This window comes from Algoriphagus sp. AK58, assembly GCF_014324365.1.
In the GTDB taxonomy this organism is placed as follows: Bacteria; Bacteroidota; Bacteroidia; order Cytophagales; family Cyclobacteriaceae; genus Algoriphagus.
In genome coordinates, this window is record NZ_QEIG01000014.1 from 1 (window position 1) to 115343 (window position 115343).

Genomic DNA, 115343 nt, shown 5'->3' on the forward strand with positions numbered 1-115343 from the left:
AGCTTTTTACTTTAATGCGGAATGGACGGGACTCGAACCCGCGACCTCCTGCGTGACAGGCAGGCATTCTAACCAGCTGAACTACCACTCCGTTTGTTTTCGGACGATGAACCCTGACTAGCGACCTTCCCGATGTATCGGGACAAGCATCTAACCAGCTGAACTACCACTCCGTTTACCTTCGCTTTTGAAGTGGTGCAAAGGTAGGTAATTGATAGTTTGATGCAAGATTCTAAGCCAATATTTTTTACATTTTTGGCTATCTGATTCTTTTTCAGTTCAATAATTTTAAGGATTTATGTTGCCCCATGTTCCTTATTTTGGGTTTGTCAAACAGGGATTATCCTTATCTTTGCTTCTTCCAAAAATCACCAAAATGGTATTAGAATTCGAAAAACCCATTGCTGATTTAGAGCAAAAACTTCAGGAGATGAAAGACTTGGCCAAAGGCCGAAATATTGATCTAAGCAGTGATATTGAGTCTTTAGAAGAAAAAATCCTGGCTTTGAAAAAAGAGACTTTTGACAACCTCACTCGCTGGCAGCGGGTGCAGCTTTCCAGACATGCGGACCGTCCTTATTCCCTTGACTATATTTATGAAATCACCAATGACTTCATAGAGCTTCATGGTGATCGTACCGTGAAAGACGACAAAGCGATGGTCGGTGGGCTTGGAGATATCGATGGTCGTACGGTCATGTTTATCGGACAGCAAAAAGGCCGAAACACCAAACAAAGACAGGAACGCAACTTCGGTATGGCCAATCCTGAAGGTTACCGTAAAGCACTTCGATTGATGAAGATGGCAGAGAAATTCGGTAAACCTATTGTTACCTTGATCGATACTCCAGGAGCATTTCCGGGATTGGAAGCAGAGGAAAGAGGCCAAGGTGAAGCAATCGCAAGAAACCTGAAGGAGATGTTTATGCTCAAAGTGCCCGTCATCTGTATTATTATCGGTGAAGGCGCTTCCGGAGGTGCTTTGGGTATTGCTATTGGGGATAAAGTATATATGTTGGAAAATACTTGGTACTCTGTAATTTCTCCAGAATCCTGTTCCTCCATTCTATGGAGATCATGGGACTACAAAGAGCAAGCTGCTGAAGCCCTGAAGTTGACCGCCAAAGACATGAAAGCCAATGGATTGGTTGACGACATAATTCCCGAGCCACTGGGTGGAGCGCACAAAGATCTGAAACTGATGGCCCGAACTATCAAAGAAGTGATTGTAAATGCCCTGAAAGAACTCGATAAAATGAAGCCGGAAAAGCGAATTGAGCAGCGAATTGAAAAATTCTGCTCCATGGGCGTGGTAGTAGAGTAAGATTTGTAGTTAGAAATTTGAAAAAGCGGAAACGCAAGCCTTTTAAAAAAACCAAAAAGCAATCTGTCCACCCTGGGAAAGGTTGCTTTTGGTTTTTAAACCCTTCGGATAACCAAACATGGAATTATACACGATAGATACCGGGTTTTTCAAATTGGACGGTGGGGCGATGTTTGGTGTCGTGCCAAAAACACTTTGGTCCCGCACCAACCCAGCCGATGAAAACAACCTCTGCACCTGGGCCATGCGTTGCATGCTGGCAGTAGATGGAGATCGGGTGGTTCTGATCGACAATGGAATAGGAGATAAGCAGGACGCCAAATTTTTTTCTCACTATTACCTGCATGGAGAGGCTTCTTTGGATCAAAGTCTCCGAAACCTAGGCGTGCATCCCACAGACATTACGGATATGTTTTTGACCCATCTGCATTTTGATCATTGCGGAGGAGGGATTCGTTATGGTTCACACGGTCAGTATGAACTTACCTTTCCGCGGGCTACTTATTGGTCCAATGCGGATCATTGGCAGTGGGCTACTGTGCCTAACCCGAGAGAAAAGGCTTCTTTTTTAGAAGAAAATATTCAACCCATGCAGGACCATGGGGTGTTGAAATTTGTGGAGTTAGATAAAAAATCACTTTTTCCGGGTTTTGATTTTATCACCGTAGACGGGCATACCGACAAGCAAATGCTTCCAAAAATTTCCTATAAAGGATATACGGTAGTATTTATGGCGGATTTGCTTCCTTCCGTAGGACATATCCCTTTGCCCTACGTGATGGGCTACGACACCCGACCTTTGATCACCATGAGTGAAAAGCAAAAATTTCTTGAAGAGGCTGCCCGTGAAAACTATGTTCTTTTTCTGGAGCATGACCCGGTCAATGAATGTTGCACGGTAAAGATGACTGAAAAAGGTGTGCGTCTTGATCAAACTTTCCGTCTAGATGAGCTCTAAACCTAAAATCGGCTTGGCACTTTCTGGTGGTGGGGTACGTGGAATCTCTCATTTGGGAGTGCTGAAAGCGCTCAACGAACTTGGAATCACTCCTTCCAAAGTTTCAGGAAGTTCTGCCGGTGCCATCGCCGGTGCCATGTACTGCCAAGGCTATCATCCAGAGGAGGTGATGAAGATCATTGTCGAGACTAACTATTTCCGGTTTATGCGGCCAGCTATCTCCTGGAAGGGTATTTTGAAAATGGAGAGTCTGGCGGACTTGTATAAAATCTATTTTCCACACGATGATTTTTCAAAGCTGAAGACTCCTCTGGCGGTAGCAGCAACAGATATTCGAAAGGGAAAAGTAGTGTATTTCGATGAGGGTGAACTGATCAAGCCCATCATGGCCTCGTCCTGCATACCCGGCATGTTTGCACCCATCCACTTGGAAAATAAATATTTGGTAGATGGAGGAGTCTTGAATAATCTTCCTGTTGAGCCTTTGGAAGGTATCTGCGATGTGGTAATTGGAGTCAATTGCAACCATCTTCCTGAAGAAAGCAACATCCGAAATATGAAAAATCTGATCGAGCGATCGGTGATCATGACGATGAATTTCAATGTTTACAGTCGCAAATCGAAGTGCGATTATTTTATCGAAGCACCTGGATTGGGGAAATATGGTGTATTTGATATCAAAAAAGCGCCTGAGCTATTTCAGGCAGGATACGATCAGACGATGAAGGTATTTGAAGAAAACCCCTCCATGCAAGACCTGATCAGCAAACCCAAAAAAGAAAAAACCGAAACTCTATGATGAAAGTACTTTCCCGATTTATCTTCTGGATAACGGGCTGGAAATTGAATGCCAATTGGCCGAAAGGATTGAAAAAGGCTGTCTTGATCGCCATTCCCCACACTTCTAATTGGGATATTTTGTATGCACGGGCGGCTTTCTACCTGATGGATATTCCCGTAAGGTTCACCATCAAGAAGGAAGTAATGATCGGGCCTCTGGGTTGGCTGCTTTCAGGTTTGGGAGCAATTCCGATCGACCGAAAAAGAATCCCAGGCGGAAGAAAACAAACCTATACCGAAGCGATGATTCAGATGCTGAATGAGAGGGATGAACTTGTCGTGATGGTAACGCCGGAAGGAACAAGGAGTGCGGTAAAAAAATGGAAGACAGGGTTTTATCACATTGCACTTGGAGCAAATGTTCCAGTAGTGGTGGGATATCTTGACTACAAAAAGAAGGAGGCTGGAATCGGTCCCTGCATTTATCCAAATGGAGATATGGACGGGCAAATAGAGGAGATGAAAGCCTTTGGAAGAACCGTCACCGGAAAGCATCCGGAGAAGGGTATAATTTAAGCAGGATTTCCAAAACTTTTCCAAGGGTATAAACTTTGGGAAAGTTATAACTCGCAGAAGACCAAATCACTCCAAATCAAACTGCTCCTTTAGCAAAAAGTAGTAAGGTCTCAATCCGTGGTGAAGAAAGACCTTTTCTTTATCATCTGGGAAAATTTTTCGATAAGAGTCAGTTGGCTGAAGTACGATAAAATTACCCGTTCGGGTAAAATGATTACTCTGGAAATAACTGGGAGACTGATATTCAGGCAAGGTTTTTAGAACTTGCTTTCCTGCGTATTTTCCCAGGAATTTTTCAAAGTTCTTCTGAGCCTTTTGGGTTGGTTTATTGAGTTTGTTGTAGACCTTTTTAAAAACCAGTTTTTGTGGAAACTTCTGTTCTTTGATAAACTCGGAAGCATCTGAAAAAGGATTTACCATATTGAAATCATTGACTGTTTGGATGGAAAAAGGTACTTCGGGTACCCAATCTGAAGCATTGACCACGTTGAAAGCCCAACCTCCTTGGGTGATAAATTCATAATGGTAGGCAAAAAACAGATTGCCTGGTTTTGGGGCGGCACTTGCATAGGTTTTGATCCTAATGTGATCATCCCAGCGTCCCTCTTTCTTAAGCTGATGAAGATGTGCGGTCATCAGGTAAGCAATTGCCCCACCTTGACTATGCCCCGAAATCATAAAATCCCGAAACCCTGCCTGATATAAAGAGTCTATTTTGGGGACCAAAGTTTCAGCCAATGCACCGGTGGATAAGGTCCACCCAACATGCACGGCAGCCTTGGGATACTCAGCAAATTGATAATTGAATTGATAATCATCTCTGATTTTAAGGCTTCCTTTGGCGGGAATCATCGCCGCATAGAAGTTGGCAAGCCAGGAAGTTGGATTATTGGCAGTCCCCCTTATAGTAAACCAGGCAGTTTTTTTTCCTTCTTCGATCCACAGATACCATTTATTTTCCAAGCCCACCAATGGGGATTCATAGATCAGGCTGAATTTCGGATTTTGAGGTATCCCTCTGGTAAAAGCGGTGTCCTTCACACTTCCGGCAGTCATTCCCAAGAAATCCCGGTATTCTTCTGGGGAAAACCCGGGTTGAAGTTGGGCTAAAGCCTGTATCACAGATCCGAAAAGAATACAAAAAGAGACTAGTGATCGTTTGATCATAGAATTAAAATTTTCTAAAAAACTTCTTTTTCCCCTATTGGTTCAAACCCAATTTATTGTCCACAGGGTCCTTGACCAAGCGAAATCCCACGTTGGAAGTACCGGAGTCGAAGGCATGACCTTGCCTGGCAGAAGGTCGGTAGTTGACGCAGTAGTTGGGTGCACAGAGAAAAGACCCCCCTTTGATTACCCGCTCCATGGCGTAGGGATTATTCGGATTGTAACATGGATTCATTCCTGCATCCAACTTGGGCGCATGTCCTGCGATTCGCGCAAATTTGAGCGCATCGTACCAGTCGGAAGTAAGTTCCCAAACATTTCCGATCATATCGTATAGCCCAAAAGAATTGGCAGGAAAGGAGCTTACCGGGGAAGTGCCAAGGTATCCGTCGGCTCCTTCATTTCGATTGGGAAAATTTCCCTGAAAAGTATTGGCCAGGAATTTTCCTTCGGGAGTGAGTTCGTCCCCCCATGCAAAGCGCTTTCCATTGACTCCGCCTCTTGCTGCAAATTCCCACTCAAATTCGGTAGGAAGTCTTTTCCCCACCCATTTGGCATAGGCCTCTGCATCCTCAAAAGCGATATGTACCACGGGATGATTTTCCTTCCCTTGTAGGTTGCTTTCGGGTCCTTCGGGATGTCTCCAGTTAGCGCCTGGGGTCCAGGTCCACCATTGGGATATGTCCGTGAGAGGAACAGGTTGGGATGGTGGGGTAAAAACCAAAGAACCTGGCTGAAGTGCGGATTCATCGAGTTTTGGTGTACCGGGAGGGAGTTGTTTTTTGAGCTCTTCCCAGTCTATGGTCCTCTCAGCTACGGTAACGTACCCGGTGGCTTTGACAAACTCTTCAAATTGGGCATTGGTTACCTCGGTAGCATCCATCCAAAATCCCGATACCTTTACGTTTACGGCAGGTTTCTCGGCTTCGTATGCGTCTGCTTCATTGGTTCCCATGATGAACTCACCTCCAGGAATCCAAACCATTCCCTGTTCTTTGACAGGAGGTTCTGGGTCAGCAAATTTGATGATCTGATCAACCGTTGTGGAGTTGGAAGCAGGATGAGTAGATGAGGAATTACAGGAGAATAATCCCAGAGTGAATCCGAAAAGGATGAAGGCAACACTTGATTTCATTGTCGAAATATAAGAGTTGCTATCCATTATTACATTTTCATTAGAAAGGGATTACTTTTCAATTTCTACCAATGCGATTTTGGCCTGAACTTTTTTCCGAAGCTTATTGAAAAATTGCTTTCGCTCTTTTTCCCCCGTTCCTGAGATCAAAGTGGATTTTTTCATCAGGTTATCTAGGTTACGGAACATGCCTTCATTGAATTTTTGATCTGTTGAACCCACGAAGTAGATGACACTGTGATTGAGGTAAGTGATCTTAGTGTCTCCGATTTCAGCCATGAACGTGTTATCCCCCAAAACAATCTCATTGAGATAAAGCCTATATTCCGCACTGTCTTCTGATGGAGGATGTCCTAGTATGGATTTTTTACCGTTTTCGGCCATTTTTTCCAGGTGATCAATGACTTCCAGGACGCATTGGTAAAGTTGAAGGGTGATTCCTGAATTGTCGATCAAACCCATTTCGTGATATACTTCGATTTGCCGCAGGGTAGTATTCAGTCCTTCTTCATTCCATATTTCGGAGGTAGGAACTTTGTTGTACACACGGAGGATTTTTTGAGTCAGGTCTTGATAGGGGGCAAAATAATTTTTTTCCAAAGTGAATTTTTCGTTTTTCAAACTCTCATAGTAAAGAATGGATTTCATCCAAAAAAAGAATTTGAATCCGGCTAATGTAGGATGGTAGTAATGGTGAAATGGGGGCATGTCTTTTACCAAAAAATAAACATGTCGATGACTGAAGCTATTGACCAGGTTAAGCTGCGCTAAGACGTCTTCCATCCAAATTTTGAACGCATCCTCATGATAATTATTAAGTCTGCCCTGGAAGACTATGGAATTTGAATCCAGACTGAAAAATTTATCCAGTGAAACATTAAACCTTTGACACAGCAGTCTTAACTCATCAAAATCCAGGAGTTTTTCTCCTCTGATCCGTCTGTAGGCACTGTCCACACTTACATTTAGAATCTCTGCTACCTCATCTACCAAAGATGAATAAGCAGGTATCGAGTTTTTCAAGGTTTGAAAAAACTGCGCTTGGGTGTTATGTGCAGGATTGGTCATGATTTCGGTCCTTATACAAAATCTTGTATTCGAAAATAGTCATACATAATATAAAAAATATTTAAACATCCACTTCTAATCCTTAATGTCTAAAGATTGCCTGCCAGGTTTGGTATTGCCTTAGATGTTAGTTTGGGTAATATTCAATTTGATTTTATTCAGAAAATATAGGTAAAAACAAAGATGATATTTAACCAATGAGATTTAACTTAGGCATACTAACATAGTTGGAAAATCCTTGAATTTAATTTCTTTTTTAACCAAATAGATTTTAGTTTAAATAATTGGATTTAGTTTTCCATTTTTCTCCATGTCCTTATTTATGAGGAGGTTATCGGAAATCTGCATCATTTAAATTATGTTTTGAGGATCAATGGGTGGATTTTTCGGACATAAAGCTCGTTTAGAGAGCAAGTGATGCGTGGTAATGTGAAAAATTGTGATCAGATCCCGGGTGTAATTGAAGAGGCTCAGTTAATAGGGATTGGATTTTCGCCTTTTCATGATTTATGTTCCAATGTTTAAAAGCATCACAGATTTAATTTTTTGGAATTGAATCCTATTTTCTTGTCGAATTTTCGAAATCAAAAAACCAAAGAATCTTTGGTTTAGAAAATTGTAAGAGGGAAATCCGTGGATTTTTTTCACTATTCATCGGTCATTCGCTTTTTCCAGACCTTGAAGATTTGAAGTAGTTTTCTCTCATTTTATCTGTGATTTCAAAGTTCTTAGGTGCCAATGTACCAAATAACCAATCCCATAAAATGGTACTAAAACTATACCCTTGATTTGGAAATCGGGAATGATGTAAAATGTGGGCTCTTTGGATTTTGGGAAAAATATATCTGCAGATGGGTTGATGGAGTAAATAATGCAAATAGTTGTATAGTAAGAAACCTGTAAAAAAGCCCGCAAAAATGCTGAAGCTATCATTACGAAGAATTGCCGTCCAAAGTATTACAACACCCAAAAACAAAGTGATAAGTCTGTGCAGAAAATTAACCCTTAGATTTTGGGGATGGCTATGGTGTTCATGATGATGAAAAAGGTTGTCTTTTTGCCCGGGAATGAGAAGTTCATGCATTAAAAAACGATGAACGCCATATTCTACAAAGGTCCAAGTCAGCCAGCCTCCGAAAAATAAAATAATAAAATATCCGGGAGTTCCTTTTAAATAAAAACCGATTGAGAAAACCACGGAAAGGATCATTCCTGCTTTGAAGAAACAAATCCGGATGGTTTTACTAAGATTTTTTGATTGGGTTTTCATGCTGATTTTTTTTGATGAAGATATTTCATCCGAATCACCATGAATTGCCGGTTTTGCGTGTTACAAAGTTGAGTTCTTGTGTTTTTCCAATATTCTGAATGAAAAATAGTTGAGTTGGTAATTTTTGCAATTAAACTATCCCTTGGGCTTGAGTCTTAGTAAACTTTCCAAAAAAATCTAAACTGAGGTTCAATTTTAAAAGCACAAAAAAAGCGGCCGAAGCCGCTTTAAATTTATCCCAAGTCTGATTTTCATTCTCCGGTTCCAGCAGCCGCATGAAGCTTGCCCAACTCCTGATCGATAGTCCAAAGTCCTATTCCTTCCTCTCCGATAATGTCAAAGAGTTCGAGAGCTCTTCTGGACATAGTTTCTTCCTCCCGCTGCTCGGTCACATACCATTGCATAAAGCTGAAGGTAGCAAAGTCCTTTACACCGAAGGCGTGATCTACAATGTTATTGATAGACTTAGTTACCTTGATTTCGTGCTCCAAAATTAGTTCAAATACTTCTCTAAGAGAGTTGAAATTGTGCCGAATCCCGGTGATTTCAGGCTGGATGGCATGGCCGCCCGCCTCATTTACATATTGGAAAATCTTCATCATGTGCATTCTCTCCTCATCTGCATGAGTATAGAGGTACTTAGCCGCATTCGCATAGCCCATCATATGGCACCAAGAAGCCATAGACAAATAATATGCGGAAGATTTCCCCTCCATTTCAATTTGTTTGTTGAGGAGGGCTTCTGTATCGGGAAGTAGGGAACGCTGCAGCGTTACGATTTCTTTCTGTTTCATAGTAGTCAATAAAATTTATTACCTAAACTTAACTAAATCAGCCCGCTAAAAGATTCCCCAACCCGTATTTTATTTCAAAATTTAGAATTGGTTTAATTTGAATTTCCGGTATTATCGGGTCAAAGGAGAAGGAAACACAGCCAAACTCTCCTCTCCGGTTTCACTTACCGACTGCACAGCAAAGAAGTAATTATCTTTGCTATACGGAAGCGAAATGGATGTCTCAGTAGTGAAAAATTTCTTTTCCCACATAGGAGAGGAGGTTTCTCTTATCAAGACGTAGTATCCCTTCGCCTTACCTTGAACCGGTGCTTTCCAAAGTAAATCAGACTTGTTGGTCAGTCCTCTGACATCGATTCTCACTTCCTGAGGCATTCCCGCAGAATTGGCCAAAGAAGCCGCTGATGATAAATTCACCGCAGAAACCTTTCTTAAGTATTCAAAATCCATGAATTCGGGAAGGTCTCCATACTGAATCCCATTCTCTACTCTTACATTTTCATGTTGATGCAGAAAGTTTTCATTCATCTCTGACATTCTTACTGCAGTAAATCCATTTCGCATAAAAGGAGTCTGGTCTCCGCCTCTTAGGAATCGGTCACTGCGGTAAATCAGTTTCACTTCCATGTGATCCACATAACGCTCACCAATCTCTTTGATGTACCTTGCCAACTGTCGTGAAGGACTGTCATTGTCGGAGTTGGTAGATCTGCGGATGGCTGCGCCTCTTTCATCTTCGGCCAAAGGCACCGTTTCTGAAAATACCCGCATCACGGTATTGTTGCTGATCAGGGTTTCAGAGGAGTTGCTGTTGCCCACAATATCGTTGTTAAGGACCGCCTCGATCTGCCAACCTTCGGATTTAGCCTTATCTGCCAGATAGGTAGCGCCTTTCAATCCCTGCTCTTCTCCTGTGAAGGCGACAAATAAGATGGTGGCAGAGAACTCTTTTTCCGCCAATACTCTCGCTAATTCCATTACTACCGCCACACCGCTTCCGTCGTCATTGGCACCGGGTGCGGCACCTGTGGCATCCATCACATCTCTGTTTCTGGAATCCAAATGACCAGATACGATGAAAACTCTCTTGTCATTGGGGTTGGTGCCCTTTAGCGTGGCCACCACATTGGCTACTTTTGAATCCGCAACAATCCTTCTACCATCTCCAGGAGTGACAAACTCCTCGATTTGTGCTGTCATCCGGCCATTGGAAGTTTTGGCAAACTGATTGAATTTACTCAGCACGTAGCGCTGTGCAGCGATCATCCCGTTTTTCTCGTCCGTATTGAGTGTGTGACGAGAATGGAAAGAGGAGAGGTCATAAATGTATTTTTTCAGACTGTCCGAAGAAACCTGTTGCACCAACAATTCTATCTCAGGATTTCGGATGACTGCCTGCTGGGCAAAACTTCCCAAGGAGCAAATTCCAAGGGCAAGGGTGAATAAAATTTTACGCATGGTAGGTTTGGTTTTTTTCTTAATCCTAAATTTATCCCAGAAGTCTTGTCCAACATCGATATTTTACATGAACACATTTTCATTACCCAGCAAAGGTGAATATCCGAGCTACTACGAAACCTACTTGGAAAAAATCCCAGAGGTCCCTTTTTCAGAGTTGATTTCCAGTCAAATTGCAGAAATCAGGAATCTATTTTCTTCCAAACCTCTCGGATGGGAGTCCATAGCCTATGCAGAAGGAAAATGGACTCCAAAGGAAGTCCTTGGGCACCTTATAGACACCGAGAGGATCATGACCTTCAGAGCACTTTGTTTTTCCAGAGGAGAAAAGCAATCCTTACCGGGTTTTGATGAGAATCAATATGTCCTTAACGCCAATTTTCAGAAAGTTTCTTTAGATGATCTCTTGGAGGATTTTGAAGCTCAGAGAAAGGCTTTGTTGACTTTGGTTAAAACCATTTCGGAAAGTACCTTGGATCTGGTAGGAAATGCCAATCAAAAGCCGATCTCTCCAAGGGCATTATTTTGGATTATCCCCGGGCATTTTATCCACCATTTACAAGTTCTAAACAGCCGATATTGATGAGCTCCATACCAATAGCAGTAGTTGATGCATTTACAGATAAACCGTTTTCGGGGAATCCCGCAGGCGTATGCCTACTAGAGCATCCCTTGACCAAGGAGCAGATGCAGGCAATCGCCATGGAAATGAATTTAAGTGAGACCGCTTTCGTGGAAAAGACCAATGAACATGGAAACTTTTTACTCCGGTGGTTTACTCCGACTTTGGAAATTGATCTGTGTGGGCATGCTACTCTTGCTTCATCCTTTTGGATGCTACAGTCAGGCTGGGCTCACGAGGGACAGACAGTCAGATTTCAAACCCGCAGCGGAGAACTTCGAGTGAAATGCGAATCGGCTAGTCTCACCATGGATTTTCCATTGATTCCCACTTATCTTGACATTCACCCGGTGTTCTCCCAGGAATTATTTGGCAAAAGGATCGTCCAAGCCGCTCAACTCCGGCGAAACTGGATTTTCGAATTGGAGGATGAGCAATCTGTTCGGGACTTGGTTCCTGATTTTGCTAAAATCTCCGAAAACAGTGAAGAGGGGTTCATTGTCACCGCGCAAGGCAAGGATTATGATATTGTCAGCCGGTTTTTTGGACCCAATGTGGGAGTTCCTGAAGATCCAGTGACCGGTTTTGCACATTGTGCTTTGATGGATTACTGGAATCAAAAAACTTCCAAAACCCAATTGAAAGCTTTTCAGGCCAGCAAAAGAGGCGGTATCCTGTTACTGGAAAAGCATGATGATCGCGTATTGCTCAAAGGACAGGCTGTGGCAGTACTCAGAGGAAATATCTACCTTGGCCAATAATGGAAAATAATGGGGTAGTCAAATCTAGCTTACGAAGTGTAGCCAAACACATCAATGAGTATTGGCTAAATGACGTCAGTTTTGTTCTCCTTCTGATTGTTTTGATTTTTACTGTATTTGTTCTACCCGTTTTGATAGAGTATGGACATGTGAACATGTTTTTCGTAAACATGGTGTTCATTTTCCTTTTTTTCGCGGGTATTTGGTCCTCAGACAACAAGTTTTTAATCCTCCTCACTACCTTCTTGTTTTTATGTCAGTTGGCCCTAAGAATTTTGAGATTTAGTAGTCTTCCCGTCGAATTTTACCTCTTGGAACGCATTTTTGGTCTGTTCAATATGGGGGCCTTTATTTTTGTCAATTTCAGATTGCTTTTCCGAAACCATGAAGTCAATTTCTACAGAGTGATCGGTGCGGTCAATGTTTACCTGTTGGTTTCTATTCTTGGTGCTTTTGGTTTTGAAGTGATTCATTTATTGCTCGGGAGTTCGATTTCCGGAATCAATGAATTGGTTCAAAACAAGCAGCTTTCCGGTTTAGATGAGGACTTTTCAACGTATATCTATTTTAGTTTGGTAAGCTTGACTACAGTCGGTTTTGGAGATTACACTCCTGTCAACGTGATGTCAAAAATGCTTGCAGTCTTCTTGTCCACTATCGGGATACTTTATCCTGCGGTGGTTATTGCCAAATTAGTGGGCTATAGCACGACCAAGTAAAATCCATAAGTATTCCATTCCTGTAATTTTAGCCAGAGACAAAATGGAAAAAATGTTATTTCAGTAGAAAATACAATCCATAACCCTATGAAAAAAATATACCTCAGTCTTTTGATGCTGCTCATGATCCATGAAGGATTTGCTCAGGCTTCAAGAAAGATAGAAGTAGAGTCTAAAGTAGAGACTACTTCAGAAGTTACCATTAAGGGCAAGCGAGTACCTTACAAAGCTACTGCCGGAACCCAGCCCGTTTGGGATGAAAAAGGAGAGCCTATTGCCTCCTTGTTTTACACCTACTACGAGCGCACAGATGTAGCCGACAAAGCAAAAAGACCTTTGGTGATTTCGTTCAACGGAGGGCCGGGTTCAGCTTCCATTTGGATGCATTTGGCCTACACTGGTCCAGTAATTCTCAATATTGACGATGAGGGCTATCCGGTTCAACCTTACGGAACCAAGTCCAATCCGCATTCTATTTTGGATGTAGCGGATATCGTGTATGTCGATCCTGTGAATACGGGCTATTCCCGAATCGTGAAGGAAGACACTCCCAGAGGTACCTTCTTTGGAATCAATGCAGATATCAAGTATCTGGCAGATTGGGTGAATACATTTGTCACAAGACAAAACCGATGGGCCTCGCCCAAGTATCTGATCGGTGAAAGTTATGGTACCACGCGTGTGGCAGGCCTAGTTTCTCAGCTTCAGAACTCTCACTGGATGTACTTCAACGGGGTGATTTTGGTGTCCCCGACAGACATGGGGATTGACCGTGGAGGACCCGTGAAAATGGCTAACTACTGGCCTTATTATGCTGCTACGGCTTGGTATCACAAAGCCCTGCCTGCCGAACTTCAGGCAAAAGACCTGGATGAAATCCTGGCAATTGTGGAGCCTATGGCAGTCAATGAGATTTTGCCTGCAATGGCTAAGGGTGGTTTGCTTTCTGAATCTGAGCGAGATGCGATTGCTACGAAAATGGCCTACTACTCTGGATTGAAAAAAGAAGTCATCCTTCAGTACAATCTGATGGTTCCTACCAGCTTTTTTTGGAAAGAATTACTGAGAGAAAGAGATGGGATGACCGTCGGTCGATTGGACAGTCGATACAAGGGATTTGACCGAATGGAAGCCGGATCGGCCTACGATTTTGACCCTGCTCTGACTAGCTGGAATCATGCTTTTGCTCCGGCCTTCAACCACTATGCTAAAAATGTCCTGAAGTATAATACGGATTTGACCTATAATTTATTTGGTCCAGTGAATCCTTGGGATAGAAGCAACGAAACCACCGGGAATGATTTGGGTACGGCCATGCGTCAGAATCCATACCTTCACCTGATGGTTCAGTCAGGCTATTATGATGGTGGAACTGACTACTTCAATGCTAAATACAGCACCTGGCATATCGATCCAAACGGAAAAATGAAAGACCGAATTGATTTCAAAGGCTACCGTTCCGGTCATATGATGTACCTGAGAGCAGAAGATTTGGCTACTTCTAATGAAGACATCAGACAGTTTATCCAAAAATCTTCCGTCGCACCAGGACAGCCTGCGAAGTATTGATTTGATATTCCTGAAAAGCAAAAAAGTCCGGATTTAGGTTCGGACTTTTTTGCTTCTTCCTAAAGGAGAAAAACTTTGGAGATTGAGGTCAATCAGAAATGAAATCAAGCTCTTTGCTTTTCGAGACAATCATTGACTAAGTCAAAATCCTCCTCTTTATCCGCCAGAACCATCAATAAGTCATCGGATAGAATAGTCGTAGAACCGCCTGGTCGAATGTATTCTTCATTTCTTTTGATCATGACGATAAAGGCCGATTTTGGAAAGTTCAGATCGAGAATTCTTTTATTCACGGCATAGAAGTGCGGCAAAATTTTCAATTCTCTCAGATCGGATTTAGGAATTTCGGAGATGAGTCTTTCGATGTCAGATACTGGCTTGAGCTTTTCGGGAAGTGAAACGTGCAGCCATTTAGCGGCAATGGAGAGAGTTGTTCCTTGTAAAATAACCGACGTTACCGAGATAAAGAATACGACATTGAAGATCATGTGGGCCTTTTCTACTCCCGCCAATAGGGGATAAGTGGCAAATACAATCGGTACTGCACCCCGTAATCCCACCCAAGAAATGTAGAGCTTGTTTCGAATCTTCATTTTGAAAAACACCAAACTCAAAAACACACTGAGAGGCCTTGCTACCAAAATCAGGAATACAGAAATGGCCACCCCCAAACCTAAGTAAGGAATGATATCCGATGGGAATACCAAGAGTCCTAGGGTAAGGAAGAGCACGATTTGCATCAGCCAAGCCAAACCATCGAACATCTGAAGAATGGACTTTTTGTGGATCAGTTCTTGATTTCCCAGATAAACCGCACATATATAAATCGCCAAGAACCCGTTTCCACCTACAAAATCCGTCGCCGAAAAAGTGATAAACATCAAAGCGATAACCAATACCGAGTAAAGTCCTTCAAAGTCGAGTTTGATGCTGTTGATGATGATCTTGCTTAATCGTCCGAAACCAAACCCAGCAAGCGTACCAATCACCATTTGCTGTAAAAAGAGAGGAATGATGGAGACTAAGTCTTTTTCGGGATTGGTGACCAAAGTCAAAAATGAAATGGTCAACACATAGGCCATGGGGTCGTTGGATCCACTTTCAAGTTCCAGAGTAGGTCTCAGATTGTTTTTTAGTCCTAAACTCTTGGATCTTAAAATTGAAAAAACTGCAGCAGCATCTGTTGAGGAGACGATCGAACCAAGCAGCAAACTCTCGTAAAGAGTAAAATCGGTGATGAAATACACAAAAAGACCCAAACTTATTGCTGTGAGAAAGACTCCTAAAGTAGAAAGTACAAGCCCCTGACGCAGGATTGGTTTGACGGCTTTCCATGAGGTATCCAAACCACCGGAGAACAAAATGAAATTAAGAGACACAATGCCTATAAATTGGGCAACCTTAGGGTTATCAAAATTTATCTTCCCGATTCCATCAGATCCGGCAAGCATCCCAATCGTTAAAAAGAGCAATAATGTAGGAACCCCAAACTTGTAGGAAGTCTTTCCGATAATCACACTGATTAATAAAAGCAGTGACCCTACAAGTAGAATATTTTCTGTGGTCAAGACCATAACTGAACTCTTAATAGATTTTTGAAAAAGCTAAAGAAAGTAAAATTTTAGGGCAGTTTAAAAAATTAAATTCTCATACGGTTTGAAAATTTCACTCGTTGAAAGACTCCGAATTAGATTTTTTATATCCTCAAGATTTTTCCCCTCCTTTCTCAGAGATTGAACAGATAAAGAACCTGCAGATTTTGAAAGTTTGGCCTGATTAGGTCCTTTTATTACTTCATGATGTAGAAAAGTAGTGGCACCGAACATGGGTTGGTTCAGAAGCCTAGCGAGATCCAATTGAGCCAAAGTAGATGGATACAGGTCTTTACCTCTGATGATCAAATCCACTCCAAAATGAAGATCATCTACCACAGAGGTCAAATGATAGGCGGGCAGCTTATCTTTCTTTCTGACAATATAAAATGCCGTTTCCTCAGGGATTAGGTAGGTTTTTTTCATCTCTGGGTACTCAGTGAATGTCAAAAAATCCGAATCAAGCGTATTCACCCTCCAAGCTGTCTCTGGTCGGTCAAGTGGAATTTTTCGATCCAGGCATAGGCCTAAGTAATATCCCCTTGAATCCATCTGCTGGATTTTATTTCGGGAGCAGTCACAGGAAAAAACCTTTCCGGAATGTTTTAATGCTTCCAAAGCTTCTTCATACAGCTTCATCCGGTGCACTTGTGACCATTCAGATTCCAATTCGGAAAGAGATTTTGGACCGAGATCAATTTGAATTTCCAAAAAGTCCAAAGTGTCAAAAATATCCTGAACATACTCGGGCCGATACCTTTCCCGATCCAAGTCATCTATTCTCAAGAGAATCTTGGCACCATGCCTTTGAGCCAAAGTCTTGGTCAGCAAAAAAGAAAAGGCATTTCCTAGATGCAGGAATCCACTGGGAGTGGGAGCGATACGGGTGAGTGAATACTTCATGACTCAAAGGTAAAGGATTCCATTTTTTTGGTTCGGAGAAATATTCCTGTTCTTAATGTTCTTTAACAGCATTCGATTTTTAGCATTAGGTTCTGTTTTTACCTTTGAAAGTACATGAAGCCGGTTTCCCTCCTGATTATATTTTTACTATTTGCCTGTCAAAGCGTGGCTCAAAGCAGCTATTCAGGCAATGTAATCGATGCTTGGGACAAGAAATACTTGGAAGGAGTGGAAGTTTCACTTTCCGGAAAGGGAAAAACAGTGACAAATTCCCGCGGGTATTTTTCCATCCAAGCCATGATTGGGGATACACTTACCTTGACTTTTCCGGGATTTATCGAAAGAAAACAGATCTTGGGAAAGGAGCGGTATTTTCTACTGGAACTTCAGGACAGGGCAAGATTACTTCCTACGTTTCAGGTGAAGTCGGAGCCCTATCGATTCCGTTTTAGGGATGGTAAATTGACGTTGATCGAAAATGAAACCGAAGAGGAAAAGCCTTTTGCACAACAGGTCTCAAGCGGCACGGATCAGTTTTCTCCCAATCCTAATTTTTCAATTTATGGACCGATCAGCTACTTCACCAAACGAAATAGACAATTAAGACAGTATGACGAAAAGCTGAATAGGATAAAGCGAAGATCAGGATATCTGGAAGCCATTGATTCGGATTCGGTAAGGACCGAATGGATGAATAGGTATCAATTGGACCGATCCCAATGGGACCGGTTGATTATTCGGTTCAATGAGTTTCATCAAAGCCATGAATTTTTGGATTGGCCAAAAGAAAAAGTGTTAAATGCTATGAATGATTTTTTTCGGATAGAAAGCTATCTAAATGACTGAAAATAGCAGTGTTATCAGATTATAGGAACTTCCGACTTTTCAAAGAGGCACAGAATCTCCAACTTTTGCCTAACTAATTCGATAAATTGTTGTTATTTAGCTGAAGTAATTGATAGTTATTCTGTTTAAATGATGCGCTACAGCCAAGCCTTACTTTTTTTGGCACTCGTTTTTTGGAGTTGTCAAAGAGAAGCTGATCAAAGTGAATTTGATCGCATTAGTCAAAATCTTCCTGAAATAGGAAAATTCATGTTTGAAAAAGCAAATCCCGATTCGGTAGCCAACTGGCTGGGGAGACCTGCGATGGACGGCAGGGAGCTTTTGGAACCTATCAACCTGATCATTGTGGATGAGGCCTCTTCTTCCGAAGCGCAATCGCGCCAAAGGTTAATCCAGGCTTTCACTGAGGCGGGTTTTGGTCCTAGACTAGGTCATTCTTCCGGTTATTTCGGAAGAATGAACGGTGATTTTTATCCCCAGACCCCCACGCAGAATGAAACTGCATTTGCCGATTTTATGTGGGTTTTCACAAACAATCACGCCAGAATGTTTGGTCCATTCAACAACAATGGGAATTGGGTTTGGATAGGATCTTCAAGCAGAGAAAAAGGCACTATCCATGATTATGTGTCTTTTAAGGAATCGAGAGACCGAATGAGTGGTTTTTTAGTTGAAAGGGCTGGCTTAGAGTATTTGGGAGATTTTCCATTGGAGAATGTGGTAAATTCTTCTTCTCAGCAAACAGGGGATCATGATGGTTTTGCCAAACTTTTAAAAATCAAGTAAGATGTTTAGTAGATCAATTTTGTCTTTTTTAGTTCTGTTTATTGCATCAGTTGGAATTTGCAATGGACAATCTTCCAATTCCAGTCTTACTATCAACATTTCTGGAGCCATCTCTCAGACTGCATCCTTTTCGAATGTAGACTATGGGCGGATAGTTAATCCAAATTATAACGCTTTTCTCCCCACTGAATCCACCTTAAGCTTGTTTTCGGTTCCTCCTTCTCCCAATTCCGGAGAATTGGAAGTTGCCATTATTCTAGCCAATGCAGTTCCTGTTCCACCTGGAATTCAGCCTGGCACCTATCAAATGGTTCCAGTTCAAAATGAATACCCGGTACTGATGCAATTTCCAAAACTTGGGTTTATCACGGTGGTCAAAACCAAAAATGGAATACCTGAGGAAGAGTATTTTACTGAATCTGGGAGCGTTAACCTTATCACAGCGAACAGTGGTGTAGTCGAAGGCACCTTTCAGGCAGTACTCCGGACCTCAAATGGTCAAAAGGAAATCTCTGTAAATGGAAGTTTCAGAAAGTCTCTTTGATCAATTCTTTCTTTTAAATGACCAAGTGACATAAAACTTTGCTACAGTTTCACCTGAGGTGTTTTTGCCAGTGGAAATCAAAGTGAGCTGGGAGGAATCGCCCGGATTCAATTGTTCAATCAAGGAAAAAAGCTCTTCTCCCTGATCACAGGAAAAGGTGATCTTGGTATTGGCCTTTTTGAAATATTCTGCCCGAAAATCTACCACCAGCATGCTGAACGGACCCCGACCTGCCAGTGCCAGTTGGCAAAGTGCTCCTGTACTGAGTTCGGCTGCACCTGCCAAAGCGGCAAAATAGATCGATTTGAAGGGGTTCTGGGACCTCCAAAAGTAGGGGATCGTCACCTCACAGGTACTTTGATTGAGCGTTTTGATCCTAAGTCTCCAAAAAATGGCCGAAGGCAGCTTTACCAACATGGCCAACCAAAAAATCAAAGGATGGGTCATTTTTTTTTGATAGTCCTGAGCAGCAGGTGTAAGCGAATTCATGGAAATTAGGGTTAGGTACCTTTAATAGGAATCAAATTAATAAAAATTGTGGCTGTGCCGAACCTTGGTATTCTTTTTGAATTTTACTAAAAGAAAAACGAATCTAATTATGAAAAAGATTGCTTTGATTTTTGCGCTAGGACTGTTTGTATACTCCTGTGCCAAAGTGCCTTTGACTGGCAGAAGCCAATTGGCGCTTGTTCCAAGTTCCGAACTTCAGCCCCTTGTCAATGAGGAATACCAAAAAGCATTGAAATCCAATAAGGTTCTTACCGGCACCAAAGACGGTCAGATGGTCGCAAGAGTGGGAAATAAAATGGCCGCTTCTGTAGAAAAATATCTTCAGGACAATGGATATGGAGAATTGGTAAAAGAAATGTCTTGGGAATTCAATCTTTTGGAGAGTGACCAAGTCAATGCTTGGTGTATGCCCGGTGGCAAAGTTGCTTTTTACACAGGGATTCTTCCCATTACCAAAGACGAGACCGGAATAGCCGTGGTCATGGGACACGAAATTGCTCACGCGATTGCCTCACATGCAAGAGAAAGAATGTCCAATGGGCTTCTGTTAAACTTCGGAGTATCGGCTCTTTCCTCCGCCATGGGAAAAAACCCAACGCTTACCCAGCAGATTTTCCTTCAATCCGTGGGTGGAGTGTCTCAGTTGGGTATGCTGAAGTTTTCAAGAAAGCATGAATTGGAAGCCGATGAGATGGGATTGATTTTTATGGCGATGGCTGGATATGACCCAAGACAGGCTCCGGTTTTTTGGGAAAGAATGGCTGCGGCAGGAGGAGAGGCTCCTCCGGAATTTATCTCTACTCACCCGGGTCCAGATCGCCGAATCGAGCGACTCAACGCCAACATGCCTAAAGCCATGGAGTATTACAATGCAGTAAAATAAAACTTTGGGTTAAAATAGTTCAGGGTTCGGAGTTCAAGGTTGGTGAAACCCAGAACATCGAACCCTGAACCTATTTATTACCCATCGCTTTTCTCACCGGTTGGTGAGAGCTCGCAATTTCACCTGAGTCAGTTTTCTCTTGGTGTCCAGAGGGAAATCGCCTTTCATCATCCATTCGTAGTATCCAGGTTCTTCTTTCAAAGCCTGTTCGATGGTTTTTCCTTTGTGCTTGCCAAAATTGAAGATTTCCTGACCTTGGGAATTGAAAACAAATCGCCCTGCGAGATCTACCATTTTTTCATTGACCAGCTCATGGATTTTTTTCATGTCATTCTCGAAAACACCCAGTTTATTTCCCTGTAGGTCTTCGACTTCTTCACCCAGGTAACGCTCGATCTGTGCCCGAAATACATCCACCGTAGCTAGTGTATCGGCTTCGGCACTGTGGGCATTTTCCAGTTTTTTACCGCAATAGAACTTGTAGGCCGCAGTTAGATTTCTTTTTTCCATGAGATGGAAAATCTTCTGTGCATCCAAAAGATTTCTTCTGTCCAGGTCAAAGTCAATTCCTGACCTCAAAAATTCCTCAACCAAAAGTGGAATATCATACTTCAGCACGTTGAATCCAGCCAAATCAGACTGCCCAATGAAGTTGAACACCTCTCTGGCGATGTCTTTGAAGGCAGGCTCGTTTTTGATGTCTTTGTCATAGATCCCATGAATGAGCGAGGCTTCTAGAGGAATAGGAATACCTGGATTGACTCTCCGGGTGTAAATCTGCTGTCCTCCATCCGGAGTCAACTTCACGATGGAAATTTCCACAATTCGGTCAGTAGAGACATTGGTACCTGTCGCCTCCAGATCAAAAAATGCAATGGGGTTTTTAAGATTAAGCTTCATGAGATTGAAATTTAGCTTTTAAGGGTTCGAGGTCGAGGTTATCATAATTTCCCGAACTCATCAAAAGCAGGTTGGAATTGGAATAGTCCTGAGACAAGAGAAATTCTTTTAAAGCTGCACTTTCTGTAAACAGGATCAAATCTTTTCTCTTAAAACCTTCCCGTAAGGTAGCCTCGTCCATCAGCTCGAGTTTTTTCAAAGCTACTGCGTGGGGATTAAGGTAAATCACCGCCACATCCGCTTGATCCATGCTATGGGCATAGTTGGGAAGGAAGGACTTATTGAGAGAAGAGTAGGTGTGAAGTTCCTGTACAGCAATCAACCTTCGCTCTGGAAACTGGTTTTTTACCGCATGGACAGTGGCTTTGAGTTTGGAAGGTGCATGGGCAAAGTCCCGAAATAAAATTCCTGTTTTACCCTTAGCCAAAATTTCCTGGCGTTTTGCGGCTCCTTTGAAAGTTTGGATGGATTGGTAAAACTGTTCTTTGTGAATTCCTAAGGCTTCACAGGTGTAAAGAGCTCCCTGAAGATTTTGAAGGTTGTGATCCCCGAAAATCCCGATTTCAACCTTTCCTTGAGAAGTGATGAGATAGGTTTTGCCATCTTGGATTTTTGCAGGATGGGCCTGATAAGGGATTTTTTGACCTAAAGTAGTGGATTTTTCTGCGGCTGATTTCACCAGGGAATCGACCTCGCAGTAGATGAGTTTTCCGTTTTCCGGAGTCATGTCCATTAACTTAGAAAACTGTACTTTGTAGTCCTCAAAATCAGGAAACACATTGAAATGATCCCATGCAATCCCACTTACCAAGGCTATATCGTGATGGTAATGGAAGAATTTGGGAGTTCGGTCTATCGGGGAGGTAAGGTATTCATCGCCTTCGATCACAATCACCGGAGCATCCGAAAGCCTGACCATCAATTCAAAACCATCTATTTGAGCGCCTACGAGGTAATCAAAATCTACTCCCTGATCCTTCAGTACATGGAGAATCATGGAGGTGATGGAAGTTTTTCCATGGGAACCCGCGATGACTACCCGTTTTTTATCTTGGCTCTGGTTGTAGATGAATTCCGGAAAAGAGAAAACCGGAATTCCCAATTCCTGTGCTCGAATCAGTTCAGGATTGTCAATTCGGGCATGCATTCCCAAAATAATCCCATCCAGGTTGGAATGGATTTTTTCCGGATACCAACCCAATTTTTCAGGTAAAATGCCTGCTTTTTCCAGTCGGGTTCTAGAGGGTTCATAGATTTCATCATCGCTTCCTGTGACATGATAGCCTTTTTGGACTAAAGCCAGGGCAAGATTGTGCATGACTGCTCCTCCGATGGCGATGAAATGATAATTGTTCATAAATCGAAAAATCAGGTGATGGCTTCGAGTCTCAAACTTAAAAATAAAATGAGAGAGCACCTGAAAAGCTTAAATTTCATTTTCCCAATTTTTTTAAGGCTATGGTTTTTGGCTATTTTCGGCCTGTGAATTTTTGAACCTATGTTATCGGATAAGTTTGCCTATTTGACCATGGCATTGCTTTACCTTCTCGCTTGGGGGGTAGTTTACCTAAGAAGTCCTTGGAAGAGCGGAATGGTGAAGGTTGGGATTGTTGGTGGGGTGATGGGAATCATTGCAGAGGTATGGTATTTTCATGATTATTGGAGACCGCCAATGATTTTGGCTGAAGGGTGGCCGGGGATCGAGGATTTTATTATCGGCTTTGCCATGTTTGGAGTGGGAGGGTATATCCATTCGGCATTTACAAAGAAAGAGATCGATTACGACAGACAGACTCCTGCGAAAAACAAGGATTTGTTTATTCTTTGGGTGCTTGGATGTACAAGCCTTACTGTCTTCAGCCTGATTCTGAAAATCCACTCCGGCTATGTCACTTTTTTAACCTTTATGGGATTGGCGGTGTATATCTGGATCCAACGCCCCGATTTGATCCGAATATCTCTGGTTTCGGGATTTGCTACACTTGCCATAGTTATTTTGATTTATTACATCACTTTTGGCATTCTATATCCCCATTTTTGGGATACGTATGGCATGCTTAATGATGAACCCATTTTGGGATACAAGATCCTGAGTATTCCCGTTTCAGAGATGCTTTGGCACTTTAGCTGGGCGATTTTGTGCTCCATGTTCAGAGGATATCGAAACGGTGTTTATTACAAGGAGCCTGATCTTGCGAAGGCCTGATTTTTGCTGAGTTGAACATGTTGATAAGTTTTGGAAAACTTGTTCAAAACTCTTGCCTTCCAGCCAATACATTTGCTTTATGAGTGAAAACACCAACCCACCCCGAATCACCCGGAAAAAGCCTACTTACGATAATCCCACCAACTTCCTAGGAAAAGTGCCTCCCCAGGCCGTAGACCTTGAAGAGGCAGTTCTTGGTGCCTTGATGCTGGAAAAGGATGCGTTGACCAATGTCATTGATATTCTTAAAGTAGAGAGTTTTTACAAGGAATCTCATAAAGTCATCTTTCAGGCTATTCTCGATCTCTTTACTGAAAGTCAACCCATCGACCTCTTGACGGTCACTACTCAGCTGCGTAAAAATGGTACCCTTGAAATTGCCGGTGGGGCATTTTATGTCACTGAACTCACTTCCAAGGTAGCGTCAGCCGCCAATATTGAATATCACGCCCGAATTATCACCGAGCAGTCCATCAAAAGGGAATTGATCAGGATTTCTTCAGAAATCCAAAAAGATGCTTTTGAGGACACCACGGATGTGTTTGAACTTTTGGATAAGATGGAGCAATCCATGTTTGAAATTTCCGAGAAAAACATTCGGAAAAACTATTCGGATATGCGCTCCATAATGCGGGATGCCATCGCAGAACTTGAGGAGCGAAAAAACCAAAAAGACGGACTGACCGGTGTTCCATCTGGCTTTACAGCATTGGACAGGGTGACTTCGGGTTGGCAAAAATCCGACTTGGTGATCATTGCTGCCCGACCTGCAATGGGTAAAACAGCCTTTGTGCTTTCAGTTCTTCGAAATGCGGCTGTGGACCACAGTCGTCCTGTAGCGATATTCTCATTAGAAATGTCAGCTGTACAGTTGGTCAACCGTCTCATTTCTTCCGAAGCTGAATTGGACTCAGAGAAAATCAAAAAAGGAACACTAGCAGACCATGAATGGGCACAATTGGTGCACAAAACCGCTAAACTTTCCAAAGCCCCTCTTTTTGTAGACGATACTCCGGCGCTTTCTATTTTGGAATTGAGGGCAAAATGCCGAAAACTCAAAGCCCAGCACGACATTCAAATGGTTGTGATTGACTATCTCCAGCTCATGTCGGGGGATTCGAAAAGTGGAGGACAAGGTGGAAACCGTGAACAGGAAATTGCAAGTATTTCACGTGCTCTTAAGAAAATTGCAAAGGAATTAAGTATTCCAGTGATTGCCCTTTCTCAACTTTCCCGTGCGGTGGAGACTCGTGGAGGAGATAAGCGTCCACAGCTTTCTGACCTTCGTGAATCTGGAGCCATCGAGCAAGATGCAGATATGGTCATGTTCCTTTACCGTCCGGAATACTACGGAATCACCGAAGACGAAGCCGGTGCTTCTACAGCTGGAGTTGGAGAGGTGATCATTGCAAAGCACCGAAACGGTTCTCTTGAAAATGTGAAACTGAGATTCATAGGCCGATACACCAAGTTCACTGACTTAGATTCAGGTATCAATTATCCGCCAAATCAGGCAGGTGAGATAGGGTATTCCCATAAATTTACCTCCAGTGCTTCAGGGATAGCCTCTTTTGATACCGGTCAAACGATAAAATTATCAAGTAAGGCCAACGAAGATGATATTGACCGGGCATTTCGTGGTGGAAATGAACCAGCACCGTTTTAAAATAGAATGAAAGGGATTGTTTTAAACAGACAACTGGAAGAAAAAATCCAGTGGATTGACCTGCCTGTTCCAGGGGTAAATGCGAATGAAGTATTGGTGAGAGTCAAGGCTGCCGCACTCAATCATCGTGATGAATGGAGCCGAAAAGGGTTGTACCCCAACTTAAAGGATGGCGTGGTTTTGGGCTCGGATGGAGCGGGGATTGTGGATTCTGTGGGGGCTGAGTTACACTCTCAATGGATTGGAAAAGAAGTCATCATTAATCCTTCTATCCATTGGGGTCCGAGTCAATTGGCCCAAGGAAAAAACTTTGAAATACTGGGAATGCCTAGAAATGGTACTCTGGCGGAATATGTGACAGTTCCTGCTGATCGGTTACACCTAAAACCGGGGCATCTTTCCTGGGAAGAAGCAGCGGCATTACCTTTGGCAGGCTTGACAGCATTCAGAGCTTTGGTGTATCAGGGCCAAGTAAAGTCTGGAGAAAAAGTACTCATAACAGGTATCGGCGGTGGGGTAGCCCAATTTGCCGCCCAGTTTGCATTGGCTTTGGGTGCTGAAGTTTATGTGAGTAGTAGCAGTGAAGAAAAATTCAAAAAGGCTATCTCACTGGGGGTTTTAGGGACTTTTAACTATATATTGGAAACTTGGACTGAAGAAGCCTTGAGACAAACAGGAGGGTTTGATTTGATTATAGACGGTGCTGCCGGAGATACCTTGAATCAGCTGATTGCTGTTGCAAAGCCAGGTGGAAGAATTGTTTTTTACGGGGCCACCATGGGTAATCCGGGTAAACTGGAAGCCAGGAAGATTTTTTGGAATCAACTGAAAATCATGGGGTCCACCATGGGTTCAGACCAAGATTTTGAAGGTATGCTAAATTTGGTGGAAAGGCATCGGATCAAACCGGTCGTAGATAGCGTTTTCCCTTTAAAAAATGCTACAGATGCCTTTGATCGGATGAAGGCTGGGGCTCAATTTGGGAAAATAGTCCTTATTCCCTAACAGCTTCGTAGGTTTGTTCAAACTCTTTTTGGGTGATTCGATAGATCTCCGTTTTGTCAGTAGGAATCACCAAAAAGTCCCCTGGTTTGACTACCACGGTGTGGTGCCTTGGGGCTTCAAATTCGATAACTCCATTGGATTGGAATGGGGCCAAATCCTGTAAAGTCATCTTTTTGGCCAAAATTTCACCTTTTGGGCGAAAGCAACCCCATCCTCCACCCAAAGCATGTCTGAGCTCATATTTCTTGTCAAAAATTTGAGATTTGACCAGATATCTTTCTTCAGATGAAGTTTGATTTTCAACCAACCAGTCCCCTTCCTCAGCTGTGCTCTTGGCCTCAGTTCCGTCACTTGTTTTTGTGATGACAGATTCTCCTATTTCTGCCTTTTTGGCTTTTACCAGGCTTCTCTTTCTGAATTTTTGGCCTTCCCGGACCAACAATTCATAAAAAAGAGAAAGCATTTTTTGCTGGGTTATCATGTCTGGATTGGGATAAGCTTAAATCAAACTTAAAATAAAACATAAAAGGAAAAGAAACCAGCGATAGGGGAACTTTGAATCTTTCTTGGGTAATCAGAAAATCAGTCCATATCCGTTTCAAACAAGAAATTCTGATAGGCGTTTTTCAACTCTTTTTTGGCTTTTTCTTCATTTTGAACGGATGCAATTTCAATTCCCTTTTCAAAAATCTGCCTTGCTTTTTCCCACTGATTGTGTTCAAAGAAAAAATGGGCAGATGGGAAGTATACCGGCAAATAATTCGGGAAATTTTCCAGTACGTAATCAAACATTCTGGAAGCTTCTTCCGGATCCTTCTCTTTGATTTCTAATCCTAAAGCGTAGTAGTTGAAAGGATTGTCAGGTTCCTCCAAAATGTAGTTTTTCAACAATTGAATCCTGTCCAAATAGCTCATGAATTGTTTTTTTAATTAGGCTTTGCCTGTTATTTTCACGCGAAATAAATCTAAAATAATCTAACTCTAAACCAATGAAGATTCTTGTTTGTATCACACACGTGCCCGATACGACTTCCAAGATTCAATTTACTGCCAACAATACCAAGTTTGATACCTCTGGGGTTCAGTTTATTATTGGACCTTACGATGATTATGCTTTGGCCAGAGCAGTAGAACTTCGAGATCAGACGGGAGGAACTTTGACGGCACTGAATGTTGGTGAGGCTGAGACTGAGCCGACTTTGAGAAAGGCCTTGGCAATCGGTGCAGATGATGCTATCCGGATAAATGCTTTTCCAAAGGATTCCTATTTCGTAGCAAAACAAATTGCCCATTATGCTAAGGCAGGAGCTTATGATCTGATTTTGATGGGAAGAGAATCCATCGATTTTAATGGAGGGATGGTCCATGGAATGGTAGGAGAATTATTGGGAATGCCTTCTTTCTCTCCGGTGATGAAACTGGATTTAGAAGGTAGCACAGTAAAGATGGCTAGAGAAATCGAAGGCGGTAAAGAGTACTTAGAAGCTCAGCTTCCTCTTATTGCCGGTTGCCAGGAACCCATTGCCGAGTGGAAGATTCCAAATATGAGAGGGATTATGTCAGCGCGTACCAAGCCACTCCAAGTAGTAGAGGCAGTTTCTCAAGACACCCAAGCTGAGGCCACCTCTTTCCAACTTCCTCCAGCTAAAGGTTCTGTGAAACTAGTGGATAAAGATAATGTCTCAGAATTGGTGAAATTACTCAAAAACGAGGCAAAAGTACTTTAATTTATTTTCGTTAAATCCAAATAAATCAAGAGATTATGTCAATTCTTGTCTATATAGAACACGCTGAAGGAAAAGTGAAGAAAACCAGCTTGGAGGCGGTATCTTTCGCCCATGCCTTATCAGCAAAAACAGGTGAAGGTGAAGTAGTGGCTGTAGCGCTAGGCACGGTAAATTCTGCTGAATTGGCAGCAGTAGGTAAGGCCGGAGCGGCAAAAGTACTTCACTCAGGAGACGAAAGATTAAATGCCGGTGTGATTCAAGCCCATGCCACTGCAGTGGCTCAGGCATTCACTAAGGTAGGAGCAAAGACCTTGGTATTGGCTAAGTCATCTCTCGGTGACGCTGTGGCTGCTCGATTGGCCATCAAGTTAAACGCAGGCTTGGTTTCTAATGTGGTAGAACTTCCCAATACCTCAGGTGCCTACACTGTTAAAAGAAGTATTTATACAGGAAAGGCATTTGCAGAAACGACCGTTACTACTGATAATAAAATCTTAGCCATCAAGAAAAATGCGGTCGATCTTAAAACAGATGGATCCGACGCGGTTGTGGAATCGTTCTCAGTGACTATTCCGGATGCAGATTTTGCTTCCAAGATTACTTCAACCGAGAGAGCTACCGGGGAGATTTTATTACCCGAAGCAGATATCGTAGTGTCAGGTGGAAGAGGTATGAAAGGCCCTGAAAACTGGGGTATGCTGGAAGATTTGGCAAAAACGCTGGGTGCTGCCACGGGTTGTTCCAAGCCTGTATCGGATATTGGATGGAGACCTCATCACGAGCACGTAGGTCAAACAGGGGTAAAAGTTGCACCTAGTTTATATGTCGCAGTAGGAATTTCAGGAGCTATTCAACATCTTGCAGGTGTTAATTCCTCAAAGTGCATTGTGGTGATCAATAAAGATCCTGAAGCGCCATTTTTCAAAGCAGCGGATTACGGGATAGTAGGAGATGCTTTTGAGGTAATTCCCAAACTAACTGAAGCACTAAAAGCCGAACTTTAATTTTTGTGGAAAAACTGGTAGAACTTGAAATCTTGGGACTTTCGTCCAATCATTCCCAATCAGGGTCCTTTACTCTGGTCATGGGAGAAGTGGATGGTATCCGAAGGTTACCCATTGTCATTGGGATGTTTGAAGCTCAGGCAATCGCCATTGAGATCGAAAAAATCATTCCCAATAGACCTATGACCCATGATTTGTTCAAGTCTTTTGCTGATAACTTTGAGTTTGACATCGATAAGATTGTTATTTCAGACATGAAAGAAGGCGTTTTTTACGCTAAAATTCACTGTAAGAGTAGTCTTGTCGAAGTGGAGATTGATTCACGTCCCTCTGATGCAATTGCCATTGCCGTCCGTTTCGGAGCCTCTATTTTCTGCTCTGAAAAAGTGATGGCAGAAGCAGGAATTGAATTTACCGAAGAGGAGAAGCGTGAGGAAACCAAAACCCCCAAGGCCCCTTCTCCAAAGCCAGCCGCCACAAAAGAAGGTTCACTAAAGGACTACAGTTTGGATAAATTAAATCAGTTGCTTGAAAAGGCAATCAATAACGAAGATTACGAAAGAGCTGCCCGAATCAGGGATGAAATCAATAAACGTAACTAAACAGAGCCCCGATTTTTATCGGGGCTTTTTTCTTGCCCGAGATTGGGCTATTTTTAGCCCTTCGTATTAATCACACTGCATGGATTACTTAAGAGGCGCTCTAGGCTTGGCCGTTATTGTACTGGTGGCATTCATTTTTTCTAATAATCGCAAAAGAATTGACTGGAGGTTGGTCCTGATTGGCATATCTCTCCAACTGGTTTTTGGCTTTTTGATCACTAAGGTAGAATTCGTAAAAGATGGCTTTCAATTGCTCTCTGAAGGGTTCGTGAAATTCCTGAGCTTTAGTGAAGCTGGAGCCAGGTTTATTTTTGGTGACCTCGCAGGCGACAGTTTTGGGTTCATATTCGCTTTTAAAGTTCTTCCTACCATTATTTTCTTTTCGACCGTTTCAGCAGGACTTTATTACTTGGGTATTTTGCAAAAAGTGGTGTATGGGATTGCCTGGGTGATGGCCAGGACCATGAGGCTTTCAGGTCCTGAGTCATTGTCTGCTGCTGGAAATATTTTTCTCGGACAGACAGAAGCACCCCTGTTGGTACGACCATTTATTCCTCAGATGAGTAAGTCCGAGCTGATGTGTCTGATGACGGGGGGAATGGCAACCATTGCAGGTGGAGTGTTGGCTGGATATGTGGCTTTTCTTGGTGGAGACAGTTTGGAGGAGCAAAGCAAATTTGCCGCCTACTTATTGGGTGCTTCCATCATGAATGCACCGGCGGCGATTGTTCTTTCCAAGATTTTTATTCCTGAAACTGACAAAGAAATTGTTCAGGATAAACTGGAAGTGAATAAAGAGGCCATGGGAGTAAATCTCATTGATGCGATGTCTATCGGTGCTGCAGAAGGACTCAAACTAGCTTTGAATGTAGGCGGGATGCTTTTAGCCTTTATTGCAGTGATCGCTGCTGTGAATTATGGGTTGAGTGGAATGATCGGAGAGTATACAGGATTGAATGCTTGGGTTGAAAGTTCAACAGGAGGTCAATTCAAAGGATTCTCACTGGAATACATTTTTGGACAAATCTTCAGGGCATTTGCCTGGGTCATAGGAGTGGAGTGGGCGGATTCGCTTCAGGTCGGAAGTCTTTTAGGTCAAAAAACAGTGATCAATGAATTTGTAGCTTATTTGAGCCTCGCAGACATGAAAGCGGCCGAATCCATCAGTCCAAAATCAATCGTCATCGCTACTTATGCACTTTGTGGATTTTCCAATTTCAGTTCAATTGCTATTCAGCTGGGCGGTATTTCCATTATCGCTCCCAATCAACAGGGCAATTTGAGCAGGTTGGGACTTAAATCCCTAATGGCAGCTTCCTTGGCCTGTTTGATGACTGCCACGATTGCCGGGATGCTATTTTAAAAGACGCTAGATTTTAGACATAAGACACTAGACTAATATTAAATCCAATTGCAGAATAATTTCAAAATTGGACTTTGGATTAATGTATTATCCTTAAACTAAAAAGAGAAAAACCGGAAATGATGATTCCCGGCTTTTTGTCTTTTCAAGCTTTAAAATCTTGAGCCTAAAGTCTTATTTTCCGTAAAGCTGCTTGCTCATTTCTTCGTATTTGTCTCCAGCTTGCCACATAGGGCGTTGGTCCCAATTGGCAATTTTTTGGGCAGAGAGGATATACGATTTCCAATACACCTGTGCATAGTTTAGATCAAAATCTTCTACATGGTCACCCGCTTTGTGGTAGTACTTATTGATCTCGTCATCAAAAGCAGTAAAGCCCAAAGTAAAGCTGGGTGCAGGAATTCCTTTTCTAGCAAAATTCACATTGTCTGACCGATCGTAAAGCCCTTGTTCAGGTGATGGATCAGCTTTTGCAGTCAGTCCAAATTCAGCAACCGCTTCCTCAATCATAAAATCAGCACTGGTCCTTCCCAACCCGATCACTGTGATGATGGAAGTGTCATTATAGCCTGCATTGTCGATGTTGAGATTGTAGATGATTTGATTGAGTGGAATCAGAGGATTAGATGCAAAGTATCCACTACCTAACAGACCTTTTTCTTCCGCAGTCCACAGTGCCAAAAGAACAGAACGCTTTGGAGGGTTTTGAGCAAAATACTTCGCGGCATTCAAAACTGCCACAGTCCCTACTGCATTGTCACGGGCACCATTGTATATGGAATCACCCTTTGCATCCGGAGTGCCCACACCCACATGATCATAATGGGCGGAGAGAAGAATAAATTCGTTCTTCAGCTTTGGATCCGACCCTTCTATCCAAGCCAATACATTTTTGCCTTCGATGTCTGTTGTCACTTTTCCGGTTATAGAAACCTCAGCCGATGAGAGATTTTGTCCTGTTAATTGGTTTTTGAGATCCTCTACCCAGATGTAAGGCATGTCGCTCACTTCGCCCATATCGATGCTCATCTGCGGTCTATTGAGAAAACCGGAAATTAACTGCCAAGGAATGGAAGGCACGTTGAACCGTTCGATGATGGCCACTGCTCCGGATTCTTTTGCACGTACAGCCTTCGCTCTTCCCTCTGAAAAAAGCTGATTAGGACTGAGTTTATTCGGTGCTCCGACATTGGTGACAGCTATTTTGCCCTTTAGGTCCTTGCCCGCAAAATCTTCAGCAGAACCAAAGCCTACATCTACCAATTCGAACTTCCCGGAAAATGACGTTCCTTCAAGGACCAATAGGTTTTGGCCTTGATTAAAGCTGAAATCACCGATTTTGATGTTGCCTGTTTTGGGAGGAGATGAAAGCTTAAAAGGAATATCCTGGTAATATCCATTTGCTCCGGGAACAGGTTTGGCACCTGCTTTTTCAAGTTCTTTTGCGATAAAGGTATAAGCCAATTTCATTTCCGGTCGTGATGGTTCACGCCCCATGAGTTCGTCAGAAGCAAGGTAGGTAAACTGGGAGATGGCTTCTTTGCCGTCAAATTTTTTCTCGATATCCTGCTTTTGAGCGAAAACCAGCGTGCTGGAAGCCATCAAAAGTCCGAGAGTTAACAAGGATTTTTGCATAGGGTAATTAATTGAATTGGCCTAAAGTAAAGGAAAAATCAGAATCGGGGGATTCACTCATAAAATTTCCTTCGGATTCCATCCTAATTCCTGAATGATTGTTCGGAAATGTACAGGAGGAGGACAGATGATACTTATTTTTTCTTGTGAAAGGGGATGGGTAAAGCTGAGTTTCCAAGCGTGAAGAAGGAGATTATTCAGGCCAAATTGACGCTCGAAAAAAATATTCTGCTTGTTGTCCCCATGCTTTTTGTCTCCGATGATATAGTGTCGGATATGTGCAAGGTGCCTCCGGATTTGATGAGTTCGGCCTGTGAGCAAATCCACCTCCAATAAGCTATATCGGCTCGTTGGGTATCGCCCGGTGGAATTGAAGGGTATTTCGGTCTCCTCCAATACTTTGTAGCGGGTTTGTGCTTCTTGGAGTTTTTTGGACCGTTCGCTCTGCAGAGGGTGATCGATCAAGCCTTCTTTTTCTTTAGGGATTCCTCTGGCGATGGTTAAATAGGTCTTTTGGACCTCCCGATCCATAAATTTAGCCTTGATTGCTGGCAGTATTTCTTCATTTTTGGCAAAAAGCAGAAGACCGCTAGTGGCCCTGTCCAAGCGATGAACAGGCGAAACCCAGGATCCAATTTGATCCCTAAGCTGGATCAATGCGTTTTCATCCTCTCCAAATGCCTGTCGGGTACGGTGAACCAGCAACCCGGCGGGCTTGTCGATGATCACTAAATATTCGTCTTCGAAGAGGATGTTAAGCATGTTCTTTTACCGCTAAGGACACTAAGGTTTAAGGGAAGTTCACAAAGATTGATTTTTGCTTCTTTTACCCGAAAATGAAACTTCAATAAGCCACAGATTAACAGATTATAAAATCTATCTGTGCATCTGTAGCAACTAATTGGAGAGCAAATCAGAAAATCGTTCCGCTTCCGATGCATTCCTCGCCTTGGTACCAGGCCACGAACTGTCCGGAGGCGATGCCTTTTTGGGCATTTTCGAAAATGACATACAAGCCGTTTTCCCTCATGATCAAGGTGGCTTTAGAGAGTGGCTGCCGATATCGAATTCTAGCTATGTATTCAGCAGATGCTCCGTGCTCTAGAGCCAAATCCTCCCGAATCCAGTGTACTTGATCTTTTTTGACAAATAGTCCAAAACGGTTGAGGCCTGGATGCTCTTCGCCCAAGCCGGTGTAGATCACATTTTCTCGAGTATCCGTGGAGATTACGAAAAGCGGTTTTCCTGTACCTCCGACCTGCAATCCTTTTCGCTGACCTACGGTGAAATAATGCGCACCATTATGTTCTCCCAGTACTTTTCCCTGATCAGCCGTGTAATGAATCGGCAGACAAACTGCATCCAAAGTATCTTGATCCCAATCTTGAGGCTCGATACCTGCAGGTATTTTCAATCGGTCAAAAACCGGTAAATTTTCCGGGATTTGGATGATTTTGCCTTTTTTGGGCTTAAGCTGCTGCTGAAGAAAATCAGGAAGACGTACTTTTCCTATAAAGCAAAGTCCCTGGGAATCTTTCTTTTCGGCTGTAATCAGGTCTGCTTCTTTGGCAATTTCCCGTACTTGGGGTTTTTGCAGATGGCCTATCGGAAAGAGCGCTTTGGCCAGTTGATCCTGCGATAGCTGGCAAAGGAAATAGCTTTGATCTTTGTTGGGATCGGCACCTGCAATGAGTTGGTACACTGTTTTTCCATCCACCTCGATTTCACGCTTTTGGCAATAATGTCCCGTTGCGACAAAGTCCGCTTTGAGTTTCTGTGCGGCTTTGAGGAAAATGTCAAATTTGATTTCTCGATTGCAAAGAATATCCGGATTGGGTGTGCGTCCGGCCTCGTATTCCGCAAACATGTAATCCACGATACGTTCTCGGTATTCTTCGCTGAGATCGATGGCTTGGAAGGGGATTCCGAGTTTTTCGGCGACGAGCATGGCATCGGTGGAGTCCTCCATCCAGGGGCATTCGTTGGAGATGGTGACAGATTCATCGTGCCAGTTTTTCATAAACATGCCGATGACTTCGTAGCCCTGATCGATTAAAAGTTTGGCAGCCACGCTGCTGTCCACACCGCCGGAGAGGCCGACGACTACTCTAGGTTTTGTTTTCATAAGTAATGGTTAATGGATTCAAGGTCCATTAGGTTACGGGATGGAAACGTTTTTGAACTTTGGATAAGTTCACGAAGGTATATAATTGAAAGAATGAAAAATTGTAACATTGGAAAATTGATTGAGGATGCTTCCTCGTGAAAATTTTTCAATTTTAAAATCTTCAAATCTTCCAATCCAATGTCCACCCTCGAAACCCGTATTAAAAACGGCTCTTTTTTACCTGAATTGCAGTTTCAGACCGCTCGAAGCAGTGGTCCGGGAGGGCAGAATGTGAATAAAGTGGAGACCAAGGTTCAGTTGAAGTTTGATGTCAACAACTCCCTGATTTTAAACGAAGAGGAAAAATTGACTTTGCTTCAAAAAGCTTCGAATAAGATCGATCAGGAGGGTTTTTTGCAACTTTCATCCCAAGAAAAACGGTCACAGATTCAAAACAAGGAGTTGGTCTTGAGGAAGTTTTACGATCTACTACGAACTGCCTTTCATAAAAAGAAAATAAGAAAAGCTACCAAGCCCAGTAAGGGAGCCATAGAGGAGCGGCTTAAATCCAAAAAAGTTCAGTCCGAGAAAAAGGCGAATCGGAATTGGAAATTGTGAGAAGGCTATTATCCAACAAGAACTGAAAGTTGATTTGATTCCAAAGTTGGGTTCGTTGTGTAGGCTTCCCCAAAAATTACTCAAGTCTAACGTTCTTTATGCTTGGAAAAGCTTTGTGTAAGATTCAATTTTGATATTAAAATTCACCCTTTCGGGAAACTTCAATTTCTTTCTTTAATGAATCTATCTTATACCATCAAATCCTTTCAGGAACTCAGCAACGAAGAACTTTATGCCATTTTACGCCTGAGGGCTGAGGTATTTATCGTGGAACAAAACTGCCCCTACCTGGACCTGGACAACAAGGACCAAAAGTGTTATCACCTGATGGTATATGATTCTCAACGCTTGGCGGGATACTGTCGCTTGCTACCAGCCGGAGTTTCCTATGAGGAGATTTCCATTGGTCGGGTGATTTCGGCACCTTCCCATCGTGGTACAGGTGTAGGAAAAATTGTCATGGAATTGGGTATTCGCTCCTGTAAGGAACTCTTTGGTGTCGGGCCGATTCGCATTGGAGCTCAAGTCTATGCCAAGCCCTTCTATGAGGCCTTAGGCTTTGTGGCAGAGGGGGAGGAGTATCTTGAAGATGATATTCCCCATGTGGAGATGCTTAGACCTTAAGGTAATCATCACATCGATTTAGGTATTGAGTGAGAGAAAAAAAAGGAACAGACGCTCGTCCATTCCTTTCTTTTAATTCAAAATCCGAAATTTAGATCTTACCACGCTATTCCATAATCATCCCCATAATTACTTGCACCGCCCCAAAGGGTACCATGCTTCCAGTCGATCCAAATGGCGGTGATAGGGCCGGAAGTTTTATTCCAAAAGTCCATGATGTATCCTTTGCGCAGCAAATCTCTTCTGATCCACTCGGGTGTATCTTCTCGAAGTGTGATCGCGCCGGGACGGATTTCATGGTCTCCAAAGCTGCTTTGCATTTGGTAAGAATTGAAATTAGGGGCTTCTACTGCCTCCTGCACATTCATGTCAAACTCGACCACATTGAGGAAGAATTGCAGTAGATTCTGATCCTGAGAATCACCGCCTTGTACAGAAAATGCCAAGTACGGCTTTCCGTCTTTCATCGCTAAGCTTGGAGTCAAGGTAACTCGTGGTCGCTTGCCTGGTTCGGGTAGATTGTAAGGATTCAGGTTTTCATCCAACACAAAGCTTTGCATGCGTTGAGAAAGGCCTACGCCCGTATTTCCTGCAATGACTGCTGGAATCCAGCCACCTGATGGCGTCACGGAAACGACCCATCCTTCAGCATCGGCAGCCTGGACGGAGGTGGTGCCACTTTGGAAATCAGCCAGAAATTTTTCATCCAAACCTGATTTCAAATCTTCCGGAGTAATGGAGGCAACAGTTTGCTTGTTTTTGTTCAGTAAATGAAGGTAAGGATTGGTTTGGCCTTGGAAAGGATAGGGGTCCCCTGCGGTGATTTTGGGATCATTGACGTCACCGATGAGCTTGGCGCGTTCTTTGGCGTATTCTTTGGAAAGCAGTCCTTTCATCGGGGACTGGACAAATGCCGGATCTCCATAATAAAAGTCACGGTCTGCAAATGCCAAACTCATCGCCTGATAGACTGTATTGATATAGTTGGCCGAGTTGTAGCCCATGGATTTGAGGTCAAAATTTTCCAGAATGTTCAAGGACTGAAGTAAAGCCGGCCCTTGGGTCCATTCCTGAAGCTTATATACATCCACGCCTCGGTAGTTTACATGCAGGGGCTCCTCGATTTTCACCTTCCAATTAGCCAAATCCGCTTCTGTAAATAAACCACCTTGTTCTCTGGTACCTCTCACGATTTCTTTGGCGATGTCGCCTTTGTAAAAGCGGTCATAAGCCGCATAGATGGCTTCTTTCCGGCTTTTCTTGGCCTTCAATGCAGCTCTCTCAGCTTCTACAAGCTTGAGTAGCGTTTGGTATAGATCTTCCTGAACGAAGATTTCACCGGCTGATGGAGCTTCTCTTTTTTCACCCAAATGAGGCAGAAATACCTTTTTGGAATACGGCCATTCTTTGATTCTGGCTTTGTTGTTTTCTATGGCATTGGCGGTTTGAGCTTCAATCGGATAGCCCTTGGCCAAGTCCATAGCAGGCTTAAGTACCTGCTCCAGACTCATGGTCCCGAATTCAGCCAACATCGTCATGATTCCTCCCGGTGTACCTGGAGTGGTGGCAGCCAAAGGACCAAATTGAGGTGGGTATGCCATTCCCTGGGACTTGTAAAATTCCACCGTGGCTCCCGTTGGAGCAACGCCCATCGCGTTGATTCCGATGACTTTTTTGGTGTGGGGATTATAGATCAGAGCTTGGGTTTCACCTCCCCAAGAGAGCACATCCCACATGGTAGAAGTGGCAGCAATCATGGCGCAAGCGGCATCTACCGCATTTCCTCCTTGCTGGAAAATCATGGATCCAGCGGTTGCGGCGAGTGGTTTACCGGTGATGGCTACCCAGTTTTTTCCGTGAAGGATGGGTCTGTTGTTTGGCGTGGTGCCTGCACCGAGACCGGGCAAACCTTGTGCAAAGGTATTCCAGGAAATAAGCAGGAATACCAGAATGAAGAGTTTTTTCATTTGGGTGAAGGTTGATTATTAATTTTCGTCCAGAAGTTGACTCATGATAGGTACAAATCCTGGGTAAAGGGAATTGTAATAGGTGAATATCTGAAATATCGAGCTGGTCTGCTTGAGATCGATTTGATTTTCAATTACGAAATTCTCGATTTGAGAAGCCTTGTCTCCGAAAATCAGGAATAGGTCTTTCCTTTTTTTGGGTACTTCATACAGGTCTTTGTCTTTCAGATAATAGTAGATATTCCGTTTGATAATCTGATCGTTTCGGTTGCCCACCATCAAAGCGGTATTGTAGTTGGATTCTTTGAAAATGGCCATGGTCCTTCGCATCAGCGGTAACTGTCCCTCAACCAGCACTTCAAAAAAACCGGAAATGGGAACCCCATCTTCTCTAAAGTCCATCCCATTGACAAAGTATCGGGGCACTTTATAGCTGCTGTCCATCCAAACGATGTTTTGCACGCGGTAACCTTGCAGAGTAGTGATTTGGAAGGTCTCAGGTTCCAATAATTCAAAGTTGTTGGAATTGATATTATACCTTACGCGGAAGTTTTCCAGCACCTGTTGGTCACGGTAAAGTAGGATGGAGGCGAGGTTCCATTTTTTATCGAGATAAAAATTCCCCTCTACTTTTTTGGGTTCGGGAGGAATTCCATAGATCATGTTTCCACCGATGAAGTTGGGACGCTCCACAAGTAATCGGCTTACATTAGTCGTACGGATGGTTTTTTGGAGTGCAGCACCTGTTCCTTCACTTCCGAATTTGATCAGGTAAATTTCTCCCAGATTCACATCTCCTTTCATCTGGATATTTTTCTCATAGATATTGTATCCTGGAAAAGTGACCGTTAGAGTATACTTTTCTTCTGTGATGCCTTCCAGGCTAAAGTATCCTACTCCTCCCGTGATAGACCCAAAACTAGTATTTCGAAGGGTGACGGTAGCTCCCTCGATAAATTCCTTGGTATCAGAATCCAGTACCCTCCCTTTGATGGTAAAAGTCTGGGCCAAGGCCATTTGGGGTAGCCAAAAAACCCAAGCTACAAGGAGAGCTTGCTTCCAGAAATGGGATATCTTCATTCCGATCAACTTTGATGTTAATATAGGCCAAACTCAAGAGTGATGCTAAATGATTTACATCGAGTGCCTTATTCCGTATCCAGAATCCCAAACTTTCTTCTAAATTCCTGTATCTTTGGATGATCGGTTCTTTTCCGGTCGCCTTTTTACCTAATAAAATCACCTTAAGTTGAATTTTCAGTCATTTAATTTTGAGTCGTCTCTACAAGAGGGACTTGATGCCATGGGGTTTGATCAGCCCACCCCCATACAGCAAATGGCCATTCCGGTCATTATGGAAGGAAAAGATCTTATTGCTTGTGCCCAGACCGGAACCGGAAAAACCGCAGCCTTTGTACTTCCTATTCTGAACAAGATTTCCAAATCAGGTTCCAATACCCTAAATACCTTGATTTTGGCACCAACACGTGAACTCGCGATTCAGATCGATCAGCAGATTCAGGGATTTTCCTATTTTCTTGGGGTCAGTTCTGTTCCTATTTATGGAGGAGGTGATGGGGTTATCTGGGAGCAACAGAAAAAAGCTTTGGAAACAGGTGCCGAAATCGTGGTGGCTACTCCCGGCAGATTGATCGCTTTGCTTGCTGGAGGAAAAATGGATTTGAGTACGCTCGAACATCTCATTCTCGATGAAGCTGACCGAATGATGGACATGGGTTTTTCAGATGATATTCTGAAAATCGTCAATTATCTCCCCAAAAACCGTCAGACCATCCTATTCTCGGCGACCATGCCACCCAAAATCCGTCAGTTCAGTATGAAAATCCTGAACAATCCGGAGGAGATATCCATAGCCATAGGTAAGACTGCCGAAGGGGTGACCCAGTCTATGTATTCGGTGTACGATACCCAAAAAGAGGACTTGGTTCGTCATATCCTTTCTCAAAAAGCGTATGAGGCCGTGATTATTTTCTGCTCGACTAAGGATAAGGTAAAGGCACTTTATAAGGTTCTCAAAAAAGGTTTTGATGTCGAAGCGTTTCATTCTGATCTGGAGCAGGTAGAGCGGGAAAAAATCATGTCTGCTTTCAAAAATAAGGCGGTAAAGATTTTGATCGGAACAGATATTATTTCCAGAGGAATCGATGTGGTAGGAATTGAATTGGTTATCAATTACGATACTCCAAGTGATCCTGAAGACTATGTACACAGGGTTGGACGTACTGCCCGCGCGGATAAAGAAGGGGAGGCTATCACCTTTGTCAATCCAAAAGATCAGCACAAGTTTGTGAGGATAGAAAAACTCATTGGGATGAAAGTGACCCAAAATCCTCTTCCCGAAGATTTCGAAAAAGGCCCTGAGTACCATGGAGAAAAGCCAAAAAGTGATTTTGGCCAGCCAGCTTCAGGTCTCAAAAAGAAGAAAAAGAAGAAAAAATCGGGTGGCAAATCCACCGGTGCGGCTCGTGAGCCTCAAGAACCAAGGCAAGAAGCAAAAGCTCCTAAAGTGCAGTCATCTAACGAATCCCCAGTTACTAAAAACGAAGCCAAGCCTAGCAAATACGGTCAGCGGAAGAATGTGATTGAGCCCTGAAAATTAGGGGCATAAACTGGTTTTTCAGAAGTACTTCAGGTATCTTGAAGTACTTTTCATTTTTAAAACCAGCAGATTATGCAATACTTAAAGCTCAAATCAAGCGGACCTTTTGTCTCTTACCTCCAAGAACTTTTGGGAAAACTAGGCTATCAGATTCCTGCTACTGGATACTTCGGAAACTTGACAGATTCAGCAGTCAGGGATTTTCAGCAAAAAAACGGATTGGTGGTGGATGGAGAGGTGGGAGTAAAGACATGGACACTTCTTATTGACCAAACCAGACCGGCTGAAGTCTTAGCGGACAAGTTTCTCGGTGAACAGGATCTTCGTGATTTTGCCCTTAAACACAATCTAGAATTGGCCGCAGTAAAGGCTGTCAATGAAGTTGAAAGCAGTGGTAAGGGTTTTTTGGTAGATGGAAAACCCAAAATCCTGTTTGAAGGCCATATTTTTTGGAAGCAGCTACAGGAAAGAGGCATCAATCCCAGTTTGATTTCCAATCCTACCAATGCGGATGTGCTTTATTCCAAGTGGACAAAGTCACATTATATCGGTGGACTAAGGGAATATGATCGATTAGAAAAAGCAGCCAATCTTTTGCCTGATCCAAAGGTCCGTGAAGCTGCTTTGGCCTCAGCTTCTTGGGGTAGTTATCAGATTATGGGATTTCACTTTAAAAAACTCGGATACACATCTATTCAGGAATTTGTGGATCAGATGTATGTCCATGAACGAAACCAACTCGAGGCTTTTGGCAAATACATTACCGCGTTTGGTTGTATCAATCACCTGAGATCGAAAAACTGGCCAAAGTTTGCGCATTGTTATAATGGACCTGCTTATGCTCAAAATAAGTATGATATCAAATTGGAAAATGCTTACCGAAAATACTTGAATCATCCATGAATCTAAAAGAACTTAATTTCCTGTTTCAGAGGGATTTAAATAAGCTGAAAGAGGAGCTAAATGCTTATCAAGAGGAGAGGAATCTTTGGAGTGTAGATAAGAATATTGCCAATTCGGCAGGAAATCTGACCATGCATCTTGTAGGTAACCTAAAACAGTATATCGGACTGGATTTGGGAGGATTTCCTTACGTGAGAAATAGAGAGAGGGAGTTTGGAGCCAAAGGTGAGCCTAGAGAGGGGTTACTTTTGGAACTGGAGGAGGTCAAGAAAATAGTGGAACAATCCCTTCTTCAGCTTCATCCAGACCGGCTTGGAGATATGTCTTTGCATTCATTTTTTGGCTACCCAATGACGATTGGGTTCTTTTTAATTCATCTGTATGGGCATTTCAATTACCATTTGGGACAGATCAACTACCATCGTAGAATGCTGGATTGAGGGGATAAAATACCCCATAAAGTAACTCCAATTTCATTGGGATAATTTTCTACGGAATTCTCCTTGAAAACAGGAAGGACAGTCAATCAAACTAATAAAACTTAGTCTTAATTAGATGAAATTTCATTTAATTGAAATGAATAGTCTGATTTTCGAAACAAACGTCAGCTTTTTCTCTAACTTTAGAGAATGCAAAGTTTCCTGTTGAACCTGTTATTGTTTTATGCCATTCTTTTTCTGATTAATGTGCCGGCTTATTTTTTGGGACTAAGGTTTGAAGGAAATGAATTGGGGAAACGATTGTGGTTTGAGCCTCCGGGATTTGTGATTCCTTTGGTTTGGGTGGTTTTATTTTTTCTGTTGGCTCTTTTAAGATTTAGGCTGCAAGCAGTTGAGGAATCCGGATTAGCAACCATGACGGTGGTATTGGCGGTGATTTGTGCTAGTTATGTTTACTATACCCTTGGTTTGGAAAAACTGACAGGAATATCTGCTCTTAAATTTGGTTTGGCAGGTAATATTCTGGTCATCCTTGCGGCCTTATGGGTTGGTAGGAAGGTTTCTGATCTTTCTGCAGATCTTTCTTATCTGGTTTTTCCGATCGTGGTTTGGACCTTTTTTGCCACAATGATAATCTTGGGGCAGATGCGTTTGAAAAGGAACTAGTCTCTTTTTACCCTAGTATCAAAAAGATACAGGATTCCTCCCAAAATCAGAATTCCGACGCCAATCAGGCTTTCTTTGGGCCTGTCCCAAATCAAATAGCCCATTACCGCACAGCTGAATATGAGATAAATGATTTGTAAAAAGGGCTTGAATGGAGTTTTGAAGCCGCTTTCTTTTTTAATTCTGAGAGAAGAATAGATGGTCACCGTTCCCATCAGTTGCAAGACAAAACCCGCGTAGAGCATCACCTGCTCAAAAGAACCTGAAAGAAAGAGGGCAAGGCTGATCAATGTGTTGAGTAAAATAGCTCTGACAGGGATTCCATTTGAATTGACCACGGCTAAAGGTCTCCAAAGCCTAAAATCTTTCGCCATGGCATAGGTGATCCTTGGGCCGACCCAAGCATAGCCGGATATGGTTGCGATTAGTTGAATTCCGATGAAAAAGCTTATCCATAACGCTCCCTTTGAGCCGAAAAGGTTTCCAAAAGCGATATCCGCAACTTGAACTTTACCGGAAAGTTGATGAATAGAAGCATGCTTGAGTAGGACAAGTTGAAGAAGTATGTAAACAACCATGACGGATACCGTAGCCCAAATCAAGGCTTTTGGAAGGTTTTTTTTGGGTTGATCCACTTCTTCAATGATGTAGGCCGCAGAATTCCATCCGGTGTAGGCATAAAACACATAGATGAGGGAGACTGCAAAGCCGGGAAGTAGAATTTCCTTTTTCCAGGCGCCTGAGAAATCCAGTGCGGAATTATCTATAGTGGAAGAAAAATTTATTCCCAAGAAGATAAGAAGTAAGACGAAAATGATTTTGACCAAGGTCATTAAGTCTTGAAAGGTAGCCGACCTGCTTACCGAAAAAACGTGTGCAAGAGGGACTGCCAGAAGAAAAAATAAACCGGGAAGAATGGTCTCTCCAAATAGCGGACTGAGATAGTTATTCATTGCCATGGCAGCAATGGCTATCGGTGCTGAAAATCCAACGACCAAAGAAACCCAAGCGTAGAGATACCCAACTGAAGGATGGATGGATTTGGACAGGAAAATATAATCTCCCCCGGTTTTTCTGAAGTGGGTTCCGAGCTCTGCATAGACCAAGGCCCCGATCAAAGCCATTCCTCCTCCAAGCGTCCAAAGAATCAGGATGGTCCAGGTGTTTTGAACTACCGCCAGCTGAAAGCCTAAGCTGGTAAAGACTCCAGTACCGATCATATTGGCAATGACCAGACCTGCGGCTGTTTTCCAGGAGATTTTAGAGTTTGATAGCATTTCAGTTCAAAATAGGGGAAAGGCAAACACAAAAAAAAGCATCCCGAATTTCAGGATGCTTTATTCTATGGAATTGGTGGTTTTATCAGTTTTTGACTGCCTCAAACAGGTCTATTGGCGTGGCTTTTACTTTTTCTTCGAAAGCCTTCCAGTCTCCGTTTATAAATTCGTTCGCTTTGGCTATTGCTTGGTCGGCAGCTTCCTTTGCCTGAGCGAACAATCGTTCCTCTGTTGCTCCAGGGGCTCCATAGCTTGAGTTAGCATAGCTTCGAGGTGCAAAAAGACGGGTCATGGTAGTAGGGTAAAGGTTCCTCACGATTCCTTGGCCTTCTCTTCGTGGACCTGTAAATGCCTCTCTTGTGGTGTCCAACTTTTTCTTGATGTCCTTTGCTGCTGCTTCCAAGGCTTTTGCTTCATCGGTCTTCAGATCTTTGATCATTGCGTTGACCTTATCAATTACTTTTTGAGCATCATCCAGCTTTTTGGTTGCAGCAGAGACTTCAGAGGAAAGGGCTTCTACCTTTTTCACAAATGTTTCACGAGCTTGAAGATCGGCCAATTTAGGGTCGATTCTTGGGTCGGCGTTTACCTTGATGGAAGTCTCGGAAGATTCTCCTCCGTATTCAAAGACCACTTTGTACGTGCCCGGAAGGGCATCTCCTCCGCTAGGTTCAAAGAAACCTCGACGTCCACCACCTTGGCCACCGCCGAAACCTCCGCTCATTTCAGCGGTTGATTTACGGTCAAGATTCCAAATGATGCGATTTACTCCTTTGGAAGGCAATGCTTTTAAGGTCCTGATTTGCTCACCTGAAGCATTGAAAATTTTTACAGTGACAGAGTCCAGCGTTTCTTTATCATCATTGATGAAGTAGCTCAATCGACCTCCAAACACTCTGTTTTCACCGGAATACTTGGCTGATGCCATGAACCGCTCCCCATGTGGCTGCTGGATTTCTGCCTGATAAGCCTCTGGAGCTGGAAATGCGGTTATTTTTCCCGAAGGGGCTTTTCCTCCATTTTTCGCGAAAGCTCTTAAAGGACGGATATCATCCAGAATATAGATTGCTCGTCCAAAAGTACCGATCACCAAGTCAGCTTCTCTTTCCTGAATGGTCATGTCGTAGGTAGAGACAGCTTTTGGATAGCCATGCTCCCACTTATTCCAAGTTTTGGCTTTATCAAAGGAAACGTACAAGCCAAATTCAGTACCTAAGAAAACAAGGTTTGGTTCCTCTGTGTCCTGTTTGATGGACAGGGTATAGCCCCACACTTTTGAATCGTCAGCAATTCGGGTAAAGGTTTTGCCAAAATCCGAGCTGTGGTAAGCATAAGCGGCGAAGTCATTGTTTCGATAGTTGTTAGCAATTACCCAAACCTCACCTGCGTTGTATTTGGAAGCCTGTACTTGTGGAATCCAAGAAGCTTTAGGTAATCCGGTTAACTTTGAAGCCAGATTCGTCCATGTTTTTCCACCGTCTGTGGTCAGCTGAAGGTTGCCATCGTCTGTACCAACCCAAATCACATTTTTATCCACAGGTGAAGGAGCAATGGCGATGATGGTGGTATGATTTTCTGCACCCGTGATGTCAAAAGTCAATCCGCCGGTAGTCTGTTGACGCTGCTTGGTAGAGTCGTTTGTCGTCAAATCTGGAGAGATGATCTCCCAGGTTTCCCCAGAATCGGTAGATTTATGCAGGAACTGGGAAGCGTAGTATACCGTGTTGGTATCGTGGGGATCCTGTGCAATCGCTGCGTTCCAGTTGAATCTCAAAAATACATCCTTGTCCGGATGAGTAGGACGTATGGTGCGGTTATGGCCAGTAAGTTTGTCAAAACGGCTCACGTTTCCTCCTTGGGACATGGTATACCCATAGCGAGAATTGGCTGGATGAGAGACTACATCAAACCCGTCACCGAATGAAACTTCCTGCCAATAAGTGTTTCTGATTCCATCTGTTCTCCAGATGTAAGCTGGTCCAGTCCAAGAGCCATTATCTTGCATCCCACCATAGACATTGTAGGGAACTTCATTGTCTACGTTGATATGGTAGAATTGGCCTACTGTGATCCCTTCTGCAAAAAACCAGGTCTTGCCCATATCGCGTGAGATATTCAGTCCTCCGTCATTGCCATCGATCAGGAGGGAGGGATCATTGGGATTGATATACCAGGCGTGGTGATCTGGGTGGACTCCTTCATAGGAAAGCAATTCCCTGAAGCTTTTGCCTCCATCTTCAGATATACCCACCCTTGAATAAAGAGTATAGAGTCGATTCTCGTTCTTTGGGTCTGCGTAGATTTCAAAGTAATAGAAGGGACGATCGCCAATTTCACCTTTGTCATTGATCATGGTGAATTTTTCTCCTCCGTCTTCTGATACATAAAGTGCATTTTTGGAGGATTCGATCAAGGCATATACCTTGTTGCTGTTAGCTTTGGAGATTGCCAAACCCATTCTTCCCAATTTCCCTTTGGGAAGGCCATTTTCTTCAGCTGTCAGTTTCTTCCAATTATCCCCTCCATCTTGTGTCACATAAAGCCCCGAAGACTCACCTCCAGATTCAAAAAACCAAGGGTATCTACGGTGCTCCCACATGTTGACAAAGATCTTGTTGGGATTGTTGGGATCCATGATTATTTCGCCTACACCAGTTTTGTTGTCTACATATAGGATTTTTTTCCAGGTTTTTCCACCGTCTGTGGTTTTGTAGACACCACGCTCTTCCTGCGTGCCCCATGGAGAACCAATCGCCCCAACAAAAACTGTATTGGGATCGTCAGGGTGAACGATGATTCGGTGGATGGCGCGGGTTTTTTCCAAGCCCATCAGCTGCCAGGTTTTACCTGCATCCAAGGATCGGTACACTCCATAACCCATGTTAAGCGAGTTTCTAGGGTTGCCTTCTCCAGTACCAACCCAGATGATATTTGGATTTTTCTGATAAATGGAAATGGCTCCAATAGAGTGTACCCGCTCATTGTCAAAAATCGGCTCCCAAGTGATGCCTCCAGAGGTAGATTTCCATAGGCCTCCCGAAGCAGATCCGGCATAAATGATAGTTGGGTTTTCATGGACTGCATCGATGGCCGTGATACGACCGCTCATGGCACCTGGACCGATACTTCTGGCTTTCATGGACTTAAATACATCCATGTTGACTTGCTGCGCTTGAACGGCTAAGCTCAGCATAGCTGCCACAATCAAAAGGTAGACTTTGTTCATTTGACTAAGGTGGTTTTCAATTTCTACTCAATTAAAAGAAAAGTTTTGGAATAGGAAGGCTAAATTATTCTAATGGAAGAGGGGATAGAACTACCCGATGATTCTATTTTTTGACGGCTGGTTTGGGTGAGGTAGGACTTTTAGTTTTCTTTAAGAAAAAAAAGTATCGATATGATTAAAAATTGGATGAAGCCATTGGTTGGGCTTTTTCTTTTTGTGGAAGGCTCTGCTGCTTTGGCCCAGAATGGACGTTTTCAGCAGGCGGTAGACTACAAAATGGATGTCCAGATGGATGTGAAAACCAATCAGTATTCTGGAACTCAGGTGCTCAGCTACACCAACAATTCTCCCGACACCCTTACCAGAGTTTTTTACCATTTGTATTACAACGCGTTTCAGCCGGGCAGTATGATGGACGTCAGGTCCAGGACTATTGCAGATCCGGATCCACGGGTGAAAGATCGTATTTCCAAACTCAAACCTGAAGAAATCGGATACCTGCATGCCAAATCTCTCACTATGAATGGAAAGGCTGTAAAGTTCAAGGAAGTAGAGACCGTCCTGGAAGTGGATTTGTCAGAGCCCATTTTGCCCCATTCTACAGTCACTTTTGAAATGGAATTTGAAGGCCAAGTTCCTTTGCAGATCAGACGATCAGGTCGGGACAGTGAAGAAGGGGTACGCTATTCCATGTCTCAATGGTATCCCAAAATGGCTAACTATGACGAACAAGGATGGCATGCCAACCCTTATGTTGGCAGGGAGTTTTATGGGGTTTGGGGTGATTTTGACGTGAAAATCACAATCGATAAATCCTATGTAATCGGTGGAACGGGCTATCTTCAAAATCCCAATGAGATCGGTTACGGCTATGAAGATGCCGGTGTAAAAGTTCCTGTTCCTAAAGGAAATACGCTGACCTGGCACTTTGTGGCACCCAAAGTTCACGACTTTATGTGGGGTGCTGATCCAAAATACAAGCATGACAAAATTCAAATGTCAAACGGGATCACGGTGCACCATTTCTACATTCCGGGTGAAAAGACCACGGAAAACTGGGAAAAGCTAAAAGAGTATACACCCAAGGCAATCGACTACTTGTCCAAGCATTTTGGTCAATATCCGTACAAGCAATTTTCTGTGGTACAAGGAGGAGACGGAGGGATGGAATATGCGATGTCTACCTTGATCACAGGTCAGCGTCCTTTGAATAGCCTGGTGGGAGTGATGGTTCATGAGCTGGCACACAGCTGGTTTCATGGTGTATTAGCGACCAACGAGTCTTTATACCCATGGATGGATGAAGGATTTACCTCTTACGCCTCAGGATTGGCAATGTCAGCCATTTTCCAGCCCAGCGATCAGCCACATCGAGGCTCTTATTCAGGTTATTTCAGATTGGTAAAATCTGGACAGGAGGAACCTCTATCCACCCATGCCGACCATTTTCATTTGAATTCAGCTTACAGTACCGCAGCGTATTCCAAAGGAGCTGTGTTTTTAGCCCAGCTTGGTTATGTGATCGGAGAGGAAGCCAGGAATAAGGGAATGCTTAGGTATTGGAATACCTGGCAGTTTAAGCACCCTAATGTCAATGATTTCGTCCGAGTCATGGAAAAAGAGAGTGGGATGGAGTTGGATTGGTATAAAGAGTATTTTGTTTACACTACAAAAACGATTGATTACGGAGTAAAAGAAGTCAAAGCTTCAGGCACAGGAACAAGCATCACCTTGGAAAGACTGGGACTGATGCCCATGCCTATTGACTTGGTCATCACATACAAAGACGGTAGCAAGGAGACGGTTTATTTGCCTTTGGTCATCATGAGGGGAGAAAAACCGGAAGAAGCCGGAATGCCAAAGCGGGTGATGACGGAAGCTTGGCCATGGACTAATCTGACGAAAACCATTCAGTTGGAAAAGCCATCTTCACAAATCAAATCGGTAGAAATCGATCCAAGCAAAAGAATGGCTGATATTCAGCCTGAAAATAATAAAGTGGAGTTTTAAGGCCCCACTTTAACAGTTTGATCAAAAGAAAAAAGGTGGTTGATGAACCACCTTTTTTTATTGTTTAGATCAACCAGCGTTCTTTTTATCTTGTACTTCTGTACGGATAGCTTGTGCTAGGTTTTTCAATTCCTGCATGCCTTTACGAACTCTCGTACCGGCAGCCTGATTTCCTTTGTCGTAGAACTTTTCGAAGTCAGCTTCCAAGCTCATTACAAGATTTTTTACTTCACTGAATCTGCTCATAGTAAAAGTTTATTTTTTAGGTTGATGATAAGTTTATTGAGAACCAATATAGCCCAAATACTTTCTATTTCAACCCAGAGGCCATTTTTTTTGAGAATTTTTTTATTCTCCGAAAGAAAGAGCCAACTCAGAATTCTTGTAAATGCCGGAAGTCAGTTTGTCTTTCACCGCTGCGAAAGCTTTCACGGTCTCTTCCACATCTTCCAACGTGTGAACAGCAGTAGGAATTAATCTTAAGATAATCATACCCTTAGGTACCACCGGATAAATCACTACTGAACAGAAAATTCCAAAGTTTTCTCTCAAATCCATGGATAGGGCTGCCGCTTCACCGACGGTACCATTGAGAACTACCGGAGTCACCGGGGAATTGGATTTTCCAGTGCTGAATCCATTTTCGTGGAGCCCTTTTCTGAGCGCATGTACGATTTTCCAAAGATTGTCTTTCAACTGAGGCTGCGTACGGATCAGTTCCAGGCGCTTCAAAGCACCTTCTACCAGAAGCATGGGAAGTGATTTGGCGAAAATCTGAGAACGCATATTATACCTCAGGTATAATATCACGTCTGCATCTCCGGCGATAAAGGCACCGATAGACGCCATGGATTTAGCAAAAGTAGAGAAGTAAAGATCGATCTGATCCTGTACTCCCTGCTCTTGGCCAGCTCCTGCACCGGTTTCACCGAGTGTGCCAAACCCATGTGCATCGTCCACCAAAAGTCTAAAATCATATTTCTTCTTCAGCTCACAGATTTCTCTCAATTTACCTTGGTCACCGGTCATTCCAAACACGCCTTCGGTGATCACCAATATGCCTCCGCCGGTTTCAGCAGCAAGTTTGGTGGCTCTTTCCAGTTGCTTTTCGCAGCTTTCGATATCGTTGTGAGGGAAAACATATCTTTTGCCCAAGTGCATTCTCAAGGCATCGATGATACAGGCATGACATTCGGAATCATAGACCACAACATCTTTTCTGTCCAAAATGGCATCAATGACGGACATGATTCCCTGATAGCCATAGTTGAGCAAGTAGGATTTTTCTTTGCCAACGAATGCAGCCAATTCATCCTCCAATTGTTCATGAAGGTTGGTTTGGCCGGACATCATTCGTGCGCCCATAGGATAGGCTGCACCCCATTTTGCGGCAGCGTCTGCATCGGCCTTTCGGACTTCCGGATGGTTTGCCAAGCCCAAGTAATTGTTTAAGCTCCAGGTAAGAACTTCTTTACCTTTAAACTTCATTCTTGGAGCGATCTCGCCTTCTAATTTGGGAAATGACCAATAGCCGTCTGCAAACTCAGAGTGTTTGCCCAGCGGCCCCATGTTCGTTTTTAATTTTGCAAATAGATCCAAAGTAGTTTGAATTTAGTGTGTGTGGTACTGTGACTTTTCTGTAAAATCCGCCAAAAATAAGACTATTCTACCTTTGAAGCAAAAAACTGTTTTTATCAAAAAGCAGACTCCAAAAAGCTCAGAATATTTTCCTTATTTCGTCTCGGATCTTTAAGGTCTACCCAAAAAACTTTAGAAAAACATGGCAAAAATCAATAAACTTTTGGTCGCCAACCGTGGTGAAATCGCACTGAGAATCATGCGGACAGCCAAAGAAATGGGCATTTCCACTGTGGCGGTATATTCCGAAGCAGACAGACTTTCTCCCCACGTCAAGTTTGCAGATGAGGCGGTACTATTGGGGCCTCCTCCATCCAACCAGTCGTATTTGGTGGCAGATAAAATCATTCAAGCTTGTAAAGATCTTCAGGTGGATGCCATCCATCCGGGATATGGATTTCTCTCTGAAAATGCCGAGTTTGCCAAGAAGGTAACAGAGGCCGGTATCCTATTCGTAGGGCCTTCGCCCGAATCCATTGAAGTGATGGGGTCCAAATTGGCAGCCAAACAAGCCGTTGCCAAATACAATATTCCCTTGGTGCCGGGTACGGAGGAAGCTATTTCTGATATTGCTGCCGCTAAAGCTAAGGCCGCTGAAATAGGCTATCCCATTCTGATCAAAGCTTCTGCTGGAGGTGGCGGTAAGGGGATGCGTATCGTGGAATCGGAGGCGGAATTTGAAGAGCAAATGCAACGAGCAGTTTCTGAAGCGCAGTCGGCTTTTGGCGATGGAGCAGTGTTCATCGAAAAGTTCATCACCTCTCCGAGACATATTGAAATCCAGGTTTTGGGAGATCAGCATGGAAATACAGTTTATCTTTTTGAGCGGGAATGTTCTATTCAGCGCAGGCATCAAAAAGTGATCGAAGAAGCGCCTTCAGCTGTGGTTTCTGCTGAAATGAGAAAAGCCATGGGTGAGGCAGCGGTGGGTGTTGCCAAAGCGTGTGACTATTATGGAGCGGGCACGGTCGAGTTTATCGTGGATGATAAGCTTAATTTTTACTTTTTGGAAATGAATACCCGCCTTCAAGTGGAGCACCCGGTCACGGAGATGATCACGGGCAAGGACTTGGTAAGAGAGCAGATTTTGATAGCTGAAGGCCACTCTTTGTCTTTTACTCAGGAGGATTTGAAAATCCACGGGCATTCCGTAGAAATCCGCGTGTATGCAGAGGATCCAAAAAACAATTTTCTTCCCGATATCGGAAAATTAGTCACCTACAGAAGACCTCAAGGACCGGGCATTCGGGTGGACGATGGGTTTGAAGAGGGCATGGATATTCCGATCTACTACGATCCGATGATTGCCAAGCTGATTACACATGGAGCCAATCGTCAGGAGGCCATCGATAAAATGATCCGTGCCATCAACGATTACCGAATCACAGGGATTCAAACCACGCTGGATTTCTGTCGATTTGCTTTGCAGCATGAAGCTTTTGTATCAGGGCAATTTGACACCAAGTTTGTCGAACGATATTTCACACCGGACAAGCTGGAACCTGTATTTACCGAAGAAGAAAAAGAGATGTTGGCAGCGCTTGCTGTGGAATTTTATGAACGGGAGGAACACCGAATTCAACCCAAAGAGGCAATGAGAACACTTCCTTCGACCAACTGGAAAAACAGACTGATCTGATGGCAGAAATATTACCTCTAAAAGCCTGGCGATACAACGAAGAACTTGGCAAGAATCTGGAGGAGCTTACGGCTCCTCTTTTTGATGTGGTATCAGCCAAACAGCGTGAGTTGCTTTACCAAAATCCGCTGAACAGCATTCATTTATCAGTCCCTCAAGGAGAATTTCCTCATCAAAATGCCGCCAAACTTGTAGCAAAATGGAAGTCTGAAGGAATTATCGTGCAGGATCCTCTTCCGGGGATTTATGTGTACTATCAGTATTTCAGACTACCTGGCGAACATGAGGAACGCTGCAGAAAGGGATTTATCGCTCAGATCAAAGCATATGATTGGTCGGAGGAAGTCATTCTCCGCCATGAAAACACCATCGTGTCTGCAGTCAATGATCGGATAGATCTGCTAAAAGCGACGGAGATCCAAGTGAGTCCGACACATGGGCTTTATGAAGATGAAAGCCATGAGCTGGAAGCTCATATGGATGCAGCGATGGCCAGTCCTCTTTACGAGCTGGAAGATTATCAGGGTGTCAGAGAAGTGTTGGCAGTAATCCATGATGCGGCTGTTATTTCCAGGTTTTTGGAATTGCTCAAGGATAAAAAGGTGATTCTGGCCGATGGTCATCATCGCTTGGAAGGTGCCATCGAATACAGAAAGCAACAAAAGGGCAATCTCCCGAATGCGAAATGGAAAGGTTCAGATTACCATTTGATGTATCTGACCAATGTGCATGGTAATCATTTGACTATTCTCCCTACTCACCGACTATTTTATGGTTTGGATCTTTCAAAAAAGGAGTTTTTCGAAAAGCTGATGGAGTGGTTTGAAGTCAGGAACTTTGGCGACGCAGAAGAGCTTTCGACTTATTCTTTTCAACGAAAATGGTCCTTTGGTTTGGTTTGGGAAGACGAAGCCTTTGTGATCAAATTCAGACCTGAGAAATTCGATCAAGTCAGACCGGATTTGCCTGAGGTGCTCCGAAATCTGGATTTGGTGATTTTGCATCATATCCTTTTCGAAAAGATTCTTGGCTTGGATGAAGAAGCGCAGCGCAAGTCCGAACAGTTGGCATTTGAAAGAAATTTTTCCCGCTGTATCCGTGAGGTGAGAGGGGGAAAAGCTACATTCGCGATCATTACCCGGGAACTGGAAATGGATCAGATCATGGAGGTCTGCAAGTCAGGACAGGTGATGCCGCAGAAGTCTACGTATTTCTATCCCAAAGCCTTGGGTGGTTTGATTTTTGGAAGTATCAAGCAGGAAGAATTTGACTATGAGTATGGAGCCTTTTTTAAGTAAATTAGAAAATAAAAGAATCATCTTGGCGTCCAATTCCCCAAGAAGGCAAGAGTTACTGAGAGGCCTGGAAGTCAATTTTGAAGTCATTGTGCATCCTGTGGATGAAACTGTACCCCCTGAATTGCCGGCCGAATATGCTGCTGCGTACTTGTCCAAGCTAAAGGCGGACAGTTTTCCTCATGAGTTGAAAGAAAATGATATTTTGATCACCGCAGATACAGTTGTTATCGAAAATGGACATTTATTGGAAAAACCGCATTCGGAAAGGGAAGCATTTGATATGATCAAAAGTCTATCCGGTGCCACCCATACCGTGATGACAGCAGTGACAATTAAAGACCATAAAAAGCGGGTGACTTTGGAGGATGAAACCAAGGTTACTTTTCGATTTTTGGAAGAGGATGAGATCTGGCATTATATCCGAAGATATCGTCCATTTGACAAAGCGGGTTCGTATGGGATCCAAGAATGGATTGGATTTGTGGGAGTTAGTAGTATAGAAGGGTCCTATTTCACGGTGATGGGATTTCCTCAGCATTTGGTGTATCAGCAGTTGAAAAAATGGTGATAGAATAAAGTGGCTTTCCTTTTGAATCAAGGTAAAAACCTTTTAAATGCTTGATTGACCATGTATTACCTTGAAAGTGTCCTTCTACCCAAAGGGAATCCAAACACGTTTCCGTTTACCATCCCGGTTTTCAGGAATCTTGATCAACTGAGTTTTGAAAACCCAATAACGGTATTGGTTGGAGAAAATGGAAGTGGAAAATCCACGCTACTTAAAGCTTTGGCTTTGAAAATAAATCTCCCGGCTATCGGAAGTTTGGAGTTGGAACAAGACGATACTTTGACAGGATTCAGCGCTTTCAGTGAAGGAATGATCTCCAAATGGAGAAGCAAAGCTTACCGGGGATTTTTCTTCAGAGCGGAGGATTACTTTGGCTTTGTGAAAAGGCTGAAGAATCTCGATCAGGAGTTGAAAGGAGATATTGTGGATTTTGAAAAAAATCTAAGTGGCTATGGACTCAAAGTAGCGGTGGGTGCAATCCATGGTCAAAAAGATGCTATGCAACGGAAATATGGAGACCTCACCCAAGTATCCCACGGAGAGGGGTTTTTGAAAGTATTACAATCCCGAATTCAACCGGAAGGAATTTACCTGATCGACGAACCGGAAGCGGCGCTTTCTCCTCAGCGGCAACTTGCTTTGTTTTCCTTGATCAAAAATTTGGCTACGAATGAAGGTTGTCAATTCATCATCGCCACGCATTCACCTATTTTGATGTGCTTGCCCGATGCCATGATTTATCAGTTTGAGGATCAAGTCAGAAAAGTGGAGGTGGAAGACACGGAACATTTTACCATCATGAAAAGCTTTCTGAATAATCCGGAGGCTTTTCTGAGATTTCTCTGACTCAGTTTGAAGCCCTTAATAAATAGTTTTGATTAGGACTTACGGTCATTTTTTATCCAAGCAAGTTTCTGCCAATCGTAGGTACTACCAGGGAATGGTTGACTTCTTCCGGATTGGCTTTCAACCAGTCCAGCGGTTCCAACAATAGCTCATCTGAAAGATCAAATGTCCCGAAATGCATAGGGACGAAACTTTTTGCACCCATTTCGCGAAAAGCCTTAGCTGCATCCATGGGACTCACGTGTACTGGGTGCATAAACCATTCCGGCTTAAATGCACCAACACCCATCATGGCCAGATCAGGCGAACCAAGGGTTTCAGCAATCATTTTGAAGTGGGGTCCATATCCTGAATCTCCCATGAAATAAAAAGATCGATCTGTACTTTCGATAAAAAAACCACCCCAAAGTCTCTGATTGGTATCTGCCAAGCCTCTTCTTGACCAGTGCCGCGTAGGTACATAAGTGATCCGAAGGGAATCTTTGAGGTCATAAGATTGGAACCAGCCAGCCTCTTGGATGCTGTTTTTGGGTAGCCAAGGCTTCAAAAGGGATTGCATTTTAAGTCCAGTCAATACCTTGGCACGGGGTACCAGTTGACCCAGAAGCTTTAGGGTAGCCTCATCGCAATGATCACGGTGATCATGAGAGATCAAGATGTAGTCGATGTCTCGGATTTGCTCGGGATCAAATGGGAGAGAGGAAAATCGTTTGAGAACCCAATTATCCAACCAAACAGGATCTGTTAAAATGGTAACACCAGCCACTTTTATGAGATAACTTGCATGACCCAGCCAGATCAGTTGATCTTTTCCTGATGCATTAAAGTCAGACACCTGTTCGACTTCCAATCTCCTTGTGTCTTTTTTCTTTTCTTCAGCCTGTGGATTTTCTTTCAGTTTCCATTTGAGAACCGAATACAGACTGGATTGGAAAGGATAATGGAGGTTTTGAAAAGTGCCGTCACTTCTAACGGGAGTTCCTTTCCAGTCACTTGGCCTTTTTTCGTAGGGGAGTTTGGGATTGAAGGTGTGACTCAAGGTGATTTCTTCTTCTAAATTAAGGTGATACATCAAGGCGCCGACCGGCACCACGCCTGCCAGGCCCGTCAGAAATTTCCTTCTTTTCATAGCGGTTCAGTTCATGTCCATAACAGGACTTTTATTTTGAAAGTTTGACCCACCAAGAAAAAGGCGGTAAAAACCGCCTCCATTTCATTTAACCTTTTATCCTTTGGCCAGAGACCATAAAAGAGTCGGCTAAGGAACCGCTTACTTGGTCTTCGGATTCCGGCTTTAACGTCAAATAGAGATCATAACCTTCGGCAAAGAAGTAAAGCGTAATGCTCTTTTCCTGCTCGTTGATCTGGGAGATTTTGGTTTCTCTTCCTGTAGTGGCATCGACAAATTTGCCACTCAATTTTCCATCCACACGCTCAAGGGAAAGAACCACTTTAACGGTGCCGTTTGGAGTGTCTTTGACCTCCACGTCCCATTGACCTACAAAGAAGTCATCAGATTGGAGTGCTAAAGAATGAGCAGAAACTCCAAAAAGGAGCAAAAGGCAAATAAGGGTAATTTTTTTCATGGGTTTGAATTGTTGATTAGTATAGGTTGAAATTAGAAAAAAGGCTTTTGAGAAATAGTCTAGCCTATTTTTTTGACATTTGTCAAAGCTACTTTCCTATAAAGTTCTGAACCGCCATAAAGTAGGGCATTTGATAAAAATTGGAATCAAAATACACTTGAGCTCCGCATCCAAGATGGGTAAACAGAGGATTAAGGATGTTTTGTCGATGCCCTGGGGAATTCATCCATAACTGTACGACTTTCTGGGCAAAGGAATAGTAGGTATGGGGTGGGATGGACTCTTTTCTTGAGGTTTGGAGGTAGTTAAACTCTCCCGGGACAGTTGGTTTTCCTATTTTTTTACCTTCCTGGTATTGAATTCCGTGTAAGCTGATGATGTTTTCTCCAATGTATTTGGGATTGGTGCCTTGTCTGTTTAACCTGTCACGAAGAGTTCTTCTAAAACGGATGGGACTGGTGTGTGAGAAGAAGTTATGAGAAACCATGTCTTGAGCATGTCCATTTGCAGCAAGCTGTGATTCCTTCGAATGACGCAATGAAGGAAGTCCAGCCTTGATTCGTTCTTCATTTGTAAAGAAAAAAATTGCCGCTTGAAGCAATGAATAATCGACTTTTTTAAAGTCAATCGCTTGATGGAGGGATTGGCTTTTGAAAAAAGCAGCTGAAGTCAACTGGTAATGGTCTAAAGAAGAGTCCGGCTTAAGCTGCGCAAATGCAGCACTTGAAGTCAAAGCCAATAGTAAAAACAGTTTCCAATGCATCACCCAAAAAAGACGCTGCTTGAGAAGGAATATTTTTTAGAAATGAAAAATTCTTTTCTTCCATTCTTCAAAGTCTGTAGAGAGATTCACAAAAAGGGCTGGTCTTCAAGAAGAAGCCAGCCATTTGTTAATTTTCTTGTGGAATATCCAGCAAAACCCTGATCAGTTCTTTTGGAGTACAAGCTCCCCTTAGTTTTTCATCTTGAATCATCACTTGTAGGTTGTATTCCAATTCGAAAATCAAGCCATTGACAAAGATTGGATCCATGTGAAGTTGCTGGATGAAATGGTCGTTTTTTCTTTGACCAGCGAGAGAGATGCCGTAAGAGTGAAAGACTTCCACGGCTTTTTTTAATTGAGAGAAGTGTTGGTTCATGTTTTCAAACTTTAGGTGGCAATAATTTATACATCACAGGGGTAACAATTCTGGACAGCAAAGTAGAACTGATCAATCCACCAATTAGCACAATGGCAAGAGGCGAGATCAGCGGATTGGTACTCAATGCAACTGGAATCAATCCTCCAATTGCGGTAATTGTGGTCAAAACGATGGGAAGAAACCGAATTTCTCCTGCTTCACGGATAGCGATGTCCAAAGGTTTTCCCTCTTGTCTCAATTGGTTGGTAAAATCGACCAACAAAATTGAGGTCTTTACCTCAATTCCTGCCAACGCAATAAGACCGATAATCGCTACAAAAGAAAGGGAATTTCCTGTAATCCAGAGTGCTATCAATGCTCCTACCATTCCAAGGGGAATTACTGATAAAACGATAATGGTACTTTTGAAGGTTTTGAACAGCAAAATTAGAACGGCAATGAAAAGGAAGACTGTAACAATAATCACTGTATTGAAGCCGGCAAAAGATTCTTGTCGGGTTTCATATTCTCCCCCAATTTTGAAGGAGTAGCCTTCAGGTAACTGCACATTTTCCATTTTTTGGATCACTTCCTGTATCACTCGGTCTGTGAGGTAGTTTTGATCCACAAAAGCAGATACTGAAACCGTGCGCGTTTTATTGTAATGATCGATCGTTAGGGTACTGCTTTCCAATTGAAGTGTTGCAATCTGGGAAAGTGGAATTCCTGCCCCTTGCTGATTGGTGACATAAAGCCCTTCTAAATTCTCCAGAGAGGCTTTTTCTGATCGGGGAGACGTGAGCAAAATATCCCGCTCTGTTCCATTGGGATCGGTGAAAGAACCCAAGTTCAACCCTGCCAAAGCTAATCGAACTGTTCGGTCAACGTCTCCAATGTTCACTCCCAATTGGCGTGCTTTTTCTTTTTGAATGGCTACCCGAATGTCTGTTTTTAGATTGGAGACAGGATTGTTTATGTAAATCGTCCCGGGAGTTTCTTGAATCAGTTGCTCCACCTTAGAGGCTAGGCTTCTCAAGGTATCCAGATTTTCACCTGAAAGTCGAACCTCTACCGGTGCGGTCACTGGAGGTCCTTGCTCAAAGTTTTTTACCTCTACTTTAGCCCCTGCAAAACCCGAGAATTTATCCTTCAGACTTTCAATGATCTCCATTTTGCGGGGCGGAGCAGTCTTGGGAGCCAATTGAACAAAAATCTGAGCATAATCCGTCCGCTCATTTTCAGGAATCTCGTTGTAGTAGATTCTTGGGTTTCCTTTTCCCACATTGGTAGCAAAATTCATCAGTTCGGGAATTTGGCTCAATTCAGCTTCCACTTTTTGGGTTACCTCATTGGTCGTATTTAGGCTAGATTGAAGGGGAGTGGTAATATTGACAAGGAACTGTGGCTTTTCCGATGAAGGAAAAAGACTAAACCCAATTACCGGGAAAAGACCCAATGACAAGAAGAAGATTACACCCGCTATCAGTAAAGTTTGTACAGGCCTTTGGAGTGCCTTCTCCAGCATAGGTGCATAGCTGAGGTGTATTCCTCTTTGAAACAGGTCAAAAATCTTATTCGAATGATCGGCTCCTTTGTCCTTGAGCATCCAAGTGGAAAGAAAGGGAATGATAGTCAATGAAACCAGCATGGAGGCCAACACGCTCATGATGACTGCCATAGGTAGGCTTCGGACAAAATCTCCTGATCCTTCCGGAAGGAATACCAAAGGCAAGAAGGCAATGATTAACGTGACGGTACATCCCACCACCGAAAGGGAGATTTGCTTGGTGGCTTTTAGTGCGGCTTCTTTTTTGGAAAATCCTTCCCGAATCCAGCGCTCGATGTTTTCGACCACGACAATGCTGTCGTCTACTAAAAGACCCAAGGCAACGACCAAACCGACAATACTGAGCTGATTAAGCCCATAGCCCAATGCATTGAGTAGTACCAAACCAATCGCAAGAGAAAGGGGAATCGAGATCATAACGATGATGGAGGCACGATTTCCCAATGGCAAAAGGGTGATGAACACCAGGGCAATCGCAATCAAAAAATCAGTTCCCAAACCGCTGAGCCGTTGATTGACATAGTTGGCCTGATCAAAGGCAGTGATCAGATCGATGTTATCGGGCAATTCGGATTTGACTTTCTCGATGGCTTGGAGATACTTTTCCTGAACAGCAGAAATGTTGTTTCCCTCTTTCAGGGCTGCTGTCACGAAGATCGACCGATAGCCATTTAGACGAGTGATGTGCTGGGTTTCCTCAAAGTCATACCTGACCTCGGCTACGTCCTTAAGTTGGATGGTTTTTCCCTGAAAGGAAAAGACAATTGTTTCTCCGATTTCTTCAGCTGACCCATAATTTCCGCTGGTTTTGACATTGAAGTTTTTGCTTCCAGCCTCCACTTGCCCCCCGGGAATGTTACTCAGTTCACTTTGGATGCTTCCGATGATTGCATTCAGTGGAATATTCATCTCGGCAATCTTATCCAGCTTCAAGTCTATTCGGACGATTTGCTGCGGTAGTCCAAAGAGACTGACTTTTTTCAGTTCAGTAATTTTTTCCAGTTCATCCTGCAAGCGCTCGCCAAACTTTTTCAGATTATCTCGTGAGGCATTTTCACTGATTAGGGCGATCTGCAGAATATTCACATCAGAGGGCCTGACCTTGTTGATTTTGATTGAAAAAATATCCTCCGGTAGATCCGGCCTAAGTGTATTGACCTCTCTGAGCAACTCCTGATATTTTTCATTGACGTCCTCGTTGTAGTTGTATTCTACAAAGAGAACTGCGACTCCATCTTTGATTTCGGTTTTGACCCGCTTGATGTTTTCCAGCCCATAAATTACTTCTTCCAAAGGATCTACCACCAGCTCTTCCATATCCTCGGGGCTTGCGCCGGGATAGATTACAATCACAGGGAACTGTGGTGCCTCGATCACCGGATCTTCACTTCTGGGCATATTAAAAAAAGTCGTCAGCCCCACCGCTACAGTCATTAAAAAAATGACCAGCGTGAATTGGTAGTTTTTGACTGCAAATTCAGAAATCTTCATCAGTCTGTGATTTGAATAGTGGAACCATCTGTCAGGTAGGCACTGCCCGCCACGATTAACGTAGTGTGATTTTCCAGTCCTGATAAGACTTGTACTGAATGAGGGGAAATTTTTCCCAAGACTACTTTGACTTTTTTCGCCTGCTTGCCATCATCGGTGACGAAGACAAAACCCTCTGATCCTTGGGCATCCAAAATGGCTTCGTAAGGAATCTGCCATCCCTGAGTGGTCCGAGCCGGTTGAATCAGAGCTTTGCCAAACATCCCAGAGGCAAGATTAAGGTTTTTGGTATCCTCAGGTGCCACTTCCACCCAATAGGCTCCGGTTACCTGATCAGCAGCCTGACTTTTCCGGATGACTTTTCCCGGAATGCTGTCTGAAGAATTGGATGCGAATATCACTGCCTGATCTCCTGGGGAGATCAAGCTCCAGTTTTGATCATTCACTGTAGCTTGGAGCACCCAGTTCCCTTGGTTTGCCCCATTGATCTGAATGATGGGGGCACCTGAAGAAACTTGTTGCCCAGGGTTGACGAATTTCCTAAGGACAAATCCATTTTGAGTTGCGCGGATTTGGGCATAAGAAAGGTTAAATTCGACAGTTTTGAGCTGTTGCTCGGCAATATCTAAAGCCGTTTTGCTGTTTTGGAATTGTTCCAGCGTAGCCACACTGTCTTGGTACAATCTGCCGACCCTTTCATAGTCTCGCTTGGCTTTTTCAAATGCCAGCTTAGATTGATTCAATCCTGCCTGAACTTCGGTCAGATCCAGAGTGGCCAAGATTTGTCCTTTTTTGACAGGATCACCTTCTTGTACATAGATTTTGGAAACGATTCCTCCCACCTTAAAGGATAGCAGTGTTTCATCTTTGGTGGAAAAATTTCCACTTGCAGAAATGGAAGAGATAAAGCTACCTGCCTTTATTCCGATTACTTTTACTGGGATGGCAGCTCCTTTGGAGGAAATTTGCGGAGCAGTTTCGGATTTGCCACAGGCGAAAAGAAAAGCCGAGACCAATAGTGAAAATGAAAGAGATAAGTATTTCATGTTGATTTGATTTTATGCAGACACATAGAATGCCTCAGAGAAATAGTTTTAGGAAAAGAGGCTATCTTCCCTATCAATTCTGACTTAGTAGTTTTCTAAAATGAGTTGGCGTTCGAGTTGGGCAAGGGACTTGAGCAAGTCATAGGACTTGATGGTTTTTTGTAAGGAAGCCTGGGTCAGTTGATTCCGGGCGTCGATGAATTCTATGAGAGAATTTGCACCCTCCTTAAATCCGCGGTCAATGAGCCGGAAATAGGCTGCAGAAGATTCTAGTTTTTTCTCTGCTGAGCGAAGGGCTGCTTGGTTGGTTTTGACTTCGTTTTTGGTGATCTGGAGGTCAAGATTTAGCTTATCACTAAGGAGGTCTTTTTGGTTTTGGATGGATTGCAATCCCAACTCACTTCTGGAAATCTGATTTCGGTTTCTTCCTCCCTGGAAAACCGGGATGTTGAGGTTGACCCCCCATAGGAGATACCTTGAATTTTGGTCAAATGCCCAATCAAAACTTTGGGAACCCATGTCTGCATAAGTGTTCATTTTGGGTACCCAATAATTTCTCCCTGCTTTGAGTGCAGTCTCCTGAATACTTTCCGCGGTTTGAATTTGCATCAGTTCTGGTCTGGAACTGAGATCATCCTCTTCCATCAAGATGGAAAGTTCTGCCAAGTTGGCCTTCTGTTCCTCAAAAATCACTTCAGAATCTATCGGTCGGTTGAGTAGAAAATTGACGTAATGAGCAGCATTTCTCTTTCTGCTTTCTGCCTCAATCAATAGCGCATTGATATTTTCAACTTCACTTTCTGCCCGCAATACAGCAGAGGGAAGCCCTTTTCCATTGGCCAACAGAGATTGGTTGTCCTTTAGGTTTTGCTCGACCAGTCCCTTGCTGCTTTGGATGACTTCTATTGCTGTGAAGGCCGTGCAATAATTGTAATAGGCCAATTTGATGTCTTGAATAAGATTAGCCCGGTAGATTTTGAGCTCGTATTCTGATAGCAACACCTGCTTTTCACGAATCTGCTTTTGGTATTTCAGATCGGTATTGACTATCGGCATGGAAGCCCGGAATCGTGCATCGTAAAAATTGTCCGGGAGAAGTTGCTCAGACACATTTTCCAGTTGGGGAAAGGAATTGGTTCCGGTCAGCTGGTTTAGTGTGGAATATACCGGGTTGAGCAGGTCTCCAATTGGGAAGTCAATCGTACGGCCTCCTCGTGCCAAGGTGTAGCTCGCGCCGAAATCAAGGGCAGGAAGGAAATAGCTTTTGGCGTCTTTCAAGGCCAGCAAGCTTCGCTCCAGTTCAATGTTTTTTTCACGAAGAACTAGGTTGTTTTCAATTCCTTCCTGGATGTATTGCATCAATACGGTTTGGGAATGTGCTTTAGGAAAAAGACTGAATATCAACTGAACCAAAAAAAGAAGAATGCCTTTTTTCATTTTATTAGCCGATGTTAAAATTTTAAACACTGTTTAATAATTAGTTAAATTTTTTTAAAGTCGATCCAGGATTTTGAAAAACTCTTCCAATCCATCTACCACAATTTTGTCCTGCCGGATGGGAAGTACCACCTCGCAGCGCTTGCGTATGCTGAGGGAAACCATTCCGTGAACCGTGGACCAGATGAGGTACGATAGTGCTTCGCTGTCATGTCCAGAGAAATGTCCTTCTCTGATACAGTCATCGATAGTGGACCGTAAATAATTGAATGTTCCACCGCCTTCTTTCCACTGATCGTGCTCGGAGTTGAAAACGTGATCAATGGGCGCTTCCTTGATAAACATAAGATCATACATATCAGGGTTTTCTAAGGCAAATTCTACATAAATACTTCCCATTGCCTTAAGTCGTTCCATTGGATTTCGGACTGAGGTCAGGACTTTCATTCGCTCCATCAACTGCAAAAATCCTCCCTGATGCAAGGCATGAAAGATCTCGTTTTTATCTCTGAAATAGTGATAAATAATGCCGGGGCTGTATTCGATCCGGTCGGCGATGTTTCGTATGGAGGTTTTTTCAAATCCTTTTTCGAGAAAAAGTGCCTTTGCCGCTACCAGAATTCTATCACGAAGTTCTTCTCGTTCTCGTTCTTTTCGATCTGAAATTCCCATAATTGATTTTTAAACGGTCAAAAGTAATTAAACAGTGTTTAAAAAGTCTAATTATTTTCAAAATTATTTTCTGGAGTCGGAATCTTTCATCTGCTCGCTGTCCCAAGCGTGGTCATTAAGTGAAAATTTCCTGCTCAGTTCTCCGGAGAGAAGGGATTCTTGCATTTCAATCTGCTTCCTAACCTTGGAAATGTACTCTTTACGGTTGTTTTTAAATTGGACCAATACCTTCAGGGCTTCCTCATCGTAATCCCTGAATTGTTTTCCGAGACGATGTACGGTATGAGCACGGAATCCCAATTTTCTCAGGGCGTCTTCACCCATTCGAATAGAGGTGTCAAGGTGTTCGCGATAAATATTTTCAACACCTACATCCATGAGCTCATAAGCATCAAATCGGTTTCTGGCTCGGATCATTACTTCCAAATGTGGAAAATGTTCTCTGCATAGTTTGACGATTTTGATACTATGCTCGGTGCTGTCTATTGCGGAAATCAGAATTTTGGCGTGATCTGCTCCTGCTGCATGAAGTAAATCCAGCCTTGTTCCATCTCCAAAGTAAACTTTGAATCCCATCTGTCTCAAAAAATCTACCTGATCGGGGTCAGAATCCATGATGGTCGCTTCGATTCCATTTGCTCGTAGAAATCTTCCAACGGTAGATCCGAAATTTCCAAAGCCAAGAAGAATGACCTGATTTTTTTCGTTGACGACATCAGAGTCACCTGACTTTTTATTTTCCTTCATGCCTTCCTTCTGAATAATGGTTTTGTCCAAAATCAACATCAACACAGGGCTCAATCCCATGCTGAGTGCAGTGACTGCCATTAAGGTGTCAGCTCCAGACCGATCCAAAATCATGAGCTGAAAGGCAAAAGAGTAGGTTACAAAAGAGAATTCACTGGCTTGGGCAAGGCCAAAAGCGAAATTCAGATTTTCCGGCATACTGAGTTTCCGGTATTTCCCTATTCCCAAGAGGACCAAGGCTTTGACCAACATGACACCAAGGGTAAGCCCGAAAATTTTTATGGGTTCAGAAAAGATGAGAGAGAAATTTATTGTTGAACCTACAGCAATGAAAAACAGGCCTAACAAGATGCCTTTGAAGGGATCAAGATCACTTTCCAAGGCATGTTTATAGGGAGAGTTGGCCAAAACAACTCCCGCCAAGAAAGCGCCCAAAGCCGGACTCAATCCGACCAAAATCATCAAATACGCGATGCCTACCACGATTAATAAGGCTGTGGCAACGAATAATTCTCTGAGGTGGGTTTTTACTACCAACTTCAAAAGAGGACCAAATCCATATTTGCCCATCAAAATGACCAGTCCTATGGATGCGAATATGGCAAAGGTCTGTATCCAACCGGGATACTCATCAAAGAATCCACCATGTTCATTTCTTTCAAGCATTTCGGGTGCATTGACTGCCAAAAGAGGCAGAATCGCCAATATTGGGATCACTGCAATGTCCTGAAGTAAAAGAACTCCAAAGGACATTTTGCCCTCCACACTGTCCATCTGGTTTTTTTCTTTCAGGGATTGAAGCACAATGGCTGTAGAAGAAAGCGATATGGAAAGGGCAGCAGTCAGGGAAATATTCCAAGAAACGCCCAATCCCAAGCCAATGAGGAAAAAAGCCAATGAGGTCAATAACACCTGCGCGAGACCCACCTTCAGGATCAGATCCCGCATACGCCATAGGTTTTTGGGCTCCAGTTCCAAGCCAATCAAAAACAGCATCATCACCACTCCAAACTCGGTTCCGTGCATGATGTCCTGTCCTTCGGTCTCGTTGGAAATGAATTTCAAAACATAAGGTCCTATCAGAATTCCGGCAAACAAGTACCCCAATACGGAGCTCATTCCCAGTTTTTTAGCAATTGAAACACAAATTATTGCTGCAAGGATATAAATGATAGCTTGGGAAAAAAATCCTTCCATAATCAAGGTTTTTGAATGTAGGGAAAATCAATACTAGGGGAATCTCTTAGACTCAAAATCAATTCTTGGTAGACCTTGGCTTTTCCTTCAAGTTCCTCTTTGGTGATTCGATGGGTTCCTCCCACATGAAAAGGAGGCATATACCGCATATGACACAGGTAAGCAGTGGCTTCAAAAGGTCTGAGAAATTCCTCCATCGTGTAGCGGTTTCTTCCTTCAGCAGCATAAACTTCTTTGGATCCTCCTGAAGTGACCACATTCATTACGTATTTATTTCTTAGGAAGACTCCTCCCGGTCCATAAGCCCATCCGAACTCTAGTACCAGATCCATCCATTGTTTGAGTAGAGGAGGGCAGGAGTACCAATAGATGGGGTGGTGCCAGATGACCACTTCATACTCAAAAAGTATCTCCTGTTCTGCCTGAACATTAATGTCAAAATCTGGATATAAATCATACAAATCCCTGATGTGGACATGATCCAGGTGGCTGATGCTATTGATGAGAGCTTGATTGACATCCGATTGTTCAAATTTGGGATGAGCAAAAAGGATGAGGATTTTTCGCATAAATGGCTTTTAGGAAGAAATAGGACAATTCGATTTCTCAGAAATCAAATTAGAAAATCTGAAATCAAATCCATTCCCTCAAACCCGAAAAATACAACTCAACAAAAAATAAAGCCCCACATCGTGTTGATTGCGTGGGGCTTTGATCGATTTATTTTTCTTCCGAACTCGGTTTTTTCAAGACTAGGTAGAAGCAGTAAAGAGTCACTCCAATGATAAGTCCTTGAGTCACTAGAGAAAGCAGGAGGGCAGAAGTATTCATAGCTGTGATTTTTTACGGTTGAGTGAAGAGTACCAGACGATTCCCATAATTACCAAGAAAAGAAGGGCCAATTGGGTACGGGCCAGTCCCGAAAACCATTTTTTCTTCTCCAAAAACTCCTGCTGATTTGGATCAGCAACAAGCTGAGCATCCAGGTCAGCAAAGGTTAGTTTGGCAATCAGCGAACTTGCATCCAAGCTCCATCCTTGTCCTGAAAACAAGCTGGAAAGAGCCGCATTCCAGTCATTTCCCTGGGGTGTAACCAAGGCGCCAAGCAGGACCAAGAAAAGCAAAACCGGTGTGACGTACTTCATGATCCATTTGTAGGCAGATGGAATTCGGATATCCGCTCCACGATTAAGTTCTTCCCAGCCTTTGTTCATTCCGAAGATCCAGGTAAACAAGATTGTTTCAAGGAAAGCAAAAACCACCAAACTTACCGTTCCTGCCCAATAATCATACTCGTCAAAGTATCCATATTGGTAAAAGAGGACCGTAGGAATTCCCATGGCTAAGGCTATCAAGCCAAATGAGACAGCGCCTTTTACTTTGCCCCAACCAAATTCATCTTTCATAAAACCCATCCAAGGAGTGCCCATGGCCAAAGAAGAGGTGATCCCAGCGAAAAACAGCAGTCCAAACCAACACACTCCCGCAAAGGCTCCTATCAATGGTCCCCATTGTTGAAACAAATAGGGCATAGTCTGAAATGCCATTCCAAATCCGGCATTTTCCAATACCCAATCCAATCCCAAGAATCCTGCAGCAATCGGTATCACAATGGCACTTCCCAATACCACTTCCACCAGTTCATTGGTAAATCCTGCCGTGACTGAATTGAGCGCGATGTCTTCATTTTCTTTAAGGTAGGAGGCATAACATTGGATCGATCCCATGCCCACGGAAAGGGTGAAAAAAATCTGTCCGGCAGCAGCTAACCAAACTTTTGGATCTGCCAGGGAGCTATATTGTGGGGTCCATAGAAAATTGATCCCATCCCAAGCATCGGCATCTGGAAAAGCCTCAGAAGCAAAACTGTCTCCCATGGTCCAGCCTCGAACTGCCAGCAAAACTCCAAACAAAATAAGCAGAGGCATGCCGATCTTGGCTACTTTTTCTATTCCTCCAAGGCCTGTGGACAGGATGTACACATTGACACCCAAGACTAGGATATACACGATCATGGGGAAAAGAGGAATTCCAAAATCTGAGCCAGTTAAGAATACATAGTGATCAAAGAAAAGACTGATTTCTTCTTTGCCAAGTCCGGTGAAAGTACCGATCACACTATGAATGACATACATGAAAGTCCAGGATTCGATGTAGGTGTAATAGGCCACCACGGCAATATTGGTGAAGATCCCAAATACTCCAATATACTTCCAGTACCACTTTTGGCTCATGGAATCGAGGATGTAGGGGGTACTATGATTGCCCAACTTCCCACCGAATCTACCGATACTCCATTCGGTGAACAGTAAAGGAATTCCCATCAAGAGGAAGCAAATCAGATAGGGCAGGATGAAGGCACCTCCTCCGTTTTGCACGGCCTGAACCGGAAACCTTAGAAAATTTCCAAGACCGACTGCATTCCCTGCCATAGCTAAGATCAGCCCCGTACGCGAGCCCCAAGACTCTTTTTTCATAAAAACATCGATTAAATTAGAAAAGGACGGCCCAGAAATGGCCGCCCTTAGGGTTGGTTATAGGTGTTTTCGAATGATTTCGGCCCATTTTTCAGCCAATACAGATTCTCCAATCAAGTCAGAGAACAGGTCCTCATTGAAAATTTCCAAGAGAATCGATTTTTTAGTTGATGAAACATATTGTACCTCCAGGCCAATATGCTCTATTACTGATTTTTTTGATTCACCGACCTCCTTGGTCTTTTTGAGAACGCTTACCTTTTTGACTTCGGAAAGTGGAATGCAAAATGAAGTGGCTACCTCGCCGTCGTGATGGTATACCAGCACTTTTTTTGAGGTATCCAGACCAATGGCATATTGATGTCTCCAAGTTTCCATTTGGTCAGGATTAGCTCCGGCATTTTTCGCCGCTTCCTTAAGGTTTTGTGTAAGAAGGTTTTCTTTCTTTTTATTTTTCTGGAAATGATAGACAAAAGGTGCTGCAAATGCACTAAACAGCACCAATGACAGAACAGCTGTCACAGGATCGATAGAGATCATTATAGATGGATTTTAGGTGAAGATTTAATACTCATTTTGGGCGGAAAGCCCCGGAATAATGAGTTTCACCTACCAGGAGTAGAAAAATCTGATAAAAAATTGTTTGATATCCAGAAGGGCTCTCGACTTTTGAAAGAAAGAGGGAGCCAAATAAACAACACTTGTTGAAAAGAACTCTGGAATCCACTCTGAATTGAGCTTTGCACTCAATCTCCAATCTACTTCGAATGGGGGTGTTTTGAGGTTTTCAAATGTGGTGCGAAGGTGAAGGTCTGGTCCGGAGACCTCTTTCAAAAAGGTTTGACTTGACTTTCCTTCACTCTCGATGATGATTTTTGGCGGAAATGAAAACACAGCCACCATGCCAATCATCCAGCATAGACTGAGAAAGAAAGCAAATCGCTGTGTTTTCATTGTTGTCACCATAAATCAACCCCAAATGTAGCGGAATTGATTCCAATAAATTCTAGGATGGATTAAGGTTTTTTTAGAGGATAGATTTTTACTTCATCCAGGCCATTCAAAACTTCCAGCTTTTTCCAGGGTGATGTAGGAAAAATCAGGGAAGTCATTACGAGTTCACCGTCATTGACAAATACCTCGATAGAGGAAGCATCGAGAAAAATGCGTAGGTCTTTAGGCTTCCAACTCATAGGAGCAGAATGCGCCGCAGCAAAGTCAGGGTGAAAGTCCGCTCTGCCAGCCTGCCTTCTGTCAATAGTGACCAAGCCCATTTCTTTTGAGATCAGGATTTCCTCACCCATTTCATTGGAAAACCTGAGTTGGAAATTTTCATCACTTTCAACCTTTGCCAAGATCTCCATGGCTTCAGAGGGAAGCTTGGATTCCTTTTTGGAGACTGAAATCTCCTCTTGCCTTAGTGCCAGCAGTTCTTTAGCTGGAGCAGATTTGACCAATAAAGTACCATCCACATCAAATAGGCTGAGTTCCCTTGGAGTAGTCATGGCGGATCTCCAGGATTTGGTGGGGACCACTTGGGCATACAGCCAGTTACTCATCCATCCGATGAATAGGGTTCGGTTTTGTTCTTTGGGCAGATTAGCCCACGTAACTCCCGCATAATTGTCCGGTCCATAATCCAGCCAACGGATCATGGTGTCATCCGGGGTGAAGGTTCCATTCTGAAAATCTCCGATAAAGTATTGCGTGGCTGAACCATTTTGAGGACCACCGGGATTTAGACTGACCAGCAAAACCCATTTCTGCTTCCCATCGGGAGTAGTGAAAGGCAAGAGATCCGGACATTCCCAGACTCCACCATGTGCTCCAATTCCCTGTCCAAATTCGCTGAGCAGCCTCCATTCTTTCAGGTTTGGAGAACCAAAAAACTGGATTCGGTCCAATACCGCCAAAGTCATCACCCAGAGTTTGGTTCCGTCAGGCAGCGTTATTTGAGAAACTTTTGGATCCCTAAAGTCTTTAATTCCCTGATTAGGCAAGACTGGGTTTTTGTCGTATTTGATCCAGGTTCGGCCTTTGTCAAGTGAATAGGCTATAGCTTGTTTTTGATAGTCTTTCGCTCCGGATTTTTCACCTGCCATGTCGTGATAGGTGTAGATGGCTACCATAGGAGGATTTTCAGCAGTGCCTAGCCCTGAGGAGTTTTCCGAATCCACTACGGCACTTCCCGAAAAAATGTAACCTAAGCTATCCGGATAGATGGCTATCGGTAACTCTTTCCAATTGACCAAGTCATTGGATACTGCATGACCCCAATGCATAGGCCCCCATACAGTACTGTCCGGGTAATACTGAAAAAACAAATGATATTCTCCGTCCATGTAGATCAGTCCATTAGGATCATTCATCCAACCTTTAGTGGGCGTGAAATGATAAATTGGGCGAAAGGTTTCTAGGCCACTTGATTCAAAAGCAATTTCCTTTGGATTGGAACAAGCGGATAAAAGGAAAACGAATATGGAAAGGATCAATAATGCTTTTGTCATATCTTAAGAATTAGTAATCAGTGAAATAACTTGTTCGGGATACTCTTTTTGAATTTCAAGGCTAATGGAATAGGCTTTTTTCCTGTATTCTTCATTTGACCAAAAATCTTTTAAAGCTGCTTCAAATTTAGCAGGATTGAAATTATGAATGCTTGTTCCCAAAGGCCCCAATCCTTTGTGATGGATTAACCGATTCCAAAAATACTGATCCATGATATGAGGTACTATCAATTGTACTGCGCCTGATTTGGCAGCACTGTGAGTAGTGCCTGATCCTCCGTGATGAATAATCCCGTAAAGTTTGGGAAGCACCCAATCGTAGGGTATTTGATTTATGTAAAATATTCTTTCGGAAGTTCCCTCTATTTTTTCCAACCCACCCCAAGACAAATTTACCAAGGTAGGGATTCCCATTTTTTCCAAAAGTCCAAGGATAATTTTAGAGTATTCTTTTGGCTTGGGATTGGTCATGGATCCAAAAGTCAAAAGAATCGCTTTGGGAAATTTCTCAAGCCATTCGGTCAATTCAGACTCAGGGATATAGTCTTTCGTTTGATTTCTTGTCAAAAATCCAGTTATGTAGGCATTACAAGGCCAGTTTTCCGGCTTAGGAAATAAGACAGGAGATATTTGATAAATCGTTTTGAGTCCAAACATTTCAAATTCTTTGATGGATGTATTGGAAAAATCGACACCTGGAAAATTAGAAAAGTGAGGTTTGAGAAACTTTCGGAAAGAAAGATACCTCAACCCGTTGATCCAATCATAGGTCCTTAAATTCCAGTTGGGAGAAAAAGGCTTCCATTTGGAAAGTCCCAAGTGTGGGAAATCTGGACTGGGATGGACCAGACAGGGAACAGGTGTCAGCATCACATATTTTTCGGGCGAAGCCATTGCTGGTAGCGTACAATAGATCGCTTTCGAATGGAATAGGACTTGGTCTGGTTGAATTTCTGCAATGGCTTCCTTTTGTTGCCGAATCAGGTTTCCTTGAATTTGGAATGAATCTCTTATCAATCGAAAAAAGCTTAGAGATTTTTTAATAAAACCACCTCCACCACCCATGATAGACTTACCGGAACTGGAATCCAATAACTCCAAAAATCGCTCATCCAAGCCTCTAAAGTTAAATCCCAAACCTTCGGTTAGAAGCCTAAACTGCTCCGGAAACAAGCAGGTGATCTCATGACCATGGCTGGAAAGCAATTCTGCCTGTGCTAAGAAAGGCTCGATATCACCCCTCGTTCCAATAGAAATCAGGAGTATTTTCATAGAAGTTTTTTTAAATCTACTCAGGATAATAGTTTTGCAAGCGTTTTATCGTCTTTTTACAGATATGAAAGGAATCATTTTAGCCGGAGGGTCCGGTACAAGGTTATACCCACTTACCATCGCAGTCAGCAAGCAGCTGATGCCAGTCTATGACAAGCCGATGATTTATTATCCACTTTCGGTTTTGATGATGGCCGGGATTCGGGAGATTTTGATCATTACTACACCGGAAGATTCCTCAGCCTTTCAGAAGCTTTTAGGAGATGGATCTCAGGTGGGCTGCCGATTTGAATATGCCGTTCAGCCAAGTCCTGATGGGTTGGCACAGGCTTTTATCATTGGCGAAAGCTTCATTGGTAAGGACAAAGTTGCTCTAGTTTTGGGAGATAATATTTTTTATGGATCGGGCTTGCACAAGACCTTGCAGGAAAATACAAACCCGGATGGTGGAGTGGTTTTTGCCTACCATGTAAATGATCCCGAGCGATATGGGGTAGTGGAATTTGATGAGCATCAAAAGGCGATTTCGATTGAAGAAAAACCGGTTAACCCAAAGTCAAATTTTGCGGTTCCCGGTTTGTATTTTTATGATAATCAGGTGGTGGAGATAGCTAAAAATATTAAACCCAGTCCAAGAGGGGAATTGGAAATTACGGATGTAAACAATGAATACCTCAAGATGGGCAAGCTTCAGGTAGCCATATTGAATAGGGGAACGGCTTGGTTGGATACAGGAACGCATCAGTCCTTGCTTCAGGCCGCTCAGTTTGTGGAAGTGATTGAGGAGCGTCAAGGCTTAAAGATTGGTTGTATCGAGGAAATCGCCTACCGAAACGGCTTTATTGGCAAAGATGAACTGCTAAAAGCAGCCGAAAGACTTGGGAAAAGTGGTTATGGAGCTTATTTAAAGAGACTGATTAAATAAGAATTTTTGAGGTACAAGTGAAGCCCATGGATTTTCTGATCCATGGGCTTTTTTTTTCTATGATTCTTTACTTTTTGATGCAACCCATCTCTGCAAATTCCAATCTGTTGGTCGAGCATAAGGGAGACTTCCCTTGAGACTAAACCAACTAAATCATGAAAAAAGTAAAATTTTTGGGGTTTGCACTGATCCTATTTTCCTTCTTGGGGTCAGGCTGTGAAGACTCCACAGAAGATCCCGTTAATCCCTTAACCGCCGAGGCAGGGGAAGAACAAGAAGTTGAGGAAGGTTTTCAGACTGTTTTGGACGCAAGTCAATCGGTGAACTCTACCGGTCAGCCGATGTCGTATGAATGGAGACTGATCCAAAAGCCCGAAGGAGCTGAGGTGACAACTTCCAACTTGACCAAAGCCGCCGTCAACTTTTCGGCAAATAAAGTAGGAGATTATGTATTCGAGCTTATTGTGACTTATCAAAGTTGGAAAGCTACGGATCAGGTAGTTATACGAGTGAAAGAAGCCACAGAAGCGCGATTGGTTGCCAATGCAGGGGAGGATAGGTTTGCATCCTTGTCCCAAGAAGTTCAATTAAGTGCCTTGGGCTCCGTAAATGAGTTGGGAGGGGCCATGGAGTTTGTTTGGGAAATGATCCAAAAGCCTCAAGGCAGCCTGTCCCAAATCCGGTTTTCAGATGATGCAGTTACCTCTTTTATTCCGGATGCGATCGGTGAATATTTGATCAAACTCACCGTAAAAGTTGCTACCAAGACTTCATTTGACCTGATCAAAATTACTGTAGAGCAGGGTTCTGGATCTGAACATCAGCCTATCCTGATTCAAGCAGATATTACCTCAGATAGGGTTTTGACAGATGTATTTTTAAATGATCCTGACAAGCTGGATTACTTGGTGACTAAAGACGTTGTCGTTCGTGGAGCCAAGCTAACCATAGAACCTGGCGTAAGGATAGGATTTGAAGAAGGTACGGGCTTGATCATCGATCCCTCCGCATCGCTGAAAGCCTATACCTTAGATTTCAGCAACAAGACTATTGTTTTTCAGGGAAAGCAAGCACAGAAAGGGTATTGGGATGGTATCCAACTTCTTTCTCAAAATCCCATGGAATACATCAGCGGAATAGAAATCAGAGATGCAGGAAATCTCGGTTATGGGCTAAAGGTGGGACCGCAAACCAAACTCTTCTTAAATTTTTCCAAAATTCAGCATAATCTGGGAATTGGGATATGGTTTGATGATTCGTCCTACATCGTGGAATTTAAAGACAACACGATACGAGACAATGAAATAGCACCGCTGAAAATGCCCGCCAGATTAATCACCAGCATGTTTTTCGAAAATCAAATCCAAAATGGACCTATTCAGGTGACAGATGGGCGGATTTTCAATGGCTTGGATAATCATTGGCCAAATTTCAATGCCGAGTACGAGGTTTTGACCGATTTGGTAGTATACAACGGCTCCAATTTGATTATTTCTTCAGGCACCAAGGTTAATATGGCTGAAAATAAGTCTATCCGTGTCATCGGAGGTGCTTCATTGAAATTAATCGGAGAGGCCAACAGTCCGGTGAAAATCGAGAGCACATCCAAGCAAATGGGATCTTGGAAAGGAATATATATCGAGAATTCCCAGAACAATCCAAGTAGTATTCTATACTCCGAAATCCGTCACGCGGGAAGCGAACCCATAGAAGGGCAAGAGCCTTCCACTGTCAAGCTTGGAAATGGGGCTTACCTAAAAATGACTCGCTCGCTTTTGGCTCAAGGACGTGGAAACGGATTTGAAGCTTGGGTGGATGGGATTAGGCTTGAGTTTAAAGAGAATGCGATTAAGAGCCATTTGGGTCGTCCAATTGTAGTAGGAGCCGAGTTAGTAGAATATTTGGATTATCTGACGGTGATGGAGGACAATACAATTCAGGAAGTAGCTGTGGACGGATTCAAGCCACTCATCAAGACAACTGGAGAAATCATTTGGAATGGGTTTCTGAATCAAGTGCCTTATGTCATACGTGGGCTAGGTAAAAATCTAACCATACAATCCGGCCTGAGAATCAAAGCTGGCGCCATTATCAAAATGCAACCAGCCAGTAAAATAGAGGTGAAGAATGCGAATGGTTCCTTGGGCTATTTGGCTATCGAAGGCTTGGCTGGGAGACCGGTTGTGATTCAAGGTACCAATGAAACTACAGGTAGCTGGGATGGGATCCTGTACTCCACCAATAATACCCAGAATATGATTCAGCACGCTGAAATTCTTCATGCCGGGCGCTTGGTTCCCAATCAAGTAACTGCCGCCGTTAGGGTGAACCATTTGCCACAGGCTTCTTTGGTCATGCAACAGGTTAAAATTGCATTCACCGGACTCCATGGAATTGCCATCAAAAAAGATTTTAGAGATTTATTGAGGACTTCAGGAATGGCTTTTGAAGAAATAGGTGGTGAAGAAATTTTTACTTGGGAATAATCCAAAGTTTAAATCCTAAAAAGGCCTCTGCTTATCAAGCAGAGGCCTTTTTATTCATAATGACTAGAGGATCTGTACCTCAAGATTCATACAGCCCATGCCGGGATAGAAAATCCGTCACATGCTTGCCCGATAAAGGCTTGGAAATGTAGTCCAAAACCTCAGGATAGGAAAAAGCCTTTTCTTTATCAGAGGTATCTATGGAACTGGTAATGATGGAGATTAAAAACTTTTCCTTTACGGAATTCTCAAGTTTGCAAAACTCGTCGAGAAAATCCCATCCATCCATGATCGGCATATTGATATCCAGCAGTACCAGGATAGGTTCAGACGTCAGTTTTATCTTGTTTTGCTGAATTCTGGAAAAGATTTCTTCAATTGCATCTTTTCCGTTTTCAAATTGGGAGACTTCCTTTGTAAACTCGATCGATTTCAGAATTTTTTTTCCAACCATTCGGACGATAGCATCATCATCAATAAAAAATATCTCGCTTATCTTAAATAGACTCATTTTTGATCAAAATATTTATGCAAAAATAGTGGATTTCTCCAATTAAAAATTGGATAAGTATACAACGAACTGTAATTGGCGAAATAATTTTTATAAATCCATTGGTTTTGCATGCAAAAGCTGGAATAAAAAAGGCCTATTCCATAAGTATAGGCCTCTAAAAGCAACAAAAAAAGCCATAAAGAAAATATTAATTCTCAAAGTGCTGAAAACGAAGCAGCCGCTGTAATTGAACTCTTGCCCTGCTCAGTTGTGACTTAGAGGTATTTTCCGAAATGCAGAGTTGCTTACCGATCTCTTCATGGCTTAATCCTTCCAAAACAAACAACTCAAAAACTTTTCGATAGCCTGCCGGTAAAAGCTGCATGGTATTGATCAAATCTTCCCAATACAAAAAGTCCTCTGGTCCTGCTTGGTTTGCAGCGGCATTTATCCGTTCCAAATCCGAATCTTTTTTCCATTGGGATTCTTTTTCCAGGTGCATGAGGCATTCATTGACCACGATTCTCCTGATCCACCCTTCAAAACTTCCGCTCTGCCTGAATTGCCCTATACGACAAAATACTTTTCTAAAAGCTTCAAGCAGGACATCCTCTGCAGCAGCGCTGTCTTTGATATACCGGAGACAAATTCCCAGCATTTTGGGATAGAGTCTGTCAAATAGTTCCCTCTGTGTGCGTGGATTTTGGGCTAGGCAGCCAGAGAACAATTGATCAATGGGGAGGTGCCGAAGAGGTTCGGCCAAAATTTGGTTTACCAATGTGGTTTTCATAATAGATAGTTGGATAGTTTTCAAAAGTTGGTTTCATTCTCAAAAAGGGACATTGGTTGATAGGTTTATCACGTTATTCCCTGAGGTAAAGATGTGATTGGAGCATCACATGAATGTGTGGTTTTTTGAGCTAATTCTTCTTGGGCAGAAGTTTTCTCAATGGTAGATTTTTTCTCTTCACGCCCAAGACACACCGTTAGGGCCCAGAGCAGCAATGTTATTTTCCAAAAAGTCTTCATGGTCTTGATTATCAATAAGAACAAGACAAAATTGCTTCAAAAAACAACCTGTGTAAATCACATAAATGGGTGGAAAATGGAGGAAATCGACCCGGAAATTCCAAAATATGTGAGTCGGATTAGGTTAAAAAAAAGACCTGCCGGATTTCTAAAACCCGGCAGGTCTGATACCTTGTGATCCACTGGTCAATATCCGGAAAATCACACCAATTTGTCCCGGAATGCTTTTGCGACTGCTTCACTTTTTGAATTGACGTGGAGCTTTTCGTAGATCTTTTTAATATGAGAGCGGACCGTATCCATCGCGATAAACATCTCTGCGGCGATCATTTTGTAGGAATACCCATTGACCAATAGCTGGAGCACTTGCTTTTCCCTGTCGGAAAGATTGTAATCCTTGTCGGCAGGCAAATTCATTTGAGAAAACATCTTTAATACCTGTGCCGCCACAGAAGCAGTCATGGGAGCTCCGCCCGTAGAAGCTTCCTGGATATATTCCAAAAGCCGGGCGGGAGGAGTTTTCTTCAAAATATAGCCATTTGCACCATTTTGGAGTGCCTGAAAAATATTCTTATGGTCGTCAAATACGGTCAGCATCAAAACTTTGACTTCATCATCTGTCTCTCGGATCCGTTTTAGTCCTTCGAGCCCATTGACTACGGGCATATCAATGTCCATCAGGATCACATCCGGTCGAAAAGTTTTGACTTCATGTGCCACATTGGAGCAGTTTTTAAATGCAGCCAACACACTAAAACCCTCACTGCCATCGATCAACATGGTCAATCCTTCCCTCAGTTGGGCATTGTCTTCATAGATCAGCAGTTTTATCATGGCATTTTTTTGATGATTCAAAATTAGTGGGCTATCGCTTGCGCCTCAATCACATATTGATGTGGAATTACAGATTAATTCTCAATATCAATTCGGTTCCTTCTGTCGGTTTGGAATTGATAGTCAGGGTACCACTTAGATTGGCAGCCCGCTTATTCATATTCTCCAGCCCATTTCCTTCATCCAAGTCTTTTAAGTCAAAACCCACTCCGTAATCTTTTATTTTCATGGTAAAAAGATTTTTTTCCAAGGTGAATGAAATGAAAACTCTTTTGGCTTTAGAATATTTCGCCGCATTGTTGATTCCTTCCTTGAAGATCAAGAACAGATCTCTTCTGGCATCCATGCTGAGCTTCATGCCCAGGACTTTTTCATCAATCTCCATGTTGAAAAAAATATCCTTGCTTTCCAGGACTTGATTGGCAAATTCCCTCATCCTTGCGATCAGTTTTTCCATGGTGTCATTCTGGGGCTTGATACTCCAGACGATGTCATCCATGGCTTCCATCATCCGCTGACTGTTTTCGGAAATTTTGGAGATGTATTCGCTCGATTTGGCTGGATCCGTTCCAATTTTGGTTTTGGCCATGGAACTGAGAATGTTGATGGTGCTCAGGGTCGAGCCCATGTCATCGTGGAGATCACGCGCCAGGCGGCTTCGGATTTTGACAACTTCCAAAATCCGATTTACATGCAGCCTATATATGAGATAAACGATTCCTAAAAATACAATTCCCAAAAACACTTTGAACCACCAAGTCTGCACAAGACTAGGGTTGATCTCGAAGGCATAGATTGCAGGTTGGGACACCACACCCGATTCATTCACACTTCTTACTTCAAACTGGTATTCTCCTGGTGGAAGAAGAGAATACACGGCCTGAAAATTCGTATTTGCCATGATCCAATCCGTTTCAACTCCCACCAATCGATATTGGTATGTAAATCTGTCCTGGATTGAAAAATTGAGAATGTTAAAATCAAAGGTTAGGCTATTCTCTTGAGAAGTAAACTTTCTCCTTATTTCTGACAATGTCCCATCACCTATGTATTCACCAAAAAGCTCGATACTGGTGATCGTCGGAATGGGAGGAGGGAGGTTTCTGGCAAATTGTCTAGGATCAAAAATGAGGATTCCGTTATTGCTCACAAAAGCCAATTCTCCGTTGGAAAATCGGGTTCCACTTCTGCCATCGTTTGGAATGTTGGAGAAGAAATGATTTTTCCCGAAAGAGTAAAACGTGTTAGTCTGCACATCAAATCGGGTCATTCCATTCGGAGTATAAATCCACACTAAGCCATCAGCATCTATTTCCATTCCGAAAATGGTGTTGCTGAGTAATCCATTGGAGTATGAGAATACTTCATTTTGGCCTGTTCGGAGATTGTATTTGTTTAATAACTCGAATCCTATCAGGAAAATACTGTCATTTACTTGCAGGAGCCGTTCGTTGTTGTTCGAATTCAGTAGGGTATTATCCAGGTGTCGGAGAATTTTTCCTTCCTGAAGATCAAGTTCGTATACACCTTCATTGGTTGTGGTTACCCAGAGATGTTGATCTCTGCTGATCATGAGTTTGGGAATTCTTCCCTGAAATTTGCGGTATCTGCGAAATCCTGACTTGTCTATTCCTTTTCCTTCATACTTGATAATACTCCCGCTTTGGGTTCCAAACCATAGGTTTCCATTTTGATCCTCTGCAATTGTCCTGATGGTGGATCCTTCAAAGGCTTCGGGATAAATAAAGTGTACTTTTCTTGAATCCAATTCAATAACCTGTAATAGCCCTTTTTGAAGAGCTACCCAAACGACATTGCGCTTTTTATCATGATGTAGATCCCAGACCTGGTAGGATTCGATGCCCTTAGGCGCACCTTGGTACATCCATTTTGTATCTAATTCCCCGACCAGGGGTTTTATTATTCCAATTCCTTTGCCCCAGCTTCCCAGCCAGACGCTTGTATCCCCGCGATGGATTACTTCTTCTATGGCTTGATATTCAAAGTTTCCGTTTTCGATAGTTCGCTCCAAGAAATAAATACTGGGTGTATCAAAGTGCAGGAAGTAAAGTCCCGCATCGGTAGCCATCCAAATGCCACCTGCTTCGTCCCAAAGAAGTTTGGAGATTTTATCAAACTGGATATCGCTCTGAATCAAAGGGCTAAACTTTTTTGATCTTCGGTCAAAACTTGCCAGCGTTTGAATTCCGTACCTCCAAATTTCAGCATGGGGTAATTCAAGGCTTCCATAAGCTTCCTGATAATTGTCGTTGGGGGGAGCAATCTCGCTTTTGTGATTTCTCCAGAACTTCGTGAGTGCATCGTAAGAAAGTAACCTTTCATCCGGAGCCCAGTAATTGATCCAAAAGATGCCTTCTGAGTCCTCATACACATTAAACACATAACTCAGATCTGGTTTTTTGAGCACTTCCAGTCCGAGGGGATTGGAGTCATGGGTGTAGATCGCCCCATTTTGAGGATCATAGACACTGATTCCTTCAATGTTGCTTACCCAATACCGTCCCTTTTTGTCTTCAAAAATCGACCTTGGTCTCCACCCATCGGGAATTTTGATTGGGAGATTTTGGTCCGTGATTTTTCCGTTTTTTTGATCGATCCAAAGGAGCTTATTGTTAAAGAGGATCACAAAAAGGTTTCCTTGCCTATCCATCCAAAGAGATTCACCCTGGAATCGATTTTCATTTTTTTCAAATGGAACAGGGGAGAACTCTTGCTTTTCAGGAATGTAAGTGCCGTATTGATCGCCTACCCGCAACCACATTTTTCCATCAAGATCCACCAAAATCTCCGAAATAGATTGGGCGGGCAGACGTCCCTGGGGAGTGTCCATCTGATAGGTCATGAATTTTCGCCCATCAAAACGCTGTAGCCCATTAGAACTCCCGACCCATAGGTAATTATGCTTGTCTTTGAATACCGTCAAGACCTGATTGGAAGCCAATCCCTCTGTTGTGCCCAATCGGGTTACATAAAATCGTTTGGTCTCTGCCTTCAGCATCCAGCAGCTTAGAAACAACAGAAGAAGTAAAAGTGATTTTTTCATTTTGTTAGGTTAAAAATAGGCTTTTAAGGAAATTTTTTGGTCTAGAATAGCATCAAATCACATGATTATGTGGTCATGGGCCAAGCAACCAAAACAGTGGAAGATCCATCTCGGAAGTAGAAAAGCAAAAATCAGTTTGAACTTCACCATAGATAAACCATGAAAAAACTACTCACACTTCTACTCGGCTTGCAGGCTCTATTGCCTTTTTCTCAGGCCCAAACGCTCAAACCTGAGCAAATGAAGGAAGATTTTGAAATTTTCCTTGATGCGTTGCAAAGATTTCATCCGGAAATGTACCGTTATACAGATAGCGCTGATTTTAAAGCTATTTTTTCCGGAATTGAAAGCAAACTCGATGAGCCCCTGAACCAGGTCGAGTTTTACAAAACCATGTTACCGGCTGTTTCAGCCTTGAAAGATGGCCATCTCAAATGGATCATTCAAGGGGAAGATCAGCATTATGGTGCTTTTGAATCGGATCTTTTTCCGCTCAAACTTTATTTTGAAGAGAATAAGGTAAAAGTTTTGGCTCACTTCAGTGGAGAAAGTGTACCTGTTCTTGCAGAGGTAGTACGGATCAACGGTACCCCAATAGCAACCATTAAAGAAACCATTTGGAGCAGGCTGACTTTTGGAGACGGAGACAGCGAAGGAGGGAAAAAATACCAGCTTAACCGCTACTTTCCTGCCTATTATGCATTGGAATATGGCTTGCCGGACCTATACAGGGTAGAACTTATCCATGAGGGAAAATCCCTGACTTGGGAAGGAAAAGGCGTGAATAAAAGTCAAATTGAGGCTGGCTATCCTCAAGAAGACACTCCTTTTTCTTTTCGGTTGACCAATGGATGGACGGGCGTCCTCAAAATCAACCGTTTTTTCTCCTACAAGCATGAACCTGATTTCAAGCAGTTTTTGAAAAACTCATTCAATTCACTCCAGGAGGAAAACATCTGCAATCTGATTCTTGATCTGCGTGGGAACGAAGGTGGATTTGAAAAACTGGGAATTGAACTGTACCGCTATCTCGCTCAGGATGAATTTGAATACTATGATTTTGTCAGTACACGGGAAAATCAAAAAACAGCCTATCCAAGCCATACTTCCAAGATCTTCAGAATATTAAATTCCTTTTCAAAAGAAAGAAATGGTTCTGTTCGATTCACCAAAGCTCATGGCTTAAAAACCTACCAACCTTACAAAAACCGATTCAATGGCAATCTGATTGTCTTACTGGACGGTCAAAGCTTTTCGGTTACCACTGAGTTTGCCTCCCGGGTTCAGGCTGATGGAAGGGCGCATTTTGTGGGCGAAGAAACTGCCGGAGGAGCGGAAGTAAACAGCAGTGGATTTTTCACCATCGTTACTTTACCTAATTCCAAAATAGATCTGGGTATTCCAAGACTGGGGTTCCATATGGCAAATCTAAATCCTCAAATGCCCAAAAACCGGGGAATAGTACCCAATCATACGGTCATTCCTGTTGCTGAAGACCTCCATAGTGGCAAGGACCCTGTCATGGAAAAAGCACTTGAATTGGTCGTTCGACCCAACCTCTAAACCAACTACTTATGTCTAAACTATTTAAAATCTTACTGGCGGCGGGAGGCTTGCTGGGAGGAAGCATCTTGGGCAATTCGCAGAGCAAAATTCAAACTCCGGGAGCAGAGCTAACCATTTCTTATCTGAGAGGAACTCAAAAATTGCATGATCTGCAAGCCTCGCCGATGATTTACTTCACGGATTACAATGGCGTTCATCTGGATTATAAGCGAATGAAGGGACGAAATCGCTGGGAATTTGGTGCAGAAGCCAAAACGGGACACATGATTGCACCGGCCTTGGGAGAGCGGGAGTTTCAGTTTGAGGAAGGTGGAGAGGGATTTCTGCTTATTCCTACCCAATATTTCGGAGAAGTAAGTGCAGGCTATCAGCGAAGGCTGCACCAAACTGAAAAGCTGGAATCTTTTCTGGGAATCAATCTCCGCAATCAAATCCACTATGCCGATGGATTGGCTATGAATACCTGGGCCATGAATCAGCTGGGACTGTCAATCCGGTATACCCACCTGATGAAATTGGGACAAAGGCATCAGTTATTGGGAGATCTTCAACTTCCCATTTTCTCTCTTATAGCCAGAATGCCTTACAGCAATGTAGTTTCTGAGCCTGAAAAATCACAGGTTAAGAGCTTCTTAGGCGAAAGTGAAATGACGGCTGTCCATCAGCTTCAGCAACCGGAACTCCGTGTGGCCTACCGGTATCGCTTGGCCCATCGAAGCAGTCTGGAGCTAGGCTATGCTTATGACTGGATGTCCTATTCCCAACCTCAATCCATCAAAAAGTCCAACCATGAACTGGCCCTTTCCTGGGTATATCATTTTCAATTTTCACCAACCAACTAAGCTGCCATGAACCGATTTGTCAAAACCTCTTTTTTAACCAGCCTTTGGGTCTATGGACTGGGCTTGGTGTCCTGTAATGAATTGATGCTGGGCGAGGAACCCAGTCAAAGCCCTGTTTCTACCTTTGAATACCTCTGGTCGAGCTTTGACGAGCACTATGGACTGTTTGAAGTAAAGCAGTTGGATTGGAATGCAATCCATGCGGAATTTTCTCCTCAAGTAACTGACCAAATGAGCGAGGACGAGCTTTTTGAAGTCTCCTCACAAATGCTTTCACGTCTTAATGATGGGCATGTGTGGCTGGTGAAGCCCAATCCCGGCTTTCGCAGATTTGACAGCGGACCTACTTACCCAGTGGGTACCTTTGACCTGGATCTAATTCGCGAAAACCTCTCTGAGGAAACCCTTTTTGGGCCTTCAGACAATCCTTTGGTTCTGTATGGAAGATTCAAAAACACCAACATAGGATACCTTTATCTGGATCATTTGGGGGAAGCTCCGGGATTTTATGAGAAGCATGTCAAAACTGCCCTATCAGAATTAGCCGATACGGATGAACTGATTTTTGATGCCCGCGGAATCGAGGGAGGAGACGACCGATCTGCACAGGTGGTGGCCAGTTATTTTGCTACTGCAAAAAAGCTTTACATGAAAACTCGTTTTAAGCAATCGGCACAGTCAGGTGATTTTTCGGACTGGATTCTTTGGGAAGTAGCTCCTAAATCAGGGGGATACCCTAAGCCAGTAGTCTTACTTACTGATCGCGGTACCGGCAGTGCAGGAGAGACTTTTACCTTGGCTATGCGTCAAAACCAAAAGGTGGAAATCGTAGGCGACTTTACCTATGGAGCCTTCTCCGACAATCCCAAATGGGAATTGCCCAATGGCTGGATTGTCGCCATGAGTACGGGGGATTTCCGGGACCAAAATGGAATCAGCTACGAAGGAATAGGTTTGGAGCCCGATCAGGTGGTAAAAAACACCCCTGAAGAGGTGTCTGAAGGGATGGATAGGGCGTTGACCCGTGCATTGAGTATCTTGTTGGAAAATTAATAAATTTTTATGGGTAGACTAGATAACAAAACAGCCCTGATTACAGGAGCCGCTCGGGGTATTGGAGAAAGCATTGCCAGAATTTTTCATAAGGAAGGAGCAAGGGTAATCTTATCCGATATCCGGGATGAACAGGGTAAAGCCATAGCCAAAGAGCTTGGCGAAAAGGCTTGCTACACTCATTTGGATGTAAAAAATGAAGGAGAGTGGCAATTGGTCTATGAAAAGCTGCTGCTTGAATTTGGTGGACTGGATATTCTGGTCAACAATGCAGGAATCACCGGTTTTCTGGAAACCAAAGGACCTTTTGACGCAGAAAATCCGGATATGGAATCCTTTGAGGAAGTGATGCGTGTCAATCTCAATGGCACCGTATTGGGGTGCAAATACGCCATCCCGCTGATGAAGCGAAAAGGTCAAGGAAGCATCATCAATATCTCTTCACGTAGCGGCCTCGTGGGAATTCCAGGAGCAGCCGCCTATGCAGCAAGCAAGGCAGCGGTAAGAAACCATACCAAATCCGTTGCCCTTCTTTGTGCTGAAAAATGCTATAACATTCGCTGTAATTCCATTCACCCTGCTGCCATCATGACTCCGATGTGGGATGCCATGCTTGGAGAAGGAGAGATAAGGGAAAAAATCATCAAAGACTTAGAAGCGGGAATTCCGCTTGGTCATTTTGGTAATCCAGAAGATGTGGCTTTTGCTGCACTCTACTTGGCTTCGGATGAATCCAAATACGTTACCGGAATCGAGCTGAATGTGGATGGAGGAATCTTGGCAGGATCGGAGGCGAGGCCGGAGTGAGGATTTAGAAGGCTTTATTTGTATCTAATTCTTCGTTAAGCCAAACTTAATACGTTCAAATTTTAAAAGGAATGGGGCAATGTCCCATTCCTTTTTTGTTTTCTTAGTACCTAATGGATGCTCTTCTCCCCTTGATACTCCTTTGGGACTTAAACCACCTTTCCAAACTTGGCTATCCTTGGATCAGTTTTTTAACGATCTGCAGATTCAGAGAATTCAGATCTGTACAGATATCTCCTGCTTTTGGAAAAGCAGGAAAACAAGAAGTATGGAGCGATCTCCTTTGAAAAAGAGATCTCAAGTCCTTAGCAACCTTAATCTGATTACTAACTTTCTTACCTCACTACTCGATAGTGAACCTGAACCAAGCCACTGGGGTAGGATTGGGAGCTGATCAATTCCAGCTTTTGCTCGAAAAATCCCTCTTGAAACAGTCGGATTCCTTCTCCAAGAAGGACAGGAATAAAGGAAATAATCAACTCATCCAATAAGCCTTTCTCCAAAAACCGATAAACTGTCTGGGCACCCCCATCGATAAAAATGTTCTTTCCCTGTTTGTGTTTTAGCCTGGAAACCAGGTCCAAAAGTTCACCTGAATAAAACTGAACGGTTCCGATAGGATTCAAAATTTGACGGGTGAGCACATAGGTTTCCTTTCCCTGATGGGGAAAATCACTCACTTGTCCCATTACCCAATCATACGTCCGTTTGCCCAAAATGACCGTGTCGATTTGCTCATAAAACTGTCCGTATCCATAGTCTTCCCCTTCTTGTGCTACCAAATTGAGAAAGTCAAGATTGTCGTTCGGTTTGGCGATATAGCCGTCTACACTAGAAGCGATATACAGAATGCATTTTCCTTTCATAATCTTTTTAAAACATGAAAAACCGCTTTGGAACAAACCACAAAGCGGTTTAATTTATTGCCTGATTTTACTTACAATCCCGGATCTAAGATGAATTTTTGTTTACTTTTTTTGGAATTAAGGGCAAGCCAGAATCCCAGTCCGATCAGCGCCATAACGGATTCGATCATTAGCCATTGGCTTCCAAAGTCTCCTAAAGGACCATCTGAAATCAGGGTGATCAGCCGGGAGAATGCATAAGCTCCCCAAAAAATACTAAGAAATCCTGCCCCTTTCTCCGGATGATTGATCAGTAGGTAGAATATGCTAAGGCAGATAGTAATACCTACACCACCGTATACTCCTCGAATCGAACTCAAGGCATCGTTGTTCCCGAGTTGGACGTCTACCAAGTCCATCACGGACTGAGGATCTACGAGTGCCATCACGCTTACAGAGAGCAGGGAAAGCATGGAAAACCCCAGGTAAATTCGGGTGAAAAGCACCCAGTTAGTTAATTTTTTCATGACTCCTTAATTTAGTGTGCAGTAATTTTGATACAACAGAATGTGTTTTTCCAGGTCTTCCAGTTTGGCTTTTCTAACATCCGAAAGAACCTGCGGGCAATCGCCAAAAAGAGATTCAAAAGCCTTTTTGTAATTACCTTTCTTCACTTTCATCAGAGGCCCCCCATTTTTGGAGATAAAAAAGGCTCTGTGTTTATCTCCAGTCCATTTGATGTACTCTCCCTCCAAGCCAAAGGTTTTTCTGGCTACGGGATCATAAAACACCTCAAATACTTCGTCAAAATCCGGATTGAGCAGCTGTAGAAGCAATTCCTTTTCTCCGTTCACACTGGCGTTACGATAGATGATAAAGTCTTTGGGTTTTGCAGTAGGTTGATCTTTGGAGAGTAATTTTTTAACCGAAGAACCTCTGTCCATAACGTACTGAAGCCTGACGGCACCATTCATCGCGATGGCAAATTCGTACATGTCTTCTGCACTGATCTTGTGGCGAGTGCCGGATTCGTCTTCCAAGCTGACTTTGGTGATTCCGCGAGTACTGGTGGAATTGATAATTTTCCCTTCGATGACTTCTCCGGTTTTAAGAAGTGCATATCCTTTGTTGGAAAGCGGAAAGTCCTCCAAAGGTTGCTGGAGTTGCTGGGCTGATACCCCAAAGCATATCCCCCAAAAGGCTAGAAAAGTGATTTTTAAGATTTTCATTTTAGTAATAGTTGGTTTTGTTGGTATGATTGAAAAAAGGGGAGATAGGTTGCTTTTTGATTAAAAAATTTGTGTGGATTTACCCATTTTAAGTAAACCTTCAGACTGGTGAATAAGGGAATGAAGTCTAAGAATGCTCTTGTTCCAGCGAATGCTAATGGTAGTATGCAGACTTCCATAGGTTGACTCCTAGTCAGAAGAACTTTTAGCCGTCTCATTTAGTGGAAGTCTCCTGACTTGTGTTGACTAATAAGCAGTTTTGGTCTGCCCATTTTGTTAAGGAAATTCCATAATGAGTCTGAAGACTTAAAAAAAGAAGGTCCAAATCAAAAGACTTGGACCATTTCTTCTAGGATCTTTCACCCCGGAAGGAGTCATTGGTTATCGTATCAGATAATAAATGAAATGTTTATTTAATGATTTACACCCACATCAATCAACCATTTCCATTCACCCTTGGGATTTTTCCTCCAAACGGAGGTATAGCTTCCTTTATTCAGGATGCTACCTTCTGAATCCAAAGCCTGAAAATGCCCTAGAGTATAGCCTAATTCACCGGAATCTGCTACCCGCGCAAATTCAGGCTCCCAAGCCAGTACAAACCCCGGAACCTCCGGGCCGAAGGATTTTCCAATAGCTTCCAGTCCACGGATGGGTTCACTGCCATCCCTCAGCAAAATCGCTTCCGGATCCGCAAAGTGGAAAAATGCAGCCTTGAGTCCTTTTTCCTTTCCCATTTTGGAAAAACTTCGATCGGCTTCAAGCAGAGATTCCATGGGGGAAAGCGTCTGTCCCAGGCAAAGGGAATTAAACCCGAGACAGATCAAAAAGACCATTAACCATGCTATACGGTGATTTTTTTGCGGGCTTTTTGTGGAGTAGCTCATTGTTTTTCGATTTCGACAACCCACTCTACTTCCAGCATGTAATCTTCCTCAAAGAGTCGGTCAATCTGAACCCAAGTGCTGGCTGGGCTATGCTCACCGTAAAACTTTTTGCGGATTGGCTGGGCCTTTTTCATTGCTTCCATATCCCGGGTGAAGAGTCCTTCTTTGACCACATGGGTTTTGTCCAGCCCGTACTTGTCCAAAGTCATTTGCAGGACTTTATAGACATGCGTTACGGATTCTTCCATGGTTCCTTTGGCGGTGACTCCCGAAAGAAAGAGCAGATTCCCAGTCCTGTAGACCTGTGCGTAGTTCCATTCTTTCTCCACCTGTTCATTGTAGTGCAGTGTTTTTTCCTGTGCAAAAGCGCTCAGCGAAAAGAAAAAAAGTGCGGCTGCAACTAGTTTGGCTTTCATGTTAAATAGGGTTCAATTTTGAATTATTGGAGTTGTGCACTGAGGGGTGGAAGTGGCTCTGGAACCACATTGTTGACCGGCTTGGTACTTTTCAGGTAAGCAAAAATTGCTCGGATTTCCTCATCCGTCATGTGGCGAAACATTTCATAAGGCATGGGAGGAAGCATCTGTCGGTTTGTCGCAATCCCCTTGGATTTGCCCTCTCTTAGGGCGGTGAAAAATTGCTCTTCGGTCCAGTTTCCGATTCCGGTGGGATCCGAGGTAATGTTGGATGAGAAAGAAACTCCCCAAGGACCAATCCAAGCAGTCATGGTTTGAGTGGCTGCGGCACCTTTGGATTCGAGTTCTGACCTGTCAAGATCCGGAATGGGAAGTGCTGATGGGTGTCCGGAAAGGGCATTTTCCATATCCAATTGAGGTCCATTTGGTCCCATTTTTTTGGGAGTATGGCAATCGTGACATCCTGCGATGGTTACCAAATGCTCACCTAGGGCCTCTTGAGATGGAAATTCCGAATAGGTTGCTTTTGTCGACTCGGCTTTGGTGATTTTAGAACTCTCAGCCGGAGATTGACAGGCGGCTAAGGCTCCGATCAATCCGACGGAGCCCAGGAAAAGTTTGATTTGATGTTGCATAGCAAAAGAGATTTGATTTTGCCAAGAGATGGAAAAAGTAGGGTAGAGGTTGCACCAAAAGGTGCCAAGCACTCAATTTCATCTGGAATCTTACTACCAACAGATTTTTGTCAATCTAAAACTATCTGCTATAGCACGCTTTATTTTGCTCAGTCAGCTAAAGCTTCAAATGATATTTTTTCTTTTAAACCAGATGAAAATCAATATGGAAATTCCCACCATAATACCCCAAGTGAAAAAGTATCCCAGCTCCCAATTTAATTCCGGCATGAATTCAAAGTTCATCCCATATACCCCTACAATGAAGGTCAGTGGCAAGAAGAAGGCAGAGAAGATGGTAAGAAGTTTCATGACGTCATTCGTCTTTTGAGAGTTAGAGGCGAGATGGATATTCAATAAAGAATTGGCCTCATCCAAAAAGTCATCAAATTGGAGAATTAGACTTGCTACTGTTTCTTTCAAATCCTGTACCTGAGTTTGGTTTTTGGGTTTGACAGGGATTTGATTGAGCACCATCTGAGTCAATAGCATGAGTTTTTTGCAGGCCCTAGCTTTGGCTTTATCATAGTAGAGGGCTTCTACAGAAAACTTTTTGCTGTGATTAAGAAAAATATCCTGCTCAAAACGGTCCATTTGCTCGGATAGCCAGTCTGCTGGTCCTTCGTAGGTATCCAGCATTCTTTCGGCGATTTTCAGAATCAGCGACTCAGTGTCTTCAAAATGTCCTTCTATGGAATTCAAAAAACCAAATTGCTTTTGATGGATCGTGATCATCATTTTATCATTGAAAAAGAAACCGATTTTATTGGTCAGTTCGGAAATTTCTGAGGCGATGTCTTCATCTTTCGCCGAGTATGCCCTGAGAATCAAAAAATTGAATTCTCCTACTTTTTCAATTTTGGGCAGGTGACCGATTTGCAGAGTATCTTCCAGCAAGTGAAGGCTGATTCCGTGAGGTCTCACGAGCTCTGACAATTCTGACATTTTCGGATTTTCAAGATCTATCCAGTTAAAATTCTCAAACTCTTTTTTGACTTGACCCATACAGATAAGTTTGGTTACTTCAAGAAAAATAGCCTTTTATTTCAAGATTAAAGCAAAAGCTCCAAACTCATTCTCAGGATACCTCCCATATTTTGACATTTGAGAAATCCATCATTTTTATAATGCTTGGCCAGATCTGCTCTAAGAGATTCCACATGTTCAGGAGGAGCGATCTGATCCCGCTCCATGGTATGCAGAATATCTTCAATCTCTTTATGGGAGGATCTGAATCGCGTGGCGATCAGGGCCCGCTCTTCCCGCTGATATTGACGCATGGATTCTGGTGTGATGATATCCATTCCCAATCTGATGAGGGTATTGTTTTCTTTGAAATATTGTGGAAGATAGATGGATTTTTTCCCCTCATAGGATTGCTGATCAAAATCGATCGCACGTATTCGATAATGCGTTTCTTCAAAATCAGGTGTCACATCCACCACAAAGTTGGAAGAGTGCATGTCTCCTAAAAGCCTTACAAAACAGCGTTCGTTAAACTTGACAAATTCCTTAGCCAATCGGATCGGGTTGAGATTGGGATCATCCATGTGCTGACGCATGAATTTATCTCCGGGGATCCCTGCTATATGCTCTTCGATAAGGGTGTCTTTGTGTACTAAGTAGCTGATCCGGTTGGGTGAAAGAAGATCCTCCAATTCTAATCCATAAACTCTCGAAGCATCTGCCCTTTTGATGTAGAAGTAGTCGAAGTTATCGTTGATCCGGTTTACAATACGAACTCTGAAAGGTTGGGTATTGCCATAAATGCATAAATCGATCCGGTCGATATAGAGGTGTTCCATCACACTCATATCCCCGCCTGCCTTCAGAAGGGCATAGATTTTTTTGACGTTGTGATGAATCTCTTCCCAGTCACTTTGATCATAAAAAACCGTCTCCCAAAGCGTATCCTGATCTTTGGAATCATACAGCGCCACGGAATTGGAATACCTCAGGAGTTCATGGTAATGGATGGGGATATCCACTTCCCTTCCATACTTGATCAGGTATCGACGCAAGCCCGTACCAATGGGGTAAATGAGCTTTTTCTTACTGATCAAGGCCATTGCTTAAAGTTTGGTTTGTTGGCTTTTTTTGAGGTTGCGGTCGAAAATAAATGGTCCAAATGGTAAAATAGAGGCCAGCAGCGCAAAGAAAGTCCTGCCAAATTCCCATTTCAGGCTTTGCGAGGTGGGAAATACCAAGTAGATATAAATGATAAACAAAATACCGTGAGCCCATCCCACATAAGTGACCGCCAAAGGCATGTCAAACATATATTTAAGCGGCATGGCAATACCCAGTAGAATCAAGAAAGAAAGGCCTTCAATTAAGCTGATCCATTTGAATCTTCTGGCCCATTTGGTTTGTTCGGCGTTCATTTCGTACCGGTAGAAAGGTTAAATAGAATTTGAAGAGATTTCCAGAGTTTTATTTTGAGTGGCTTGTCCTCAGCTATAACAGACAGAGCATCAGCAAACAGGTATTCTGTTTCATCCTCGGAATAGACCTCATAAGGTGAAGCGGAGATAGCATTAACAGGGTGTTTAATCCTCCCAAATTTCAAAACCACGTGAGCATTGAGGGCTTGGAAATCTTCCATACTTCGATTTTCCAAAACTTCAGAAGAAACCATTCCCACCTCATTCATAGAATGACCGCAGGCATTGATCATTTTGACCAACATATCCATGACTTCAGCACTAAGTTCTGCTTCCTCGTGAAGAATCAGGATTCCCTTCGTGAAATTGCCTTTTAGGGGAATAGGTTCTGGTTTAATTTCTTCCGGTTCAGGTGAAGTGACCTCAACGTGTATGGTTGAAGTTTTTTCTTCCGTTTCTGAAAGTGGTTGAATAGGATTTTTTTTAGCAGAATGGGCAGAGGAAGGTTTTTTACCGGAAAGCTCTTCCTCCAGTTTATTCAGATCCTCCGGGATAAGAAAAAGCTCCTCTTCCAAAAACACTTTTAGGTTTTCCAAGCTGTCATGTTCCATGTCGGGAAATTGGCTAAAAAATGCTTCTTGGCAAAAGGGAAGTTTTGAAAAAGGACTTTGTAAGGATAATATTTGTTGGGTTTATGAAGAAAAAGCACCGCCTGAAATTTCAAGCAGTGCTCTTCAATTGAGGGCTATTTTTCCTCACCATTTAGTTTTTAAGCGGAGTCTCATCACAGACTACATCTCCTACGACATACTGCATTCCATCTAGGAAGAATCGTAATAGCTGAGGGTTTTCAAAGCTTTGTGCATTGTGAGAAGGAGAGGCATACATTACTTTTCCTTTCCCTTCTGCTCTGATCCAGGCCACATAGGTTTTGCCTTCCGTCAACTCTTGTCCTTTTCGCTGGCTTTTGATATCTGCATTGTTGAAATAGAGCAGGGGTTTAAAGTTCAGTTCTGAATAGGCGTTTTTATAGAAATATGGTTCATCAATATGGCTAAATCCTTCAGCAGGAAAAGCAGAAACCAAGGGGTGCTTGGGATCTTCTAAATGTACCTGGAAGGATTGTTGGGGTGGGTGATAATCAAAACTGGCACCAACCAATCTGCTAAATTCCCAGGAATTGTTTTGGGTAGTTACTGCCCCATGGAGAAGCATAAGACCACCGCCTTTTTTTACATATTCGAGGAGATTGGATTCCAGCTCTTGTGCTTTTTTCATCAAACTGGCTGAATCGGCATTTGAATCTGCCCTCAATTTGTCCCAAAACAAATTCCGATGATCCGGCTTGGAACAGGTGTTATTTAGGATGACCGCATCATATTTTTTGAGATTCTTTACTTCAAATTCGCTGATGTCTTTACTTCCCACCACATGAAAAGCACCGCTTTTCTCTCCGAGGATTTTGATCATTTCCTCCGTATGCGGAATTACCCAATGGTTGAATCCTGTATGCAAGGAGAAAACGAGAATATTTTTCTTTCTTGGGCTGTGAAAAGCCACTTTTTCAGGTGCCAAGGCCCTGATTTTAGCTTTCCATTCATCGTTAAGGGTGACTTCCGGCAGGCTTTGTGCGAAGGCGAATTGGATGGAAAACAAGAAAACGATTCCGTAGAAAATATTCTTCATCATAGGACTAAGGTGGGTTAATTTGGATTCTTTCATTCAGATTTTGATATCTTCAAACTCCAAGCCCAATAACCAGAATTTTCTATGTGTTTCAAAAGAAATTTCCTTTTACTGCTCCTATTTCTCGGTTTTTTTACGCGAACGTTTTCGCAAAATATCGATTTAAAAGAGACTTCAACTGGAATAGATTTTCTTATTGATAATCAAAGAGTATTAACCTATCAAACTAAGAAGGAACCTGTTCCTGCAGGAGTTAAGGAAGCCTTTAGCAAATCCGGATTTATCCACCCGATTACGTCTCCCAGCGGGCAGGTACTCAGCCGGATACAGCCTGCAGACCATTACCATCACTATGGCATTTGGGGACCTTGGACTAGAGCGACTATCAGCGGGAGAGAGGTTGATTTTTGGAACCTCGGTGATGAAAAAGGCAGGGTAGATTTTTCGCATGTACTTTCCAAAAAGATTGCGGGTGGAGCAGCCGAACTCAATGTCCGCCAAAATCACATCGATCTGAAAGCCCCCGAATCAGAGCGGATAGCAATTGAGGAAGATTTGAGAATCAAAGTAAAACCGGCAGACAAGGGGCGATATATGGTAGATTACACCACGACTATTTTCACCAAAATACCAGGTGGGATTTTATTGGATGACTACAGATATGGAGGAGGAATCGGTTTTCGCGCTACTGAACTTTGGGGAGACGACAACAGTACCATCTTGACCTCCGAAGGAAAGGACAGAAAAACCGCAGACGGATCCAATGCCAAATGGATTATCGTGAAAGGAAAAACTTCGGACCCTTCAGGCCAAAGTGGAATTCTTTTTCTCAGTCACAATACCAACAAGGCCCACCCAGAACCCCTGCGGGTTTGGCCTGTAGGCCAATACAACGGCAAAGGAAATGTGTTCATTGAGTTTTGCCCCATCCGCCATGAATCTTGGGATTTACAGCCCAATAACCGCTACACGTTGAAATATAGAATGATTGTGTTTGATGGTGACCTCAGTGCTGAAGAGGCCGAGGCTTACTGGAGAGCTTTTGTCAAATAAACCCTACTAATCTGCCTATCAAGCTATGGAAAGAAGAGATTTTATGAAAAAAACAGCCTTGGCTACGGCTGCTTTTGGCATCCCAACTATTGTGCCGGCATCTGTTTTTGGGAAAAATGCCCCTAGTAACAAAATCAATATCGGACAAATCGGTTGCGGAAGGATCGCAAGGGAACATGACCTTCCTGGAACCTGGAGACATGATGTGGCTCGAATTGTCGCTGTTTCGGATGTGGACAGCAAGCGAATGGCTGATGGAAAAAAACTGGTAGAAGACTATTACACCAAGAAAATGGGCAGTCCCTATATCGATGTGAAGCAATACGGAGACTATCGGGAGATGCTTCTCAACAAAGACATCGACGCAGTGATCATTTCCACACCTGACCATTGGCATTCACAGCCTGCTATGGAAGCAGCCTTGGCAGGCAAGCATATTTATGTACAAAAGCCGACTTCCTTGACGATCAAGGAAGGTCGCCAGCTAGTCAATGTGGTCAATAAAACCGGAGTTGTCCTACAGCTTGGTACTCAGCAACGCTCCAGTGAGCAATTCAGGATTGCAGCCGAACTGGTGAGAAATGGTAGGATCGGAAAGCTTCATACCGTAAGAATCGGCCTTCCAGGTGATCCTTCCGGACCTGAGGCTCAATCTATGCCTGTTCCTTCCAATTTGAATTTTGACATGTGGCTGGGGTCCACACCTGAAATCCCTTATTCCGAGATCGGGGTTCACCCTCAGCATGATTACAGCCGTCCGGGATGGCTGAGGCATGAAAATTATGGAGCAGGAATGATTACCGGCTGGGGACAGCACCACTTCGATTCCGCAGCTTGGGGTATGGATACGGAACTGACAGGACCTAGATACCTTGAAGCTGTGGCTGAGTTCCCAAGATCTGGATTCTGGAATGTGCATGGGGATTTCATGGTAAAAGCCGAATATGACAATGGTGTGGTGATGCTTACCTCAGGAGGCTATCCAAATGGAATCCGATATGAAGGAACAGAAGGTTGGATTTGGGTTTCCAGAGGGAATTATGTGGCTTCTGCCTCTGATCCGGTAGCACAAGGAAACAATTCCAAAGCTTTAGATGCTTCTGATCCCAAAATTCTAAAATCCGTCATCGGTGAAAATGAAATCAGGTTGACCCGAAGTGATGAGCACCATGGCAATTGGCTTGAAGCCATTCAGGGAAAAGCAGAACTTCTTTCTCCTGTTGAGATAGGGCATCGTGCCTGTTCGGTTTGTCTGATTAGTCATATTGCCATGAAAGTCAACCGAAGGTTGGAATGGGATCCTGTAAAAGAGCAGTTTGTAAATGATTCAGAGGCTAATTCCCATTTGAGCAGACCACAAAGGAGACCTTGGGGGACCGATTATGTGAAAGTCTGAAAGCTGAAGTCAGAAGGCTGAAATAGCTAGCTTAGAATGGCAGCTTTTGTCTTGACAAAAATTCATTCTTTTCAAATTAGAATAAACTGAGTACCATTTATCAACAAACATGATGTCCAAAAACTATATTTCCGGGGCCATTTTGGCCCTTTTTATCGCCAGTTGCAGTCCAAAAGAAATGAATAACGAAAAAGTTGAATCAAATTCAAAAGTAGCGATCATGACCCTGGATCCCGGGCATTTTCATGCTGGGTTGATTCATAAATCCATGTATCTGGATGTGGATTCGACCGTCTACATATTTGCACCGGAGGGTTCAGAGCTCAAAGACCATCTTAATCGATTAGCTTCCTACAACAGCCGTACAGACAACCCAACTGCATGGAACCTGGAAGTTTACACCGGAGCGGATTTCCTTCAAAAGATGATCACACAGAAGCCAGGCAATGTGATGATGGTGGCGGGTAAAAATGATGTGAAAATAGATTACATTCTTTCTGCAGTAGAAAATGGCATTCATGTCTATGCCGACAAGCCCTTGGTGATCAATCCGGAAGGATTCCAGAAACTCCTTACAGCATTCCAGACCGCAAAAGAAAAAAATCTGCTTCTTTACGACATCATGACGGAACGGTTTGAGATTACTACTCTGCTTCAGAGGGAACTCTCCATGATTCCGGAAGTATTTGGAACCTTGGAAGATGGTACTCCTGAAGACCCCGCCATTTCAAAGGTGTCGGTTCATCATTTTTTCAAGTATGTTTCGGGTTCTCCCTTGGTTCGTCCGGACTGGTTTTTCGATGTGGAGAAAGAAGGAACAGGTATCGTGGATGTGACCACTCATTTGGTCGATTTGATCCAATGGGAAGCTTTTCCGGATCAAATCTTGGATACTTCTGAGGTGAGGATGAATACCGCCAGACTTTGGCCCACAACCATGACTTTGGAGGAATTTTCCAAGGTGACCGGAAAGTCCACCTTTTCGGACTTTTTACAGAAGAATGTGAAAGACGGAAAATTGGAAGTGTTGAGTAATGGCGAGATGAATTACACGTTGAGGGGCAAACATGCAAAAGTTAGTGTGATTTGGAATTATCAAGCACCTGAAGGGGCTGGTGATACGCATTACAGCATGATGAGAGGTACCAAAGCAAATTTGATCATCCGTCAGGGGAAAGAGGAAAACTACCGGCCGGCGCTGTATGTCAAGCTGATTGGTTCGGGCCAGGCTGATCTGGAAAAAGCAGTGAAGCAAACTTTACAAACGAAGTATCCCGGTATAGATCTTCAGCTGATGCCTTCGGGTGAATACCAAGTCATCATTCCTGATAGTTATCACAATGGTCACGAGGCACATTTTGCCCAAGTAACAGAGAAGTTTTTGGAATACTTCAAGATGGGAACTATGCCTGCTTGGGAAGTTCCAAACATGATCACCAAGTACTATACTACCACCAAAGCCTATGAAATGGCGATGAAAAAATGAAGTGATGTAAACTTTGATAAGGCTGGGCAGGTTTATTACTTGACCAGCCTTTTTTTATGAAATCGGACTCAGCACATTCTCCGCGAAAACTCACAGTCGCCATTGCGGGTGCAGGAGGATATATCGGTAGTTGGTTCATTGAAAAGTTTAAAGATACCTATCATCTCATTGGGCTAAGTCGGAGGCAGGTCAAATCTAATCCTTATCCCCAAGTGGAATGGAGACAAGTTGAGCTTTATTCCATTACCTCTACTGTAGAGGCCTTAAAAGGAGTGGATGTGGCTATTTATTTGGTTCACTCCATGAATGCTTCCACCCGACTAAATCAGGGTAGCTTTGAAGACACTGATCTTCTATTGGCAGATAATTTCAGTCGGGCCGCAGAGCTCAATGACGTAAAGCAAATCATTTATATCGGAGGATTGATCCCTGATGAACCTGAAGAAAAATTGTCCCGCCATCTGAAAAGCCGATTGGAAGTGGAGCAGACATTGGGTTCGAGAAAATCGAAACTTACGGCCATTCGAGCATCCATTATCGTGGGTCCAGGTGGGTCGAGTTTTGACATGATCAAAAATCTGATTCAAAAGCTACCCGTGCTGATGTGTCCCAAATGGACGGAATCCCTTACCCAGCCGATCTCACTTCGGGACACCTTGGAAATAGTGGACTCCTGTATTGGAAATCCGAATGTCTATAACAAAGTGATCGAGATCGGAAGTCCGGAGGTGATGAGCTACCGGAACATGCTGGAGCGAACGGCAGAAGTAATGGGAAAAAAGCGTCTGGTATTTTCTGTTCCTGTTTTCTCACTGGGACTGTCCAAATTTTGGGTAGGATTGTTCGGTGAAAGTCCCCCTCAGTTGGTTTCGCCTCTAGTCGAAAGCCTCAGGCATACCTTGGTGGTGAATCCGGATAGAACTTTCAGGGAAAAGAGAATCAATTATTTGAATTTTGAAGAATCCGTAAGGGAAGCTTTGGAAACAAATGAAAAACCAAATTTACCTTCCTTTTTCAAGAAGAAAGGGGTAAAAAATACGGTACGTTCCATCCAAAGAATGCCCAATAAAGGCCGTAATTCAGCACTTTGGGTAGCTTATCGGTATTCGATTTGGCTTCCATCTTATTTCAGATTTGTGATTCGAGGAAAAGTCAATGAAAGAGGAGACTTGGGTTTTCACTTGCTTTGGGGCAAAAAGCCCATGCTTCAGTTGACTCAAATTCCTGACCGAAGCGATGAGGAGCGACAGCTTTTTTACATAACAGGAGGCTGGTTAGTCAAGCGATTTGATTACGGATGGCTGGAATTCAGAGAGGTATTGGATAGCCGATACATCATCTCTGCGATTCATGAATTTGTGCCACGTTTGCCATGGTTTATCTATGTGAATACCCAGGCTAAGCTACATTTGTGGGTGATGAATCGTTTCAAACGATACTTAGAAAAAAAAGCGACAGTTTAAATAAATTCAGACTCCTTTGAACAGGGATAGCTGTAACTTTAAGAAAAATTAAATTAACTCACCACATGCAAACCCTTTCTTTCAAAAACGGAGACCAACTACCCATTTTAGGTTTGGGAACCTGGAAAAGTAAACCGGGAGAAGTTCGCCAGGCGGTTTTTTGGGCAATTCAAGCAGGATATAGACATATTGATTGTGCCGCCATTTATCAAAATGAAAAAGAAGTAGGACAGGGAATAGCTGATGCGATAGCAGAAGGATTGGTCAAAAGAAAAGATCTTTTTGTGACTTCCAAGCTTTGGAATGATTCCCACCGTCATGAAGATGTCCGTCCCGCTTTGGAGAAGTCTTTGAATGACCTGCGTTTAGATTATTTAGACTTGTATCTGATACATTGGCCTATCGCATTCAAGCCGGGAATAGGCTTCGCTACCCACAGGGAAGAGTTTTACACTTACCAGGATGTCCCATTAGCCCAAACATGGGAAGCCATGCAGGATGTGAAAAAGGCAGGTCTTACCCGGCATATTGGTGTTTCTAACTTCAATCAAGCGAAACTGAAAGAGATTCTTTCATTGGAGGGAGATAAACCGGAAATGAATCAGATAGAGCTTCAACCGTTTCTACCGCAAGAAGCCTTGGTGAAGTTCTGTAAAGAAAATGGAATGTTGGTGACGGCTTACTCACCTTTGGGTTCTCCGGATTCTCGGGCAGAGCGACATAAGAACGATCCAAAGCTATTGGAAAATCCGGTTGTGAATCAAATTGCAGCCAAACATAAGGCAACAGTGGGTCAGGTGCTCATAGCTTGGTCTATCGCCAGGTCCATTGCGGTCATTCCAAAATCTGTCAACCAAAACCGTATCATTGAAAATTTGAAAGCGGCGGATATTATCCTCGATCAGGATGACATGGTTCAGCTAGCCAACATTGGTGTGACCCATCGCTTTGTGGATGGAAGCTTCTTTACTGGCCCTCAGAGCCCGTACAAGCTCTCTGACCTTTGGGATAGCTAAAAGCCGTATGCTCTAAAAACAATTGACCCCGACTTGATTCAAATCGGGGTCAATTGTTTTTAATCTTCGATTTCCAAATTTTCTAAAATTTCGGCCAATTGGTCAAAATCCCTGAGTCCGGGCTTGATTTCATCACCACTGTCCAAAGCCAATCCGTGTATCGATTCATTTTCGCTCAGCTTTTCCACATTGGAAACGGAAATTCCAAAGCCTAAAAGAACATTACAATAGGTTGAATATGTTCTGATAACCTCCAGATCATCAGGTTCTAATGTATTTTGGGTAGAAGTTAAATGTAGAGTGATGGAATTGTCCTTCAATACCTTCCCAAGGTCTTTTTCCAACTTCAGCACCTCCTCGATGTTCTTTTTGTAAATCAAGTGGTGTCCCAATTCTTTGAGCTTAATCAAAGGCTCCAATTGCTCGCTTTCTATCCAAGTTATTCCTGAGTATTGTTCCAAAACTTCTTTGATCACCTCTGCAGAGGAATGCTTGAATTCGCCGGCAAAGTTTACACCCGAGATCCATCCGGTGATTTCTTCAAAATTCTTTGGGCTTAAAAAATGTGGGGAATCATTTTCCAGTGAAAAACCCAGAAGATCCGCATTCATTCCTGCACAGAATCGGGCATCCGTCAAGTTGGTAACCCGGTTTATTTTTACAAAAGTTTTTAAGGACATAAGCAGTAGTTCAGTTTGAGAGTGCTAAGGTAAGCAGGCATTATTTGAGAGAAAAGTAAATTAACGGCTAAGAGATTTGAGACTTTTCTGCTTTCAAAAAGGAAATTTCAACTATTTTTATCAATTATTGGACAATAATGAGGAGACTAGTATACCTTTTACTTTTTTTTATTCTTTCGTTCACGACCGGATGTGAGGAAGAATTTGAACCTGTGCAAGTAGATCCAGAATCAGAATTCCAACCCTTATCAGTTGGAAACTTTTGGATATATGAGGTAGAGGAGACGATTTATTTTGGGGAAAATGACTTCGAAACTTCCAATTTTTTTTATCGGGACAGAATCAGAGGCACTTATCTGGATTCAGAGTTGCGACTTGTTTTTATCGTAGAAAGAAGCAAGTCCAATGATCGGAATACTTGGACGAAACAATTGGAATATACACTTCAGATTCGGGACAAATTACTCATAAGAAACACAAACAATAAGCCGGTAATTGCGCTGAATTTTCCTCCTTTTATGGGGAAAAAATGGAATGGATTAGCTTTTCAGGCCTTGGGAAAAGACGAATTTGAGATTGACTCCGTAGCTTCAGTGGGAAGCGGAGTTGACCAATCTTTTGATTTGGTAAGAGTAAACCAGGAAGAATTAGATGATAAAGTCACCCAGAGAGATGTGCGTTTTGAACTTTTTCAGAGGAATATAGGCCTGGTTGAAAAATACGATGAGGTGCTAACCTATTGTTCAAGAAATAATTGTCTGGGACAACAGATTATTGATGGAGGGTCGAAAGTGAGATTGAAACTGATCGAATATGATATTCGCTAGATTCTTTTTGGTTGTTTTTCTTTTTTTTGGAATTCTTGAAGGCAATAATGCTCATGCGCAAGACCGCTTCGTGGTTTTTTTTAAATACAAACCACAAAGCGAATATTCTCTAACTAGACCTCAGGACTTTTTAACACCAAAAGCGCTCAATAGAAGAATCAGAGAAGGAATCCAGCCGGATAGCTTGGATTTACCGGTTTCATCCAAGTATGTACTTGAAGTCAAGACGAGCTCCCTGGATATTCTGTATACGAGTAAATGGCTCAATGCTGTCATCATCGTAGCCAATGAAAGTCAAATCAATGCTATTAAAGCCTTTCCATTTGTGCAGAGGGTTGAATTAGCGGCCAAAGGGTTTTTGCCCAGACCAGGATCCAAGATGGAGGATGAGGTGAGCTCCAAAATTTCTGATAAAGCCATTCATCCCAAATGGAATCTAAGGGAGTTGGACATTCAAACCAATTCCTATGATTTTCAAAATCAACTGATTGGTATTGATAAAATGCATGAAGCCGGATTCACCGGCAAAGGGGTGACGGTGGCCGTTTTTGATGCAGGTTTTCCGGGGATGAAGACCGCAAGTCCATTTGCGCATCTTTTTACCAACAATCAGATTTTAGCTCAGCTGGATGTGGTAAGGCCATGGAATAAAGAGGTTTTTCAGGACAATCAGCATGGTACCAATGTCACATCCTTAATTGCTGCCAAGGAGCCCGGAAAACTGGTTTCGGGAGCATTTGACTCCAATTTTATTCTTGTGATTACAGAGGAAGTAGCCACCGAATATAGAATTGAAGAACTCAATTGGGTAAGAGGGATTGAGTTTGCGGATAGCTTGGGAGTTGATATTGTGAATAGCTCATTGGGCTATTATGATTTTGATGATCCGAGTATGGATTATTCCATTGGAAAGTTGGATGGAAAAACAGCCTATATCACCCAAGGAGCAAATATTGCTGCCAAAAAAGGAATCCTTGTCGTCAACAGTGTGGGCAATTATGGCTCAAGAGGAGCAAGTAGTCTAACTGCTCCCTCAGATGCGTTTGGTATTTTATCTGTTGGATCTGTGACTACTACATCCACTGTTTCCAGTTTTAGTTCCAGAGGACCGACTGGAGACGGTAGAATAAAGCCTGAACTGGTTGCTTTTGGTCAAGCCCCAATTTTGGTTAGGTCAAATGGAGTAGTGGGAGCGGGGCAAGGTACTTCTTTTTCTGCCCCTCAGATTTCTGCACTAGCCGCTGGGCTTTGGCAAGCGCGTCCTGAATGGACCAAGGATCAACTGATTCTCAATCTTTTGCGAAGTGCCTCTCAATACGGAAATCCTGACAACAATTTAGGGTATGGAATTCCCAATTTCACCTCTGCCTATTTTGGGGAAATCCTAAGTGTGGAGTCGGAAGAAAATACCACTTGGAAAATCTTCCCCAATCCACTGATTTCTGGAGATTTAACCATTTCCACGGAAGGTGGCTCGGAAATCGATTTGACGGTGTTTGATGTAGCCGGAAGGATGGTTTTGGAAAAAAAAATGGAGAGGAGTTCACCAAAAGAACCTTATACCATCCAGCTGAATCAACTTCATCCCGGTGTATATATCCTTCAAATCCGTGACGGAAATGAAATCAAGAGGGCTAAGCTTCTGAAAAAATAGGAATTTGTCGGGGTAAGAGTTTTTATCTTGATTTGTATTTCTTCCCAATACAACATGTCAACACAGATTGCTCCCTCCATTCTGGCAGCGGATTTTGCCAACCTTCAATCCGAGGTAGAAATGATAAATAGATCCGAGGCAGATTTTATCCATGTGGATATTATGGATGGCAGGTTTGTCCCGAATATTTCCTTCGGAATTCCTGTTACAGAAGCCATTCACCGGCATGCAGCCAAGCCGCTGGATGTCCATCTGATGATTGTCGAACCGGATTTGTATTTGGATGCCTTCAGGGCAGCGGGCGCAGAAATCATTTCCGTCCACTATGAAGCCTGTACCCATTTACACCGCACGATTCAAGCAATTAGGAAGTTAGGAGCAAAAGCGGGGGTGGCGATCAATCCCCATACCTCTGTAGGTCTCTTGAATGAAGTAATTGAAGAGATTGATTTGGTTTGCATCATGTCTGTCAATCCCGGCTTTGGTGGGCAGAAATTTATAGAAAACACCTATTCAAAAGTTTCAAGGCTAAAGGAATTGATTTTGGCTAAAAGATCAAAAGCCTTGATTGAAATTGATGGAGGGGTGAATATTCAAAATGCTCCTTTGCTCGTAGAAGCAGGGGCAGATGTACTCGTGGCCGGAAGTTTTGTATTCAATTCTCCTGATCCTCTTGCAACTATCCGTTCATTAAAGAATTTATAGACTCGAGTTTAGTGAATTCTACCGCTTATCCTAAAATACCTTAAAAAGGACTTTTTTCTTTGGTTTTCATGGCTCAATCGATTTTATTGAGTATTGTATCAATTTAAAATTTATTAGTTATGAAAAAGATTTGGATGTTTTTAGCTCTGTTTTCGGGATTGAGTTTGGGCGCTTTCGCTCAGGAGTCTGCCGAACAAAATGAAGTTACTGATGAGGATTTGAAGAAGTTTGCCACGGTAGAAGTGATGACATCTGATTATGTGGAGAAAAAGACCGAGGAACTTAAAAACATGATCCTTAACAATGAGGTGATTGATGGTGGAGCCCGGTATAATGAAATAAAAGCGGCATGGGGAAATCCGGCAAAAGAGGAAGAAATCAAACTTACAGACGAAGAGCGCTCAGCGTACAAAGCGATCAAAGACTTTCAGGACTCTCTTCAGCAGTCTGTAGTGGATTACAAAACCGAATTGATAAAAGACGATCAGATTCTTGGAGTAAGTATCTACAATAAAGTAAATACAGCTATCAAAGAGGACCCGTCCTTAAAGGAAAAACTGGATCAGGTTGTAGCCGAACTGAAAAAAGAGTCTGGTGATGCTTAATTTCAGCCATTTCTGATATCTGGCAAAAGATTTGAAGAAGTCTCTCAAAAAGAGGCTTCTTTTTTATTTTCACACGAAATTCAAACGGATCACGTTATCAACCCATGATCAGAAAAAAACTTCTCGTCTCCATACTTTTTTTGAGTGTATTAAACCTTTCTTCATTTGCCCAAGATGACGACATTTTTGGAATATCTGAGAAAGCAAAGAATCCAAAAAGTGAATCGGGAGTAGGCAATGCGGTCCGAAATGTGTTAGAAATGTTTGCTCTGGAAATTTCAACCGGTGCCGCCTATCAGCAGATGGCTACTGGTTTTTATTCAGAAAACCCCACGCTTTATCCGATCAGTCAATATCAAAACTTTGAAAATTCTGCTTTTTCTCTTTCGGACACTTTGTCTTTGAAAGGGGGAGATTGGGTTTTTCCCTTGGTTAATGGAGGAGTGAGGATAAATGTGTTTAACCTTATCACCATTGGAGGAGGGTTGGGAAAAGAATGGGGTAACCTGGCTCCAATGAGAGGAAATGATCATGAATTTCAATTTGAAGGTGCAACCTATCAGATCAGTAAGACCTATGGTACTGTGGGTTTAGTTTTATATGATGCCAAGAAAAGACAATCTTTTTTGAAATGGCAGTATCGAAAATACAGTACCAATAATCTATACATGCAATCTGAGCTAAGGCAGCGTGCCAGAGCCAACTACCCTTGGAGATTTATTCTTGAAGGGGAATTTGGAAATATGAAGTTGACTAAGGCATATGATCCGTCTTTGGATTTGCCAGGACAGCCTTACACTCCCAGATTAGCCGTGTCAGAAGATCCCTATTTTGGAGTTTTTTTGAGAATGGAATATGATTTTTCAGAGTACGCCAAATTATTCTTGAAAGGTGGTGCGGAGTTTAGAAAATTCACCTATGCAGCTTCCGATTTCTCTGAATTTCAAAATATTGACCAAAATGTCTATGGGCTTCAGGCGGGCTTGGCCATTAAAATCCCGGGTACAAAAAGATGTAAAATCCAGGGTTGTGGAGTCGTGATGAAGCATCTTCATGATGGAATTGAATATCGGGGAAGCTCTATTTTCAGACTTCAAAACCGTAAAATCGGACAGTGGTACTAATGCCGTAATTATTATTTAAAAGCCATTCCAGCTTTCATAACAAGGTTTTTTAACCTTGCGCTTTTTACTATCTTGCAGCCTTAATTTTGACGCGCGAAAAAGCAATTTATGGCCCAAGGAGAAAACGAGCACATCATTCCAATTAATATAGAAGAGGAAATGCGTGGTGCCTACATCGATTATTCGATGTCGGTTATTGTTTCCAGAGCACTTCCGGATGTCCGCGATGGACTCAAGCCAGTTCACAGAAGAATCCTGTACGGGATGCAAGAACTTGGCGTTTTGCACAATAAGCCTTATAAAAAATCTGCCAGAATTGTTGGTGAGGTTCTCGGTAAGTATCACCCCCATGGTGATTCTGCCGTCTACGAGACCATGGTTCGAATGGCTCAGGACTGGTCACTGAGATATACCTTGGTAGACGGTCAGGGTAACTTTGGTTCTATCGATGGTGACAATGCTGCAGCCATGCGATATACTGAGGCTCGTCTCAAGAGAATTGCTGAGGAATTGTTGGTAGATATCAATAAGGATACGGTAGATTTTCAATTCAACTTTGATGATTCCTTAAAAGAGCCCACTGTACTACCTGCTAAAGTACCAGCTTTATTGCTTAACGGTGCCTCTGGTATTGCTGTAGGTATGGCGACCAATATGGCTCCTCATAACTTGGGAGAGGTCATCGATGGAATTATTGCCTATATCGAAAACAAAGACATCACAGTAGCTGAACTGATGAAGTTTATTGTGGCTCCTGACTTTCCTACCGGAGGGATTATTTATGGCTACAATGGTGTAAAGGCAGCATTCGAAACAGGTAGAGGCCGAATCGTCCTTCGTGGAAAAGCGAATGTGGAGATCAAGGATGGCGGCAACAAAGAGATGATCGTGATCACGGAGATTCCTTACATGGTCAATAAGGCAAATATGGTCGAAAAGACCGCCCAATTGATCAATGAAAAGAAAATCGAAGGTATCTCAGCTATCCGTGACGAATCTGACCGTTCTGGGATGCGCATTGTATACGAGCTAAAGCGTGATGCGGTGGCCAGTGTGGTCTTAAATAACCTATTTAAGCAAACTGCTCTTCAAACTTCTTTCTCGGTGAATAACGTGGCCTTGGTAAAAGGCAGGCCACAGACATTGAATCTGAAAGATCTGATCGTTCACTATGTCAATCACCGACATGAGGTGGTGGTAAGACGTACTGAATTTGAATTGAAAGAGGCTGAGAAAAGAGCCCATATTTTGGAAGGCTACCTCATTGCTCTAGACCACCTGGATGAAGTAATTTCTTTGATCAGAAACTCGGCTGATCCTGAAACTGCCCGAAATGGTCTGATGGAGCGTTTTGGACTAAGTGAGATTCAGGCAAGGGCAATTCTGGATATGCGTTTGCAGCGTCTTACCGGCATGGAACGTGATAAAATTGTACAAGAGTACAAGGAAATCATGGCCTTGATCGAGGAGTTGAAAGAAATCCTGGCTAATGAGGAGAAGCGGATGGAAATCATCAAAACCGAACTCCAGGAAATGCGAGACAGGTATGCTGATGACCGCAGAACTGAAATCGAGCATAATGCCGAAGACTTCAGCTATGAAGATATGATTCCAAATGAGGAGGTGGTGATTACTGTTTCTCATCAGGGATATGTAAAAAGAACAGCATTGACCGAATACCGCACTCAGGGAAGAGGCGGCGTGGGCTCTAAAGGGGTAAGTACCAAAGAAGATGATTGGACTGAATATTTGTTTACAGCATCCACCCATAATTATCTCTTGATCTTTACCGACAAGGGTAAACTATTCTGGCTGAAGACCTATGCCATACCGGAAGGATCCAAGACCTCCAAAGGTCGTCCGATCCAAAACCTGATCAATATTGAGTCAGATGATAAGATTAGATCAATCATCCAGGTAGAAAATCTGGAAGATCAAGACTATATCAATAACCACTTCTTGGTCATGGTGACCAAACAGGGCGTCATCAAAAAGACCACTTTGGAGCAGTATTCCAGACCAAGGTCGAATGGCATTATTGCACTGAATTTCAGGGAAGATGATCAATTGGTTCACGTCGCAATGACCAACGGGGATCAGCATATTGTGATTGCAGCCAAATCAGGAAGAGCAATCCATTTCCATGAATCTGCGGTTAGACCAATGGGAAGAACGGCCACTGGGGTAAAAGCCATCACGTTAACGGATGTTAATGATTATGTCGTTGGCATGGTTTGTGCCTCTAAGGAAAATGCCACCCTACTCGTAGTATCTGAAAAAGGGTACGGAAAGCGGTCCGACCTAGAAGAATACCGAATCACCAACAGGGGAGGCAAGGGTGTTAAAGCCATGAATGTGACCGATAAGACAGGTGCTCTAGTGGCCATCAAAGAAGTAGTGGATACAGATGATCTGATGATTATCAACAAATCAGGTATCACTATCCGAATTTCTATGGACGAGCTCAGAGTGATGGGGCGTGCCACTCAAGGGGTCAGATTAATTAAAGTAGGGGAAGGGGATGAAATATCTTCTGTCGAAAAAATTTCCAGAGAGGAAGAAGAAAATTCAGATTCTTCCGATCTTGCGAACGATTCTTCTGAATCGAATACTGAAACAATAGAGTAACCAAACAATAAAGAAAAAAAACGCTAATGAAAAAGCTAGTTCTCTCGATAGCTATGGTTGCAGCAGCTTCCTTGGCTTTTGGACAAAAAAAGGTGGTCAAAGAGGCAGAAAAAGGTTTTAAGTCTGGAGATCTTCAGACTGCTTTGACTGCTATTGAAGGAGCAACAACCAATCCTGAAACCAGCGGTGATCCTGCAACTTTCTTACTTAAAGCACAGATTCAAACCAAAATATTTGGTACCGATACAGAAAATACAATGGAAACTGTAGAGGTTGGTAATCAAGCAATTTCAACCTTCAATAAGGCCTTTGAAATGGCAGGAAGCAATAAAACTTCTACAGTAGGAAAGGCAGTTTATGCTGAAGAGTTGCCTGGTGTTCCGGATAATTTGAGACCTTATTCACTCCTTACCCTGAAAAACCTAGCATTTGACAAGGCATTGGAGAAATACAACGCTGAAGATCTGGAAATGTCCTATGAATTCTTCAACCTGGCTGGTGAAATTGACAAGACTGACTCTACCATTCACTACAACGCCGGTTTCCTTGCCAATGACTTAGGAAGATTTGAAGACGCGAAAAGACATTTCAATTATCTTTTTGAAATTCCAGGTTATAATAAAACCAATGCTTACTACTTCATGGTGCAGATTTTAAGCACTGAAGAGAAAAATCCTGAAGCAGCTTTTGCTTTGGTATCAAAGGCTCGTGAAGAGTATCCAAACGACAAAGTCTTGGCTGAATATGAAATTCAATTGCTACTTCAGTTGAATAAAATGGACGAAGCTATGGCTCAAATCAAAGATGCCTTGGCAAATGATCCAAACAATTCTGGTTTGTTGTTAAGATCAGGTTACCTCAAAGAGCAAGCAGGTGATTTGAATGGTGCGATGGCTGACTACAAGAAGTCAGTAGAAGTAGATCCTAATTTCTTTGAAGGTAACTACTACACCGGTGCACTTATGCTTGAGCAGTCCAGAGAAATCCTTGCCGAGCTTAACGCACTTTCAGATGATGAATGGGAAAAGAAATCACAGGAAATGGGCAAGCAGGCTGACGATTTGTACAGACAAGCTGTTCCTTTTTTCAATAAGGCCCTTGAAATCAAGCCTGACAACACGGATATCATGATCATTTTGTTTCAAGTGCATACACGTTTGAAGAACAACGCTGAAGCTGAAGCAATGAACAAAAAGATCTCCGCCATTCTTGGCCCTAACTGGCAGGATAATTAATCTTGAAATCTTTACTTGAGAAGGCCGAAAAATTTTCGGCCTTTTTTATTTTTAAATAGAAAATCCAATAATTCTAAAAAGAATATCCGCTTTCTTGCAAGAAGTCTAAAATGGTCTCGAGACCTTGACAAGCTAAGCGAATGAGCTTGGCACTCGGATTTGAGGTTGTAAAGGGAGGGATAATCAAAATTTTTTATTTCATTTTAACTAGTATTTGTCCTTCTGATCGGAATATGGCTTGGTTTAGGTTAATTGGTTTTTTTGTTATCGTCCTGGGCTATCCCTTTTTAGGTTTTGGTCAGGCAGAATTTCAAAAGTCCATCAAATTGTCCTATGAAAGAGGCCCTATGCTCAGCAATGGCACCGATTGGGGAGATCAAATTAAAGATGGATTCCAATACCATGCGGTGGATGTTCAACTAGGTTGGAAGAAATTTGAAAACACCCCCTACAACCACCTTTACAGATATCCAATTTTTGGATTTGGTATTAATTCAACGTTGAACTACAGTTCAGAGATCGGTCGGCCTCAAGCTATTTATGGTTTTATGGATATTCCATTTTCCATTTCTGGACAAAACAGAAAAATCAGTTTTGGATATTTCACACAGTTGGGCCTTGGGTTTAACTTAAAGCCTTTCGATGAACTTGAAAATCCGGATAATCAATACATAGGTTCCAAGGTGAATTGCTATGTCAATGTGGGTTTGAATTCTACCATTAAACTCAGCGAACGCATGGATGTGAAAACCAGTTTTGGATTTAAACATTTTTCAAATGGTTCGACTAAAAGACCCAATGCCGGAATCAACCTTTTTCCAGTCAATTTGGGTGTGCATGTAAAGCTGGGTGAGCTAATTCCAATTCCACAGGAAAAACCGTTGATTCCTGAAAAAGCTCTCAAATCCTTTTGGAACCTTGCCTTGTATACAGGAATAAAAAATTACGAGGTAGGTGAGGAGACTTATTTTCGAGGGGGATTGGGAATCAATTATCTCATTGAGCCAAAATATAAATATCGGTTTGGTTTAGGATTTGACATGTTTTGGGCTCAAGGAATGGAATCCAGAAATCCAGGGGAAACATTTTCAATCAGAGATCAAACTTCTTTGGCAATTGTGGGATCTTGGGAATGGCAAGTGACAGAGAAACTCTATGTGCCGATCGGATTAGGAGCGTATCTCTATCGGAATGAGCTGAATCAAGAAATTACCTGGTTTTATGAAAGGATAGGCGCAAGATACCGATTCGATAATAATATGTTTGCGGGTATGCAAATTAAAGCCCATAAAGCAAAAGCCGATTTTTTTGAGTTCACGGTGGGTTATACCATTCCTTCCAAATAATCATGTGAAGATTTTTTAACCTTCCACTGGTAAAAAATTATTTTTATTTGGTGGCTGATTAGGATAGCTTTCCGAGTCAATTTTCACCCAATATGATCCAACTTAAGAACCAGCTGTTTCTAGCAATTATTGGACTTATTCTCTTTTGTCCACTCTATTCTTTTGGACAATCTGTTCCCTCTTCTCAAGTTTATCACAGCCTTCTCCAACTCCGGGAAACCAAGCGGGTACTTTATGTTGCAGCTCATCCTGACGATGAAAATACCCGATTGATTGCGTATTTGGCCAACGGTGAACATGCGGAAGTAGCTTATCTCAGTTTGACCCGTGGAGATGGAGGACAAAACCTGATTGGAAAAGAGCTGGGCATTGAGCTCGGTCAAATCCGAACCCAAGAATTGATCAAAGCCCGCCAAACCGATGGAGGAAGACAATATTTCACCCGGGCCCTGGATTTTGGCTACAGCAAAGATCCTACAGAAACCCTTCAGAACTGGGAAAAAGAAAAAGTCTTGGCGGATGTGGTTTGGGCTATTCGAAGATTTCAGCCGGATATCATCATTACACGATTCAACACTACTCCCGGAGTGACTCATGGCCATCATACCACCTCTGCAATTTTGGCCGGAGAAGCCTTTGATTTGGCCGGAAAAACAACTGCCTTCTCAGAGCAATTGGCTTATGTAAAACCTTGGCAACCCAAGCGGATTTTTTTCAATGCCTATAATTTCCGTGGCGAGTTTGAGCCTGAGGAAGGCAAAAAATATTATGCTTTTGAAGTGGGTGGATATGATCCTTTGCTAGGAAAGACCTATCATCAGATTGCTGCAGACAGTCGCACTATGCATAAGTCACAGGGATTTGGTGCCACGGCCGGGGCAGGTAAGGCTAAAGATTACATTGAGCAAGTGGGAGGGGAGAATTATATCAATACTCCGTTTGATGGGGTCACCAATCGTTGGGAAAAATTGAATGGAGGAAATGCAGTTCTTTCTCAGCTTGATCAGCTTTTAAAAAATTTCAATTTTGTCCAGGCGGACCAAAATGTCCCTCAATTGCTGGCTTTGAGAAAAGCAATTATTGGCTTGAATTCTCAGGAGACTTGGGTAAAAGAAAAGCTTGAAAAATTGGATCAAACGATATTCAACGCCCTCGGTTTGGAGTATGAGTTTATCGCCAGAAAAGAAACCGGATTTCCGGGTGAGCAAATCAGAACCGATTTGACCTTAACCAACCCATCCCAACTAGAGATCCAAGATGTTTCTGTTCAGATTTTGGATACTTATTTTAAAGGAAGAACTGCCAAAGACAATGCCACCGTTACACTTCCGATTGAATTCAAGATTCCGGAAGAAACTCCTTCCTCTCAACCTTATTGGCTAGAAAATCCACTGGACGGTGCTCTTTTCTCTGTACCAAGTCAGCAAAAAATAGGAGTTCCATTTTCTACTCAAATCGTCGGGGGTGATCTTTCTTTTACTATTGAAGATCAGCAGTTTAAATTACCAGTCCAGTTGTTTTATAAATACAACGATCAGGTAGATGGGGAAATCAAACAGCCATTTACGATTGTACCTGAGGTGGATTTGACCGTTTCCAAAGACAATGTGTTCTTGGTGTCTGGAGCAGATCCCACTGTTACGGTAACCGTCAATTTCAAAAAGCAATTTCTAGATGGAGTACTGGACTTTGAGGGAATTGATAAAAACCAGTTTAAAATACTGAGTGTCGAGGATGAGGTTTACCAGAAAAAGCGGATTTTCAAAGTAGCTTTCCTTCCCAATGGGAATGGGAAAAAGGTGATCACTGCCCGATTTACGACCGAATCAGGCAAAAGATACGATCAGATTACCAAGCAAATTTCTTATAAGCATATTCCCCATTTGACCTATTTTAGTCCGGCAAGTATCAATCTGATCCAGGCAGACTGGAAAGTGTCAGGAAATCACATCGGTTACATTCAGGGAGCAGGAGATAATGTGCCTGGGGTATTGACTGGATTGGGATACAAAGTGACGATGATCGGGGCGAATGATTACTCTCCGGAATACCTCAGTCAGTTTAAGGCCATTGTAGTGGGTATCCGCGCTTACAATACGAATACAGACCTAGCTTCAAATCAACAAGCCTTGATAGAATATGTCAGGGCTGGAGGAACACTTATTGTGCAATACAATACCAGTTCACCACTTTTGACCAATCAACTTGGACCCTTTCCTTTCACTATTGGCAGAGACAGGGTGACTGTTCAGGGTTCTCCTGTAGTGGCAGACTGGAATAGTCCAATTTTGATGGCTCCAAATCAGATCAAAGGAGAGGACTTTGAGGGTTGGGTACAGGAGAGAGGGCTTTATTTTGCTTCCAATCCGGATCCCAAATACCAAACTCCTCTTACAATGCAGGATCCTGGAGAAAATCCTTCTACTGGCTCGCTTATTTATGCCAAATATGGAGAGGGAACTTACGTTTATACAGGGATTTCCTTTTTCAGACAATTACCTTCAGGGATTCCCGGTGCAATCAAATTGTTCATTAATCTGATCGAGCAATAAAATGGAGGGAAATCAAATCAAATGGAGTAAAATTTACTGGGGCTTAATGGCCAGCCTTGTGATCATGATCGCTCTGTTTTACTGGCTAACTGTCGCTTTCGCATGAGTACACTGGATTGGATTGTATTGTTTTGGACTTTGGTTTCCATTGCTGCATTTGGCATTTATAAAACCCGTGGTAAAAAAAGTCTGGAATCCTATCTCAAAGGAAACAAGGATAATTGGTGGACGATCGGCTTGTCCATTATGGCGACTCAAGCTTCTGCTATTACCTTCCTGAGTACTCCCGGACAGGCCTATGAAGACGGGATGAGGTTTATCCAGTTCTATTTCGGGTTGCCATTGGCTATGATTATTATTTCGGTGAGCTTTATTCCCATCTACTACAAGCTGAAAGTCTATACGGCCTATGAGTATCTGGAAAACCGCTTTGACCTGAAGACCAGAACCCTCACTTCTTTGCTTTTCATTATCCAGCGAGGATTGGCAGCGGGTATTACAATTTATGCCCCGGCGATTATTCTTTCCACACTTTTGGGCTGGAATCTGACGTTTACCAATATTTTCATAGGAGTCTTGGTAATTATTTACACCGTTTCAGGTGGTACAGAGGCTGTTTCGATCACCCAAAAGCAACAGATGGCAGTAATGATGGGAGGGATGATCTTGGCAGGAATTATCGTGATCCAGCTGTTACCGATTTCTTTTCAAGAGGCATTGCATGTGGCAGGGAAAATGGAAAAGCTGAATGTGGTAAGTTTTGACTTTGATCTTGCTGATAGGTACAATATCTGGTCGGGAATGACGGCGGCGGTTTTTCTTTTCCTCAGCTACTTTGGTACGGATCAAAGTCAGGTGCAGCGCTATCTCTCGGGACAGACGCTCACTCAAAGCCGAATGGGGTTGATTATGAACGGGTTTCTCAAGATTCCCATGCAGTTTATCATCCTGTTTATCGGGGTAATGGTCTTTGTTTTTTACCAATATGTGCAGCCTCCTGTGATATTTAATAAAGTCCAAACTGAAAAACTCAAAAACAGTGAATATGCTTCAGAGTTGGTGTCTTTGGAAAAAAAGTATACGGAAAGCTTTGAGTCAAGTAGAGCTACGTATCAGGAAATGCTAGCTGCTATAGATTTGGGTCAGGAAGAAAAAGCAGACGAGCTTAAATCCAAGGTTAAGTCTCTTAAATCAGAACAAAACGCCATCCGTGATGAGGTCAAGTCATTGATTGTAAAAAATGATCCTGCTGCAGAGACCCGTGACACGGATTATGTTTTCATGCGCTTTGTGATGGATTATCTTCCTCCGGGCATTGTAGGGTTGCTGTTTGCTGTGATTTTCTCAGCTGCCATGTCTTCTTCTTCTTCTGAATTGAACGCGTTGGGATCGACTACTACTATTGACTTGTACAAAAGATCAATCAAAAAAGAGGCTAGCGACGGTCATTATGTACTTTCTTCCAAAGCATTTACCGCTTTCTGGGGACTGGGAGCCATTCTATTTGCGACGTATGCTTCCTTGTTTGAAAATCTGATTCAGGCCGTGAATCTTTTGGGTTCCTTATTTTATGGAACCATCCTGGGAATTTTTATGGTTGGGTTTTTCATGAAATGGGTTAAAGGCCAAGCCGTATTTATCGGGGCCTTGATGTCCCAAGCTTTGATTTTACTTGTTCATTTCAAAAATGGTGAAGGCATTCTTGGGTTCCATTGGGATATCGGTTTTCTATGGTACAATGCCTTGGGATGCATCTCTGTGATGGTTTTTGCGGCGGTTATCCAGTTGGTGGTACCGAAGAAATAGAAATATTTCTCAAATAATTTAGAGGTTTTTCGACCCGCTTTGGTGTCGTGAAACAATTATTAATCGCTTACATTTTTCACGGTTTATGGATGACCGAAGTCGAACCCAAACCCTTGACTATTGAAAAGCTTGATCCCATTCGGAGTCATTCATCAAACCAGGAATTAAATCCAATTGGTTGACCATTTAGTGGTCTAACTTCGCTGACTTCCTGCCTTAGCGGCTGAAAAAATAAAAAAAACCGGATCACTTGACCCGGTTTTCTGTTTCCTTACTTTATTGTCTTTATCAATCGGTCGTTCAACCCAACGTAATCTGGGTTTTTAGCTTCAATAGCCATATTTTTAGATTTGGTTGCAGATTCCAAAGCCTCTGTCTTCATGCCTAGTGCTAGTTCGATTTTGGCTCTGAGATGTACCGTCCAATATTTAGGGTCGCTGTCAGTGGACTGCTTGATCCAGGTATACGCCTGATTCATATCCTTATTGTTGGTGAAATAGTAGCTCGCAGCCTGATAAAGAAGAGCAGGATTGGTGCTGTTGGCATCGATGACTTGTTTCTTGATGTCAGCCATGACGATCGGGTCTACCTCAGTTGCGATGGTGAA

105 protein-coding genes and 1 tRNA gene (1 of these 106 running past the window's edge) are annotated in these 115343 nt (G+C 42.9%); 51 read left to right on the plus strand and 55 right to left on the minus strand.

Features of this window, described 5'->3' with window-relative positions; all coding sequences use genetic code 11:
- Positions 1-17: 17 nt before the first annotated feature.
- Positions 18-91 (minus strand) — tRNA-Asp (locus tag DDT91_RS13145).
- A 285-nt stretch (positions 92-376) separates the two neighbouring features.
- Here DDT91_RS13145 and DDT91_RS13150 point away from each other — a divergent pair.
- The 4 genes from DDT91_RS13150 (at position 377) to DDT91_RS13165 (ending at position 3638) form a co-directional block, all read left to right on the plus strand.
- Positions 377-1324: an acetyl-CoA carboxylase carboxyltransferase subunit alpha gene (locus tag DDT91_RS13150; RefSeq protein ID WP_187176654.1), complete on the plus strand. Its 948-nt coding sequence runs from the start codon at positions 377-379 to the stop codon at positions 1322-1324.
- 118 nt (positions 1325-1442) lie between these two features.
- Positions 1443-2282, plus strand: coding sequence for an MBL fold metallo-hydrolase (locus DDT91_RS13155; protein ID WP_187176655.1), 840 nt, complete (start codon positions 1443-1445; stop codon positions 2280-2282).
- The gene (locus DDT91_RS13160) at positions 2272-3081 is read left to right on the plus strand and encodes a patatin-like phospholipase family protein (RefSeq protein ID WP_187176656.1); all 810 of its coding nucleotides are present in this window, start codon (positions 2272-2274) and stop codon (positions 3079-3081) included. Before DDT91_RS13155 ends, DDT91_RS13160 begins: the two co-directional genes overlap by 11 nt.
- The gene (locus tag DDT91_RS13165; RefSeq protein ID WP_187176657.1) at positions 3078-3638 is read left to right on the plus strand and encodes a 1-acyl-sn-glycerol-3-phosphate acyltransferase; all 561 of its coding nucleotides are present in this window, start codon (positions 3078-3080) and stop codon (positions 3636-3638) included. The genes DDT91_RS13160 and DDT91_RS13165 overlap by 4 nt, the downstream gene beginning before the upstream one ends.
- A 66-nt stretch (positions 3639-3704) precedes the next feature.
- Here DDT91_RS13165 and DDT91_RS13170 read toward each other — a convergent pair whose 3' ends face one another.
- The 6 genes from DDT91_RS13170 to DDT91_RS13195 form a co-directional block, all read right to left on the minus strand.
- Positions 3705-4805, minus strand: a complete 1101-nt coding sequence (locus tag DDT91_RS13170; RefSeq protein WP_187176658.1) for a lipase family protein — start codon at positions 4803-4805, stop codon at positions 3705-3707.
- A 34-nt stretch (positions 4806-4839) separates the two neighbouring features.
- Entirely contained in the window at positions 4840-5940 is a 1101-nt protein-coding gene (locus tag DDT91_RS13175) for a formylglycine-generating enzyme family protein (RefSeq protein ID WP_187176659.1), read from the minus strand.
- A gap of 51 nt (positions 5941-5991) precedes the next feature.
- A complete protein-coding gene (locus DDT91_RS13180; protein WP_187176660.1) occupies positions 5992-7008 on the minus strand; it encodes a helix-turn-helix domain-containing protein in 1017 nt (338 codons plus the stop codon).
- Between the two features lie 658 nt (positions 7009-7666).
- Positions 7667-8218, minus strand: coding sequence for a sterol desaturase family protein (locus DDT91_RS13185; RefSeq protein ID WP_187176661.1), 552 nt, complete (start codon positions 8216-8218; stop codon positions 7667-7669).
- A 311-nt stretch (positions 8219-8529) separates the two neighbouring features.
- On the minus strand, positions 8530-9072 hold the full coding sequence (locus tag DDT91_RS13190) for a ferritin (RefSeq protein ID WP_187176662.1): 543 nt from the start codon (positions 9070-9072) through the stop codon (positions 8530-8532).
- 111 nt (positions 9073-9183) lie between these two features.
- The gene (locus tag DDT91_RS13195; RefSeq protein WP_187176663.1) at positions 9184-10530 is read right to left on the minus strand and encodes a M20/M25/M40 family metallo-hydrolase; all 1347 of its coding nucleotides are present in this window, start codon (positions 10528-10530) and stop codon (positions 9184-9186) included.
- A gap of 67 nt (positions 10531-10597) precedes the next feature.
- On the opposite strand from DDT91_RS13195, the gene DDT91_RS13200 reads away from it, so the two are divergent.
- The 4 genes from DDT91_RS13200 (at position 10598) to DDT91_RS13215 (ending at position 14201) form a co-directional block, all read left to right on the plus strand.
- Positions 10598-11113, plus strand: a complete 516-nt coding sequence (locus DDT91_RS13200; protein WP_187176664.1) for a DinB family protein — start codon at positions 10598-10600, stop codon at positions 11111-11113.
- Entirely contained in the window at positions 11113-11913 is an 801-nt protein-coding gene (locus DDT91_RS13205) for a PhzF family phenazine biosynthesis protein (protein WP_187176665.1), read from the plus strand. Before DDT91_RS13200 ends, DDT91_RS13205 begins: the two co-directional genes overlap by 1 nt.
- Positions 11913-12632 (plus strand): potassium channel family protein, encoded by a 720-nt coding sequence (locus DDT91_RS13210; RefSeq protein ID WP_187176666.1) that lies wholly within the window; start codon positions 11913-11915, stop codon positions 12630-12632. Before DDT91_RS13205 ends, DDT91_RS13210 begins: the two co-directional genes overlap by 1 nt.
- An 87-nt stretch (positions 12633-12719) precedes the next feature.
- The gene (locus DDT91_RS13215; RefSeq protein ID WP_187176667.1) at positions 12720-14201 is read left to right on the plus strand and encodes a S10 family peptidase; all 1482 of its coding nucleotides are present in this window, start codon (positions 12720-12722) and stop codon (positions 14199-14201) included.
- Between the two features lie 104 nt (positions 14202-14305).
- Here DDT91_RS13215 and DDT91_RS13220 read toward each other — a convergent pair whose 3' ends face one another.
- Both DDT91_RS13220 and DDT91_RS13225 read right to left on the minus strand, forming a co-directional pair.
- Positions 14306-15775 carry a potassium/proton antiporter gene (locus DDT91_RS13220; protein ID WP_187176668.1) on the minus strand — a complete coding sequence of 490 codons (1470 nt, stop codon included), beginning with the start codon at positions 15773-15775 and terminating at the stop codon, positions 14306-14308.
- A gap of 57 nt (positions 15776-15832) precedes the next feature.
- Positions 15833-16696: a glutamate--tRNA ligase family protein gene (locus DDT91_RS13225; protein WP_187176669.1), complete on the minus strand. Its 864-nt coding sequence runs from the start codon at positions 16694-16696 to the stop codon at positions 15833-15835.
- A 114-nt stretch (positions 16697-16810) separates the two neighbouring features.
- Between DDT91_RS13225 and DDT91_RS13230 the strand changes: the two genes are divergently transcribed.
- From DDT91_RS13230 to DDT91_RS13240, 3 genes are all read left to right on the plus strand, one after another.
- Complete coding sequence (locus tag DDT91_RS13230) at positions 16811-17542, plus strand: hypothetical protein (RefSeq protein ID WP_187176670.1); 732 nt, start codon at positions 16811-16813, stop codon at positions 17540-17542.
- 249 nt (positions 17543-17791) lie between these two features.
- The gene (locus DDT91_RS13235; protein ID WP_187176671.1) at positions 17792-18328 is read left to right on the plus strand and encodes a hypothetical protein; all 537 of its coding nucleotides are present in this window, start codon (positions 17792-17794) and stop codon (positions 18326-18328) included.
- A gap of 1 nt (position 18329) precedes the next feature.
- Positions 18330-18872, plus strand: coding sequence for a hypothetical protein (locus DDT91_RS13240; protein ID WP_187176672.1), 543 nt, complete (start codon positions 18330-18332; stop codon positions 18870-18872).
- Here DDT91_RS13240 and DDT91_RS13245 read toward each other — a convergent pair whose 3' ends face one another.
- On the minus strand, positions 18873-19361 hold the full coding sequence (locus tag DDT91_RS13245; RefSeq protein WP_187176673.1) for a DUF4442 domain-containing protein: 489 nt from the start codon (positions 19359-19361) through the stop codon (positions 18873-18875). It lies immediately after the preceding gene.
- 109 nt (positions 19362-19470) lie between these two features.
- Here DDT91_RS13245 and DDT91_RS13250 point away from each other — a divergent pair, with 109 nt between their 5' ends.
- Positions 19471-20265 (plus strand): M48 family metallopeptidase, encoded by a 795-nt coding sequence (locus DDT91_RS13250; RefSeq protein WP_187176674.1) that lies wholly within the window; start codon positions 19471-19473, stop codon positions 20263-20265.
- A gap of 93 nt (positions 20266-20358) precedes the next feature.
- On the opposite strand, the gene DDT91_RS13255 is transcribed toward DDT91_RS13250, so the two are convergent.
- Both DDT91_RS13255 and murC read right to left on the minus strand, forming a co-directional pair.
- Positions 20359-21165 (minus strand): 3'-5' exonuclease, encoded by an 807-nt coding sequence (locus DDT91_RS13255; RefSeq protein ID WP_187176675.1) that lies wholly within the window; start codon positions 21163-21165, stop codon positions 20359-20361.
- A complete protein-coding gene (gene murC / locus DDT91_RS13260; RefSeq protein WP_187176676.1) occupies positions 21155-22522 on the minus strand; it encodes a UDP-N-acetylmuramate--L-alanine ligase in 1368 nt (455 codons plus the stop codon). The genes DDT91_RS13255 and murC overlap by 11 nt, the downstream gene beginning before the upstream one ends.
- A gap of 141 nt (positions 22523-22663) precedes the next feature.
- Between murC and DDT91_RS13265 the strand changes: the two genes are divergently transcribed.
- The 3 genes from DDT91_RS13265 (at position 22664) to DDT91_RS13275 (ending at position 26042) form a co-directional block, all read left to right on the plus strand.
- Positions 22664-23371 (plus strand): lycopene cyclase domain-containing protein, encoded by a 708-nt coding sequence (locus DDT91_RS13265; protein WP_187176677.1) that lies wholly within the window; start codon positions 22664-22666, stop codon positions 23369-23371.
- Positions 23372-23450: 79 nt separating this feature from the next.
- The gene (gene dnaB / locus DDT91_RS13270) at positions 23451-25037 is read left to right on the plus strand and encodes a replicative DNA helicase (protein WP_187176678.1); all 1587 of its coding nucleotides are present in this window, start codon (positions 23451-23453) and stop codon (positions 25035-25037) included.
- Between the two features lie 6 nt (positions 25038-25043).
- Positions 25044-26042, plus strand: coding sequence for a zinc-binding dehydrogenase (locus DDT91_RS13275; protein WP_187176679.1), 999 nt, complete (start codon positions 25044-25046; stop codon positions 26040-26042).
- Here DDT91_RS13275 and DDT91_RS13280 read toward each other — a convergent pair.
- Both DDT91_RS13280 and DDT91_RS13285 read right to left on the minus strand, forming a co-directional pair.
- Positions 26032-26505 carry a hypothetical protein gene (locus DDT91_RS13280; protein WP_187176680.1) on the minus strand — a complete coding sequence of 158 codons (474 nt, stop codon included), beginning with the start codon at positions 26503-26505 and terminating at the stop codon, positions 26032-26034. The genes DDT91_RS13275 and DDT91_RS13280 overlap by 11 nt on opposite strands.
- A 119-nt stretch (positions 26506-26624) precedes the next feature.
- Positions 26625-26957, minus strand: a complete 333-nt coding sequence (locus DDT91_RS13285; protein ID WP_187176681.1) for a tetratricopeptide repeat protein — start codon at positions 26955-26957, stop codon at positions 26625-26627.
- Positions 26958-27031: 74 nt separating this feature from the next.
- On the opposite strand from DDT91_RS13285, the gene DDT91_RS13290 reads away from it, so the two are divergent.
- From DDT91_RS13290 to DDT91_RS13305, 4 genes are all read left to right on the plus strand, one after another.
- Positions 27032-27769 (plus strand): electron transfer flavoprotein subunit beta/FixA family protein, encoded by a 738-nt coding sequence (locus DDT91_RS13290; protein WP_187176682.1) that lies wholly within the window; start codon positions 27032-27034, stop codon positions 27767-27769.
- Between the two features lie 35 nt (positions 27770-27804).
- A complete protein-coding gene (locus DDT91_RS13295) occupies positions 27805-28773 on the plus strand; it encodes an electron transfer flavoprotein subunit alpha/FixB family protein (protein WP_187176683.1) in 969 nt (322 codons plus the stop codon).
- A 5-nt stretch (positions 28774-28778) separates the two neighbouring features.
- A complete protein-coding gene (locus DDT91_RS13300) occupies positions 28779-29375 on the plus strand; it encodes a bifunctional nuclease family protein (RefSeq protein ID WP_187176684.1) in 597 nt (198 codons plus the stop codon).
- A 79-nt stretch (positions 29376-29454) separates the two neighbouring features.
- Positions 29455-30738: a NupC/NupG family nucleoside CNT transporter gene (locus DDT91_RS13305; protein ID WP_187176685.1), complete on the plus strand. Its 1284-nt coding sequence runs from the start codon at positions 29455-29457 to the stop codon at positions 30736-30738.
- A gap of 174 nt (positions 30739-30912) precedes the next feature.
- On the opposite strand, the gene DDT91_RS13310 is transcribed toward DDT91_RS13305, so the two are convergent.
- The 3 genes from DDT91_RS13310 to mnmA all read right to left on the minus strand — a co-directional run bounded on the left by DDT91_RS13310 (position 30913) and on the right by mnmA (position 34498).
- On the minus strand, positions 30913-32373 hold the full coding sequence (locus DDT91_RS13310; protein WP_187176686.1) for a M28 family peptidase: 1461 nt from the start codon (positions 32371-32373) through the stop codon (positions 30913-30915).
- A gap of 57 nt (positions 32374-32430) precedes the next feature.
- Positions 32431-33135 carry a pseudouridine synthase gene (locus DDT91_RS13315; RefSeq protein ID WP_187176687.1) on the minus strand — a complete coding sequence of 235 codons (705 nt, stop codon included), beginning with the start codon at positions 33133-33135 and terminating at the stop codon, positions 32431-32433.
- A gap of 151 nt (positions 33136-33286) precedes the next feature.
- A complete protein-coding gene (gene mnmA, locus DDT91_RS13320) occupies positions 33287-34498 on the minus strand; it encodes a tRNA 2-thiouridine(34) synthase MnmA (protein WP_187176688.1) in 1212 nt (403 codons plus the stop codon).
- Between the two features lie 180 nt (positions 34499-34678).
- Between mnmA and arfB the strand changes: the two genes are divergently transcribed.
- Complete coding sequence (gene arfB / locus DDT91_RS13325; RefSeq protein ID WP_187176689.1) at positions 34679-35098, plus strand: alternative ribosome rescue aminoacyl-tRNA hydrolase ArfB; 420 nt, start codon at positions 34679-34681, stop codon at positions 35096-35098.
- Positions 35099-35275: 177 nt separating this feature from the next.
- Entirely contained in the window at positions 35276-35722 is a 447-nt protein-coding gene (locus DDT91_RS13330) for a GNAT family N-acetyltransferase (RefSeq protein ID WP_187176690.1), read from the plus strand.
- 98 nt (positions 35723-35820) lie between these two features.
- Here the strand turns inward: DDT91_RS13330 and DDT91_RS13335 are convergent, their stop codons facing one another.
- Entirely contained in the window at positions 35821-37689 is a 1869-nt protein-coding gene (locus DDT91_RS13335) for a gamma-glutamyltransferase family protein (RefSeq protein ID WP_187176691.1), read from the minus strand.
- An 18-nt stretch (positions 37690-37707) separates the two neighbouring features.
- On the minus strand, positions 37708-38769 hold the full coding sequence (locus DDT91_RS13340) for a carboxypeptidase-like regulatory domain-containing protein (protein ID WP_187176692.1): 1062 nt from the start codon (positions 38767-38769) through the stop codon (positions 37708-37710).
- 169 nt (positions 38770-38938) lie between these two features.
- On the opposite strand from DDT91_RS13340, the gene DDT91_RS13345 reads away from it, so the two are divergent.
- The 4 genes from DDT91_RS13345 (at position 38939) to DDT91_RS13360 (ending at position 42318) form a co-directional block, all read left to right on the plus strand.
- Positions 38939-40303, plus strand: a complete 1365-nt coding sequence (locus tag DDT91_RS13345; protein ID WP_187176693.1) for a DEAD/DEAH box helicase — start codon at positions 38939-38941, stop codon at positions 40301-40303.
- Positions 40304-40381: 78 nt separating this feature from the next.
- Positions 40382-41212: an N-acetylmuramidase family protein gene (locus DDT91_RS13350; protein ID WP_187176694.1), complete on the plus strand. Its 831-nt coding sequence runs from the start codon at positions 40382-40384 to the stop codon at positions 41210-41212.
- Positions 41209-41652 carry a DUF1572 family protein gene (locus DDT91_RS13355; protein ID WP_187176695.1) on the plus strand — a complete coding sequence of 148 codons (444 nt, stop codon included), beginning with the start codon at positions 41209-41211 and terminating at the stop codon, positions 41650-41652. Before DDT91_RS13350 ends, DDT91_RS13355 begins: the two co-directional genes overlap by 4 nt.
- A 189-nt stretch (positions 41653-41841) precedes the next feature.
- Positions 41842-42318 (plus strand): tryptophan-rich sensory protein, encoded by a 477-nt coding sequence (locus DDT91_RS13360; protein WP_187176696.1) that lies wholly within the window; start codon positions 41842-41844, stop codon positions 42316-42318.
- On the opposite strand, the gene DDT91_RS13365 is transcribed toward DDT91_RS13360, so the two are convergent.
- Positions 42315-43595, minus strand: a complete 1281-nt coding sequence (locus tag DDT91_RS13365) for an APC family permease (protein ID WP_187176697.1) — start codon at positions 43593-43595, stop codon at positions 42315-42317. The genes DDT91_RS13360 and DDT91_RS13365 overlap by 4 nt on opposite strands.
- 85 nt (positions 43596-43680) lie before the next feature.
- On the minus strand, positions 43681-46821 hold the full coding sequence (locus DDT91_RS13370) for a hypothetical protein (RefSeq protein WP_187176698.1): 3141 nt from the start codon (positions 46819-46821) through the stop codon (positions 43681-43683).
- 171 nt (positions 46822-46992) lie between these two features.
- Here DDT91_RS13370 and DDT91_RS13375 point away from each other — a divergent pair, with 171 nt between their 5' ends.
- Entirely contained in the window at positions 46993-48831 is a 1839-nt protein-coding gene (locus DDT91_RS13375) for a M1 family metallopeptidase (protein WP_187176699.1), read from the plus strand.
- A gap of 69 nt (positions 48832-48900) precedes the next feature.
- Here the strand turns inward: DDT91_RS13375 and DDT91_RS13380 are convergent, their stop codons facing one another.
- Together DDT91_RS13380 and DDT91_RS13385 are read right to left on the minus strand one after the other, a co-directional pair.
- Positions 48901-49077 (minus strand): histone H1, encoded by a 177-nt coding sequence (locus DDT91_RS13380; RefSeq protein ID WP_187176700.1) that lies wholly within the window; start codon positions 49075-49077, stop codon positions 48901-48903.
- A 102-nt stretch (positions 49078-49179) separates the two neighbouring features.
- Positions 49180-50430: an aminotransferase class I/II-fold pyridoxal phosphate-dependent enzyme gene (locus DDT91_RS13385; RefSeq protein WP_187176701.1), complete on the minus strand. Its 1251-nt coding sequence runs from the start codon at positions 50428-50430 to the stop codon at positions 49180-49182.
- Between the two features lie 181 nt (positions 50431-50611).
- Here DDT91_RS13385 and DDT91_RS13390 point away from each other — a divergent pair, with 181 nt between their 5' ends.
- Genes DDT91_RS13390 through DDT91_RS13405 form a run of 4 tightly spaced genes read left to right on the plus strand, consistent with a single transcriptional unit; the run spans position 50612 to position 54820 of the window.
- Positions 50612-52108: an acetyl/propionyl/methylcrotonyl-CoA carboxylase subunit alpha gene (locus tag DDT91_RS13390; RefSeq protein WP_187176702.1), complete on the plus strand. Its 1497-nt coding sequence runs from the start codon at positions 50612-50614 to the stop codon at positions 52106-52108.
- Positions 52108-53406: a DUF1015 domain-containing protein gene (locus DDT91_RS13395; RefSeq protein WP_187176703.1), complete on the plus strand. Its 1299-nt coding sequence runs from the start codon at positions 52108-52110 to the stop codon at positions 53404-53406. Before DDT91_RS13390 ends, DDT91_RS13395 begins: the two co-directional genes overlap by 1 nt.
- Positions 53387-53974, plus strand: a complete 588-nt coding sequence (locus tag DDT91_RS13400) for a Maf family nucleotide pyrophosphatase (RefSeq protein ID WP_187176704.1) — start codon at positions 53387-53389, stop codon at positions 53972-53974. The genes DDT91_RS13395 and DDT91_RS13400 overlap by 20 nt, the downstream gene beginning before the upstream one ends.
- 60 nt (positions 53975-54034) lie before the next feature.
- Entirely contained in the window at positions 54035-54820 is a 786-nt protein-coding gene (locus tag DDT91_RS13405) for an AAA family ATPase (protein WP_187176705.1), read from the plus strand.
- A gap of 52 nt (positions 54821-54872) precedes the next feature.
- On the opposite strand, the gene DDT91_RS13410 is transcribed toward DDT91_RS13405, so the two are convergent.
- The 15 genes from DDT91_RS13410 to DDT91_RS13480 form a co-directional block, all read right to left on the minus strand.
- Positions 54873-55949: an MBL fold metallo-hydrolase gene (locus DDT91_RS13410; RefSeq protein WP_255502113.1), complete on the minus strand. Its 1077-nt coding sequence runs from the start codon at positions 55947-55949 to the stop codon at positions 54873-54875.
- An 88-nt stretch (positions 55950-56037) separates the two neighbouring features.
- Positions 56038-56406 carry a hypothetical protein gene (locus DDT91_RS13415; RefSeq protein ID WP_187176706.1) on the minus strand — a complete coding sequence of 123 codons (369 nt, stop codon included), beginning with the start codon at positions 56404-56406 and terminating at the stop codon, positions 56038-56040.
- A gap of 88 nt (positions 56407-56494) precedes the next feature.
- The gene (locus tag DDT91_RS13420) at positions 56495-57169 is read right to left on the minus strand and encodes a CAP domain-containing protein (protein ID WP_187176707.1); all 675 of its coding nucleotides are present in this window, start codon (positions 57167-57169) and stop codon (positions 56495-56497) included.
- A gap of 127 nt (positions 57170-57296) precedes the next feature.
- On the minus strand, positions 57297-57545 hold the full coding sequence (locus tag DDT91_RS13425; protein ID WP_187176708.1) for an acyl carrier protein: 249 nt from the start codon (positions 57543-57545) through the stop codon (positions 57297-57299).
- Positions 57546-57549: 4 nt separating this feature from the next.
- Positions 57550-60585 carry an efflux RND transporter permease subunit gene (locus tag DDT91_RS13430; protein WP_187176709.1) on the minus strand — a complete coding sequence of 1012 codons (3036 nt, stop codon included), beginning with the start codon at positions 60583-60585 and terminating at the stop codon, positions 57550-57552.
- On the minus strand, positions 60585-61631 hold the full coding sequence (locus DDT91_RS13435) for an efflux RND transporter periplasmic adaptor subunit (protein WP_187176710.1): 1047 nt from the start codon (positions 61629-61631) through the stop codon (positions 60585-60587). The genes DDT91_RS13430 and DDT91_RS13435 overlap by 1 nt, the downstream gene beginning before the upstream one ends.
- Before the next feature lie 84 nt (positions 61632-61715).
- Entirely contained in the window at positions 61716-63068 is a 1353-nt protein-coding gene (locus DDT91_RS13440; protein ID WP_187176711.1) for a TolC family protein, read from the minus strand.
- 54 nt (positions 63069-63122) lie between these two features.
- Complete coding sequence (locus DDT91_RS13445) at positions 63123-63740, minus strand: TetR/AcrR family transcriptional regulator (protein ID WP_187176712.1); 618 nt, start codon at positions 63738-63740, stop codon at positions 63123-63125.
- Between the two features lie 63 nt (positions 63741-63803).
- Entirely contained in the window at positions 63804-65684 is a 1881-nt protein-coding gene (locus DDT91_RS13450; protein WP_187176713.1) for a monovalent cation:proton antiporter-2 (CPA2) family protein, read from the minus strand.
- A gap of 2 nt (positions 65685-65686) precedes the next feature.
- Complete coding sequence (locus DDT91_RS13455) at positions 65687-66253, minus strand: NAD(P)H-dependent oxidoreductase (RefSeq protein WP_187176714.1); 567 nt, start codon at positions 66251-66253, stop codon at positions 65687-65689.
- A gap of 258 nt (positions 66254-66511) precedes the next feature.
- Entirely contained in the window at positions 66512-68161 is a 1650-nt protein-coding gene (locus DDT91_RS13460; protein ID WP_187176715.1) for a sodium:calcium symporter, read from the minus strand.
- 57 nt (positions 68162-68218) lie between these two features.
- The gene (locus tag DDT91_RS13465) at positions 68219-68701 is read right to left on the minus strand and encodes a hypothetical protein (RefSeq protein WP_187176716.1); all 483 of its coding nucleotides are present in this window, start codon (positions 68699-68701) and stop codon (positions 68219-68221) included.
- Between the two features lie 69 nt (positions 68702-68770).
- A complete protein-coding gene (locus DDT91_RS13470; protein ID WP_187176717.1) occupies positions 68771-69115 on the minus strand; it encodes a hypothetical protein in 345 nt (114 codons plus the stop codon).
- A 62-nt stretch (positions 69116-69177) separates the two neighbouring features.
- Positions 69178-70668 (minus strand): glycoside hydrolase family 32 protein, encoded by a 1491-nt coding sequence (locus DDT91_RS13475; RefSeq protein ID WP_187176718.1) that lies wholly within the window; start codon positions 70666-70668, stop codon positions 69178-69180.
- Positions 70669-70671: 3 nt separating this feature from the next.
- On the minus strand, positions 70672-71940 hold the full coding sequence (locus DDT91_RS13480; protein WP_187176719.1) for a glycosyltransferase: 1269 nt from the start codon (positions 71938-71940) through the stop codon (positions 70672-70674).
- A gap of 64 nt (positions 71941-72004) precedes the next feature.
- Here DDT91_RS13480 and rfbA point away from each other — a divergent pair, with 64 nt between their 5' ends.
- Positions 72005-72865 (plus strand): glucose-1-phosphate thymidylyltransferase RfbA, encoded by an 861-nt coding sequence (gene rfbA, locus DDT91_RS13485; RefSeq protein ID WP_187176720.1) that lies wholly within the window; start codon positions 72005-72007, stop codon positions 72863-72865.
- A gap of 155 nt (positions 72866-73020) precedes the next feature.
- Entirely contained in the window at positions 73021-75351 is a 2331-nt protein-coding gene (locus DDT91_RS13490) for a hypothetical protein (RefSeq protein WP_187176721.1), read from the plus strand.
- Between the two features lie 79 nt (positions 75352-75430).
- Here the strand turns inward: DDT91_RS13490 and DDT91_RS13495 are convergent, their stop codons facing one another.
- The 4 genes from DDT91_RS13495 to DDT91_RS13510 form a co-directional block, all read right to left on the minus strand.
- Entirely contained in the window at positions 75431-75862 is a 432-nt protein-coding gene (locus DDT91_RS13495; RefSeq protein WP_187176722.1) for a response regulator, read from the minus strand.
- Between the two features lie 190 nt (positions 75863-76052).
- The gene (locus tag DDT91_RS13500) at positions 76053-76634 is read right to left on the minus strand and encodes an RNA polymerase sigma factor (RefSeq protein ID WP_187176723.1); all 582 of its coding nucleotides are present in this window, start codon (positions 76632-76634) and stop codon (positions 76053-76055) included.
- A 440-nt stretch (positions 76635-77074) separates the two neighbouring features.
- Complete coding sequence (locus tag DDT91_RS13505) at positions 77075-77707, minus strand: response regulator transcription factor (RefSeq protein ID WP_187176724.1); 633 nt, start codon at positions 77705-77707, stop codon at positions 77075-77077.
- A gap of 67 nt (positions 77708-77774) precedes the next feature.
- Complete coding sequence (locus DDT91_RS13510; protein ID WP_187176725.1) at positions 77775-80771, minus strand: two-component regulator propeller domain-containing protein; 2997 nt, start codon at positions 80769-80771, stop codon at positions 77775-77777.
- A 159-nt stretch (positions 80772-80930) separates the two neighbouring features.
- On the opposite strand from DDT91_RS13510, the gene DDT91_RS13515 reads away from it, so the two are divergent.
- Genes DDT91_RS13515 through DDT91_RS13530 form a run of 4 tightly spaced genes read left to right on the plus strand, consistent with a single transcriptional unit; the run spans position 80931 to position 85039 of the window.
- Positions 80931-82334 carry a S41 family peptidase gene (locus tag DDT91_RS13515; protein WP_187176726.1) on the plus strand — a complete coding sequence of 468 codons (1404 nt, stop codon included), beginning with the start codon at positions 80931-80933 and terminating at the stop codon, positions 82332-82334.
- An 11-nt stretch (positions 82335-82345) separates the two neighbouring features.
- Positions 82346-83179 carry a hypothetical protein gene (locus DDT91_RS13520; protein WP_187176727.1) on the plus strand — a complete coding sequence of 278 codons (834 nt, stop codon included), beginning with the start codon at positions 82346-82348 and terminating at the stop codon, positions 83177-83179.
- A 6-nt stretch (positions 83180-83185) separates the two neighbouring features.
- Positions 83186-84232, plus strand: coding sequence for a S41 family peptidase (locus DDT91_RS13525; protein WP_187176728.1), 1047 nt, complete (start codon positions 83186-83188; stop codon positions 84230-84232).
- A 9-nt stretch (positions 84233-84241) separates the two neighbouring features.
- Positions 84242-85039, plus strand: a complete 798-nt coding sequence (locus DDT91_RS13530; protein WP_187176729.1) for a glucose 1-dehydrogenase — start codon at positions 84242-84244, stop codon at positions 85037-85039.
- 335 nt (positions 85040-85374) lie between these two features.
- Here DDT91_RS13530 and DDT91_RS13535 read toward each other — a convergent pair whose 3' ends face one another.
- The 11 genes from DDT91_RS13535 to DDT91_RS13585 all read right to left on the minus strand — a co-directional run bounded on the left by DDT91_RS13535 (position 85375) and on the right by DDT91_RS13585 (position 93163).
- A complete protein-coding gene (locus tag DDT91_RS13535; protein ID WP_187176730.1) occupies positions 85375-85905 on the minus strand; it encodes a dihydrofolate reductase family protein in 531 nt (176 codons plus the stop codon).
- A gap of 71 nt (positions 85906-85976) precedes the next feature.
- Positions 85977-86411, minus strand: coding sequence for a DUF4345 domain-containing protein (locus DDT91_RS13540; RefSeq protein ID WP_187176731.1), 435 nt, complete (start codon positions 86409-86411; stop codon positions 85977-85979).
- Positions 86412-86417: 6 nt separating this feature from the next.
- Complete coding sequence (locus tag DDT91_RS13545) at positions 86418-87113, minus strand: hypothetical protein (protein WP_187176732.1); 696 nt, start codon at positions 87111-87113, stop codon at positions 86418-86420.
- Between the two features lie 413 nt (positions 87114-87526).
- The gene (locus tag DDT91_RS13550; protein WP_187176733.1) at positions 87527-88000 is read right to left on the minus strand and encodes a hypothetical protein; all 474 of its coding nucleotides are present in this window, start codon (positions 87998-88000) and stop codon (positions 87527-87529) included.
- A complete protein-coding gene (locus tag DDT91_RS13555) occupies positions 87997-88416 on the minus strand; it encodes a RidA family protein (protein WP_187176734.1) in 420 nt (139 codons plus the stop codon). Before DDT91_RS13555 ends, DDT91_RS13550 begins: the two co-directional genes overlap by 4 nt.
- Before the next feature lie 23 nt (positions 88417-88439).
- A complete protein-coding gene (locus DDT91_RS13560) occupies positions 88440-89051 on the minus strand; it encodes a c-type cytochrome (RefSeq protein ID WP_187176735.1) in 612 nt (203 codons plus the stop codon).
- A 165-nt stretch (positions 89052-89216) separates the two neighbouring features.
- Entirely contained in the window at positions 89217-90095 is an 879-nt protein-coding gene (locus tag DDT91_RS13565; RefSeq protein WP_187176736.1) for a CorA family divalent cation transporter, read from the minus strand.
- Between the two features lie 47 nt (positions 90096-90142).
- Positions 90143-91159, minus strand: a complete 1017-nt coding sequence (locus DDT91_RS13570; protein WP_187176737.1) for a hypothetical protein — start codon at positions 91157-91159, stop codon at positions 90143-90145.
- A 3-nt stretch (positions 91160-91162) separates the two neighbouring features.
- A complete protein-coding gene (locus DDT91_RS13575) occupies positions 91163-91474 on the minus strand; it encodes a DUF3817 domain-containing protein (RefSeq protein ID WP_187176738.1) in 312 nt (103 codons plus the stop codon).
- Positions 91471-92085, minus strand: coding sequence for a hypothetical protein (locus DDT91_RS13580; RefSeq protein ID WP_187176739.1), 615 nt, complete (start codon positions 92083-92085; stop codon positions 91471-91473). The genes DDT91_RS13575 and DDT91_RS13580 overlap by 4 nt, the downstream gene beginning before the upstream one ends.
- 151 nt (positions 92086-92236) lie before the next feature.
- Positions 92237-93163: a ThuA domain-containing protein gene (locus tag DDT91_RS13585; RefSeq protein WP_187176740.1), complete on the minus strand. Its 927-nt coding sequence runs from the start codon at positions 93161-93163 to the stop codon at positions 92237-92239.
- Positions 93164-93244: 81 nt separating this feature from the next.
- On the opposite strand from DDT91_RS13585, the gene DDT91_RS13590 reads away from it, so the two are divergent.
- The 5 genes from DDT91_RS13590 to DDT91_RS13610 all read left to right on the plus strand — a co-directional run bounded on the left by DDT91_RS13590 (position 93245) and on the right by DDT91_RS13610 (position 99574).
- A complete protein-coding gene (locus tag DDT91_RS13590; protein WP_187176741.1) occupies positions 93245-94213 on the plus strand; it encodes a PmoA family protein in 969 nt (322 codons plus the stop codon).
- A gap of 25 nt (positions 94214-94238) precedes the next feature.
- Positions 94239-95609, plus strand: a complete 1371-nt coding sequence (locus DDT91_RS13595; RefSeq protein ID WP_187176742.1) for a Gfo/Idh/MocA family protein — start codon at positions 94239-94241, stop codon at positions 95607-95609.
- Between the two features lie 112 nt (positions 95610-95721).
- On the plus strand, positions 95722-97095 hold the full coding sequence (locus DDT91_RS13600; protein ID WP_187176925.1) for a putative oxidoreductase C-terminal domain-containing protein: 1374 nt from the start codon (positions 95722-95724) through the stop codon (positions 97093-97095).
- A 56-nt stretch (positions 97096-97151) separates the two neighbouring features.
- Complete coding sequence (locus tag DDT91_RS13605; protein ID WP_187176743.1) at positions 97152-98558, plus strand: NAD(P)H-binding protein; 1407 nt, start codon at positions 97152-97154, stop codon at positions 98556-98558.
- Positions 98559-98623: 65 nt separating this feature from the next.
- On the plus strand, positions 98624-99574 hold the full coding sequence (locus DDT91_RS13610) for an aldo/keto reductase (RefSeq protein ID WP_187176744.1): 951 nt from the start codon (positions 98624-98626) through the stop codon (positions 99572-99574).
- A gap of 59 nt (positions 99575-99633) precedes the next feature.
- Here the strand turns inward: DDT91_RS13610 and DDT91_RS13615 are convergent, their stop codons facing one another.
- Positions 99634-100254: a phosphoribosylanthranilate isomerase gene (locus DDT91_RS13615; protein WP_187176745.1), complete on the minus strand. Its 621-nt coding sequence runs from the start codon at positions 100252-100254 to the stop codon at positions 99634-99636.
- A gap of 137 nt (positions 100255-100391) precedes the next feature.
- On the opposite strand from DDT91_RS13615, the gene DDT91_RS13620 reads away from it, so the two are divergent.
- From DDT91_RS13620 to DDT91_RS13665, 10 genes are all read left to right on the plus strand, one after another.
- The gene (locus DDT91_RS13620; protein WP_187176746.1) at positions 100392-101081 is read left to right on the plus strand and encodes a hypothetical protein; all 690 of its coding nucleotides are present in this window, start codon (positions 100392-100394) and stop codon (positions 101079-101081) included.
- Positions 101068-102735 carry a S8 family peptidase gene (locus tag DDT91_RS13625; RefSeq protein ID WP_187176747.1) on the plus strand — a complete coding sequence of 556 codons (1668 nt, stop codon included), beginning with the start codon at positions 101068-101070 and terminating at the stop codon, positions 102733-102735. The genes DDT91_RS13620 and DDT91_RS13625 overlap by 14 nt, the downstream gene beginning before the upstream one ends.
- A 54-nt stretch (positions 102736-102789) precedes the next feature.
- Positions 102790-103440, plus strand: a complete 651-nt coding sequence (gene rpe, locus DDT91_RS13630; RefSeq protein WP_187176748.1) for a ribulose-phosphate 3-epimerase — start codon at positions 102790-102792, stop codon at positions 103438-103440.
- Positions 103441-103559: 119 nt separating this feature from the next.
- Positions 103560-104045, plus strand: coding sequence for a hypothetical protein (locus DDT91_RS13635; protein WP_187176749.1), 486 nt, complete (start codon positions 103560-103562; stop codon positions 104043-104045).
- 104 nt (positions 104046-104149) lie between these two features.
- Positions 104150-105169, plus strand: coding sequence for a hypothetical protein (locus DDT91_RS13640; protein WP_187176750.1), 1020 nt, complete (start codon positions 104150-104152; stop codon positions 105167-105169).
- 108 nt (positions 105170-105277) lie between these two features.
- Positions 105278-107797 (plus strand): DNA gyrase subunit A, encoded by a 2520-nt coding sequence (gene gyrA, locus DDT91_RS13645; protein WP_187176751.1) that lies wholly within the window; start codon positions 105278-105280, stop codon positions 107795-107797.
- A gap of 26 nt (positions 107798-107823) precedes the next feature.
- Positions 107824-109032: a lipopolysaccharide assembly protein LapB gene (locus DDT91_RS13650; RefSeq protein ID WP_187176752.1), complete on the plus strand. Its 1209-nt coding sequence runs from the start codon at positions 107824-107826 to the stop codon at positions 109030-109032.
- 140 nt (positions 109033-109172) lie between these two features.
- Positions 109173-110378, plus strand: a complete 1206-nt coding sequence (locus DDT91_RS13655) for an acyloxyacyl hydrolase (RefSeq protein ID WP_187176753.1) — start codon at positions 109173-109175, stop codon at positions 110376-110378.
- Positions 110379-110470: 92 nt separating this feature from the next.
- Entirely contained in the window at positions 110471-112930 is a 2460-nt protein-coding gene (locus tag DDT91_RS13660) for a PIG-L family deacetylase (RefSeq protein WP_187176754.1), read from the plus strand.
- Positions 112931-113032: 102 nt separating this feature from the next.
- Complete coding sequence (locus DDT91_RS13665; RefSeq protein ID WP_187176755.1) at positions 113033-114736, plus strand: sodium:solute symporter; 1704 nt, start codon at positions 113033-113035, stop codon at positions 114734-114736.
- Positions 114737-115007: 271 nt separating this feature from the next.
- Here DDT91_RS13665 and DDT91_RS13670 read toward each other — a convergent pair whose 3' ends face one another.
- Positions 115008-115343: the final stretch of a DUF2911 domain-containing protein gene (locus DDT91_RS13670; protein WP_187176756.1), read on the minus strand. It continues 513 nt past the right edge of the window; 336 of the gene's 849 nt are visible here — the last part of the coding sequence; its start codon lies beyond the right edge, outside the window; it ends in the stop codon at positions 115008-115010.

What these genes read in the sequence shown, in the direction of transcription:
- DDT91_RS13150 (WP_187176654.1), top strand. Translation starts at nt 377, where the DNA reads ATGGTATTAGAATTCGAAAAACCCATTGCTGATTTAGAGCAAAAACTT.
- DDT91_RS13155 (WP_187176655.1), top strand. Translation starts at nt 1,443, where the DNA reads ATGGAATTATACACGATAGATACCGGGTTTTTCAAATTGGACGGTGGG.
- DDT91_RS13160 (WP_187176656.1), top strand. Translation starts at nt 2,272, where the DNA reads ATGAGCTCTAAACCTAAAATCGGCTTGGCACTTTCTGGTGGTGGGGTA.
- DDT91_RS13165 (WP_187176657.1), top strand. Translation starts at nt 3,078, where the DNA reads ATGATGAAAGTACTTTCCCGATTTATCTTCTGGATAACGGGCTGGAAA.
- DDT91_RS13170 (WP_187176658.1), bottom strand. Translation starts at nt 4,805, where the DNA reads ATGATCAAACGATCACTAGTCTCTTTTTGTATTCTTTTCGGATCTGTG.
- DDT91_RS13175 (WP_187176659.1), bottom strand. Translation starts at nt 5,940, where the DNA reads ATGAAATCAAGTGTTGCCTTCATCCTTTTCGGATTCACTCTGGGATTA.
- DDT91_RS13180 (WP_187176660.1), bottom strand. Translation starts at nt 7,008, where the DNA reads ATGACCAATCCTGCACATAACACCCAAGCGCAGTTTTTTCAAACCTTG.
- DDT91_RS13185 (WP_187176661.1), bottom strand. Translation starts at nt 8,218, where the DNA reads ATGATCCTTTCCGTGGTTTTCTCAATCGGTTTTTATTTAAAAGGAACT.
- DDT91_RS13190 (WP_187176662.1), bottom strand. Translation starts at nt 9,072, where the DNA reads ATGAAACAGAAAGAAATCGTAACGCTGCAGCGTTCCCTACTTCCCGAT.
- DDT91_RS13195 (WP_187176663.1), bottom strand. Translation starts at nt 10,530, where the DNA reads ATGCGTAAAATTTTATTCACCCTTGCCCTTGGAATTTGCTCCTTGGGA.
- DDT91_RS13200 (WP_187176664.1), top strand. Translation starts at nt 10,598, where the DNA reads ATGAACACATTTTCATTACCCAGCAAAGGTGAATATCCGAGCTACTAC.
- DDT91_RS13205 (WP_187176665.1), top strand. Translation starts at nt 11,113, where the DNA reads ATGAGCTCCATACCAATAGCAGTAGTTGATGCATTTACAGATAAACCG.
- DDT91_RS13210 (WP_187176666.1), top strand. Translation starts at nt 11,913, where the DNA reads ATGGAAAATAATGGGGTAGTCAAATCTAGCTTACGAAGTGTAGCCAAA.
- DDT91_RS13215 (WP_187176667.1), top strand. Translation starts at nt 12,720, where the DNA reads ATGAAAAAAATATACCTCAGTCTTTTGATGCTGCTCATGATCCATGAA.
- DDT91_RS13220 (WP_187176668.1), bottom strand. Translation starts at nt 15,775, where the DNA reads ATGGTCTTGACCACAGAAAATATTCTACTTGTAGGGTCACTGCTTTTA.
- DDT91_RS13225 (WP_187176669.1), bottom strand. Translation starts at nt 16,696, where the DNA reads ATGAAGTATTCACTCACCCGTATCGCTCCCACTCCCAGTGGATTCCTG.
- DDT91_RS13230 (WP_187176670.1), top strand. Translation starts at nt 16,811, where the DNA reads ATGAAGCCGGTTTCCCTCCTGATTATATTTTTACTATTTGCCTGTCAA.
- DDT91_RS13235 (WP_187176671.1), top strand. Translation starts at nt 17,792, where the DNA reads ATGTTTGAAAAAGCAAATCCCGATTCGGTAGCCAACTGGCTGGGGAGA.
- DDT91_RS13240 (WP_187176672.1), top strand. Translation starts at nt 18,330, where the DNA reads ATGTTTAGTAGATCAATTTTGTCTTTTTTAGTTCTGTTTATTGCATCA.
- DDT91_RS13245 (WP_187176673.1), bottom strand. Translation starts at nt 19,361, where the DNA reads ATGAATTCGCTTACACCTGCTGCTCAGGACTATCAAAAAAAAATGACC.
- DDT91_RS13250 (WP_187176674.1), top strand. Translation starts at nt 19,471, where the DNA reads ATGAAAAAGATTGCTTTGATTTTTGCGCTAGGACTGTTTGTATACTCC.
- DDT91_RS13255 (WP_187176675.1), bottom strand. Translation starts at nt 21,165, where the DNA reads ATGAAGCTTAATCTTAAAAACCCCATTGCATTTTTTGATCTGGAGGCG.
- murC (WP_187176676.1), bottom strand. Translation starts at nt 22,522, where the DNA reads ATGAACAATTATCATTTCATCGCCATCGGAGGAGCAGTCATGCACAAT.
- DDT91_RS13265 (WP_187176677.1), top strand. Translation starts at nt 22,664, where the DNA reads ATGTTATCGGATAAGTTTGCCTATTTGACCATGGCATTGCTTTACCTT.
- dnaB (WP_187176678.1), top strand. Translation starts at nt 23,451, where the DNA reads ATGAGTGAAAACACCAACCCACCCCGAATCACCCGGAAAAAGCCTACT.
- DDT91_RS13275 (WP_187176679.1), top strand. Translation starts at nt 25,044, where the DNA reads ATGAAAGGGATTGTTTTAAACAGACAACTGGAAGAAAAAATCCAGTGG.
- DDT91_RS13280 (WP_187176680.1), bottom strand. Translation starts at nt 26,505, where the DNA reads ATGCTTTCTCTTTTTTATGAATTGTTGGTCCGGGAAGGCCAAAAATTC.
- DDT91_RS13285 (WP_187176681.1), bottom strand. Translation starts at nt 26,957, where the DNA reads ATGAGCTATTTGGACAGGATTCAATTGTTGAAAAACTACATTTTGGAG.
- DDT91_RS13290 (WP_187176682.1), top strand. Translation starts at nt 27,032, where the DNA reads ATGAAGATTCTTGTTTGTATCACACACGTGCCCGATACGACTTCCAAG.
- DDT91_RS13295 (WP_187176683.1), top strand. Translation starts at nt 27,805, where the DNA reads ATGTCAATTCTTGTCTATATAGAACACGCTGAAGGAAAAGTGAAGAAA.
- DDT91_RS13305 (WP_187176685.1), top strand. Translation starts at nt 29,455, where the DNA reads ATGGATTACTTAAGAGGCGCTCTAGGCTTGGCCGTTATTGTACTGGTG.
- DDT91_RS13310 (WP_187176686.1), bottom strand. Translation starts at nt 32,373, where the DNA reads ATGCAAAAATCCTTGTTAACTCTCGGACTTTTGATGGCTTCCAGCACG.
- DDT91_RS13315 (WP_187176687.1), bottom strand. Translation starts at nt 33,135, where the DNA reads ATGCTTAACATCCTCTTCGAAGACGAATATTTAGTGATCATCGACAAG.
- mnmA (WP_187176688.1), bottom strand. Translation starts at nt 34,498, where the DNA reads ATGAAAACAAAACCTAGAGTAGTCGTCGGCCTCTCCGGCGGTGTGGAC.
- arfB (WP_187176689.1), top strand. Translation starts at nt 34,679, where the DNA reads ATGTCCACCCTCGAAACCCGTATTAAAAACGGCTCTTTTTTACCTGAA.
- DDT91_RS13330 (WP_187176690.1), top strand. Translation starts at nt 35,276, where the DNA reads ATGAATCTATCTTATACCATCAAATCCTTTCAGGAACTCAGCAACGAA.
- DDT91_RS13335 (WP_187176691.1), bottom strand. Translation starts at nt 37,689, where the DNA reads ATGAAAAAACTCTTCATTCTGGTATTCCTGCTTATTTCCTGGAATACC.
- DDT91_RS13340 (WP_187176692.1), bottom strand. Translation starts at nt 38,769, where the DNA reads ATGAAGATATCCCATTTCTGGAAGCAAGCTCTCCTTGTAGCTTGGGTT.
- DDT91_RS13350 (WP_187176694.1), top strand. Translation starts at nt 40,382, where the DNA reads ATGCAATACTTAAAGCTCAAATCAAGCGGACCTTTTGTCTCTTACCTC.
- DDT91_RS13355 (WP_187176695.1), top strand. Translation starts at nt 41,209, where the DNA reads ATGAATCTAAAAGAACTTAATTTCCTGTTTCAGAGGGATTTAAATAAG.
- DDT91_RS13360 (WP_187176696.1), top strand. Translation starts at nt 41,842, where the DNA reads ATGCAAAGTTTCCTGTTGAACCTGTTATTGTTTTATGCCATTCTTTTT.
- DDT91_RS13365 (WP_187176697.1), bottom strand. Translation starts at nt 43,595, where the DNA reads ATGCTATCAAACTCTAAAATCTCCTGGAAAACAGCCGCAGGTCTGGTC.
- DDT91_RS13370 (WP_187176698.1), bottom strand. Translation starts at nt 46,821, where the DNA reads ATGAACAAAGTCTACCTTTTGATTGTGGCAGCTATGCTGAGCTTAGCC.
- DDT91_RS13375 (WP_187176699.1), top strand. Translation starts at nt 46,993, where the DNA reads ATGATTAAAAATTGGATGAAGCCATTGGTTGGGCTTTTTCTTTTTGTG.
- DDT91_RS13380 (WP_187176700.1), bottom strand. Translation starts at nt 49,077, where the DNA reads ATGAGCAGATTCAGTGAAGTAAAAAATCTTGTAATGAGCTTGGAAGCT.
- DDT91_RS13390 (WP_187176702.1), top strand. Translation starts at nt 50,612, where the DNA reads ATGGCAAAAATCAATAAACTTTTGGTCGCCAACCGTGGTGAAATCGCA.
- DDT91_RS13395 (WP_187176703.1), top strand. Translation starts at nt 52,108, where the DNA reads ATGGCAGAAATATTACCTCTAAAAGCCTGGCGATACAACGAAGAACTT.
- DDT91_RS13400 (WP_187176704.1), top strand. Translation starts at nt 53,387, where the DNA reads ATGGAGCCTTTTTTAAGTAAATTAGAAAATAAAAGAATCATCTTGGCG.
- DDT91_RS13405 (WP_187176705.1), top strand. Translation starts at nt 54,035, where the DNA reads ATGTATTACCTTGAAAGTGTCCTTCTACCCAAAGGGAATCCAAACACG.
- DDT91_RS13410 (WP_255502113.1), bottom strand. Translation starts at nt 55,949, where the DNA reads ATGAAAAGAAGGAAATTTCTGACGGGCCTGGCAGGCGTGGTGCCGGTC.
- DDT91_RS13415 (WP_187176706.1), bottom strand. Translation starts at nt 56,406, where the DNA reads ATGAAAAAAATTACCCTTATTTGCCTTTTGCTCCTTTTTGGAGTTTCT.
- DDT91_RS13420 (WP_187176707.1), bottom strand. Translation starts at nt 57,169, where the DNA reads ATGCATTGGAAACTGTTTTTACTATTGGCTTTGACTTCAAGTGCTGCA.
- DDT91_RS13425 (WP_187176708.1), bottom strand. Translation starts at nt 57,545, where the DNA reads ATGAACCAACACTTCTCTCAATTAAAAAAAGCCGTGGAAGTCTTTCAC.
- DDT91_RS13430 (WP_187176709.1), bottom strand. Translation starts at nt 60,585, where the DNA reads ATGAAGATTTCTGAATTTGCAGTCAAAAACTACCAATTCACGCTGGTC.
- DDT91_RS13435 (WP_187176710.1), bottom strand. Translation starts at nt 61,631, where the DNA reads ATGAAATACTTATCTCTTTCATTTTCACTATTGGTCTCGGCTTTTCTT.
- DDT91_RS13440 (WP_187176711.1), bottom strand. Translation starts at nt 63,068, where the DNA reads ATGAAAAAAGGCATTCTTCTTTTTTTGGTTCAGTTGATATTCAGTCTT.
- DDT91_RS13445 (WP_187176712.1), bottom strand. Translation starts at nt 63,740, where the DNA reads ATGGGAATTTCAGATCGAAAAGAACGAGAACGAGAAGAACTTCGTGAT.
- DDT91_RS13450 (WP_187176713.1), bottom strand. Translation starts at nt 65,684, where the DNA reads ATGGAAGGATTTTTTTCCCAAGCTATCATTTATATCCTTGCAGCAATA.
- DDT91_RS13455 (WP_187176714.1), bottom strand. Translation starts at nt 66,253, where the DNA reads ATGCGAAAAATCCTCATCCTTTTTGCTCATCCCAAATTTGAACAATCG.
- DDT91_RS13460 (WP_187176715.1), bottom strand. Translation starts at nt 68,161, where the DNA reads ATGAAAAAAGAGTCTTGGGGCTCGCGTACGGGGCTGATCTTAGCTATG.
- DDT91_RS13465 (WP_187176716.1), bottom strand. Translation starts at nt 68,701, where the DNA reads ATGATCTCTATCGATCCTGTGACAGCTGTTCTGTCATTGGTGCTGTTT.
- DDT91_RS13470 (WP_187176717.1), bottom strand. Translation starts at nt 69,115, where the DNA reads ATGAAAACACAGCGATTTGCTTTCTTTCTCAGTCTATGCTGGATGATT.
- DDT91_RS13475 (WP_187176718.1), bottom strand. Translation starts at nt 70,668, where the DNA reads ATGACAAAAGCATTATTGATCCTTTCCATATTCGTTTTCCTTTTATCC.
- DDT91_RS13480 (WP_187176719.1), bottom strand. Translation starts at nt 71,940, where the DNA reads ATGAAAATACTCCTGATTTCTATTGGAACGAGGGGTGATATCGAGCCT.
- rfbA (WP_187176720.1), top strand. Translation starts at nt 72,005, where the DNA reads ATGAAAGGAATCATTTTAGCCGGAGGGTCCGGTACAAGGTTATACCCA.
- DDT91_RS13490 (WP_187176721.1), top strand. Translation starts at nt 73,021, where the DNA reads ATGAAAAAAGTAAAATTTTTGGGGTTTGCACTGATCCTATTTTCCTTC.
- DDT91_RS13495 (WP_187176722.1), bottom strand. Translation starts at nt 75,862, where the DNA reads ATGAGTCTATTTAAGATAAGCGAGATATTTTTTATTGATGATGATGCT.
- DDT91_RS13500 (WP_187176723.1), bottom strand. Translation starts at nt 76,634, where the DNA reads ATGAAAACCACATTGGTAAACCAAATTTTGGCCGAACCTCTTCGGCAC.
- DDT91_RS13505 (WP_187176724.1), bottom strand. Translation starts at nt 77,707, where the DNA reads ATGATAAAACTGCTGATCTATGAAGACAATGCCCAACTGAGGGAAGGA.
- DDT91_RS13510 (WP_187176725.1), bottom strand. Translation starts at nt 80,771, where the DNA reads ATGAAAAAATCACTTTTACTTCTTCTGTTGTTTCTAAGCTGCTGGATG.
- DDT91_RS13515 (WP_187176726.1), top strand. Translation starts at nt 80,931, where the DNA reads ATGAAAAAACTACTCACACTTCTACTCGGCTTGCAGGCTCTATTGCCT.
- DDT91_RS13520 (WP_187176727.1), top strand. Translation starts at nt 82,346, where the DNA reads ATGTCTAAACTATTTAAAATCTTACTGGCGGCGGGAGGCTTGCTGGGA.
- DDT91_RS13525 (WP_187176728.1), top strand. Translation starts at nt 83,186, where the DNA reads ATGAACCGATTTGTCAAAACCTCTTTTTTAACCAGCCTTTGGGTCTAT.
- DDT91_RS13530 (WP_187176729.1), top strand. Translation starts at nt 84,242, where the DNA reads ATGGGTAGACTAGATAACAAAACAGCCCTGATTACAGGAGCCGCTCGG.
- DDT91_RS13535 (WP_187176730.1), bottom strand. Translation starts at nt 85,905, where the DNA reads ATGAAAGGAAAATGCATTCTGTATATCGCTTCTAGTGTAGACGGCTAT.
- DDT91_RS13540 (WP_187176731.1), bottom strand. Translation starts at nt 86,411, where the DNA reads ATGAAAAAATTAACTAACTGGGTGCTTTTCACCCGAATTTACCTGGGG.
- DDT91_RS13545 (WP_187176732.1), bottom strand. Translation starts at nt 87,113, where the DNA reads ATGAAAATCTTAAAAATCACTTTTCTAGCCTTTTGGGGGATATGCTTT.
- DDT91_RS13550 (WP_187176733.1), bottom strand. Translation starts at nt 88,000, where the DNA reads ATGAGCTACTCCACAAAAAGCCCGCAAAAAAATCACCGTATAGCATGG.
- DDT91_RS13555 (WP_187176734.1), bottom strand. Translation starts at nt 88,416, where the DNA reads ATGAAAGCCAAACTAGTTGCAGCCGCACTTTTTTTCTTTTCGCTGAGC.
- DDT91_RS13560 (WP_187176735.1), bottom strand. Translation starts at nt 89,051, where the DNA reads ATGCAACATCAAATCAAACTTTTCCTGGGCTCCGTCGGATTGATCGGA.
- DDT91_RS13565 (WP_187176736.1), bottom strand. Translation starts at nt 90,095, where the DNA reads ATGGGTCAAGTCAAAAAAGAGTTTGAGAATTTTAACTGGATAGATCTT.
- DDT91_RS13570 (WP_187176737.1), bottom strand. Translation starts at nt 91,159, where the DNA reads ATGGCCTTGATCAGTAAGAAAAAGCTCATTTACCCCATTGGTACGGGC.
- DDT91_RS13575 (WP_187176738.1), bottom strand. Translation starts at nt 91,474, where the DNA reads ATGAACGCCGAACAAACCAAATGGGCCAGAAGATTCAAATGGATCAGC.
- DDT91_RS13580 (WP_187176739.1), bottom strand. Translation starts at nt 92,085, where the DNA reads ATGGAACATGACAGCTTGGAAAACCTAAAAGTGTTTTTGGAAGAGGAG.
- DDT91_RS13585 (WP_187176740.1), bottom strand. Translation starts at nt 93,163, where the DNA reads ATGATGAAGAATATTTTCTACGGAATCGTTTTCTTGTTTTCCATCCAA.
- DDT91_RS13590 (WP_187176741.1), top strand. Translation starts at nt 93,245, where the DNA reads ATGTGTTTCAAAAGAAATTTCCTTTTACTGCTCCTATTTCTCGGTTTT.
- DDT91_RS13595 (WP_187176742.1), top strand. Translation starts at nt 94,239, where the DNA reads ATGGAAAGAAGAGATTTTATGAAAAAAACAGCCTTGGCTACGGCTGCT.
- DDT91_RS13600 (WP_187176925.1), top strand. Translation starts at nt 95,722, where the DNA reads ATGTCCAAAAACTATATTTCCGGGGCCATTTTGGCCCTTTTTATCGCC.
- DDT91_RS13605 (WP_187176743.1), top strand. Translation starts at nt 97,152, where the DNA reads ATGAAATCGGACTCAGCACATTCTCCGCGAAAACTCACAGTCGCCATT.
- DDT91_RS13610 (WP_187176744.1), top strand. Translation starts at nt 98,624, where the DNA reads ATGCAAACCCTTTCTTTCAAAAACGGAGACCAACTACCCATTTTAGGT.
- DDT91_RS13615 (WP_187176745.1), bottom strand. Translation starts at nt 100,254, where the DNA reads ATGTCCTTAAAAACTTTTGTAAAAATAAACCGGGTTACCAACTTGACG.
- DDT91_RS13620 (WP_187176746.1), top strand. Translation starts at nt 100,392, where the DNA reads ATGAGGAGACTAGTATACCTTTTACTTTTTTTTATTCTTTCGTTCACG.
- DDT91_RS13625 (WP_187176747.1), top strand. Translation starts at nt 101,068, where the DNA reads ATGATATTCGCTAGATTCTTTTTGGTTGTTTTTCTTTTTTTTGGAATT.
- rpe (WP_187176748.1), top strand. Translation starts at nt 102,790, where the DNA reads ATGTCAACACAGATTGCTCCCTCCATTCTGGCAGCGGATTTTGCCAAC.
- DDT91_RS13635 (WP_187176749.1), top strand. Translation starts at nt 103,560, where the DNA reads ATGAAAAAGATTTGGATGTTTTTAGCTCTGTTTTCGGGATTGAGTTTG.
- DDT91_RS13640 (WP_187176750.1), top strand. Translation starts at nt 104,150, where the DNA reads ATGATCAGAAAAAAACTTCTCGTCTCCATACTTTTTTTGAGTGTATTA.
- gyrA (WP_187176751.1), top strand. Translation starts at nt 105,278, where the DNA reads ATGGCCCAAGGAGAAAACGAGCACATCATTCCAATTAATATAGAAGAG.
- DDT91_RS13650 (WP_187176752.1), top strand. Translation starts at nt 107,824, where the DNA reads ATGAAAAAGCTAGTTCTCTCGATAGCTATGGTTGCAGCAGCTTCCTTG.
- DDT91_RS13655 (WP_187176753.1), top strand. Translation starts at nt 109,173, where the DNA reads ATGAGCTTGGCACTCGGATTTGAGGTTGTAAAGGGAGGGATAATCAAA.
- DDT91_RS13660 (WP_187176754.1), top strand. Translation starts at nt 110,471, where the DNA reads ATGATCCAACTTAAGAACCAGCTGTTTCTAGCAATTATTGGACTTATT.
- DDT91_RS13665 (WP_187176755.1), top strand. Translation starts at nt 113,033, where the DNA reads ATGAGTACACTGGATTGGATTGTATTGTTTTGGACTTTGGTTTCCATT.